Raw genomic sequence first — 115,343 nt, forward strand, 5'->3', positions numbered from 1 at the left:
CGCGATGCGGTCACTGGTCATCGGTCTTCCTCCCCGCGTGGATCAGCTCTGCCATGCGCACGCCCTCGGACCAGGCGACCGGGCCGACCTCGCCCAGCGCGACCGGCCGTTCGGAGGCGTCCACCCACAACAGCCGCCCGGTGTCGGCGGGGAGGCCCGGGTCGTCGGCCCCCAGCCAGTAGCGGGCCTGTAGGGCGACGTCGCCGTCGACGACCCGCAGCGTCGCGAAGCCACCGCGCACCACGAAGCCGTGGCGGGCGGCGCGTGCGGTGGCGTGACGCAGCTCCTCGAACTCGGCGCCGGCGTAGTCGTCGAGGCCGGTGGCTCCGGGCGGGGTGGTGTCGGGTCGGTGATGGACCTCGCGGGTGAGCTGGGCGACGCCCTGCGCCGACCCACGGAGCGTGAGCCGCCTGAGCCATCGCGTCAGGTCGGGCAGCAGCGCGGGATGCGGCAGGGTGAAGGGACCGACCGGCGGGGTCTGGGGGGTGTCGTCCTGGTCCACGAGGGTGGCGCGGCCCTCGTCGGTCACCTCCGTCAGCAGACCGGTCCGCCCGTCGACGATCACCACGAGTTGGGCGAGGGCCGAGCGCCAGCTCGGATCGGGCCAGACGCGGGCGACCAGTGCCGCGGGTACCGGTATGCCGGCCAGCAGCCAGGACTCGACGGTGGTCCGGCACTCGTCCTCGTGTCGCACCAACCGCTCGCGCAGCTCGGAGAGTCCGCGGCCCGTCCGGCTGTCGCGCGCGGCTCTGGGGATCGATCCCAGCTCGCGGCCCTGGGGCTTGCGGCACCTGAGAGTCGTTCCGTCGAGGGCGAGTTCGTGCTGCGGGGTGGCGGGATGCCACACGAGTGGTGTTGCCATGCCGGGCATCCTGGCAGCCGCCTCTGACAATCCGCGTGGACGCCGGGCCGGGCGCGGCCGTCGTCCCCGTGCCGTCCCCGTGCCGTCCCCGTGCCGTCCCCGTGCCGTCCCCGCGAGGGCGAGCGGGAGGGGGCGGGCGCCCGGCGGGACGGGCGGGTGGGCTCGGTTGGCCGGAAAGCGGCGCCGGGAGGGTGGCAACGGCCGGAAGCAGAGCTTACGGACGACGGAAAGCGGGGCTAACTTCCGCCCTAGGGAGCGCTCCCACGCACGGCAGCATCACCGACGACGGGCCGTCGGCGCATCGGCTTCGGGGCCGGTGCCGCCGGTTCGCCCTACTCGGGAGACGACTCTTCTTCCCAAGGAGTGACCCGTGTCCAACGAATCAACCGGTCCGAGACCCAGAGCGGCCAGGCGCACCAGGGCGCGCGGCGGGTTCCGCTTCCTCAGCGTGCTGGGGACGGGGCTCTTCGCCCTGCTGATCGCGTCCCTGCCCAGCCCGGCCGCCGCTCATGGCTCCACCATCCTCCCCGGGGCCCGCACCTATCTGTGCTACCTGGACCTGAGGGAGAACGGCAGCACCCAGATGCCCTCCAACGCCGCCTGCGCCTCGGCCGTGCAGCAGAGCGGGACCACCCCGCTCTACAACTGGTTCGCGGTGCTGGACTCCAACGGCGCCGGCCGGACGACCGGTTACATACCGGACGGCACGCTGTGCAGCGGTGGCAACCGTGGTCCGTTCGACTTCTCCGCGTACAACGCGGTGCGTTCCGACTGGCCCACCACCCACCTGTCCTCCGGGGCCAACATCGAGCTGCGGCACAGCAACTGGGCGCACCACCCCGGCCAGTTCAACGTCTACATCACCAAGAGCAGCTGGTCACCGAACCAGTCGCTCGGCTGGGGTGACCTGGAGCAGATCAGCACGGTGACCAACCCGCCGCAGCGCGGTGGGGTGGGCTCCGAGGAGGGTCACTACTACTGGAACGTTCAGCTGCCGAACCGTTCCGGTCAGCACATCGTCTTCGTGCACTGGATTCGCTCGGACAGCCAGGAGAACTTCTACTCCTGCTCGGACGTCGTCTTCGACGGCGGCAACGGCCAGGTCACCCTCGGGGACCGGACCCTGAGCGCGGAGCAGGTCGCCGCCGCGTCCGACGAGGCGACCGCCGCCGACGCGGCGCGGGCCGCCCACGCGGACCACGCCGACCACGCCGACCACGGGGGCGGCGAGAGCGCGCGCGGGGCCTCGACCCTGTCCGGCTTCTCCCTCGGGACCGTCTCCGTGGTGCGGGCCGTCGGTTCGGACCTCGCCGGTCTGCTCTCGTAGCCAGTGGTCAGTGGTCAGTGGTTAGTGGTTAGTTGGTCAGTGCCAACAGAACCAGTAGACCAACAGGCCAGTAGACCAGTAGACCGGTAGTCCGTCGTCGGAAGTCCCCGGCCCGTGGCCGTGACCCGCGACCCGTGGTCACCGGCCCGGGCGTCGGTGGCTTGGGCGTGCGGGCTACCATCCTGGCGGATGCCGTGCACGGCATCCGCCAGGATGGCGAAGGTTCGGTCGGTGGCGGGAGTGGGATGACGGGCGCGAGCGGGACCCCTCGGCTCTACGGCGAGTTGGCGCCCTGGTGGCCGTTGATCTCACCGGTCGAGGTCTACGAGGAGGACGCCGCGACCGCCAGGGAGCTGTTCGGACTGGCGCCCCGCCCGGTGCGGGAGGTGCTGGAGCTGGGCAGCGGCGGCGGGCATCTCGCGCGTCATCTGCGCGACACGTACAGGCTGACGTTGGTGGACCTCTCGCCCGAGATGCTGGCGGTCTCCCGCGAGGTCAACCCGGGGACCGAGCATCTGACGGGCGACATGCGGGAGTTGAGGCTGGGGCGGGAGTTCGACGCGGTGCTGGTCCATGACGCGGTGGACTACATGACCACCGCCGCCGACCTCGCGGCGACGTTCCGCACGGCCCGCGCGCATCTGCGCCCCGGCGGTGTGGCGGTCTTCTTCCCCGACCATGTCGCCGACACCTATGAGCCGGTGACCGACTGCGGCGGCAGCGACGCGCCGGACGGCAGCGGAGTGCGCTATCTGGAGTGGAGCCTGCCGCCCGAGCCGGGCGCCACCAGCGTGCGCACCGACTACAGCTTCACCCTGCGCGCGGCCGACGGCTCGGTGCGGCTGGTGCACGAGGCGCACCACACGGGGCTCTTCCCGGTGGCGCGCTGGCAGGAGCTGCTGGCCGAGGCCGGGTTCGCGGTCACCACCGTGACCGAGCAGGGCGGCGCCGAGCGCACCCTGTTCGCGGCGCTGCGCCCGCCGGCCTGACCCGGGGAGAGGCAGCCCCGGCCCCGAAGAAGAAGCACCCGCGCGCCCGGACGGGAGAGTGCGGGCGCGCGGGGAGAGCCGGACGGCCGTTCCGGGGGCTGGTCGGATGGTGGCCGGGGCCGGCTCCGTTCGTGGGGTGGGCCGGCCTGGTTTTCGGCGGGCCCCGCTATTTCTGCCGCTTCGCTTGGTCTCGCTGTACGCGGAGAAGAATGCCCGGCGTGCGAAGGCCGTGAATCCTCTTCCTGGTGCGTCTTTTCGTTCGGAACGTAACCGCAGCTCATCGGCGGCGTCAAGGAGTTGTTGCGGGGGTTTTCCGCGTCCGCGTGAATTCACGGGGAGGGAATGCGGGAAAACGTTCGTCCCTGCGTTCGGAGCAGTAATCGCGTGGAGAATGTCGCGCACCGTGTGGACAAAAACGCGGCGCGGCCGGGACGTTCACGGGGGAACGTCCCGGCCGCACGGTCTCACCGCGGGGGTCTGCTCAGGACACGGCCTTGGCCACCGCGATCGAGCCGGAGAGCCGTTCGCCCGCCTCGTAGACCATGTAGGAGACACCCCGGTCGGTGCCGAACGAGGGCGCCGCCGACCGGCCGTTGTCCGGCGCCCCGGAGAGCGGGGTGTGGAAGACGCCGAGGTGGTTCCGGAGCGAGAAGTCGTTCCCGACCTCGGTGAGGAACATCCTGCCGCCGCTGGCCTTGTCCGAGTGGTAGACGACGTACGCGCTGCCGTTCCTGGTCAGCAGGTGGGGGCCGCTGATGTCGTTCACTCCGACGTCGGTGTGGCGGATCAGCGGCTCCTGCGAGAACGTCCACTCGCGGCCGTCCCTCGACCAGCCCCAGCCGATGTCCCGGTGGTTGCTGGCGTTGTTGATCATGAAGAGCATCACGTAGCGGGCGTTGTCCCGCGCCGGCAGGTCGTGGCGGAAGACGCGGGCGTAGGAGGCCTCGCTGCTGCCCTCGGGCAGCATGGAGGTGTGGAGCACCGTTTTGTCGTAGGTGAAGTTGATGCCGTCGGTCGAACGGGCCAGCCGGGTCGTGCGGTTGTCGCCGTGGAAGTACAGCCACATCTCGCGCTCGTCCTCGTTCCACAGCACGTGCGGTGAGGAGACGTGCGGGACGGAGTAGTGGTCGTCCCAGACGTTCCCGACCAGCGGGTTGCCCGGGTACTCGGTGAACGGGCCCTCCAGCGAGTCGCCGTAGGCCAGGCAGATGCCGCCGGGGTCCTCGTGCGGCGCGTAGTAGAGGTAGTAGCGGCCCAGAGGGTCGCTGAGCCGGTCGTAGACCCCCCGTACACAGGGGAAGATGATCTCCAACTGGCTGGGCGGATAGCTCAGGTCGGCCGGGCGCAGCAGCGTCGCGGCGTAGCGGTAGTCGGGGAAGCCGCCCGGCGCGGCCGAGGCCGCTCCGGCGTTCAGCGCCGTCGCGGCGCCGCCGACGCCCAGCAGGGTGCCGGCGGCGGCGCCGCGCAGCAGCGTGCGGCGGTCGACCGAGGGGGTGTGGGGCATGACTCGTTCTCCGTTCGTCGTTGAACCGTTGGTGGGGGGTGCGAACGCGGGGCAGAGAGGTGGTCAGGTCAGGGAACGTCAGGGAACTGGTCAGGTCAGGGAACTGGTCAGCTCTCGGCCGGTGGTCAGACGTACAGCGAGGCCGTGACGATCAGCCCGCCGAGCGCGACGCACCAGACGTAGGGGAGGGTGCGCAGCATCACCTGCTGGGGGCTGACCCCCGAGTACTGCGCGCTCCACACCGTCTGGGTGCTGGTCGGGTCGGCGACGCCGAAGACCTGGTTGTAGGAGGTGGTCAGGCCCAGCACGGCGATCGCCGGGTAGATGCCGGCCGCGATCAGCACGCCGGCGATGCCGGCGCCCAGCCCGTACACGTTCAACGGACCCCGGTAGAGGCACAGCGGGACCAGCGCGCCGAAGACCAGTACGAAGACCACCGGGTTCTGCGGGCTGACGTTCCTGACCAGTGGCTCCAACGCCTCGATGGAACCGGGGAGTTGCACGGCGGCCAGCAGGATGCCGATCGCCACGAAGAGCACGATCGGCGCCGCCGCCACGTCGAACGAGGCGTACAGGGTGCGCAGCAGCCGGCGGTTCATCTCCCGCGGCCTGGTGGTGGTGACCAGTGCGAACAGCACGCCACCCAGCAGCGACGGGATGATCGCGATCTCCAGCCCCAGCGCCAGCACCAGCGGAACCACCGGGGTGAACAGCGCGTACCAGGGCGCGTCGCCCAGCCGCCGCCGGCGCGAGGGGCGGCGTTCGGCCGAGGCGTCCACCGACTTCAGCGACCAGGCGTGCTCCACGCCCCGCCGGCGCGTCTCGACCAGCACGAAGAGCACCGCGAAGAAGGCCGCGAACGGGAACAGCTTGATCATGAAGTTGCGGACCGTCTCCACCGGCAGGTCCAGCGCCGTCGAGAAGAACTGCCACACCGGCAGCTCGAACGGCAGCCCCGCCGCCAGGCCCATCAGGATGGTGCCGGCGGCGGTCACCTTCGGCACGCCCACCGCGATCATCGCGGGGATGCCGATGATCCCCGCGAGCATCGCCGCCGGCGCCGAGCCGGTGACCGTGCCCACCAGCCCGGAGACCGCCAGCACGCCGAGCGCCACCACGGTCGGCCGGTCGCCGCCGAACTCGACGATCTTGCGGACCAGCGTCCCCGCGATGCCCGTCTCGTCCAGCAGCTTGCCGAGCCACGAGCCGAGCAGGATCGCGATCATCGTCGCGGCCAGGCCGGCGGAGCCCTCCTGGAGCACCGTGTCCAGCACGCTCTCCTCGCCGGTCAGCGGCGCGCCGGTGACCAGGGCGATGGAGACGCCGAGCAGCACCAGCGCGAACGCCGTGGGCAGTTTGCCGGAGAGCATCAACACGACGCCCACCAGCATCATCAACAGAATCACGACACCCATGGCGACACTCAGCTCTCTCTCGACGACACCGCGTGGGTCAGCGCGGCGGTCAGCAGCAGGGGACTGCGGCCCAGGCCGCAGACGGTGTGGGCGAAGGCGTGGGCGGCCAGCTCGTCGGCGCCGGCCACATGGCCGAGCCGCCGGAAGCGCCCCACGCGCAACGCCGTGTGGTCAAGGCGGCGGCGCAGCTCCGCGCGGTGGGCCCGGTCGCCCAACAGCCGGTGGCCCTCCTCGTGGACCAGCGCGGCCCGGCGCGCCGCGCCCGGTGGGAACCAGTCGCGCCATCCCAGCAGTTCGACGGTCTCCTCGGCCAACGCCAGCGTGTCCGTGAAGAGTTCGACCGTCTCCACCGGCCGGGACCGGTAGCGCGCCAGCAGCATCCGGTCGTCGTCGAGACCGCCGTCGCGCTCCACGACGCGCGCGCCGCCCGGCAGGTCCTCGTTCCCGGCCTCGGGGTGCGCGGCGGCCAGCTCGGCGCCGAACTCCGTGGCCACGCCCGCCCAGCGGCGCAGCTCCGCGTCGTCCCGACCGGAGTGCAGCGGGATGTTGGCCAGCAGCAGCCGGCCGAACTCGACGTCCTCGGTGGCGGCCAGCTCCGCGCCGCGCGCCCGCAGCGCGCGACGGCCCGCCGTCGACGTGGGGGCGCTCATGAGCGGGCCTCCACCACGGCGATCACCGGTTCGTCGGCGGAACGCGACCGCAGTTCGCTGCGGGCCAGCGCCAGCAGCGGCTGCGCGTCCAGCACGCCCGACAGGTCGGCGATCCGCGAGCCCAGCAGCAGCCGCACCGCCGGCGCCCGCACCCCGCCGTCGCCGTAGGCGGTGGTGTCCCGCACCAACGTCGCCAGCAGCTCGGGCGCCTGGCCCACCGTCGTGGACGCCACCGTGGCGTCCGCCGCGTGCAGCCGCACCACCCCGTCCGCGTCGACGACCCGCACCGGGTGCGTCGACCGCCGGAAGCGGCGGCTCCTGGTGGTGCCGTAGACCGTGTGCGTGGGCGTGCGGCCCAGCTCCTCGACGCGTTCCGACTCGGTCTTGAGGCTGCGGGCCGCCGCCGCCAGCCGCTCCGCGTCGTCCGAGCGGTGCGCCCGGTCCTGGGTGCGCAGCTCCGTGGCGCCGGTGGCGACCGCCCGCACGGTGTTGGTCTGCGGGTCGACCGTGACCTCCACCTCGACCCCCGCGGGGGCCGCGCCCTGCGCCACCACCGCCTGCTCGGCCTCCGCCCGCACCGCCAGGATCTGCTCCTGCGTGGCGCCGGGGATGATCCGTTCGATCTGCTCCCGCACCAGCGCCAGCGCCACCCCGATGGGGCTGATGACCTCGTTGTGCTCGGCGATCCTGCCGGGCAGCTCGGTCACCTCCGCCAGGTGCGGGGTGACGCTGGCCGCGCCGCCCCCGCCGCCGACCAGCACCACGGCGTCCCGGTCCAGCCGGTAGTCGCGCAGCATGGCGTCGACGACCGCCCGCACCTCCTTCACGCCGGCGTCCAGCACCGCCCGCGCCGCGCCCGCGACATCCGTGCCGAGCGCCTCGGCGAGCGGGGCCAACGCGGCGCGCGCGGTGGCCGGTTCGGCACGCGCGAAGTCGCCGTCCGGCACCTCGCCCAGCGCGTTGGCCGCGCAGGTCATCGTCACCGCGAACCGCCCGCCGGCCGCGTCCAGCACCGCGTGGTCCTCCGGGTCGCCCGGCAGCGGCGCGATCCGCGCCAGCCGGGCGTCCGCCAGCTCCTCGGGATCGGCGAAGCAGGCGTAGCGCAGCCCCGCGATGTGCGCGCTACGCGGGCCGGCGGCCACCACCTTCCCGTCCCCGATCCGCACCATCGAGCCGCCGCCCACGCCCACCGTCCGCACGTCCAGCGCCGGCAGATAGGAGGAACGGCCCAGCAGCGTCGCGTGCCGCACGGCGACCTTGCCCCTGCGGATCACGCTGATGTCGGTCGAGGTGCCTCCGGTCTCCAGGAAGACGCCCTCGCTGATCCTCTCCCGCATCAGCGCGCCCGCCACCCCGGCCGCCGGGCCCGACAGGACCGTCAGCAGCGGCCTGCGCCGCATCTCGTCCAGCGACATCACGCCGCCGTCGCAGCGCATCACCATCAGCGGCGCCGTGATGCCGGCCTTGGCGATGCTGCCGTCCACCAGGTCGGCCGTCGCCAGCATCCTCGGCAGGATCGCCGCGTTGACCACCGCCGTCCTGGTGCGCTTGCGCAGCCCGTAGAGCGAGGTGATCTCGTGCGCCGCCGTCATCGGCAGCCCGAACTCGCGCGCCACCTCCACCACGGCCCGCTCGCCCTCCGGATCGTCCACGCTGAACGGCTCGCTGACCACCAGCACCCCGACGCCGCCGTCGACCAGGCCCCGGACCGCCTCGCGCACCGCGCCCGTGTCGTGCGGGTCGGGCACGTGGGCGTAGCGCAGCGGGAAGGGGTGGTTCTCCGTCAACGGCAGCTTCGCCAGGGCCCGAAGCCGCCTGGTCAGCGCGGCGCCGGGCCCGGTGCCCACGCCGATGAGGCCGACGGGGGAGACGTCGCCCTCCAACAGGGCGTTGGTAGCCTGGGTCGTGCCGTGGGCCAGGAAGGACACCTCGGCCGCGGTGTGGCCGGTCTCGGCCAGCAGCCGGTCGAGCGCGGTGACGATGCCGTGGGCCACCCCGTCCTCGTGGTGGTGGCTGGTGGGCACCTTGACCTGGCCGACGAGCGTGAGCGTCGTGGCGTCTACGGCCACGGCGTCGGTGAAGGTTCCGCCCACGTCGATGCCGACGCGGATCTGGCGGGTGTGCGGATGGGTCGGCCGGTGAGAGGTCATCGTCTGGACACCTCCTCGTGTCTTCGCGTTGTGGTGGTGGGTGGGGACGGCCGGGCGGGCCAGGTGGAGCTGACTCGCCCGGCAGGTCGCCCGCTGGGGGCGCGCCGCGGGCCGTTCAGTAGCCCCGCACGTCGGGCCAGTGCCGCTGGACGCCCTCGCGGTCCAACCGGCGCAGGAAGTCGGTCAGATGCTTCTCCTCGCCCCTGACCTGGTGGGGAACGAGGCCCTCCGTCAGGCAGTGCGCGGCCAGCGCGCCGGCGGCCTCGCCCACGTTCCACTCCACCGGGTGGAGCCGGTAGCAGCCGTTGGTGACGTGGGTGGTGCCGATGTTCTTGCCGGCCGGCAGCAGGTTGGTCACCCGCCGCGGCAGCAGCGCGCCCAGCGGGATCTCGAACGGGACGGACGCGATGTCCACGTAGTTGTCGCCGCCCGTCGAGGGGTGCAGGTCGATCCGGTAGGCGCCCACGCCCACCGAGTCGGGGTGGCGGGTGCCGCCGTAGGGGCCGACGATCTCCATCGACACGTCGTGCTCGGTGACGGTGGTCACCGCGCGGATGCGCCGCGCCTCCCGGACGTACGCCGCCTTGGCCAGGCCGTCGACCGTGCCCGTCACGTCGCCGCGCGCCCGCAGCCCGGGGAAGCCGGTGCCGCCGTCCGGGCGCGGCGCCTCCGTCTGGAGCCAGTACAGCACCGACAGCGACAGCTGCCGCGCGCCGTGCAGCGCCCGGCGCTCGCCCTCCTCGCCGAGGCCGACCAGCGGGGACTCCCAGTAGTCGTTCAGCGGCCAGTTGACCAGCGTGATGTCCGAGTCGAACGCGCCCTCACGGTGCAGCTTGCGGGCCAGGATGCGGCGGAAGCCCCACAGCTCCTTGTCGCCCGCGTCCGCGCTCTGGTCGGCCGAGACCGCCAGCGGGTCCTGCTCCGGGTTGGGCTCGAAGGTGCGCGGCACCGACTCCAGCGAGCGCGGGTCCGGCGCCTGGAACCCCAGCAGCGGCCCGGGCCAGAACGGCGGCCGGTAGTCGCGCCAGAAGGCGTAGTCCTCCGGCCGGTCGATGGTGTGGTCCTCGCCCTCGTGGTGGGAGAGCGCGAAGCAGAACGTGATGCCCTGCTGGTTCAGCGGGTCGGCCTGCTCGGGGGCGTGCGGCTCGTCGTGCTCGGAACGCGCCTCGGCGCCCAACACGTGCTCGACGCCCGCGAGTTCGAGCAGCTCGCCGGTCTCGGTCGCGTCCAGCACATAGGGCGCGGCGACCGTGTGCCGGCCGCCGCCGCGCAGGTCGCGCAGCGTCACGGCGCGGACCTCGTCGCCGTCGGTGTGGGCGGCGACCGGGCGGTGCTCGGTGAGCACGGTCAGCCGGCCGGCCGCGCGGTGCGGCGCCAGCATCCCCTCGATCACGGCGAGCGCGACGCGCGGCTCGACGCACAGCTTGCTGACCCGGCCGGCGCCCGGGTTGAGCTGCGGCAGCGCGCTCGCCTCGGAACGCAGCGGGTACCACTGGCGGTAGTACTCCCGCATCCGCTCGCGCAGCGCGCGGTAGCTGGCCGTCACGCCGAACTGCTCCACCCACGGGTGCTCGTCCGGCGGCACGGCCTGCGACGTCAACTGCCCGCCGACCCAGTCGGTCTCCTCGGTCAGCACGGCGCGGTGCCCGGCCCGGCAGACGGCGAGCGCCGCCGCGACCCCGCCGAGCCCGCCGCCGACGATCAGCACGTCCGTGACGGACTCGCGTGCGTCAGCCGGCGAGGCGGGGGCGGGGGTGGGCGTGGTCACGGTGTCGGGGGTCGGCATGGGGTCTTCTCTCCCTGGGTGGTGCGGGCCCCTCCGGGGGGGCGACAACGGTGCGGTCGTGGTGGGGCGGTTCGCCGGGTGCGGCTCGCCGGTGGGCGCCCGCGCGGTTCCCCGCGCGGCCCGGTGGCCGGGCGGTGCGGGTGCGCGGGGGCGGTGACCTGTGGTGCGGGTCACGGGGACTCCCCCGGTGGGGGAGGGCCCGACGTCGCGCCGGGGCGGAACGCGCAGCGCGCCAGCGTCGCGCCTGGCCGCTGCCCGGCCAGCAGGTCGGTCAACGCCCGCACGGCGGCCGTGCCCAACTCGGCGCGCGGGATGTCGAAGCCGGTGACCGGCGTCGCCAGCGGCAGGTCGGGCGGCGGCGAGCCGAGCAGCGCCAACGACAGGTCGTCGGGCGCCCGCAGCCCGGCGGCGGTGACCGCGGCGTGCAGCGCCCGCCACACCGCCCCGGTGTCGGTCTCCTCGGCGACGAACGCCGTCACGCCCTCGGCCCGCCGCGCCCGCACCCACTCGGCGGTCAGCTCGTCCGCCGGCGCCCCGACCCGGACCACGCTGCCCTCGGCCGGGGCCAGGCCCTCGCGGAAGCCGCGTTCGCGGTCGGTGGAGGCGGGCGCGTCGTCGTCCTCGCGGACCAGCACGACGCGGCGGTGGCCGGCGGCCACGAGGTGGGAGACCACCTCGGAGCTGGCCGCGACGTAGTCGGCACCGACCCAGGCCAGCTCGGCTATCTCGTCGCGGCGGCCGACGTGCACCAGCGGGAAGCCGTCGTCGACCAGCCGCCGCAGCGGCTCGGTCGGCACGTGGCGGCCGAAGAGCAGGCAGCCGTCGGCGAGCCGCACCCGTTCCAGCGCGCCGGGCGCGGCGGCACGGCCGCCGCCGCTGCTGGAGCCGGTGAAGAGCACCAGGTCGAAGCCGCGCTCGGCGGCCTCCCGCTCCACTCCGACGAGGAACGGGTAGTACGAGTGCGCGGGGTCGGTCGGGAAGGTCGCGGTGAAGCTGAAGACGCCGAGCAGGTTGTTGCTGGCGGCGGCCAGCCGCCGGGCCGCCGGGTCGGGGACGTAGCCCAGGGTGCGGGCCGCCTCCAGGACCCGTTGCCGGGTGGCCTCCTGGATCACTATGCCCTGCTTGTTGCCGCCGAGGACCAGCGAGACCGTCGTCTGCGAGACCCCGGCCAACTTGGCCACCTCGGCCTGGCGGGGCCTTCCTCGCCTGATCTTCCCGGCCACCTGGCAACCCCTCGCTGACGTCGTCGTCACTCTTGCTAATGCGTATTAGTTGGGTGGAGCGAAGCGTCCACGGTCTGAACTAATGCGGATTAACGAGCACCATCGTCCTCCCGCCCCGGCCCCGTCAAGGGGTGGCGTCGACGTTCACGCAGATCGCCACGGCCGGCGACGTTCCGTGTCCGGCGCGGGAAGGGGGGGGAGCGGGAGGGGAGGAGCGGGAGGGGAGTCGAGGGGGCGTGTCAGAGCGCGGAGTGCGGCCCCAGCCGGTGGTAGGTCCGGTCGAGGAAGACCAGCGGGCCGGTCTCGGTCCTGACCTCGGCCTGGAGGGCGAGCAGGGATATCAGATAGCTGCCGCCGACCGGCGTGCGTTCCAGCACCCGGGCGCGTATCCAGGCGTGCGCGCCGTCGATCACCGGCTCGCCCGTGGGCAGCCGGGACCAGCCGCCGGCGGCGAACCGGTCCACCCCGCTGGTGGCGAAGCGCGCCGAGACGTCGTGCTGGTGGTCGGCGAGCAGGCTGACCGTGAGCGTGTCGGCGGCGGCCACCGCGGGGGCGCAGGAGGAGGTGGCGGCCAACGAGAAGGCCAGCAGGGGCGGTTCGGCCGAGACCGAGATCACCGAGGTGGCGGTGAACCCCGCCGGCCGGCCGTCGTGCGTCATGGCCACCACCGCGACCCCCGCCGGGTGCCGACGGAAGACCGACTTGTACGCGGCGCCGGTGAGATGGCCGGTCTCGACGCGTTCGCCCGAGGTCATCGCCCACCCCCGGCGCCGACGGCGCCGGCCAGCGCAGGGCCGGCGGTGGCGAGCCAGTCGGCGATGGCGGGGCCGGGGTCGGCCAGCGACGCCTCGGTCACGACCAGGCTTCTGCTGGGCACGATCGCTCCCAACTCGACCAGCAGCGGCCGGAGATGGACCTCGCCGGCCAGCGCGTGCGCCGGCCCGCCGGAGACGACCAGCGGCACCGCGGGCACCCCCCGCAGCCCCTCGTTCCGGTAGAGGTCGAGGAACGCCTTCAACAGCCCGGTGTAGGACGCCTTGTAGACCGGCGTGGCGATCACCGCGATCCGCGCCGCTGCCAGCGTGTCGAGGGCGGCGTCGGCGGCGGGGTGGGTGGGCGTCAGGATCTCGGGGGCGAACGCGGCCAGGTCGACGGTGGTCACCGGGGCGCCGGGCAGCACCTCGCTGGCGAGGGCGTCGGCCACCCGCTCGGCGAGGGCCAGGGTGCGGGAGCCGGGGCGCGGGTTGCCGGAGAGGGCGACGACGCCCGGGTTCTCGGGGGACGGGGCGGGCGGCGTGGGCGGGACGGACAAGGTGTTCCTCCGTTGCGCGCGGTCGACGGTCCGGTGACGAACGGTCCGGTGTCGGCGGTCGTGAGTCGAACGGGCCCGTGCGGGGCGGCGGTTCGAGGGGTCGGCGCCCGCCGGACGCCACCCCCTCGAACCGCGGGGCAAGCGCGCTGCCGCCCCGCGCGGGCGGCGCGGCGGCGGGGTGGGGCGCGGGGGTGCGGAACGTACGGGGCGTCGGGGGCGTCGTGCGGCGCCGGCCCTCAGGCCGAGGGGCGTTCCGGCGAGCGCGGGAACGGCTCGACAGGCCGGGAGTCGAGACACGGACATCGCGACGCGGGGACCGCGCGGAGTGCGGCTCCGGCCGGCGAAGGGGCCGGGACGTGGCGTGTCATGACCCACACCCTAGAACCCGCTCGCGAAGCCGTCCACCGCCCACCCGCGTCCCCCGGCCGGGCCAGTGGGTCGGCAACGGGCAACGGACGCAAGGGGCGTTGGCGTCTCGCCGGCCCCTGCGCCGAGCGGTCTCCCGTCGAATGTGAGCTGCGCCATTGACGGGGAGCCCCCGCTGCCTCATTGTCCTCCCCATGCAGCCGCTTCTCACGTTGCGCCGCCACGTCGACCTGGGACGTGTCACCTCGGCCTCCTGTCGCCGCTGACCCCGCTCCGTCCCGGAGCCGCGTCCGCCTCCACGCACCCCCGGTGCGGTGGGACTTCCACGCACCCCCGGTGCGGTGGAACGGGCGCCGTGCCGCCCCTTCGTGGGCCGCGCCCTCTCGCACACCGCCGCGCGCTCCCCGCGCGGTAGCGCGCCTCAGCCGCTCTCCCCGTCCCCCGCGGGGCGTGGCCCGTGCCGCACCCCGTTCCCCGCCTTCCGGCAGCGCCGGCGGGTGAGTTCGGGCGCGTGGCGGCGGGCTCCGCCCCGTGCCGCCGGGTGCCGTGACGCCTCGCCCCGGTGACTCCTGGAAGGAACCGTTTCGCCGTGTCCCTGTCTCCTCCCCTCGGCCTCCGGGCCCGGACCTCCGCCACGGCGATCGCGGTGGCCCTCACCGTCGCGTTGACCGGCTGCGGCGCCGGGGGCGACGACGCCTCGGCCGGCGCCACCGGCGAACCGGTCGACGGCGGCACCGTCACCTACGCGTTCACCGCGGCCCCCGACTGCGTCGACGCGCGCCAGCGGCCCCAGCTCAACTCCCGGCTCGTCGGCCGCCAGCTCGCCGACACCCTGACCGAACAGGACCCGGAGACCGGCGAGTTGCTGCCCTGGCTGGCCACCTCGTGGACGGTGGACGAGGAGGTCAGGGCGTTCACCTTCGAGCTGCGGGACGACGTCACCTTCAGCGACGGGGAGCGCTTCGACGCCGAGGCGGTCAAGGCCAACCTGGACGCGATCGTCGAGCTGGGGGCCCTCGCCCCGCAGGGCGGCAGCTTCCTGGCGGGCTACGAACGGACCGTCGTGGACGACGAGTTCACCGTCACCGTCGAGTTCGCGGAGCCCAACGCGCAGTTCCTCCAGGCCACGGCCACCCAGTCGCTGATCCAGCTGTCGCCCGACTCGCTCGGCAACGACCCGGCCGACCTGTGCCGGGGGGACTTCTCCGGCTCGGGCCCGTTCACGCTGGAGTCGTTCCGCCCGGAGTCCACCGTCGAGCTGACCCGGCGCGACGACTACGCCTGGGCCTCGCCGCTCGCGGAGAACCAGGGCGCCGCCCATGTCGAACGGCTGGTGCTGGAGGGCGTGCCCGAGGGCAGCGTCCGACAGGGCAGCCTCACCAGTGGCCAGGTGGACCTCATCGAGTCCGTGCCGGCGTCGGGACAGGCGGGGTTGGAGGCCGACGACCGGTTCGTCGTCGAGAGCGTGGTGCTCCCCGGCATCGCCATCCCCTACATCCCGCTGGTGCACAGCCCCACGCTCCAACACCCCGACACCCGGCGCGCGTTGGGCCTGGCGCTGGACCGTGAGGCCATCGTCCAGGCCGTCTACGGCGGCGTCAGCGAACCCGCCACCGGCGTGCTGACCTCCACCAACCCGGGCCATGTCGACCAGTCGGACGAGGTCAGGTACGACCCCGAGGCTGCCGTCGAGCTGCTGGAGAACGCCGGCTGGGACACCGTCGGCGAGGACGGCGTGCGGCGGGACGCCGAGGGCGAGCGGCTCAGCCTCACCCTCACCTACGAGAACAGCTCACCCGAGGCCGAGCAGCAGCACCAGCTGGCGCAGGCGCAGTGGGCCGAGGTCGGCGTCGAGCTCGTGCTGGACCCGGTGGCCGACATGCCGTTCGTCGACATGGACGAGTACCCGGGCGACATCGCCACCTGGAGCCAGACCCGCGCCGACGTGGACGTGATCCGGCTGGTGTACTCCTCGTTCCACCCGGAGATGAGCATGCTCTACGGCCACCCGGACGAGGAGCTGGACGGCCTGCTGGCCTCGCTCCAGACCACCGCCGACTCCGAGGAGCGCCTGGCGATCGCCGAGGAGGCGCAGCGCCTGATCGTCGAACGGGGCTACTCCGTCCCGGTGTACGACCGGGTGTGGGCCTACGGCTACACCGCCGGCCTCGGCGGCTTCCGCACCGACATCGAGGGCAAGCCGCTGCTCAACGACGTGTGGCTCGGCTCGTGACCCGCTACGTCCTGGTCCGCGTCGTCAACGGCCTGTTCGTGCTGTGGGCGGCGCTGACCGCGTCCTTCCTGGTGCTGCACCTGGTGCCGGGCGACCCGGTCGCCGTGATGCTGCGCGGAGCCGGGGGTGAGGGAACGGCCGTCGACCCGGCGGCGGCCGACGAGCTCCGCGCCGAACTGGGCCTGGACCAGCCGGTGTACCGGCAGTACCTGGAGTTCGTGGGCGACGCCGCCAGGGGGGAGTTCGGCACCTCCTTCCGCAGCGGGGACGAGGTCACGGCCGTGCTGGGCGGCGCGCTGCCGGCGACCCTGGAACTGGCGGGCGCCGCACTGCTGCTGACCCTGGTCGTCGGGGTGGCGGCTGCCGTCGCCGCCAGCCTGCTGCCGACGGCGCCGCTGCGTTCGGCCGTGCTGTCCTCGACCGTGGTGGGCAACGCGCTGCCCAGCTTCTGGACGGGCATCATCCTGCTCCAGGTGTTCTCCTTCGGCCTCGGCTGGTTCCCGGCGTTCGGCGCCGGGGACCTCTCCCAGCTGGTGCTGCCTGCGATCACGCTGGCGCTGCCGGGGATCGGGCTGCTGACACAGGTGCTGGGACGCGGGCTGCGCGCCGCGCTGGCCGAGCCTTACGTCCGCACCGCCAGGGCCAAGGGCGCCAGCCGCGCGCGGGCCGTCTTCGTGCACGCGTTGCGCAACGCGGCCATCCCCGCGATGACGCTCTTCGGCCTGATGATCGGCGGCATCGTCGCGGGCGCCGTCGTCACGGAGACCGTCTTCGCCAGGGAGGGCGTCGGCCGGCTGACGGCCGAGGCCATCGGCACCCACGACTTCCCGGTGATCCGCGCGCTGGTCTTCCTCGCCGGTGCCCTGTACGTGGTGGTCAACCTGGCCGTCGACCTGATCTATCCCAGGGTCGATCCCCGGATCGTCCTGCGGTCCGCCTGAGACGGGGAGAACCATGACCCAAGAGTCGCCCCTCATCGCCCTCGCCAAGTCCCCGTCCCCTCAGTCCCCGTCCGCCCAGCCCCCGTCCGCCGAGTCCCCGCCTGACGGGCCTTCTTCCGCCACGGGCGTTCCGCCGCGGGAGCCGACGCCCGGCCGGCGGCTGGGCCTCGGCCTGCGGGGCCTGGCGCGTCGGCCGCTGCTGCTGGCCGCCGTGCTCTATCTGCTGCTGATCGCCGGCTGGACGCTGGTGCCCTGGCTCTTCACCGGCCAGGACCCCCTGGCCACCGACGCCTCGCTCAGCCTGACCGAGCCGGGCGGCGCGCACTGGTTCGGCACCGACAACCTCGGGCGTGACATCTACGCCCGGGTGGTGCACGGCACCCGGGTATCGATCGTCGCCGGGCTGCTGGCCGTCGGCCTCTCGCTGGCCGTGGGTTCGGCGTTGGGCCTGCTCGCCGGCTATCTGGGCGGCTGGGTGGACCAGGTGCTGATGCGGGTGGTCGAGGTCCTGGTGGTCATCCCCGGGCTGCTGCTCTCCCTGGCCGTGGTCTCCATCCTCGGGTTCGGCACCACCAACGTGGCCATCGCCGTGGGCGTCGCCGGGGTGCCGGGCTTCGCGCGGGTGGTGCGCGCGGAGGTGCTCCGCATCCGCACCAGCACCTATGTGCGGGCGGCCGTCACCAGTGGGCACCGGACGCCGGCGATCCTGGTGCGCCACGTGCTGCCCAACGCGTCGCCGCCGGTGCTGGTGCTGGCCGCGCTCGACGTGGGCGGCGCCGTGCTCTCCGTCGCGGCGCTCAGCTTCCTCGGCTTCGGCGCCTCGCCACCGGCGCCCGAGCTGGGCGCCATGGTGGCGCAGGGGCGCGACTACATCGGTACCGCCTGGTGGCTGACCACCTTCCCCGGACTGGCGATCGCCCTGGTCGTCCTGTCCACCAGCCGCGTCGCCCGCGCGCTGGAGCGCTCCGGAGTCTCCTCGTGACCGAAACAGACCGGGGTCTGCCCGTGCCCCAGACGGAACGGGGCCTGCCCGTGCCCGAGAACGACCGGCGCCTGCCCGTGCCCCAGACCGACCGGGGCCGTTTCACGACCGGGACCGGTCCCGGTCCCGGAACCGGAACTGGGACCGGCATCGAGCCCGAGCGCGGGACCGGGCCCGGGCAGCCGCTGCTCGCCGTCGACGACCTCAGGGTCGACTACCGCACCCGCCGGGGGACCGTCGCCGCCGTGCGGGGCGCCTCGTTGACCGTGGCCGCCGGGGAGACGGTGGCGCTGGTCGGCGAGTCGGGGTCGGGCAAGTCCACCGTGGGCCTGGCCGTTCTCGGCCTGCTCCCCGAGGCCGCCGGGCCCGTCACCGGCTCGGTCCGCCTGGAGGGGCGGGAGCTGCTGGGCGCGCCCGACCGGCGGCTCGCGCGGGTGCGCGGCCGGGAGATCGGCTTCGTTCCCCAGGACCCGACGGCGTCGCTCAACCCCGTGCAGCGGGTCGGCACCCAGGTCGCCGAGGCGTTGCGCGTCCACGGCCTGGTGGCCAACCGCGCCGAGGGCAGACGGCGGGCCGAGGAACTGCTGGGCGAGGCGGGCCTGCCCGAACCGGCCCGCACCGCCGACCGTTTCCCGCACGAGCTGTCCGGCGGGATGTGCCAACGCGTGCTGATCGCCGTCGCGTTGGCCGCCGGACCCCGGCTGCTGATCGCCGACGAGCCGACCAGCGCGCTGGACGTCACGGTCCAGCGCCGCCTCCTCGACCACCTCGGCGAGGTGACCCGGAGGACCGGGACCGGGCTGCTGCTGGTCACCCACGACCTGGCGCTGGCCGCCGAACGCGCCGAGCGCGTCGCGGTGATGTCCCAGGGCCGGGTGGTGGAGAGCGGGCCGAGCGAACGGGTCATCGGCGAGCCCCGGCACGCCTACACCCGGGAACTGGTCGCCGCCGCGCCCTCGATGACGGCCCCGCCGGCCCCGCCGGCCGCCCCGGACGCCGCACCCCTGCTGGTCGTCGAGGGCCTGCGCCGGGTCTTCGACGTCCGCACGCCGGCCGGGGCGCGGGAGTCGGTGGTCGCCGTGGACGCGGTCGACTTCACGGTGGCGCGCGGCGGTTCGCTCGGGATCGTGGGCGAGTCGGGCTCGGGGAAGTCCACGACGGCCGGGCTGCTGCTGCGGCTGGACCGACCGGACGCGGGCCGCATCGTGCTGGACGGCGTCGACCTCGCCACCGCCTCACGGGGCGAGCTGCGACGGCTGCGCCGCCATGTCCAGCCCGTCTTCCAGGACTCCTACGGCTCGCTCGACCCCACCTTCACCGTCGGGCGCGCCATCGCCGAACCGCTGCGGGCGTTCGGCGTGCGCGGGCGCGCGGCGCGCGTCGCCGAGCTGCTGGACCTGGTGCGTCTCCCGGCCTCTGTGCGGCACCGGCGCCCGGCCGAGCTCTCCGGCGGCCAACGCCAACGCGTCTGCATCGCCCGCGCGTTGGCGCTGACGCCGCGGCTGCTGGTGCTGGACGAGCCGGTCTCGGCGCTGGACGTCTCGGTGCAGGCCCGGGTGCTCGACCTGCTGGCCGAGCTGCGCCGCGAGCTGGGGCTGAGCTATGTCCTCATCTCGCACGACCTCGCGGTGGTCCGGCAGGTCTGCGACCAGGTGCTGGTCATGCGTGGCGGCCGGGTCCTGGAACGAGGGCCGGTGGCCGAGGTCTTCGCCCGGCCGGAGCATCGGTACACCAGGGAGCTGTTGGACGCGATCCCGGGCGCGGAAGGTCGGCGGGCCGAGCCCGTCCGACCGTCACCGTGACGTGGTCGCCCGCACACGGACATCCGCCGGCGGCGTTCGGCACCGCTACGCGGTGGCGTTCGGCGGCGCTCGGCGGCGAGGCCCCGGCCGGGGCGAGGAGGAGCGAGATGGGACAGCGACAGTCGCCGGAGGAAGCGCCGGGGGCGCACGACCGGGAGGCGTTCGAGGCCGCGTGGCGCCGGTGGCGGGAGGAACGGGAGGCGGCCGTCGCCGCGCCGGACGGCTTCCTGGCCATCACCGGGCTGCACTGGCTGGGGCCGGAGCCGATCCGCCCGGCCGGCGCCCCCGGCGCCTGGTGGAGCACCGAGGCGGAGGGCGTGCTGGTCGAGCTGGCCGCGGGGGAGGAGCTGCGGGTGGCGGGGCGCCGGGTCACCGGGCGGCACGCCTTCGGCCGGATCGACGCCGGGAGCCCGCTGCACGCCGAGTACCCGGGCGGCGTGGTGGAGTTGGCGCGCCGAGGCGAGCGGTATCTGCTGCGCCCGCGCCGCCCCGACCATCCGCCGCTGCTCACCTACGCGGGCACGCCCACCCACGCCCCCGACCCGGCGTGGGTGCTCCCCGGCCGCTTTCTGCCGTTCGCCGAGCCGCGCCCGGTGACGGTGGACGCCGTGGTGCCGGGACTTGAGCACGTCTTCGAGGCGCCGGGGCAGGTGGAGTTCGCGCTGGCCGGCGACCGCCGCCGGCTGACGGCGTTCAACGGCCGGACCGCGGGCACGCTGCTGCTGCTCTTCGCCGACGCCACCTCGGGGGTGACGACCTCGGGACCCGGGCGCACCCTCGCCCTGGGGCCGCCCGCAGCGGACGGGCGGCTGGCGGTCGACCTCAACCGGGCGACCAACCCGCCCTGCGCGTACACCGACCACGCCACCTGCCCGCTGCCCCCGCCCGAGAACCGGCTGCCCGTCGCGGTCGAGGCGGGCGAGCTGCTGCCGCCCCGCGCCGCCGACTGAGCGGGGGCGCGGGGCGGCGGGCTCACAGCTCGCGGGGGCTGCCGGTCAGCACCACCCGGCCGGTGATGCGCTGGGGGTTCAACAGCAGGTTGTAGATGGGGCAGTTCCGCTCCACCTCCGTGTGCAGCTCCCTGATCCGCTCCTCGGAGGCGGGCGAGGTCAGCCGCACGGTGTAGCTGATGTCGTGCGGGTAGATGGGCGTCTCCTCGAAGCCCGGCTTCCCCGCGCGGGGGTCGTGGACGCCCTCCACCTCGACGTCCAGCGCGTCCAGCGGCACCCGCAGCCGCGCGGCCTGGATCAGGAACACATGGGTGAGGCAGCTGGAGAGCACGCCCAGTTGCAGTTCGGGGGAGGAGGGCCCCAGGTCGTAGCCGGCGAAGTCCGCCGGGGAGTCGCTGACCACCTGGTGGTGCCGGATGCGGATGCGGCGCACCCCGCTGCGGGACTCGGCGGTGGCGTGGGCCCGCAGCCGGTTCGGCCGCGGGTTCGGGTTGGCCCGCGCCGCCTCCTCCCTGGCCAGGAGGGCGGCGCGCTTGACGGTCAGGTAGGGGCGCAGACCCGGCCTGGGATCGTCGGCGGTCGCCAGCACCTCCTCCTCGGGGAGCCCCTCGACGTTCGGGTGGTTACGGTCCTCGGCCACGTCGCGCGCGGGCGTCGACGAGGAGGGGGCGGAGGGGGTGGTCGTGGCGGACGGGGACTTTCTGGAACCGCGCTGGGCCGTGCTCATGCGAGATCTCTCCCGGGTGGTCGTGCGGAGGCGGCCCGCTTCGCCCCGCCTCGGCGCGTGGGCGACCCGCCAACGGTCTCGGACGGGCACGACGGGCCGGGGGCGCGAGGGGCCGAGGTCGGGAACGGCGCGGGGGATGAGAAGTCCGCGCCATCCTGAGGGAGAGGTGCTCCCTTTTGTGGGCCGAAGTCGACGCTAACCAGCGCCTTTTCTCCTCGTCAAGAAGTGTCCGGGCATTTCCTGAGTGATGACGATCGCACTGTGACCTGCGTGTTTCTCGGTATTGCCGCGTATTGCGCGCGGCCGGTTCTTCGGAGGGGAAAGACGTCCGCGCGGGAAATCTCCGTGGGCGTGGTCCCCTCCGCTCCGGTGCGGTACGCCGTTCCGCTCCCCGTTCAGGCAGCCGCTCCGGTTCGGGCCGCCGCCGTCCCCGCCGCGTAGTGGGCGGCGATCTCGTCGCTTGTCGTGAGCCACACATCGGGGTGACCTGCGACCAGCGCCAGCGCCTCGTCCAGATAGCGCTGCCGGAACGCCTGGCCGATCACGAACGGGTGCAGCGCCAGCGGGAACACCCGGCCGCTGTGCGCCGACTCGGCCACCAGCCGGTCCAACTGGTCCCTGACGATCCGGACGAACTCCGGCCCGCTGACCCGCCCGCCCACGAAGAGGTTGATGTCGTTCAGCTCCACCGAGTAGGGAACGCCCAGCAGCCCCGGCACCCGCAGCCGGTACGGCTGGTCGTCGTTGGTCCAGTCGAGCACGTAGTCCAGGCCCGCCTCGGCCAGCAGCTCCGGGGTGTGGAACGTCTCCGTCAGTGCCGGGCCCAGCCAGCCGCGCGGCCGGCGGCTGGTGACGCGCGCGATGTCGTGCACCACCTCGGCGAGGTAGCGGCGCTCCTCCTCACGTTCCATCCCTGCCTGGAACGTCGAGTTGTTCCTGCCGTGCGCCACCCAGGCCCAGTCGCGTTCGAGGCCGGCCTCGACGAGTGCGGGATAGCGTTGCCCCGCCTCGGAGTTGAGCATCACGCTGGCTCGGACGCCGTGCCGGTCCAGGCTCTCCAGCACCCGCCAGAAACCGATGCGGGGCCCGTAGTCGCGCCATCCGTAGTTGAGGGGGTCGGGGACCAGCGGCGCGGTGTCGGGGAAGATGCTGGTCGCGGGGCGGTCCACGCGGTAGTGCTCCACGTTGAGCCCCACGTAGAACGCGACCCTGGCGCCGCCCGGCCAGCGGAGCGGCGGGCGGTCCACGATCGGGCTGTACTCGTAGAGGCGTTGGTGGGAGGGGTGGTCGTCGGTGGGGGTGCGGTCGGGCATCGGAGGCCGTCCCTTCGTCGGGGGTGGGTGCCTTGCCCGCACATCCTGAAACCCTCACACTCGTGTGAAGGTAAAGCCGGGTGGTGGTGAGGTGGGTCACATGCGGATCGGGGAGCTGGCGGAGCGGACCGGGATCTCCCGACGGCTGCTGCGCTACTACGAGGAGCAGGGCCTGATCACCCCCGAGCGCTGTGCCAACGGCTACCGCGTCTACTCGGAGGAGTTCGTCGACCGGGTCACGCAGATTCGGGGACTGCTCGACGCGGGCCTGCCGACGCGGATCATCCGGCAGGTCCTGCCGTGTCTGAACCGGCCCAGGGACATCCACTTCACCGACGCCACCCCGGAGATGCTCGCCCTGCTGGAACGCGAACGCGACGCGATGTCCCGGCGCATCGAGGTGCTGGCCCGCAACCGCGAGGCGATCGGTGCCTATCTGGTCGCCGTCCGAGACCGCTGATCCGCGACCGGAGGACCCGAAGGCCGGAGGGGAGAGGGCGACCTCGCTTAACATCGCTGTCGGCGGCCCCCACACGCGCCGGGCGCGGGGGGCGCCAGGCTTCCGCGACCGTGCGACTGACGTGAGGAACCCACGACCATGCCGACCGAGACGTTCGAGTTCCAGGTAGAGGCCCGTCAGCTTCTCCAGATGATGATCCACTCGATCTACTCGAACAAGGACGTGTTTCTGCGCGAGTTGATCTCCAACGCCTCCGACGCGTTGGACAAGCTCCGCATCGAGTCGTTGCGCGACGACTCGCTTGACGCCGACGTGAGCGACCTCCACGTCGAGATCGAGCCCGACCGCGAGGCCCGCACGCTCACCGTGCGGGACAACGGCGTCGGGATGTCGCGCGAGGAGGTGGTCGAACTCATCGGCACCATCGCCAAGTCGGGCACCGCCGAGCTGCTGTCGCGGCTGAGGGAGGCCAAGGACGAGAGCACCGCCGAGGGCCTGATCGGGCAGTTCGGTGTGGGCTTCTACTCCAGCTTCATGGTGGCCGACGAGGTGACCCTGGTGACCAGGAAGGCCGGGGAGAGCGAGGGCACCCGCTGGTCCTCCACCGGCGAGGGCGGCTACACCGTCGAGACCGTCGCGGACGCCCCGCAGGGCACCGCCGTCATCCTGCGGCTGAAGCCGGAGGACGCCGAGGACCAGCTCTTCGACTACACCTCGCCCTGGAAGATCAGGGAGATCGTCAAGCGGTACTCCGACTTCATCACCTGGCCGGTGCGGATGGCTCCCGAGGCGCCCGCCGCCGAGGACACCGAGACCGCCGAGGCCGCGACCCCGGAGGGGGAGGAGGGCGCGGAGGGCGAGAAGCCGGCGGCGTCCGCGCCGCCCGAGCCGGAGACGCTCAACTCCATGAAGGCCCTGTGGGCCAGGTCGCGTGACGAGGTCAGCGACGAGGAGTACCACGAGCTCTACAAGCACATCAGCCACGACTGGACCGACCCGCTGGAGACCATCCAGCTGCGGGCCGAGGGCACCTTCGAATACCAGTCGCTGCTCTTCCTGCCGGCCCGCGCCCCGCACGACCTCTTCTCGCAGGCCAACCGGCGCGGGGTGCAGCTCTACGTGAAGCGCGTCTTCATCATGGACGACTGCGAGGCGCTCGTCCCCGAGTACCTCCGCTTCGTCAAGGGCGTGGTGGACGCCCAGGACCTGTCGCTCAACGTCTCCCGCGAGATCCTCCAGCAGGACCGCCAGATCCAGCTGATGCGCCGCCGGCTGGTGAAGAAGGTGCTGTCCACGGTCAAGGAGATGATGACCAAGCGGGAGGAGAACTACGCGACCTTCTGGCGGGAGTTCGGGCGGGTCGTCAAGGAGGGCCTGCTCAACGACCCCGACAACAAGGACGCCATCCTCAAGATCTGCTCCTTCGCCTCCACCGGCGACAAGGAGCGGCTGGTCACCCTCGCGCAGTACGTGGAGCGGATGAAGGAGGGCCAGAAGCACATCTACTACATGACCGGTGAGTCCAGGACCGCGGTCGAGAACTCGCCGCATCTGGAGGCGTTCGAAGCCAAGGGTCTTGAGGTGCTGATCCTGACCGACCCGGTCGACGAGGTGTGGGTCGGCGCCGTGCCCGAGTTCGAGGGGAAGGAGCTGCGCTCCATCGCCCAGGGCGAGGCCGAGCTGGACACCGAGGAGGAGGAAGGCGAGGAGGCCAAGGCCGAGAAGGAGCGCCGCCGCGAGGAGTTCGCCGAGCTGCTGACCTGGCTCGGCGAGCGGCTGACGGACGAGGTCAAGGAGGTGCGGCTCACCTCGCGGCTGACGGTCTCCCCGGCCTGCGTGGTCACCGACGCGGGCGACGTGACGCCGGCGCTCCAGAGCCTCTACCGGGCGATGGGGCAGGAACTGCCGGAGAGCAAGCGCATCCTGGAGCTGAACCCGGAGCACGCGCTGGTGGCCGCGCTGCGCAAGGCGCACGCCGCCGACCCGGCCGCGCCGGCGCTCGGGGAGACGGCCGAACTCCTCTACGGCTCCGCGCTGTTGGCCGAGGGCAGCCAGCTGGCCGACCCCGCCAGGTTCGCCAGGCTGCTGAACGAGCGGCTGGAACGGGGCCTCTGACCCCCGGCCCCGCACGGCACCGCCGCCGCCCGCGACCGGCCCCCGAACGGGCCGGTCGCGGGCGGCGCCGTCCCGCCCCGGGGTCGGCCCGCGCGCCGACTCTTCGCGACAGCAACGAGTGAGGCAAGGGCGAAGGGGTAGGAGGCCGACATGGGCGATGAGAGACACACGGGGGAACGGCACGCGCGCGAGCTGTGGTGGTGGGCGGTGCCCAGCGTGCTGCTGCTGGTCGGGATGACCGTCTGGGGCGTGGTGCGCTACCCCGATCTTCCCGATCGCGTTCCCCGGCACATCGGCCCGGGAGGTGTGGACGCCTGGGGCGAGCGCGGAGTGGGGCTCGCCTTCATGCCGGTCTTCGCCTACGCGGGGCTGACCGTCGTGATCGCCGGCTGCGCCTGGATGGTGGGCCGCAGGACGCCGCAGGACAGGATGCCGCCGGCGAAGAACGTCTGGGCCGCGGCTGCCGCCGTCTCCGACAACCGCCCGGCCAGCGCCGCCTCCGCGCGCCGGACGGTCAAGGCACTGCTGCTCTGCAACGCGCTGTTCGGGCTGGCCTTCCTGCCGATGGCGTGGGTGCACTGGCGGACGGAGGAGACGGAGGCCGTGGCCTGGTGGCTGCTCGCGGCGCCGCTGACGCTCGTCCTGCTGTCGATGGTGCCGGTCCTCCTGGCCGCCTGGCGCGACCTGGGGGAGCGGCGCGCGCTCAGGGAACACCGCCGAGCGGCCTGAACGAACGGTCCGGAAGGGCCGCGGGCCGCGCCACCGCCTCGCCGACCTCCGCGGAGACCAGCCACCCCCACTCCACCTGGTCCCTCGGCAACCGCGCGGCGAGCGCGCCCTCCGCCAGCGCCAACAGCCGCCCCGCCACGTCCCCCCGCGCCTCGGGCGGGCCCCCGACGAGCCCGCTGCGCCACGGCCAGTCCCCCAGCGGGCCGCCGGGCCCCTCGGCGACCACCGACGCCTCGGTGGCGACCACCTCGCCGTCCTCGGCCAGCGCGAACCCCCAGCCGTCACCGGTGCGCAGCAGCGCCAACGCCCGGGTCCCCCGGGCGATCCGACGCAGCGCCCCCACCCGCGCGTCCGGCACCCCGACGCTCTCCACCGCGTATGCCCAGCCCTCGTGGAGCCCGGCCCGCGCCACCGAACGCCCCCACTCCAGCCGCCCCTGCGCCTGCTCGGCCGCCGCCGGGTCCCGCCGCCGGAACGCCAGCGGGTCGGCGCCCATCCGTGTCAACAACTCCCTGGGCGCCAGCCGGCGCGCGAACGTCACCCGGAACCCCTGCTCGCAGAGGGAGTCCAGCCAGCACCTCTGATCCGTCACACTCTGTCCATCGGTCATGCGCGTATCGTGACACGAGCCACTGACAACGAGTCCGCGACCGGCCCTCGTTGGCCCGGCGCCCTTCCGGCGACCTTCCCGCGCTCGTCCGCGCGCCCTTCCGCGCCGTTCCCGCGCCCGCTCCCGGCGCCCGCGTCAACCGATTCCGGCGCTTCCCACCTTCGTGTGAGTGATCCCGTTTCCTCTCGCCCAACACCCCGCAGGCGCCCAATAGTTGGGGCGTCGCCCGGCGAGTGGACCCGGGTGGTGTGTGACGGGACTCGTTCCGACGAGTCACCGAGACCAAGAAGGTGGGATGCTCATGCGCGAAGAGGCCGTGAACCGGGTCCGGGTCGTCTTCTCCCTGCTCGACGCCGACGGCAACGGCGTCCTGGAGTCGGCGGACTTCGACCTGATGGCCGACCGGGTGACGGCGGCGGCGCCGCGCTCCACCGACGAGGAGCGGGAGGCGCTGCGCCGCTCGTTCCGCCGCTACTGGACCACGCTCGTCTCCGAGCTGGACACCGACGGGGACGGCCGGGTGGACTTCGGGGAGTACACCGCCTGCGTCCTGGCGCCCGAGCGGTTCGAGCCGACCATCGCCGAGTTCGCCCGCGCGCTGACCACCCTCGGCGACCCGGAGGGACAGGGACTGGTCGCCCGTGACGACTTCATGGCGTTGATGACCGCGATCGGCTTCGTTCCCGCCAACATCACGGCGCTTTTCGACGCCTTCGAGCCCTCTCCCGACGACCGGATCGAGGCCTCCGTCTGGGAGGCCGAGATCATCGCCTACTACGCCCCCGACAAGGCGGGCATCCCCGGCGACCGCCTCGCGGACGGCGTGGCCTCCTGACCGTGTCGACGGAGAGTCCGACGATGGCCGAGGCGCCGCCCCCGGCCGTCGCGCACGGCGTGGCCAGGACGGCGCTGATGGTGGCGGCGGCCCGGGCGATCGAGACGCACCGGGCCGACGCCCTCGCCGCCGACCCCTACGCCGAGCACTTCGTACGCGCCGAACCCACCTGCGCCGGCTGGCCCCTGCGGCCGGAGCAGGTGGCGGGCGGAGAGGCCGATCCGCTGTGGGGGCGGCTCGGCCGCTACTTCGGGCTGCGGACCAGGGTCGTCGACGACTTCCTGCTGGCCGCGGCCCAGGCCGGCGTCCGGCAGGTGGTACTGCTGGGCGCCGGCCTCGACACCCGCGCCAACCGGCTGCCCTGGCCCGGCGGCCGGACCGTCTACGAGCTCGACCGCGAGCCCGTGTTGACCTTCAAGGCCCGGGTGCTCGCCGCCCTCCCGCCCTCGGTGCCCGTCCCCGAGGAGCGGGCGCGACGGGTGGCCGTCCCCGTGGACCTGGCCACCCCCTGGGAGGGCGCGCTGACCGACGCGGGGTTCGACCCGGGCCGGCCCACCGCCTGGCTCGCCGAGGGGCTGCTGCTCTATCTGCCGGGGGCCGCCGAACGTCGACTCATCGACACCGTCGACCGGTTGAGCGCGCCGGGCAGTGCCTTCTTCTACGAGATCAAGCACCCGGAGCCGCCGGAGGTCAGGGCCGACGCCATGTATCCCCGGGCCGTCCGCGTCGCCGGCGTCGACATGCTGGCGCTCTTCGCGCCGGGCCCGCGCCCGGACTCGGTGGCCGACCTGGTCGCGCGCGGCTGGTCGGCGACGGCCTACTCGCCGTTCACCTTCGCCCGCCGCCACGGGCGCGGCCCCCGCGAGATCCCTAACGACCCGCTGGCGGCGAACCGCTGGATCCTCGCCCACCGCTCCAGGGCCGGCGCCGCGGGCTGAACGCGCCGGGCCGGAGCGCGGCGCGTGGGTTAACCGTTCGACGCCGTCCCCGCTTGCGGCGATGATGCCCGGGCACGGCCACCCGACCGACGAGCCCGGAGTGCGACCTTGGAACCGACGATCCGCCATCTCACCTTCGACTGCGCCGGCGAGCCCTATGAACTCGCCGGGTTCTGGGCCGCGTTGCTCGGCCGGTCGATCTCCTCCACCGACGAGCCGGGGGACGAGGAGGTGCTGGTCGAGGCCCCGGACGAGGGGCCGGGGCTGCTCTTCGTGCGCGCCGAGGAGCGCGGCGCGGTCAGGAGCGGGATCCACCTCGACCTCCAGCCCACCGACCGCACCCGCGCCGAGGAGGTCGCCCGCGCCCTCGACCTCGGCGCACGCCTCGTCGCCGACCGCACCACCGAGAACGGCCGGGGCTGGGTGGTGCTGGCAGATCCCGAGGGCAACGAGTTCTGCGTGGAGGGCGGCGCACGGGACCGGGCGGGCGGCTGACGAACGCGGTGCGGACCGCCGGTCTCGGCGGCGAGGGCCGGAGCCGACGGGCCGCACCGGTCTGCCGGCGTCCGCCCACCCGCCGGGAAACCGGGGGTGGCTCGAAGTCAAGTCGCGTCTCTCCGGGGGCCCCGCGCCACGCGGAATACCCTGCCGCGCCACGGTCGTTGACGTGACATGGATGTAGGAGTGGTGCTGTCGGGCACCGAAGAGTCGAACTATGTGGACGGGACCGTGGCGCGGGCGCGGGAGGCGCACGAGGCGGGGGTGAGTTCCGGGTGGCTGTCGCAGCTGTTCGACTACGACGCCACCTCGCTGGCGGCCGTCGTCGGGCAGGCCGTGCCGGGGCTGACGGTCGGGACCTCGGCCATCCCGGTCTTCGCGCGCCACCCGGTGCTGGTCGCCAGCCAGACGCTGACGGCCCAGGCCGCGAGCGGCGGCCGGTTCCAGCTGGGGCTCGCGATGGGCGCGAAGTCGTTGGTGGAGAGCGCCTTCGGGATCAAGTACGAACGACCTGTCGACCTGCTGGCCGAGTTTCTGACCGCGCTGCGCGCGCTGCTCACGGACGGCACCGCCGACTTCCACGGCGAACTGCTCAGCGCCGCCCCGTCGTTGCCGGTCTCGCTGCCCGGCGCCGAACGGGTCCCCCCGCTGCTGGTGGCGGCGATGGGTCCCCGCGCGCTGCGGGTGACGGGCGAACTGGCGGACGGCATCCTGCCGTACCTGGCCGGCCCCCGCGCGCTGGAGGAACACGTGGTCCCCGCGCTGACCTCGGCTGCCGAGGCCGCCGGCCGCCCGGCGCCCCGGGTGGTCGCGGTGGTGCCGGCGGTGGTCACCGAGGACGTGGACCCGGTGCGGGAGGCCGCCGTGCGGGACATGGCCTTCTACGAGGCGATCCCCTCCTACCGCCGGGTGTTGGACCTCGGCGGCGCCGAGCGGGCCGGCGAGATGCTGGTCGTGGGCGACGAGGAGACGGTGGTGGCCGAGCTGCGCCGCTACCGGGACGCCGGAGCGACCGAGGTCGTGCTGTCGCAGACGGCCATGGGCGGCGAGGCCGCGCGCCGGCGCACCTGGCGCCTCGCCGGCGAGCTCACCCGGCGGGGCGCGCTGTGAACGGGGGCGCGCGGTAGTCGAGGGGCGCGCGTGGCGGGTGCTGTGTCGGGCGACGCGCGCCCCGTGCGCCGCGTGGGCGTGAAGCCCGGGTGCGGGCAGGTGCACGCGGCGCGCCGGCCGCCTGGTGAGCGGGAACGCGTCGGGACGTCTCGCCGCCGGGCGGACGCCGCCGGACGCGGCGCTACGCCGCGCGCTCGTCGAACGTGAAGTCCGCGGCGGCGGTCGCCACCTGGTCCAGGGAGAGCCCGACGGCCGCCGCCAGCGCGGCGATGGTGAAGAACGCGGGGGTCGGGGCGCGGCCGGTCTCGATCTTGCGGAGGGTCTCCGCAGAGACCCCGGCCGCCGCCGCGATCTCCACCATGCTGCGTTCCCCGCGCGCCTCGCGCAGCAACGAGCCCAGCCGTTCGCCGCGTTGCCGTTCCCAGGGGGTCAGAGGTGTGCGCACCATGCCCCGATCGTAGCCCCGCCCGTTTGCGTTATACAAATACCGGTGCCGGTCCCGGACACGCCGGCCGCTCGGGCCGGTGGGCCGGCCGGGCGGGAACGCGCGGCCCGGGCCGCGCGTTCTTCCGCGCGGGGAGTGCCGACGCCAAGGAGGAGATCCCGTTGACCGTGCCGCTCCGCGTCACCGTGTGGAACGAGAACGTCCACGAGACCACCGAGCCCGCCGTCGCCGCGCGCTATCCCGAGGGCATCCACGGTGCGATAGCCGACGGCCTCGCCGAGCGGCTGCCGGGTGCCGAGATCCGCACCGCCACCCTGGAGCAGCCCGAACACGGTCTGACCGAGGAGGTGTTGGCCGCCACGGACGTGCTCACCTGGTGGGGGCATGTGGCCCACGACCGGGTCTCGGACGAGGTCGTGGACCGGGTGCGGCGCCATGTGCAGGGTGGCATGGGCCTGTTGGTGCTGCACTCCGGGCACTACTCGAAGATCTTCACCACCCTGCTCGGCACCACCTGCTCTCTGGACTGGCGCAACGGCGAGGACCGCGAGCTGGTCTGGACGGTCGCACCCACCCATCCGATCGCCGAGGGCGTGCCCAGCCCGATCGTCATCCCGCAGCAGGAGATGTACGGCGAGCACTTCGACATCCCGGCCCCCGACGAGCTGGTCTTCATCAGCTCCTTCAGCGGGGGCGAGGTCTTCCGCTCCGGCTGCACGTTCACCAGGGGGCACGGGCGGATCTTCTACTTCAGCCCCGGCGACCAGGAGTTCCCCGTCTACCACCATCCGCATGTGCTGCGGGTGCTGGCCAACGCCACCCGTTGGGCGGCCCAGCCCGACCGCCCGCGCGCCGCCCCGACCATCCACCAGCGGCCCGAGCCCGACTGGTTCCTGGACGACTGACGACCGACGGCTGGCGACCGACGGCTGGCGACCGACGGCTGGCGGCTGGCGACCGACGAGTGGCGACCAGTGGCCGGCCGCCCCGCGGCCGTCAGTCCCCGAGGTCACCGAGCAGCTGGTCGAGGCAGCCGTTCCACCCCTTCTCCGCGCCGGCCGCCGTGGCGAAGTCGTGCGGGACGTGGATGAGGACCAGGAGGCAGCCGGCCGGGTCGTCGTGCAGCTCGATGCGGAGATGGTCGTCCGCCGCGGGGCCGTCCTCCCCGCCGCCGTGTTCGTCGAAGGCGAGGAGGCGGGGCGGCTCCCAGGCCGTGACCGTGCCGGTCAGCACGGTGCCCTCGCCGTCGTCGAAGACGATCCTCCCGCCGACGCGCGGGTCCAGCTCGGTCACCCGCATCGGGTACCAGGTGTTCAGCCGCGCCGGTTCGGAGACCGCGCGCCAGACCGCCTCGGGGGAGCGGGACAGTCGGCGCTCGACGCGCAGGGCGGGGCGGCCCTCGTGGGTGGTGGTGCTCATGCTCGCTCCTCGGGGGGTGGGTCGGCCTCCCCGGCGGCTGTGCCGGGGGGCTCGGGGACGGTTTCCAGATGCCGTTCCAGCAGGTCGAGTCGGTCTTCCCAGAGCCGGCGATACGGGCTGAGCCAGGCGTCCAGCTCCGCGAGCGGCTCCGGCCGCAGCGTGTAGAGCCGCGCCCGGGCCCGCGCCCGCACGGTCACCAGGCCGGAGTCGCGCAGCACCCGCAGATGCTTGGAGACCCGGGGCTGGCTGATCGCCAGCGCGTCGACCAACTCGCCCACGACACGTGGGCGTTCGCGGAGCAGGTCGAGTATCAGCCGGCGCGTGGGGTCGGCCAGCACTTCGAACGGCGGGGGCATGGCCACAGTATGCCTCAGCGGTTATATGTCGTCCAGGGCATGTTTCGGCGGCGCCCGCGTGTGTCCGGTCCCCCGAGTTGTTCCGGGAACGGACGAAGATGTCCCCTGAGTGGCGAAAGTTATGGACAGAATCGATCAAAGTCCTTACGTTGCCGTCCAGATGGGTTCGTTACGAGTACATGACACCTCCGTGTCGCGTGCTCGTGGCGTCCCACGGCACCCGCCAAGCGGCAGGAGGACGACGGTGAGAAGACGGCAGACGCGGCGCGCCCGCAGACGTGCGGTGGGAGTGCTGCTCCCCGCACTGCTCCTCGGGGGGCTCGCGGCGCCAGGCAACGCGGCGTCGCGGGACGCGGCGGACATCCCCCCGCAGGAGCCCGGGGTCACCCTGCGCAGCTTCGACGTGGGGTCCCCTCTTGAGCAGTTGTGCACGCTGAAGGCCGGACAGACGCCGAACGTCGACAAGTTGATGCCCGTCATCGACTGGGAGTCGACCGAGGACTTCGGCCTTGAGGACTACTTCGTCTCCCAGGTCATCGGCAACATCGACATCCCCGAGGACGGCGACTACGCGTTCCGCCTGATCAGCGACGACGGCTCCCGGCTGACGGTCGACGACCAGCTGGTCATCGACCACGACGGCCTGCACTCGGCGGAACCCAAGGACGGCAGCGTCCAGCTGACCGCCGGCTACCACTCCCTGCGCGTCGACTACTTCGACGCCTCCGCCGAGCAGCGGCTCACCCTCCAGTGGCGCCCGCCGGGCGCCGAGGAGTTCGTCACCGTGCCCAACGACGTGCTCTCCACCGACGCCGACGTCGTCCGCGTCACCGCGCCCGGCCAGAAGGAGTGCGAGGGCGGCGCCGACTCCCCGGGCGACGGGCTGCCGTTGGACTCCGTCCACCCCTCCTACGACCTGACCGACCTGCGCCCCGAGGGCTTCGAGCCGCAGGTCTCCGCCATGGACTGGCTCCCCGACGACCGGCTGGCCATCGCCACCTGGGGCGGCACCGACAACGTGGCCGGCGAGGTCTACCTGCTGGACAACGTCACGGGCGCCACCAGCCCCGAGGACGTCACCTACACCCGCGTCGCCGAGGGACTCAACGAGCCCATGGGGATCAAGTGGGTCGACGACTCCCTCTACGTCTCGGAGAAGCACCAGCTGACCAGGCTGGTCGACGAGGACGGCGACGAGGTCGCCGACACCCACGAGACGGTCGCCGAGTGGCCCTACGGCGGCAACTTCCACGAGTTCGCCTTCGGGATGCTCTACGAGGACGGCCACTTCTACCTCAACCTGTCGGTCGCCATCGACCTCGGCGGCGCCACCACCGACCCGCAGCCCGCGCCCGACCGGGGCACCACCATCAGCGTCGACAAGGACACCGGCGAGGTCGACTACCTCGCCGGCGGGCTGCGCACCCCGCACGGCATCGGCTGGGGTCCCGAGGGCGAGATCCTGGTCACCGACAACCAGGGCGGCTGGCTGCCCTCCTCGAAGCTGCTCCACATCGAGCAGGACGCGTTCTTCAACCACTACATGAACCCGCCGGGCCCGTTCGACGACAACCCCGTCACCAAGCCGGTCCTCTGGCTGCCGCAGAACGAGATCGGCAACTCGCCCAGCACCCCGGTCACCCTTACCGAGGGGCCGTTCGCCGGGCAGGTGCTGATCGCCGACGTCACCTACGGCGGCCTCCAGCGAGCCTCCCTGGAGAAGGTCGACGGCGCCTACCAGGGCGCGCTCTTCCGCCACACCCAGGGCCTTGAGGCCGGCGTCACCCGGGTCAGCGTCGGCCCCGACGGCGCGCTCTACACCGGCGGCCTCGGCGCCGGCGGGAACTGGGGCCAGGAGGGCAAACTCGACCACGGGCTCCAGAAGTTGACGCCGAACGGCACCAGCACGTTCGACATCCACGACATGCGCGCCACGCCCGACGGGTTCACGCTCAGCTACACCGAGCCGCTCTCCCAGGAGACCGCCGACGCGCTCGCCGACTCCTACCGGGTCGACCAGTGGCGCTACGAGCCCACGGCCGACTACGGCGGGCCCAAGATCGACGAGGAGACCCTCCGCGTCACCTCCGCCACCCTCTCCGAGGACGGCACCGAGGTGACCCTGACCATCGACGGCCTCAAGCCCGACCGGGTCGTCCACGTGCAGTCCCCGCGCCCCTTCAGCTCCGCCGACGGCGAGACGCTGTGGAGCACCGAGGCCTGGTACACGCTCAACGCCGTCCCGCAGGGCTGAGCCCCCGCGGAACCCGCCCGAGCCGGGCGCGGAACCCGGCGCGGCCCCGGCCGCCGTCCACGACGACGGCGGCGGCCGGGGCCTTTCGGCTCAGCGGCGGTCCTCGGCCAGGGTGTGGGCGACCAGCGCGTTGGCGTGGCCGTGCCCCAGCCCGTGCTCCGTCTTCAGCCAGGCCACCAGCTCGCCGTGCCGGGTGAGTGGCGAGGCACGGATCAGCTCCTGCCACTCGGCCACCGGGCGGCCGTAGGTCCGCTCGATGCTCGGAAAGTAACTGGCGGGCCCCTTCACCGGGTTGGTCATGGCGCTGCTCCTCGTCCGTCGGGCGGTGACCGTTCACCCCCTACGACCCGCCGCCGGCGGGAAACCGAGCGGCCCGCCCCCTGTGATCCCGCCCACACCCGACCGCGCGGCCGTCCGTGTGACCTGCCGGCCACCGTGCCCCTGCCGCGCCCGCCGCCGCGGGCCCCGACCCTAGGGTGGCGGGACACGAGCCGAGGTCTGAGGTGGTCCGGATGACGGAGTCGGAAGTCGATTACGCCGCGGTCTACCGGGCGTACCCCGCGCCGGTCGCGCTGCTGCGCCCGGACCTGACCTATGTCGAGGTGAACGACGCCTACGCGCGCACCGCGGGGCGGAGCAGGGAGGAGCTGCTCGGCCGCTCCTTCGACGAGGTGTTCCCCGACGACCCGGAGGACAGCGCCCCCAGTGGCACCCGCAACCTGCGGCTCTCCCTGAGGAGGGTGGCGGCCACCGGTAGAACCGACCCGATGGCCGTCCAGCGCTACGACGTGCGCCCCGAGGAGGGGGCGGAGGGCTTCGCCGAACGCTACTGGAGCGTCGTCAACGCCCCCGTCCTGGACGAGCACGGGCGGGTGCGGCTGCTGCTCCACCGGGTGGAGGAGGTCACCGACCTGATCACCGGCGAACGGGCGCCGCGCGGCACGGCGGCCGGGGAACGGGGGCGCCGGATGGAGTCCGAGGTCCTCAACAGGGCCGGGGAGTTGCAGGCCAGCAACGACCGGCTCCGCGCGGCGCACGCCCAGGAGCAGGAGGTGGCGCTGAGCCTCCAGCGGTCCATGCTGCCGCCGCCCGACCCGCGGCTGAACCACGACTCGGCGGTGCGCTACCGGCCGGCGAGCGCCGCGATGAACGTCTGCGGCGACTGGTACGACATCATCCAGCTGAGCCAGGAGCAGATCACCCTCGCCGTCGGCGACGTGGTCGGTCACGGGCTGGAGGCGGCGGGCGTCATGGGCCAGCTGCGCAGCGCGCTCAGCGCGGTCGCCCGCGTCTCGGAGAGCCCCTCCCGGGCGTTGGACGTGCTCGACCTCTACGCCCGCTCGGTGCCGGGCGGCCAGTCCACCACCGTGGTCAAGCTCTTCGTGGACTGGGGCAGCCACACCCTCACCTACGCCAGCGCCGGCCACCCGCCGCCCGCGCTGGCCAGGGCCGACGGCCGCGTCGACTTCCTCGACCAGGCCGTCAACCCGCCGCTCGCCGCGCTCCCGACGCACGGGGAGGCCATCGAGGCGTCGACGTCCTTCCGGCCGGGTGACGTGCTGGTCATCTACACCGACGGCCTGGTGGAGCGGCGCGACGAGGACATCGACCGGGGTCTTGGCCGGCTGGCGGACGCGTTGCGGCGCCACCGCGACGAGAACGCCGAGGCGCTGGCCGACGCGCTGCTGGTCGACATGCTGCCGCCGAAGGGCACCGAGGACGACACCGCGCTGGTCATCCTGCGGCTCTGAACGGCCGGCGAGGTGACCGCCCCCGTGGCGAACGGGGCGCCGTCCAGGCTCCGTTGGGGGTGCGCCGGCGCGCGGGGGCACGTGCGCGCGGCGCACGATCATTGGTACAGACCGATTGGTACAGACCAACCCCTTGACGGCCTCTCGCGGGTCTTCTTGAATCACTTCAGGTTCCCCCGCGTGACCCCGCGCACAGCGCACCGTCCCGAGAGAGGATTGGCATGAGCATGATCGACAGATGGCGGCGCGGCCTCCGCGCCGCAGGCTTTCTGGCCGTCGCCACGCTCCTGGCCGGACTGCTCAACGCGTTGCCCGCCTCGTCGGCCACCGCCACCGACCCGGTCGGCGCCGAGGACGTCCGCCCGACGGCGTTCCCGGTCTCCGAGGCCCAGTTCAACGAGATGTTCCCGAACCGGAATCCCTTCTACACGTACGAGGGCCTCACCGCGGCGCTCAGCTCCTACCCGGACTTCGCCAACGCCGGCGGCGAGACCATCGCCCGCCGGGAGGCCGCCGCCTTCCTCGCCAACGCCAGCCACGAGACCGGCGGACTGGTCCACATCGTGGAGCAGAACGAGGCCAACTACCCGCACTACTGCGACCCCAGCCAGTCCTACGGCTGCCCCGCCGGCCAGGACGCCTACTACGGCCGCGGCCCGATCCAGCTCAGCTGGAACTTCAACTACAAGGCCGCGGGCGACGCCCTCGGCATCGACCTGCTGAACAACCCCTGGCTGGTCCAGGAGGACGCGGCCGTCGCCTGGCGCACCGCCCTGTGGTACTGGAACACCCAGAGCGGCCCCGGCACGATGACCCCCCACGACGCCATCGTGAACGAGGTCGGCTTCGGGGAGACCATCCGCGCCATCAACGGCTCGATCGAGTGCGACGGCGGCAACCCCGGCCAGGTGCAGAGCCGGATCGACACCTTCACGCGGTTCTCCGCGATCCTCGGCGTCGACCCCGGCGGCAACCTGTCCTGCTGACCGCTCCGCGCTCCGCCGCGCCCTCCCGCGGGCGCGGCGCGGGTTCGCCGTCCGCCACCCCCTCAGGTGGCGGGCGGCGCCGCGCGGGCGGCGACGGCCCCGCCCCTTCCCCGTTCCCGGTGGGCGTTCGTTCCCGTGAGCGAGTCACTCACCCTTCGGGGTGCAACCCGGCCGCTTGGCGCCCCAACTCCCGTGCCTGGCACCCACGATGGGGAACGTGAACGTCTCCCCTCGTGTCCCGGTCACGCCCGGCGCGGGCATGAACGACCGCGCGCCGGCGCGTTCTCCGGCGCATCGCGCGGTTGCCGGGCGCCTGCTGGCCGCACTGCCCCCGTCCGTTCGCCGCGAGGTGACGGAGGCCGTCGACTGGGCGGGCCCCGTCGCGCTGCCGCTGGTCGACGAGCGCACCGTCCAGTCCGCCTGCGGCGTCGCCCATGTGCACGGCCGCGCGGCGGGCACGCCGGAACACCTCGCCGTCCCCTACACCGCCACGGTGGCCGGCGTCCTCACCGCGCTGGGCGTGCACGCCGCCCTGCTCGCCCGCCGGCGCGGCCTGGCGCTGCGCCGGGTCACCACCTCGGTCGCCCAGGGCGCGCTGCTCTCCCTCACCCAGTACCTGGCCGCCGCCACCGCCCCCGACGGCCCGGCCGACGACCCGGCCCCCGGCGTGGCCAGCCTGGTTTCGGCGGACGGCGTCGTGTGCGAGATCGAGACCCTCGACCCGGACGCCTGGCGGGAGTTCTGGCGGCGGCTCGGCGTGGAGCCCGCGCTCGCGGGGCGCGGCTGGGCGCCGTTCCAGCGCCGGTTCGCCACCGGGAGCTGCCCGTTGCCGCCGGAGCTGCGCCGGGCCGCCGCCGGCCATCCGCTGGCCGCCCTGGCCGACGCGGCGCTGGCCGGCGGCCTCAGCCTGGTCGCGCTCCCCGACGACCCCGACCCGGCCGGGCTGCCGGCGCCGCTGCGCTCCGCGTGCGCGCCGGGGCTCGCGGGGAGGCGACTGCCGCCCGCCGACGGGGCGTTGCCGCTCAGCGGGCTGCGCGTCGTCGAGGCCACCAACCGTGTGCAGGGCCCGCTCGCCGGCCATCTGCTGCGGCTGCTCGGCGCCCGCGTGCTGCGCGTCGAGCAGCCGGGCGGCGACCCGATGCGCGGACTGCCACCGCTGGCCGGCGGCGTCTCGGCGCGGTTCGCCGCGCTCAACGCCGGCAAGTCCGTCGCCGAGATCGACCTGGCCACCGCGGCCGGCCGCCGGGCCGTCGTCGAACTCGCCGCCGAGGCCGACGTGTTCCTCCACAACTGGCCGCCCGGCCGCGCCGAGCGGCTCGGCCTCACCGCCGCCGACCTGTGGCGGGCGCGGCCCGGGCTGGTGCACGCCGCCGCCTCCGGCTTCGGCGACGCCTTCGGCCCGGCCGCGCCGCCCATCGGCACCGACTACCTCGCCCAGGCCCACGGCGGCCTCGCCGCCGCCCTGCGCCCCGCCGGCCGGCGGCCGACGCCCTCCCTGATGACCCTCACCGACGTGCTCGGCGGGGCGCTCTGCGCCCATGGCGCGGTCGCCGCGCTGCTGCGTCGCGCCGGCGCGGGAAGGGGCGTGCGCGTGGAGTCCTCACTACTGTCGGCCGCCGCGCTCGTGCCGCGCCCGCGCGTGAGGGCGCCCTGGACCCCGCTGGACCAGCCGTTGCGCACCGCCGACGGCTGGCTCGCGCTGCCCGCCGCCGCCGACCCCGTCCGGCTCGCCCGCGTCACCGGCGCGTCGAGGCAGGCGCCGGACGCGGTCGCGGAACGGCTCACCACCCGCGCCACGGGGGAGTGGTGCGCGGCGCTCGCCGACGCGGGTGTCGCCGCCGTCCCCGTCGTCACGGAGTTGGCGGCCCTGGCGCGCGACCCCGCGTTCCGCGCCGCCGTCGCCCCCGCACCGCCCGGCGGCCACGCCCGCCCCCGCACCCCCTGGACCTTCTCGTGACCGCTCCCACCTCACCGGCGGCCCCCGCCGCGCCCGTCTGGACGAGCCGCGACGGCCTCGCCCTCCCCGACCTGGTGCCGCCGGCCGAGCGCCGTTGCTGGGTCGCCGGGGGGCTGTGCCCCGACCTCGACCTGGCGGCGCTCTTCCGCGGCCACGTTGCCGCCCACCCCGCCCGGCAGGCCGTCGTCGAGGCCGGCGACCCGCTGGGCGGCGGCTGGGACTACGCCACCCTGGACGCCGAAGTCCGCCGGATCGCCGCCCTGTTCACCGACGCCGGGCTCGGCGCCGGCGACGTGGTGGCGCTGCGGCTGCCCAACGGACGCGCCGCCGTCGCCGCCGAGTTGGCGGTCTACTCGATCGGCGCCGTCGCCCTGCCGTACCCACCGGGCGGCGGGCGCCGCGACACCCTCGCCCTGCTCGGCCGTGCGCGCGCCGCCGGCGCGGTGTTCGCCGAGCCCTCGGACCTCGCGCTCGCCGGCCGACTCCCCGCGCTGCGCGCCGTCTTCACGACCGACCAGGCACACGCCGGGCGCGCGGGGGGCGTGTGCTGGCTGGGTGCGCCGGCGCGCACGCGGTGGCGGCCGGGCGCTGTCGATCCGGCGGCGCCCGCACGGCTGATGGTCTCCTCCGGCTCGGAGGCCGAGCCGAAGATGGTCGCCTACGCCCACCACGCGATGGGAGGCGGCCGGGCCCGCTATCTGCGTGCACTCACCCCCGACCCCGGCCCCCGGCGCCACCTGGTCCTGGTGCCGCTCGGCTCCTCGTTCGGCTCCTGCGGCGTGCTCACCGTGGCGGCGCTCGGCGGAACGCTGCTCGTGCTGCCCGCGTTCGACCCCGCCGAGGCGCTGCGGGCGGCGAGCGCGCACCGCGCCACCCATCTCTTCGCCGTCCCGACGATGCTCCGCCGGATCGCGGAACGGCCCCCGGCGCCGGAGGAGGAACTGTCGCCGCTGGTGGCCGCCGTCTCCAGCGGCGCCGAACTCCCCGCGTCCACGGGGGAGTTGGCCAGACGCCGCCTCGGGAGGCCGGTGATCACCGTCTACGGCTCCTCGGACGGCGTCAACTGCCACACCCGCGCGACCCCCGAGACGCCCGCCGGATTCGTCGGCGTCCCCGACCCGGCGGTGGTCGCCGTCCGGATCGTCGCCCCCGACGGTCGGGAAGTCCCGGCGGGGGAGCCGGGCGAGATCCAGGCCCGGGGCCCCATGACCCCGCTCTGCCACGTCGGCGACCGCGCGGGCGACGCCCGCCACCGCACCCCCGACGGCTGGGTCCGCACCGGCGACCTGGGCCGACTGGACGCGCGCGGAGGGCTGTTCCTCCTCGGCCGGCTGCGGAACGTCGTGATCAGGGGCGGCTACAACATCAGCCCCGCCGAGGTCGAACGCCACGTCGCCGCCCACCCCGACATCGCCGAGGTCGCCTGCGTCCCGGTCCCCGACCCCGACCTCGGCGAACGCCTCTGCGCCTGCGTCCGCCCCGTCCCCGGCGCACGGGCGCCGACGCTGGCAGCGCTCCAGGCCTTCCTGTGCGGCGAACGGGGCCTGGAGAAACGCAAGCTCCCCGAACTGCTGCTGCCCGTCACGGAGATGCCACACGGCCCGACCGGCAAGATCTGCCGCGGGACCCTGGCCGGGTGGGTCGGGTAGCCGACTACCGGCCTTGCCGGCCTGGGCGGGTTGTCGTCCTCGCCCCGGTGGTGGGTTACTCGCGCAGTTCCCCGCGCCCCCGGTGTGGGTTGGCGTGGTCGTTCGGGTGCGGGTTCACGTTCGGCAGGTGACGGCCTGCTTGGGGGCGCGGGGAACTGCGCGAATGCTGTGTGGCGGGCCGCAGTCGACTATGCACGTGCGTGGCTTGGATGGGTTGTCGGCGTGAGCCCGGTGTGTGGTTGCTCGCGCAGTTCCCCGCGCCCCTGGTGGGGGTGGACGACGACGATCCTCAGCCGTCCACGTGGGTAGTCGCCCCCCGCCACCCCGTCTCGCGCAGCCGCGCGAGCCACGCGAGGCCCAGCTCGCGGCCGTCCGGGAGGCGGTCGTCGCGGTCCCAGCGCCAGACGGTGATGATCGCCAGCACCAGGCTCCGGCACGCGTGCAGCAACTCCAGGTCGACGCCCGGGTACTCCTCGCCGACACCGTCCGGCGCGTGGGCCAGGTCGAACTCCACCGGCCCACGGCAGCAGGTCTCCAGGTCGATGAAGAGCGGCCCGCCCTCGGTGACGAGAAGGTTCCCCGGGTGCGGCTCGCCGTGCAGCAACTGCTCGGCGCCGCCGCGTTCGGCGACCGCGCGGCCCGCGTCGCGCAGGGTGTCAACGAGCAACTGCCGGTCGTCTTCGGCGAGTTCCGGGGTGCGGGCGCGGTCGGCCACGAGCGCGCCGGCGTACGCGACCCGTTCGGTGAAGCGCGGTGCCGCCACATCAAGGGCGCGCATCCCGGCGTGCAGCCGCGCGAGTGCGCCGGCGTACTCGACGGGGGAGAGCGCGCGGGGCGGCACGGGGGGCGCGTGGTAGGTCCAGAACGTGACCGCGAACCCGTCACGTTCGTGGGCCTCAGGCGCGACGCGCGGATCGGGCGCGCCCACCGGACACCCGGCGTCGACCAACCGCCGGGCGAGGTCGATCTCCCATCGCGCGAGCTTCCGCGCCTCCGCCCCCGCGTCCCCCGGCCCGGCGGGCGCGATCCGGGCCAGGGTGTCGCAGGGCAGCAGCCGCGCCGTCAGTTTGTTGGAGTCCTGGAGCACGAGCGCCTCGTCGGCCGCCAGCCCGAGCGCGTCGGCGATCCCCCGGGCCGCGCCCACCGCGCGGCGCCCCGTAGTGCCATCCATGTGCTTCTCCTTGTTCGGCCCGCCCGCGCGGACCGGCGCAAGGTACCAAGGCGGCCGGGCCGCCGCCTCAGGTTTTCCGGCGGCACCACGCCGCCCCGGCTACGGCAGGAAGCGGTGGGTGGCGCGCACCAGCTCCGCCTCCTCGGCCGCCGTGTCCGGGTGCTCGAAGTGGCCCGCCGTCAGGGCGAACAGCCGGCGTGGACCGGCCAGCGCCCCGAAGACCGCGAACTGCCCGGGCGGCGGCACGGCCGGGTCGAGGAACGCCGCCCCCACCAGCGTCGGAATCCGCATCCTGGACGCGGCGCTCGCCGCGTCGAAGTACCGCAACACCTCGGCGACGTCCGGCCGTTCGCGGTGCAGCCGGCGCACCGCCTCCCCGCTGCCGACGCAGGGCAGCGTCAGCCGCAGCGGATGGTTGCCGAAGCTGGGAACGGTCAACGCGGCGGCGGTGAACCGTTCGTCCCAGGGCAGCGCCAGCGGCCCGATGCCGCCGCCGAAGCTGGTCCCCAGATAGCTCAGCCGGGCCGCCGCCTCGGGCACCAGCTCCAGCAGCGCCGTCGCCGCGCACCACACGTCGGCCGCACAGTCCCCGTGCACATAGGTGTCGCGCGCCGCGATGCCGCTCAGCACATGGGCGTCGGGCTCCTCGGGGATGTCGGGGAAGCGGCTCAGTTCGGGCAGCCCGCGCAGCACCGGCCAGAGGGTGGCGGCACCGGGCGGCGCCAGCGCGGGCTCCGGGCGTGCGCGGCCCCCGTAGCCGTGGGTGGCGACGCAGCCCCGGGTGACCCGCCCGGAGGCGGGCAGGGTCAGCCATCCGCCGAGCCGCCGCCCGCCCACCGAGCCGAACTCCACCCGGTGCGTGCGGTGGTGCGCGTCCCGTTCCACCTCTGGACCGAGCCGGGGCGCGACCCGCACCTCGCGCGCCCGCGCGAAGCGCCGGCGCCAGAACGCGTCGAAGTCGTCCGGCGGCGCGGGCGCGCCCACCCCCAGAAGCGCGTCGGGCGGGTACCCGTAGGTCGGGTCGAAGTCGAAGGGGTGGTCCCCGCGCAGCCGTTCCACCCGGCGCGCGGCCCGTTCCCACGCGCCCCCGAACACCTCGTCGCCGGCGTCCACATCGCCGTTCCGCCTCATCGCGCTCCCGTCGCCCTCACGTGCCCGCACCGTTCCCGTCGCGTTCCCGTCGCGTTCCCGCCCCGCGCCGGCCGCACACCGGTGCCCCCGGCACCACGGGCCCCGCCGCCGCGCCGCATCGTCGCGCCCCCGGGGCTCCCGTGCGCTGACGGGACCGGTTCCGCCAGGGACGTGGTGCAGGCCGGGAGTGTCAGCGGCGGCATCCACTTCCACACCGGGGCCGAGCCGTCCGAAGCGGCACGGCCGCGTCAACTCACTTCGGACACCCGGGGGTTCGTCAACCGCACCAGCGAGATGGGGCATCTCGACGCGGTGCTCGGCGTGCCGGACCCCGGGGTCTCCGCCGTGGTCCTCGTGGTCGGCACGGCAGGCGTCGGCAAGACCTCTCTCGCGCTGCGCTGGGCGCGCGGGTGGCCGCGGGCGTGGACGCGTAGTCGCGGGCGACTGCGGTGCCGTGTGGGTGGGGTGGGTTGTCGGGCGCGGCCCGGATTTGGGTTGCTCGCGCCGTTCCCCGCGCCCCTCCACCGCCGGCGGCGCGTTTGGGGGCGCGGGGAACTGCGCGGTGCATGGGTGGCGGGCCGCGGACGACTGCGGTGGGGGGTCGTCCGCGCGCGGGGGCTTGGCTCTAACGTGCTGAACGTTGCCGTCGTCCGGGCGCCGCGAGGTCCGTGGGTCGTCGCGGGGCGGCGAGGAGGATGCTCATGGCCGGGTCCTTCGGCGCGTTGCGGCGCACGCTGGGCGTGACCGACGCGGTCGTCATCGGGCTGGGCGCCATGATCGGCGCCGGCATCTTCGCCGCGCTCGCTCCGGCGGCCGGCGCCGCCGGCTCGGGGCTGCTGCTCGGCCTGGCGTTGGCGGCGGTCGTCGCCTACTGCAACGCGACCTCCTCCGCGCGGCTCGCCGCCCGCTATCCCGCGTCCGGCGGCACCTATGTCTACGGCCGCGAGCGGCTGGGCGACTTCTGGGGCTATCTGGCGGGTTGGGCGTTCGTCGTGGGCAAGACCGCGTCCTGCGCGGCGATGGCGCTGACGTTCGGCGCCTACGCCTGGCCGGGGCAGGCGCACGCCGTCGCGGTGGCGGCCGTGGTGGCGTTGACGGCGGTCAACTACGCGGGGGTGCGGAAGTCCGCGCTGCTCGGCCGGGTGATCGTCGGCGCGGTGCTGGCGGTCCTGGCCGCCGTGGTGGTCGCCGTGTTCGCGTCGGACGCGGTGGAGTTCGGCCGGCTCGACGTCGGTTCGGACGCGACGGCCGGCGGGGTGCTCCAGGCGGCGGGGCTGCTGTTCTTCGCCTTCGCCGGCTACGCCCGTGTCGCGACGCTGGGGGAGGAGGTGCGCGACCCGGCGCGCACGATCCGGCGTGCGATCCCGCTCGCGCTGGGCATCACGCTGGTCGTCTACGCGGCCGTCGCCGTCGCGGTCCTCACCGTGCTGGGCTCGAGGGGGCTGGCCGAGGCGTCGGCGCCGCTGTCGGACGCGGCCCGCGCCGGGGGAGCGGAGTGGCTGGTGCCGGTGGTCCGTCTGGGCGCCGCGCTGGCCGCGTTGGGGGCGTTGCTCGCGTTGATCCTCGGGGTGTCCCGCACGGTGCTCGCCATGTCCAGGGATCGGCACCTGCCGTCGGCGCTGGCCGCGGTGCACCCGCGTTTCGCGGTGCCGCACCGGGCGGAGCTGCTGGTCGGCGCGGTGGTGGCCGTGGTCGCCGCGACGGGGGACGTGCGCGGGGCCATCGGGTTCTCCTCGTTCGGGGTGCTGGTCTACTACGCGGTCGCCAACGCGTCGGCCTGGACGCTCGGGCCCGGCGAGGGGCGCCCGCCCCGGCTGGTTCCGCTGGTCGGCCTGGCCGGCTGTCTCGTGCTGGCCTTCGCGCTGCCGGCCTCCTCGGTGCTGGCGGGTGCGCTGACGCTGGCGCTGGGCGCGGGTCTCTACGCGGCGCGCTCGGCGTGGGGGCGGCGGTCCTGACGGCCGGCGGCCCGCCCCGCGGCCCGTGCGCGGCGAAGGCGCCTCCGGTGGTGGTGAACTCGCCGCCACCGGAGGCGCCTTGGGCGCCGTCGGAGGACGTCGGGGCGCCGCCCCCGCGTGGGGTGCCGGCGGTCCCGGCGTTCGCGTTCGCCGGGCTTGCCCGCGCGTCAGGAGGCGATCGGGTCGCCCACGGCACCGCTGGTCGCCGTCCGGACGGCGTTCGCGATCCGCGCGGAAGCGTCGGCGAACTCCGAGGCGGGAACGCCGTCCAGCAGGGCGGCGCCGATGTGTTCGTTCACCACCCGCAGGGCGGCGCCGGCCGCCGCCGCGTGGAGCCGGACCTGAAGGTCGTCGGCGGGGAGGTCGAGCCGCTTGCCGACGATCTGGGCCAGCTCCCGCTCCAGCTCGTCGCAGGCCATCAGCCAGGCCGTGCGTATCGCCGGCTCGTCGTCCCCGAGCCGCACCATCTGCACCGACAGCACGGTGTCGGCGCGTTCCGTGTCGCTCGCCGCCTGGCCGAACCGCTCGCTCTCCTGGGCGAAGTGCTCCTCCAGCGAGAGATGGGGCGGCCAGGTGCGCAGCGTGGTCATCTCCCACTCGACGCCCTGGGCGACGATGGGTTCGGCGCAGCTCTCCTTGGAGCGGAAGTGGCGCCAGATGGTGCGGGTCGACAGCCCGACGGCCTCGGCGATCTGGTCGCCGCTGGTCCCGTCGACGCCCTGCTTCCAGAAGAGTCGGGCGGCCTCCCGCGAGATCTCCAGCCGCAAGCGGTGGCGTCGCTGCTCGCTCATCGCTCCTCTGACGCGTTTCGTCGTGGCCACGCCTCTTCACCCTTTCTCCGCACCAGGCACATCAAGTGCCATATTGACATTAAGTGACGGCCCGCGCCACCTCCCGGAGGGGGCCGCGCCCCGCTCCCCGGTGACCCGCGCCCCGCTCTCATGGGCCAGCGCCCGCGCGTCAACGCCCTAGCGCCGGTCGGACCGATCGGGTCCTCCGGCGCGTGGGCGTGGAAGTGCGTGCCGCGTCCGTCGCGTGTCTCAGCCGTGTTGGGGGGCGGTCAGGCCGAGCGCCTTCAGCCGCTTCTCCGAGGCGCGGACGGCCCAGGCGAGGACCAGCAGGCCGACGGCCAGCAGCGGGTAGCCCATGGCGATCTTGGCGAAACCGAGCGACTCGACGTCGTCGGAGTCGTAGAGCCACTGCTGCACGACGAACCTGGCGGCGAAGATCGCGGTCAGGGTCAGGGTGGCGATGTCGTAGTACAGGCGCGAACGGGCGTCCTGGCGCCAGGCGTTGCCCTTGCCGGTGGCGGCGTTCCACAGCAGGCCGGCGAGCGGCCAGCGCACCAGCACGGAGGCGAGGAAGACGACCGCCGCGGCGAGACTGGTCCAGATGCCGATGAGGAAGTAGTCCTTCGCCGAGCCGGTGTACCAGGCGATCCCGGCGGCGATCGCCACTCCGAACAGGCCGCCGAGCGCCGGCTGCAACGACTCCTTGCGGGACAGCCGTTCGACGGCGATGGCCACGGCGACGGCGATCGAGCAGATGATCGCGGCCCGGAGCCCCTTGGCGTTGTTGGCGACAACGAACACGAGCGCGGGGAGCGCGGGGTAGACGAGCCCCTTGGTGCCGCCGGCCTGGTCGAGCATGGTCGGCTTCCTCGGCTGTCCCGCCGGCTGCTCGGTCCGCACGGTGGTGGTCACCCTCTGGTCGTTGCTCGGGCTCTGCATGGTGATCAGCTCTTCCGGGTTGGTGGTGGGGGAGCGGCCCCTGTGCGCCACTAAGTGACAGCTTGGCATTCAGCGACACTTTGCGTCCACCCGCCACGGTGTGACCTGGATCACCATGCATTCCAACGTTCCTCGTTCGCCGCGGAGTTGTGCGCGTCAGAGCCCGTCAGGGGGCGGTCGAGCCGGGATTGAGGGGAGGGCCGGCCGCCACCTCCGTTTCCGTCGACAGCGGAGCCTCGGCCTGACGGTCCGCGGGCTCCGAACGGCCCCGCGCCAGCGGGGCGCAGCCGCCACGGCGGCCCGGCCCGTCGTGGCAGGGCGACCGAGGGAGGCCGTGGAGGCCGTGGGGGGCTCAGTCGCCGTCCGCGACCGGGCCCAGCACCACCGTGTGGACCGAGCTCTCCAACCGCCCGTCCAGCTGGAGCAGTTCGTCCAGCTCGTGGTCGTGGAAGCCGGCCAGGCAGAGGGAGCCGGCGCCGACGCCCTCCGCGGCCAGGCAGAGGCCCTGCCCCATGTGGCCGGCCTCGATCAGCGCGAAACGGTAGCCGCGCTCCGCGTACTTGGCCGTCGAACGCGAGAAGACCCCGGTCAGCGCGACCACCGCGCCCGCGCCCTCCAGGAACTCCGGGTGCAGACAGGCCGCCCGCAGCCCGGGCGCGGGGTCGACCGGGTCCACCCACCGCAACTCGCCCGCGTGCGGCGCGTAGTAGTGGACGCCGGGCGCGATCCCCTCCACGTTCATGACCGCCACATACGCCTCCACCGGGTACAGCCCCCCGGCCGAGGGCGCCGGGCGCCGGACGTCGGCCGCGCCGACGCCCACCCGCAGGATCGTCGCCAGCGCGCGGCGGCTCAGCGGCGCGCCGCCCCACGCGCGCTCGCTGCGCCGGCGCGCGGCCAGCTCCCCGAGCGCCGGCAGCGGCAGCGGCTCGTCGTCGAGCACCGTCGCCGGCGCGCTCGCGTACCGGTCGGGGCCGGCGCGCAGCTCGTTCATCCGCGCCTCGAAGTGCTGCACGGTGTCGGAGTAGTTGAGCTGCCGGTCGCGGGTGAACTTCGAGTTCTCGTGGTAGCTCGCCGCCAGCGGCGCGTACCCGTGCGGGTCGGGGGCCGGCATGGCGTTCCAGGGGGCGGACATCGTGGCGTGCTCCTTCCGGCCGGGGCGTCTCAGGCGAACGGGTGCGGCGCCGGGTTGAGTTCGGACTCGCGGGCCGGCTCGCGCCGGTGCCCCAGCTCCACCGGCAGCCGGTAGAGGCGTTCCCCGCCCAGGCACTGGAGGCGGCCGAAGCTCAACGGCTGGGAGCCGGGCACCAGCGTCTTGACCACGTGCCAGCCGAGTTCGCGCAGGTCGGGAGGGGTGAGGTCGACGGAGATGACCCGCATCCCGCGCCGGGCGACGGCCTCCACCGCCTCGGCGAGCGTCGTCTCCCGCGCCGGCGCACGCCCGCCGGGTGGGCGCCACGGGACCCGCTCGTGCAGCAGCCAGCGCAGGCTGTCGCGGTAGCCGGGCTGGCAGGTCATCCGGATGTGGTCCTCCGGGTCGGCCAACTCCTCCAGCGGCTCGGCCGTCGCCGTCGCCGGGAAGCCGCGCCTGGCCATCACCGCCACGATCTGGAACGCCTCCAGCACCGCCTTGCGCAGCGCGCTCGGATAGTCGCCCCGGCAGGAGGCGCCGAAGCAGAACGGGGGCAGGTCCGGGTGGTTCGGCAACACCCCGGCCAGCACCACCGGTTGCCCCAGGTCCAACGTGAGGTCCCACGCCCGCACCTCCAGGTCCAGCCAGCGCGGCAGGGAGGCCAGCAGCGCGTCCACGTCGTCGGCGACGCCGAACAGCGGTATCTCGGGCGGCGTCCAGCGGTTGAGGTGCCGGATGGTGAACGCGTCCCGCTCCTCCACCTCCCGCAGCCCGGCCAGCACGGCCGCCTCCGGATCGGTGTGGGCCGCCAGTCCCGTGGTCGTCCACGGCGACAGGTCCTCGCCGTCGAACCGCGCGCGGTAGCAGGGCAGCGCCAGTTGCGCCGGGACCCACACCCGCCGGTCGCGGGTGAGGTCGTGCCCCTCCACCCAGCCGCGCGGCGCCGTCTCGTCCCACGGCACGCACGACGAGGGGGTGGCGCGGGAGGGCAGCGCGAACGCGTCGCCGGGCACCGCGTCCGCACCGAGGTCGCGGTAGCTGCCGCGTTCGACGGGGACCAGCGCCCCGCCGACCAGCGACCCGTACCGTTCGAGCGTCTCGCCCACCGCGCCGACGCGCGCCTCGGCCGCCGAGGTGCCCACGCCGAAGCCCATGACGGAGAAGTCGGCCGCGACCCCGGGCAGCAGCTCGGGCCGCGCGGTCAGCGCCAGCCGGGTCACCATCGCGCGGGGCAGCAACTCCGAGACGAACGGCATCACATGGGTGACGATCCCGGTGCGCGGCGACACGACGGCGTCCAGGTCGGGGCCGGTATCCGGGCCAGCCGCGTCCGGAACGGTGTCCAGGCCGGCGTCGGCCGCGTCCGGTGGCCCGGCGGCGGGCCCCGCGTCAGCCGGCACGGCCGCAGCTTCCGCAGTTCGGCACCCGCAGCACCGGGTGCCGGGTGAGCTTCAGGGTGGTGAGGCTCAGCTGGAGCAGCGTCGGGGCCGGCGCCTCGTTGGTGCGGCCGGCGAAGACGTTGACCGTGCGCAACGAGGCCAGGCTCGCCAACAGGCCGTCGCCGGCGGCCAGTCCACCGGCCGGCGCCGAGGCCAGCCGCCGCCCCAGCGACTCCTCGTCTCCGGGGCCCGGCCTGCCGTCGCCGTGGGCCGCCGCGCGTTCCCTGGTGCACAGGCAGTCGTAGCAGGCGTTGCGCCCGGGGATGACCACATGCGTCAGCACGGCGGTGACGCCTTCGAACCAGCCGGCCAGATAGGGGACCTGGACGCGCCGCGCCCAGCCGTCGAGGCGGCGCAGCCGCGCGTCCTCGCGTTCCCTGGTGAGGCAGACGGCGAGCGAGGGCGCCGCGCCGCGCGGGGCGGGGGAGCCGGCCTCGCCGATCGTCGGCTGGCGTGAGACCCGCAGGTCCATGCTGGCGCCGGTCAACTCGGCGAAGCGAGCGTCGAGTTCCGCGTCGCCCAGGCAGAAGATCTCGGCCGGCTCCCCGCCGGGCGCCGGGTCCTGGAGCCCGCCGTCGGGGAAGAGGCTCAGCGCCGCGTTGGCCCGCCGGTCGGCGCCAGGCCCGGCGTCGAGCCGGGCCAGGGTGGTGACCAGCCCCTTCGACTCCAGCCGCGCCAGCAGCCGTTCGACCGTGGCGGCCGGGGTCTCCACCTCGCGGGCGAGCTGTGCGGCCGAGTGCGGCCTGGCGACCAGGCCGAGCACCCGCCCCGCCAGCGCCGCCGTCTTGCCGCGCAGGGTGACATCTCCGGTGACGAGCCGCACGGTGACCGAGAAATCGGTTTCAAGGGTGACCGAGGCGCCCGGCGTCAGAACATAGCTGGGCGCCTCGGCGCCCCGCGCCTCGACGCGCGAGGAATCATCGGTCGGCATGGCCGTCATTCGTACCGGAAGGGCTGCGTCAGGGTCAATAGTTTAACGATATGACATGCGGAAATAAGCTTACACAAGTGGACGGTTGGCGTCCGCGGGAGGAGGCGTGGCAGGGTGGTCGACGTTCCGTTCGGCCGGCTCCTCGCATCCGTCGACCGACGAGAAATCGTTTTCAGATCACTTTCTCTGGAGGTATGTCATGGCACATGACCACGAGACCCCCGGCGCGCTTCCCGAGACCGAGGCGGGCATCGACGAACTCGACACCCTCGACCTGGCGATCGAGAAGCTCGGGCCGCGCCTGGCCCTCGACAACGTCGAGGGCGGCAGCAGCGCCGCCTCCTCCGGCTGCACCCTCAGCGGCAAGGGCTGAGGCCGGACGCGGAAACGCCTCGGACCCACGTCGTGACCTCCCCACCCCTCACCACGCGCGACGCCGTCGCGCCGGCCGGCACCACCCAGGTGCTGGCGCGGCCCGACGGGCGACTACTGGTGCGCGGTTGGGATCACGCGGCCGTGCTGGCGGGGGAGCATGCCACGCTCGCCGGCCGGCTGCTGGCGGCGCTGGGGTCCGGCACCGCCCCCGACGCCTGGGCGGCCGAGGCGGGTGTGCCGGCCACGACGGCCGGCGCGCTGCTCGGCTGGCTCGGCCGACAGGGCTTGGTGGCGCCGGCGCCGACGGGGGGCACCGGCGCCACTAGGGTGGTGAACACCTACCCCGCGCTGACCGCCGTCGTCGCGGAACCGGAAGTGGCCGGGGCGGCACGTCAACTCCCCCAGACTCATGGGCTGTTGGTGACGGACGACGTGCGCGAGGTCGCCGACCGCGCGGCCGGCCGGCCCGTGGACGTGGTACTGCCCAGGCGGCTGCTGACCGGGAACGAGGCCACGGCGCCCGTGGTCGCCGCGCGCGCCGTGCTGGCGGCCGGCGGCAGTTGGGCCACCCACTGGCGCGAGCCGGGCAAGGTCCTGGTCACCTCCGATCTCTCCGGCGCGCGCCTCTGCCTCGACTGCCTCGCCGCACGCGAACGCGCCGGCTGCGCACGCCCCGCGCACGGCGTTGACGCACGCCCCGCGCGCGACGCGGAGAGCCCGGACCCGGCGGCCACCGCGCTGCTCCTGACCCACGCGGCGCTGCGCCTGCGCGCGCCGACCCGCTTCCCCGACGGCGCCGTTCTCCTCGAACTGCGCCCCCGGCAAGCGGACCTCACCCGAGTCCTGGGCCTGCCGACCTGCCCGCTCTGCGCGCCCGGGGCTCCCCTCGATCTCGCCGGCACCCCCCAAGCCGGCGATCCCGCGCCCCTCGACGTCCTACTCCCGTCGAGCCTGGCGCGGGCACCGCGCCCGCGTCGTCCATTCCTCCCGGACGGCGCGGGCGCACCTCCGCACGCCCCCCAACACGCCCCGGCGCCCGCCATCGCACCCGCGCACGCGCTTGCGCCCGCGACGCTCGCTGAACGCTGCCGGCGCTCCCACGACCTGTCGCCGGAGCGGCTCGCCGCCCTCACCCACGACCTGCGCGCCCTCCACGGCCCCCGTGGCGTGCTGCGCACCCTGCGCACCGAACACCCAGCCGTGGCCGCCGACCTCCTCCACACCGCCGACCTCTTCCACGCGGTCACCGGCGACCTCGCCGACCTCCGGGAGATCAGCGCCTCGCACGCCCAACCGCAGCTCTACGACGCGTTCGGCGCCGCCTGGACCATGGCGGACGCCGTGCGGCGCTGCCTGGGCGAAGCCGTCGAACGCTACTGCGCGCTGGTGCACGGCGCCGCCCGCCGGGTGGTGTGGGGCGCGGCGCGCGACCTGCCGAACGCGGTGCCGCTCGAACGTTTCGCCACGTTCTCCGACCGCGAGAAGCCGGCCGTCGAGGCGGACTTCCCCACCGCCTCGGCGGCCTCCCCCCTCGGCTGGGTCCACGGCCACAGCCTCACCCGGGGCGGCCCGGTGCTCGTTCCCGCCCAGCTGAGCCTGCTCGGATACACCGCCGCCGCCTTCGAGGACGCGGTGCAGCCCGGTTCCAACAAGGGCCTGGCGGCAGGCAAGGACGCCGACGCCTGCCTGGTCCACGGCCTCTGCGAGCTGATCGAGGCCGACGCGCTGCTCATCCACTTCCTCAACCGAGCCCCCGTTCCCGAACTCGCCCTCGACACCACCGGCCACCCCCGCGTCGACCGCGCCCACCGGGCCCTGCGGGCCACCGGCGGCCGGCTGCGCGCCTGGGACTTCGCCACCGATCTGGCCGTTCCCACCGTGCTGGCCATGGTCGAACGCCACGACGGCACCGGCCCGTTGGCGACCTTCGGCATGGCGACCCGCCTCGACCCCGGCGAGGCCCTGGAGAAGGCGGTGCTGGAGGCGCTGCACGGCACCTGCTGGCTGACCGGCCAACTCGTCGAGGAAGCACGGGCGTTCCCCGGTGCCCCGGACGCGGCCTGGGTCACCGAGCGGGAACGCGCGAAGGCGCTGGGCGCCTCGCCCGGCTACCTGGACGCGCTCGGCTGGCTGCTCATCCGCGAGCGACGCCGCCCGTTCGCCGCCTACGCCGCCGCACACCCCCCGGCCCCCAGCACCCCGGGGGCCGGGCTCGACCTGCTCGTGGAGACCCTGCGGGACGCGGGACTCGAAGCGGTCGCCGTCGACCTGAGCACCCCGGACGTCCGCGCGGCGACCGGGCTCCAGGTGTGGCGCGCCGTGGTGCCCGGCCTCCAGCCGTTCTCGATCGGCCCGCTCCAGGCACGGGAGAACGCGCGCCTGCGCACCGTGCCCGTGCGGATGGGCCACCGCGCGGCGCCGTTGCCCGAGTCGGCGCTCAACCCGCTGCCGCACCCCTGCCCCTGACCCGCGATACGTGATCCGCCCGTAGGACCGAGAGGAGCCCGGGTGCCGTCGACCTCCGAGACCGCCCCCGAACGCCCCCGGCTGGCCGAACCGGTGGAGGCCACGGCCGACGGCGGCCAGGTCTATGTGCGGATCGGCACCCCGCCGTCCTACCTCAGGCTCGGCGCCCGCGCCTGGTCGATCGCCCAACTCCTCGACGGCTCGCGCACCGTTGACGAGGCCGCACGCGAAGCCGGCTGCCCGCCCGCCCACGTGCGGAAAGTCATGGCCCAACTCGCCGCCAACGGCCTGCTGGAGGGCACCGAGGCGCCGCGCGCCCACGGGGGCGACGTGCACCGGCAGTCGTTGTTCTTCCTGAAGTCCACCTGGCACGACCCGCGTTCGCTCGCCACCGCCCACCGGTTGTTGGCCCGCTGGTGCCCGCCGCGCGTGGTCCTCCCCGCGCTCGTCGCGCTGCTCGCCGCCGGCGTCGTGGTGTGCGCGCTGCGGTGGGGCGACATGCTCTCCGGTGCGAACGACGCGCTCAGCTGGTCAGCGGCCTGGCAGGTGTGGCCGGCGATCCTGCTGCGCGCGGTGGTCCACGAGCTGGGGCACGCCTTCACCTGCCTGAGCTTCGGCCGGTCGGTCGCGGCGCTGGGCGTCGGGCTGTACTACTTCCAACCCGTCGCGTTCACCGACGTCAGCGACATCTGGCTGCTGCGCGCCCGCTGGCGGCGCGTCCTGGTACACCTCAGCGGGCCGCTCGTCGACCTCGCGATCCTGGTCGCCTCCGGCTGCCTGGTGCTGGCCCTCTCCGACGGCGCGGCCCGCACCTTCGCCGCCTACCTCTTCCTCTCCACCGTCGTCGGCATCGTCGCGACGCTCAACCCGCTGCTGCGCAGCGACGGTTACTTCGTCCTCACGGAGCTGCTCCGCGAGGACGACCTGCGCGAACGCGCGATGGCGCTGCTCGCCACGACCGCGCCGTGGCGCGTCCGCGTCCGGGACCGGACGACGGCCGTGCTGGTGGCCTACGGGGCGCTGTCGTTCGTCTACATCGTCGTCATCCTGGGCGTCGCGGCGAACGTGGCCTCCGGCTTCCTGCTCGGCTCGGTCCTCGGGCTGGAGAACGCCGTGCCGGCGCCCCTCGCCTGGACGGCCGGCGCGGCCGTCGCCGTCGCCCTGTGGCTGCGGATGCTCCGACAGGCCAGGAGCGGCACGCTGGCCTGACGGCCGTTCCCGCGCCCGGCGTTGGTGCGGCGGGTGACGAGCACGGCGGCGCCGCACGGACGCGGGTCGGGCCTGGCCGGTGGTGTGGGCCACGTGACGGCTCGGAACGGTCGGGCCGTCGTGGGGGAGCGGCCTACGCCGGGCCCGGGTCTTCGAGCATCCGCACGGCCTGGCGGGCGAGCAGGCGCTCCGCGTCGTCATAGCTCCAGCCGCAGTCGACGACAAGCGACCGCCACGCCGACAGCCCGAAGCAGAACCACAGGCGGTCCGCCGCGCCGTCCACGTCGAGACGGGGAGCCACCACCCCGATGGCGACGAGGTGCTCCGCGACCTCGCGCAGCGCCTGGCGGTACTGCGCGACGACGTACTCCCATACCTGCCGCGCCTTGTCGTCGCTGGCCATGGAGGAGTGGAGCAGGTTGATGGACGCGGCGAAGCGTTCGGTGTTGCCGCGTATTCCCCGCGCCAGGGACGTGACCGCGGAGGCGAGGTCCGTGCTGCGGAACACCTCGTCGTGCAGCCCGGTGGCCTTCGAGTCCGCCACGTCCACGGCCAGAAGAGCGTGCAGGAGTTGCGTCTTGGTGCCCACGCTCGCGTAGAGCGTCTTGGTCGCGACACCGGCCGAGCGGGCGAGCTGCCCCATCGTCACCTGCGCATAGCCGTGCGTGGTGAAGAGGTCGCGCGCGGTCTCCAGGATGTCCTGTCGGGTCTGGGCCGCGCTCTGCTCGCGTCGCGTTGACCGGTACCTCCGAGTCCGTTCGGGCATGGCGGCAGCCTACCTGAGGCCATAGTGGCTCACTTCAATGCAGAGCATGTAACTTGAATAGAGGCCGGGCGCACCGAAACCTCTTCCACCCTTCCCGCCTTCCCGCCGGGACGGTTCAGGTTCTCGGGGTCCGCCCGGAAGACCATGCGCTCCTACGCGAAGGTTCCGCACACATGACCATGCAAGCTGAGTCCCACGCGCAAGCCCTCACGGAAACGCGGCTCGCCCATGAGACACACCGACTGGCGACCGGACTGCTCGTCGACGCCGCCGGCCGCACCACCGTGCCGCGCCAAGCACTCGCGCGGCTACGGGACTTCATCGTGGCGAACCTGCGTCACCACCACGAGACCGAGGACGCGTGGCTGTGGCCGCTCGTCGTGGCGGCGGCGCCGGACACGAAGGGCGCGCTCGACGAACTCAGCGAGGAACACGACCGGCTGGACAGCGCGCTCGACCGCCTCGCCGCCGTCGACCTGACCGGCACGGAAGAGCCGGGCGGCGAGCCCACGGGCGGCGAGAGCGTGAGCGGCGAGGGCACGGGCGGCGAGAGCGTGAGCGGCGACCGCCGGCACGCGCTGCGCGAGGCGGCCGTCGCGGTGCGCGACAGCGTGCGTGACCACCTGACCCACGAGGAACCGGTGCTGTTCCCCGCCCTGCGGCACATCACGCCCACGCAGTGGGAGGAGTTCGCCCAGCGAGTCATCGCCAGCACGCCCCCGGTGGCCGGGCATCTGATGATCGGCTTCCTCGATGAGGCCGGCACGCCGGCCGAGGTGGAGTCGATGCTCGTGCACATGCCGGCCCCGGCGAAGGCGGCGCTGCCCGCCCTGCGCGGCCAAGCCGCCGCCGAGCTGCGAGCCCTGCGAGGCGACGGATCGTGACACACACTCAACTCCCTTGACCGGACACGGCGTACGAGGCGTTCAGGGGCGACCTGACCATCGCCGCCGCCTACCTCACCCCGGCCGGAGGGGCGGTGGTCACCAGCGTCTCACCGGTAGGGCTCGCGGACCGGGCGGCCAACGAGGTCAGCTTCACCACCTCGCTGGGCTTCCCGAAGAAACTGGAACGCATCCTGAGCGACCCACGCGTCGCTCTCGCCTATCACACGCGCGACCACGGGTTCGCCAACCACAGCCACTACGTCCTCGCCCAGGGCCGGGCGGAGGTGGATCTTCAGCCCCCGGCGCAGCGACTGGCGGAGCTGATGGAAGCCTCCGAGCCGTTCCTCGGGCGGACCAGGCGCGGGCGCGTGTGGGACTGGCTGCTTCGCGAGTACCACCAGAACCGGGTCTTCGTCGATGTCCACCCGGAACGCGTCGCCGTCTGGCCCGACCTCTCGGCGAGTGGACGCCCGACCGTGACGGGCGCCTCCTGGCCGGGGCATCCCGCCGAACAGGAACCGCCGAAGAACGGCACCGCCCCGCGGACACCCGTCGCCAAGCTCGCCCGGCAGATCGACGCCCTTCCTCATCGCCTGCTGGCCTACCAGGGCGCCGACGGCCACCCCGTCATCCTCCCGGTGACGGTCACCGGACACGACGAGACCGGTCTGCGCCTCGCCGCGTCTCCCGGGCTCCTGCCGCCGGGCGGACGCCGGGCGGGATTCCTCGCCCACCGTTTCCAACCGCAGTGCGTCGGCCTGGCCATGCGCACCCTCACCGGCTGGTTGACCGTCGAGGACGGGCAGGCCCTCTACGCACCCCACACATCGGCGGGCATGACAGCGCCGCCGAGCAGAACGGTCACGACCGTGGCCAACGGCCTGTTGGCCAAGCAGGGCCTGCGCCGCGCGCGGCGCGACGGCACAACGGCGCGCCTGCGGGAGCTCGCCGCCCGGAACCAGGCGCGAGGGCCCGAGGAGCAATCCGACGACGCCGACTGAGGCGCCCGTCCGCCCTCGTCAGATGAAGGCGGATTCGGGGCGGTCGGTGTTGATGAGGAGGGGGAGGCGGCGGCGTTGGCCGGTGGCGATGATGGCGTACTGGTAGAGGGCCGGGGGCTCGTACAGTTCGCGCATTGGGACCCAACTGGCGCCTTCCTTGGGGTCCCTGGACGGCACGTCCGGGAGGACGCCGCCGTCCAGGACGTAGGTGAGGCCGTTGAGTGTGCCTTCGTCGTCCGTGGTCGGGGTGACGGCCACCACCTCGGACAGGGCGCGTTCGCAGCCGGTCGCCTCCAGGAACGTCTCGCGGGCGGTCAGGATGATGCAACGGCCGGGCGGTACCTGGCCGTTGGGCAGGACCCAGCCTTCCTGGCCGTCCTCCCGCAGGCCGCGCACCATCAGCATGTGGTTGCTCTGTGTCGTGGCCAGCACATGGAAGGTGATCGGGATGGGTGAGTGGTTGATGGTGGTCAACATGACTGGTTTCTCCTTGCGTTAACTGGTCAGGGCGGGGAGGAGGCCCGAGAGGGCCGTGAGCAGGCACATCAGGCCGACGAACGCCGGGCCGACGAACCCCGGGCCGGGCGTGGAGGCCGGTGGTGGGTCGTCCGGGCGGGGAACGACCCGCCAGTGGCGTTCGGTCCGGGCGAGGAAGAGGGTGTGGTCGGGCCGGTCCTGGGAGTGTTGGAGCGCCCAGACCGCGACCGGGAGTGAGTCGTTGTCGAAGAGCGGGGAGACCGCCTCGCAGCTCATGCACTCCGCGCCGTAGATGCCCTCCGGCACCCCGGGCCCCCGCTCCTGGATCAGCACGCGGTCCGCGCCGCGCACGATGTCGTTCACGACGGACACGCCCCCTTCCAGAAGCGGGTGCCGAACGTGGTGCGGGCCCGGGGTGCCCCGCGCTCCCGCCGAGGCCAGGGCATCCATGCACCGCCCGCCGGCGGATACGGCTCCCGCGGCCGTCCGTCGGGCGCGCGGGGTGCGGCGCGTTCGGCGTCGGTGAAGTCCCACGCCATCGCGGCCAGTTGGCGTAGGCAGGCGTCGCACGCGTAGAGCGGGACGGTGGCGCCCTCCGAGGTGAGGCACCCGATCCACACCACCGGCGAGACGCGATACCCGCACCAGAACCAGCAGGGCCCCAGGGCCCGTTGCTCCGCACCGACGATCCCCGGCACCGGTATCTGGAACTCCCACTCGACGGGTGCCACGGGACGGCTCGCGCCGTTCACGCCGTGTCCCGGCACGTGAACCAGACGACCTTGCCCAACCGGCACGAGGCGCCGGCCATGAACGGCACCGGCATGTAGCCGAACCCGTCGGCCATCTCCCGCAGCATCCACAGCCCCCGGCCGTCCTCCGAGCACCAGTCCGGCGTGCGCAACACCGGCAACTGCCGGGACTCGTCGAAGACCTGCACCAACAGATCCGCCTCCGCACGCACCACCCGCAGGCCACACCGCCGACTCACCGTGTGCTTCGCGACATTCGCCAACAGCTCCGAGACGCCAAGCCGCGCCAATTCCACGGCATTCCGCGACACCCGCCACTCGACCAACGCACCCGCGACCGCCCGACGCCAGCCCTCGATCTCACGCACGCTGACCGTCAGGGACCAACGGGCGTCATGGGGAACCTCGTTGGGTCCCGTTTCGGAAAGGCCGCCCGTGAGGAAGCGGGGTCTTTCGGGGGCCTCGGGCACCCGCACTTCCGGACCGCTCACAGTGGGCATAACTGCTCCTCTCCGTAGCGTCTCCACTACTTGAGGTAGACAGAGTACCGCTCGATCGGGGATCATTCAACGTGCTGGATCGGCACGAAAGATTGGTGTGCTGCCCTTGAACCGCAAGGAGTTGGTCCCCGAGAGTTCCCCCGAGGCCGCGTATGGCGCGCGTCTGCGCAGCCTGCGGGAGGGGCGGGGATGGACACAGGAGGAGCTGGCGAACCGGATGGGTTACACCAGCAGCCACATGTCCTCCGTGGAAACTGGTCGAAAGATTTCTACCTTGCGCTTTGCGCGCAGTGCCGATCGCGTCCTCGGCACCGAGAACACCGCGGATGCGTTCGAACGCGAATGGCGCGAGATTCGCCACGGGAGCCTGCTGGAGGGATTTCCCGAGTACGTCGAGTGCGAGGGACGCGCCGCCGAGATCAGGGTGTTCGAGATCGGCGTCGTCCCCGGGCTGCTCCAGACGCCGGAGTATGCGACGGAGCTTGCCCAGAGCGCCGTCAACCGGGGGGCGATCAGCCCCGAGCAGGCGGAGGAGCGAATCGCGCTCGTCACCGAGCGGCGGACGGCGCTGGAGCGGACGCCTGCCCCGCTGATCTCCGTGGTGCTGGACGAGAGTTGCATCCGTCGCCCCATCGGGGGCCCAGCGGTGATGAACGCGCAGTTGGCCTATCTGGAGGAGTTCGCCCGGCAGCCGCACACCGTGCTCCAGCTCGCCCCCTTCGAGATGGGCGTGCGCCGCACCCTCAGTCTGCCGGCCCACATCCTGACGATGTCGGACCGCTCGCTGCTGTCCTACGCGGAGTCTTCACTGCGCGGAAACGTGGAACGGGATAACGGGTCCGTCGTCCCGTTGCTGACGGCTTACCATCAGCTACAGGCGGAGGCGCTGTCCCAGTCGGCCTCCGTCGCCGCTATCAAGCAACAACGAAAGGGCACCCCGTGAGCTCCGAAGCCCCCCGTTGGTTCAAGTCCTCCTACAGTGACAACGGTGGCGCCTGTGTCGAGGCCGCCGACAATCTCGCCGCGACCAGCGGTGTGGTTCCCGTCCGTGACTCCAAGAGCCACGACGGTCCGGTTCTGACCTTCTCGACCGGCGCGTTCTCCTCGTTCGTGACGGGCGTCAAGTCCGGGCGGGTCAGCACCGACTGACCGCCACACCGGTTGTGCGCGGAGCCACGGGCGCGTTGTCCCCGCAACCCGTTCCGCGCACAACCCCCGCACCACTCCGCCCACGCCGGCTCGCGAGTGAGTCCTTCGGTCGGGTCCGAACGCGTCCGAAAACCGCATATGGAGCCCGCGGTCGCAGGGCAGCCTGATGCTGTAGGGCACGATGTCCCGCTGTCCCAGCGGGCGTTGGTCGCCGTGATCCAGCAGCTACGAAAGGGCATCCTGTGAGCTCCGAAGCCCCGCGTTGGTTCAAGTCCTCCTACAGCAGCAACGGTGGCGCCTGCCTGGAGGCCGCCGACAATCTCGCCGCGATCCGTGGCGTGGTCCCGGTCCGTGACTCGAAGCGCCTGGAGGGTCCGGTTCTGACCTTCTCGACCGACGCGTTCTCCTCGTTCGTGACGGGCGTCAAGTCCGGGCGGGTCAGCGCCGACTGAGCGCGGCGCCGGTTGTGCGCGGAGGCCCCGTTGCCCAACGGTCGGCGTCTTGGGACGATTTCCCGAGGTGACCGACTCCGCGCCCAACCGGCGCGACGACAAGGACAACGAGGGAGCCGAACCGTTGAACACCCCTGGTGAAACGCACTGGTTCAAGTCCTCCTACAGCAATAACGGCGGGGCCTGCGTCGAGGTGGCCGCCCTGACCGGCGCGCGCCACGGCGTGCGCGACTCGAAGCGCGCGGACGGCCCGTTCCTCACGTTCCGCCCGGCGGCCTGGCGCGCGTTCCTGCACGCGGTCGAGGAGCGCGGGACCCGGTAGCGCGGGCCTCCTCAGCCGGCGCGCTCCACGTCCCACAGCCGGGTCTTCTCGGCGCGCCACCGTTCCCAGAGGTCCTCTCGGCCCTGCTCCGGGGACTCCAGCACGTCGATCTCGGCGGCGGTGAGCGGGAGCAGCACCACCAGGCGCAGCGCTCCGGCCGGGGCGCCGGGCCCGTGGGGCTGGTCGGGCCGGTCGGGCTGGTCCGGCCAACGGGCGTCGGCGAGGACCGAGAACGCCTCGCCGACCAGCGGATGGGTGTCGAAGAGCAGCCCGTGGATGCCCGTGTCGGGCACCATCGGGGCCTCCGACTGGATCCACGCCCCGAACTCGGCGCTCTCGCCCGACGCGATGAACCACCGCGCCGCGACCCGCGCGAGGTGGTGCGCCTCCCGCTCCTGACTCGCCTGGAGGGTGCAGGCGAACTCGACCGGCCCGTCGACTCCGGGCTGGAAGGGCACTCCCAGGGTCAGGGCCGAGACCAGTCGGGCACGGTCGTCACGGTGCAGGCCCATGCCGAACCCGTCGTCCCCGACGGGAGCCACGCGGGCGTACCCCGGCCCCAGGTACCGCTGCGCGTGGTCGTGGAGAGCCGTGTAGTAGGGGTCATCGAGCGGAACAACCATGCCCGGCATGATCGCAGTCAGGCACGCCCCCGCGGGAGGCGAGGGCGGCAGGGCGGCGGCGGCTCACCGCGCGTCGGCTCACCGCGCGTCGGGTTGTCGCAGCAGCGGCAGGACGGCGCGGGCGAACGCCGCCGGTTCGGTGCTCGCGCCCAGGTGGTTACCTGGCATGTCGACCAGTGGTAGTTCCAGGCGGTCGGCGAGCGCCCGGGTCGCCCGACGCGCCAGCTGGTGGTGGCTCAGCGCGCCCGCGCACAGCGTCAGGGGAACCCGGCGGACGGCCTCGATGTCGGGCGCGTAGAGGACGGAGGGGCCGGCCATCCGTCCCAGGAAGTACCGGTTCTTGTCCAGTTCCCCGGCCGGCAGCTCGGGCAGGGCCAGGTGCGGGGGAGGAGTCTCGCCAGGCCCTGTGTGGTGGCCGGCGCCGCTGAGGTCGTAGAACTCCTGCACCGCGCGCTGCGGGTCCCCCTCGGCCACCGCGAACGCCGCCGTCGCGCGACTGGTCAGGTCCGCGTCGTCCAGGAGGGTGACCAGTGGCGGCTCGTGCAGGACGGCTCGGTTGACCAGTTGGGGATGCCGGGTGGCCAGTTCGAGCAGCGTGACGGCGCCACCGCTGGTGCCGACGAACAGCGCGGGGCCGCCGGTGAAGCGGTCGACGAGCGCGGCGAGATCCTCGGCCAGCACCTCGGGCGTGGGCGCGGCCATCCCCGTTACGGCGCGGCTGTCGCCGATGCCGCGCGGATCGTGGGTGACGACGGTGAACCGTTCCGCCAACTCCCGCGCCAGCGCCGCGAAGCCGGCCCGCCCGGCCGGCGCGCCGACGAGGAACAGCGGCGGCCCCTCGCCCCGGACATCGAAGGCGAGCGCGCAGTCCGGCCGTTCGAGCCGTCGCGGCGTGCCGGCGCCCTGTTCGTCGTAGTCGGCGATCTTGCGGCTGATCACGTCGAGCGCACGGTCCAGCTCCTCGCGCCGCTCCCGGACGCGGCGCCGGTGCGCCGTCAGCAACTCCAGCCGCAGAACGGCCGGATCGGCGGCCCTGCCGTCCGCACCGGTGAACTGCGCGATGTCGGCCAGCGGCATCCCCGTCTCCCGGAGGTGCACCAACATGCGGATCAACTCGACATCACCCGCCGCGTACCGGCGCCGCCCCGCGCTGTCGCGCCGGGGGGCCGGCACGACCCCCTGACGCTCGAAGTACCGCAACGTGTCGGCCGCCAACCCGATCCGCTCCGACACCTCCGCGATGCCGAACAGCTCGTCTCGCTCGTCGTCTCCCTCGTCGTCCATGCGGCCAAGCCTGGGCGCTGGACCCCGGTCCAGGTCAAGCGGCGGGGCGCTTCGGGCGCCGCGCGTCCCTCAGCCAGCGTGAAACGGCCGTGAGCTAGCCTCACGGCCATGCACACCCTCGCCCCAGGCGCTTCGGACGAGGAAATCCTGGACGCCGTCTTCGAGTGGGTCCGGCTGCTCGCGGTCGACGACCACGCGGCAGCCAACACATTCCTCGCACCACACCCGGATCCTCGCTACCGGCTCACACCCGAGGAACTACGCGCCTGCATCGCCAACTACGGAGCCGGGGAACCCGTTCACGGTCGCACGACGCGAGTCACATCTCCGGACACCGCTACGGGCGACCACCCGACACGTACACAGATCTGGCGCGAGGACGGCATGCTGCCGCGCGTCGAAATAGCCCTCCCGCTCAACGGGGTCTGGAGCGACCTGACCGCCATACTCGACATCCAGGAAGACGCTGGACGTTGGGTGCTCACACTCGAACAGGTACACGTTCTGTAACGACTCCGAGCGTGTTCTCCCGGGCGGGAGCCACGGGCCGCCGATCCGCGTAGCCCGCGAGACGCCTGGGGCTGGCGAACGGTGAAGGGGATCGCCCTCTATGACGGCCCCAAGCTGGGAGAGGCAAGGCCGGGGAGTTCGCCCGGGCGTGTTGAGCGTCCTGGGGGCCGGGCCTTCGGCGGTCCGGCCCCTGCGCTGTGTGGAGGCACGCGATCGCGGCGGCGGGCGGCAACGGCGCGTGTGCTCAGAGGGTTCGTGTCGGCGGGTGGGCGCGCCGCGAGGATGGCTTCGGCCAGGTCCGCGGTCTCGGCGTTCAGGCCGCCCGAGCCGATCTCCAGAACGCGCGGAGGCTGTCCGTGGGTCCGGTTGGGGTCTCGGGGCTCGACTCGATCACGTCGGGGAGGCGGAATACCGGCGGCACGGACCTTGTTGGTCGCCATCACTGATCACCCCAGGAGGAGACCCATGCCTGCGATCCTGCGGCCCCGCGCGCTACGTTCCGGCGACCTCGTGGTCGTCGCCGCGCCCTCGGGTCAGCTTGAGCCGGGTGAGGAGCCGCTGCTGGCCCGCGGTGTGGCGATACTCGAACGGATGGTTTCCGCGTGCGGGTCAGCCCGATGGTCGACCCGGCGCGGAGCCGCTGGTGGGCGGCGGGTACTCCGGCGGAGCAGGCCGACGAACTCAATGTCCTGCTCCGGGACCCGGAGGTGCGGGCCATCGTCGCGCACACCGGCGGACAGGCGACCATCGGCTATCTCGACCTGATCGACCTGGACGCGATCCGGGCCGACCCGAAACCGATCATCGGCTACAGCGATATCTCGGTGCTCCACATGGCGTTGCACGCCAAGACCGGCCTCGTCGGCTTCCACGCCGACATCGCCACCCACGGTTTCGGCAGCGACTGGTACACGCTGGGTGACGAGGCCCGTCGCTCCGAACTCGTCGACCTCTACACCCGGGTGCTCACCAAGGCCGAGGCGCCGGGCGCGCTGCCGGCGCAGGAGGCTTGGGAGACCTGGCGGCCGGGCAGCGCGCGGGGGCCGCTGTTCGGCGGCTTGCTGAACCGGCTGGTCCTGTTGCGGGGGACACCGTTCGCCCCGGCCGTCGAGCGGTTCGACGGCGCCGTGTTCTTCTGGGAGGAACTGGAGCGGCCGGTCTCGCGGATCTGGAACGACCTGCACGCCTTGCGGCTGTCCGGTGTGCTGGACCGGATCGCGGGCATGGTGGTCGGCATCCCGAGCGAGGTCACGCCTCACGAGGCGGGCGGGCAGCGCGCGGAGCTACGCGACGTGGTACTCGACGTGCTGGGCCGACGTGACATCCCCGTTCTCGCCCAGGTCGACTTCGGCCACACCTCGCCGAACCTGCCGCTGCCCATCGGCGTCCGCGCACACGTGGACGCGGACAACCGGACGCTGTCCCTGATCGAGCCGGCGGTCGTGGAAGGCTGAGCCCTGCGGGATACCGGGGCGGGCCCGGAGGGTCACATCGAACTGGTCGGCCATGAGGTTCCTCCGGTGCCGGCGAGCCGCGCCCGGGTCAGTCTTGTCTGGGCGCGCGCCGACTCGCCGTGCGGTGCGTGTGTCGATGCTCCGCCTCCGTCGCACAGACGAAGGCGGAGCAGTGTAATCACGGATCGCACCCACGGTGTCACGGAACGACGGAATCCCGCCGCTACACGGCCTGGGCCGTGGGCAGGATGACCAGTTCGCTGATGTTGACGTGCCGGGGGAGAGCGGCGATGAAGGCGACGGTCTCCGCGATGTCGGCGCCGCTCAGGCACTCGATGTCGCGGAGCAGGCCGGCCATCAGGGCGCTGGCGTCGGGGTCGGTGACGTGGTCGGGGAGTTCGGTGTCGACCATGCCGGGTTCGATGGCGTTCACCCGCACGTTCTTCCGGCCCAGTTCGACGCGGATGAGTCGGGTGAGGTGGCTGATGTACGCCTTGGTGCCCGAGTAGATCGAGAACTTCTCCAGGATGCGGGTCGCCGCGATGGAGGAGGTGTTGATCAGGTCGGCGGGCCTGCCACGCTCGGCGGCGGCGGTCAGGTGCGGGAGGAAGGCGGCGATCACGTTCATCACTCCGGTGACGTTGAGATCGATCTGCCGCTGCCAGTCGTCCACTTCGAGCGCGTCGATGGCGGAGATCAACTGGACGCCCGCGTTGTTGAACACCAGGTCCGCCGGCCCCAGGGTGTCCGCGACCCGCTGGGCGGCCGTGCGGACCGCCACGCGGTCGGTGACGTCGACGGGGAGCGCGATGGCCGTTCCGCCGGACGAGGTGATGTCGGCGGCGAGGGCGGAGAGCTTCTCCCGCCGACGTGCGACGAGGGCGACGGCGGCTCCGAGTTCGGCGAGCCGGCGGGCGGTGTCCGCGCCCATTCCGCTGGAGGCGCCGGTGATGACGGCCACGCGGCCGTCGAGGGGGCGTCCGTTGAGCAGGGTTGTCATAGGGAGGGGGTACCTTCCTGTTTCTGGGAGTCGGGGTGATCAGAGAGCGTCGTCGGGCGGTGGCCGCGGAGCTGTCCCGCCGGCCCGTGAGGTCGCGCGGAGGGCCGCGGCCACCGCCCGTGGCGGGGCCCGGTATCCACTGAACCAGCGCTGAGCAGCGAGAAGAGCCCGCAAAAGGGCCCGCTTGATCGGGGGACGGACGGGGCCACCCTCCCGCCGCCGCGACCCGCGCCCACGCGCGATCCTGGAGGGATGGACCGTGAGCACCCCGACAGCGCGCCGATGGCCGAGTTCCTCCGCTCCGCCCGCTCGCGCCTCACCCCGAGGGAGGCCGGGCTCGACGAACACGACCCCGGCCCGGGCCGACGCCGGGTGCCCGGCCTGCGGCGAGAGGAACTCGCCCGGCTGGCAGGGGTGAGCGTCGACTACTACACGCGCCTCGAACAGGGCCGCAGCCGCGGCGCCTCGGCGGAGATCCTCGACGCGCTCGCCACCGCCCTGCGCCTGGACGACGCGGAGCGCGGCCACCTGCACACCCTCGCCCGGCCCCGGCTCGTCCGTCGCCGCCGCCCCCGCCCTCAGCGGGTCCACCGCGCGACCTGGGATCTCCTGGACACCTTCCAGCAGACCGGCCGACCCGCGTTCGTCCTCGGGCGGCGCCTCGACGTGCTGGCCCACAACCAGCTCGCCGGACGCCTGATCACCGACTTCCGCGCGCTGCCCGCCGCCGAGCGGAACCAGGCCCGCTTCGTCTTCCTCGACCCGCACGCGCGCGAGCTGTACCGGGACTGGCCCCGCGTCGCCTCGGACACCGCCGCCATGCTGCGCCTCGACGCGGGCCGCCACCCGGACGACCCGGCCCTGAGCGCCCTGGTCGGTGAACTGTCCATACACAGCGCGGAGTTCCGCCGCTGCTGGTCGGACAACAAGGTGCACCGGCGCACGACCGGCACCAAGGACTACCACCATCCGCTCGTCGGCGAACTCACCGTCACCTACCAGGCGCTCACGCCCGGAGACGACCCGGAGCAGATCCTCTTCGTCTACGGCACCGAGCCCGGCAGCCCGTCCGAGACCTCCCTGCGGCTGCTGGCCCAGTGGGGCGGGACGGCGGCCGACACCGGAGGCGTCCCCGCGCCAACGCCGGGAACGCGCCGCTGACACGGGCCCGTTGCCCGAGTCCCGACCCCTCCGGCAGAGGCGCCCCCCAACGGGCCCGCGTCGCCGGGGCGTTCGACGTCGTGGACGGGACGCGGGAGGGGGTGGGCCAGGTCCTGGTTACCGGCGTCGGTGGTTTCTAGGGTGGCGGCGTGATGACCTCCGAACTCGGCACGTTCCTCAAGGCGCGGCGCGCCCAAGTCCGGCCGGACGACGTCGCGTTGACCAGGTCCACCCGCTCGCGGGTGCCCGGGCTGCGCCGCGAGGAGGTGTCGATGCTGGCCGGCATCAGTGTCGACTACTACGCCCGCCTGGAGCAGGGGCGCGAACGCCACCCGTCGCCCTCGGTGCTCAACGCGATCGGCGGCGCACTCCGTCTGGACGCCGACCAACGCGGCCATCTCTTTCGCCTCGCCGGGCTCGCGCCCACGGCCCTCACCCCGATCTCCGCGACTCCCGGGCGGTCGTTGCTCGACCTCCTCGCCACGTGGCCGCACACCCCCGCGATGGTCATCAACCGCCAGCTCGACGTCCTGGCCGTCAACGACCTCGCGGGCGCGCTGTACTCGGGATTCCGCCGGGTCGACAACGTGGCGCTGATGACCTTCCTCGACCCGGTCGCCACCGGCTTCTTCGTCCCCTGGGACCGGGCGGCGGAGGCGTGTGTCGCCAACCTGCGCCTCGCGCTGGGACATGTCGAGTCCGCCGATTCCGTGCGACGACTGGTCGTGGAACTCTCCGGAGCCAGCTCGGTGTTCCGCCACCTCTGGGCCGGACACGACGTGCGGGGCAAGCAGCACGCGTCGAAGACCTTCCGTCACCCGGCCGTCGGCGAACTGGCGTTGGACTACCACACGTTCGACGTGCAGGGCGCGCCCGGCCACCAGATGGTCGTCTACCACGCCGCGCCCGACTCGCCCGGGGCGGAGAAGTTGCGGTTGCTGGCCTCGCTGCACGCGACCCCCCGGTCCGCTGCCACGCGTCCCGGGCCGGAGTAGGAGAGCGGCGCCGCGCGGGACCGGCGAGGCCACAGGACGGCTCTCCCCGGGTGGCCGGCATCGACAACGGACGGGAAGCCGCCGCAGTCGATGCCGGGGAGGGGAGGGGAAGGGAGGGGGAGCTTCTCGGGATCGCGATGCTCAGCCCTCGGTGTCCGTCGCCTGCGGGGACGGTGAGGATCGGCGTCCCGTCAGCCCGAGGGCGGAAGCGGCGGCGAAGGCCACGACCGGGACCCAGACCCCGATGCGAAAGGCGTCCAGTCCGGCCGCGGTCCCGCTGTCCGCCCCGAGAGCGATCGAGTAGACGGCGGCAGCCGCGGCCAGCCCGATCGCCGCCCCGAACTGGACGGCCGCGTTGAACAGCCCGCTGGCTGCGCCCTGGTCGTCGACGCCGGAAGTCGACGAGATCGCCAACGGGCCGTAGGCGAAGGCGAAAGCCAGTGAGACCAGCACCAGAGGAGGAGCGATCCACCCCATCCCCCACTCCGTACCGGCGGGGAGGAACCAGGCGGAGGCGGCCACCCCCGCCAGAAGCCCGAGGACGGTGACGGACCGGGTGCCGAAACGCCCGAGCAGCCGCGGGGTGAGCAGCGGGGCGATGACGACCTCCAACGACATCAGCACGAATGCCAGCCCGGTCTGGACGGGTGTCCATCCCAGAAGCTCCTGGAGATACAGCGTCAGCAGGAACTGGAACGCGTAGAACCCGGCGGCGAACAGCAGTACCGCCGCGTCGGCCCGCAGCACTCCGGGCGCGCGCAGTAGCCGCGGGGGAACGAGCGGGGCGCTGGCGCTCCGTTGCCGGACGAGGAACAGCGCGAGCAGCGCGAGACCGGACACGAACAGGAGCCCGGTGGTCGTCGTCCCCTCGGCGGGGTCCTCAAGCCGGGTGATGGCGGTGACCAGCAGAACGGCCGCGGCAGTTGCCTTGAGCGCCCCGAACAGGTCCAGCGCCGCGCGGGGCCCCGGCTTCCCGTCGCGGGGGATCGTGGCGACCGACAGGGCCAGGATCACCACGGCGAGCAGGGCGGGGAGGAACAGCACCCAGCGCCAGTGCACGGCGGTGAGGAGACCTCCCAGCGCGGCGCCGAGGGCGAACCCGGCGGCGGTGGCCGCACCGTAGAACACGAGGGCGCGGTCGCGGCGTGGTCCCTCCTCGAACGTGCCCGTGATCAGTGACATGCCCGCCGGTGTCATGAAGCCCGAGGCGGCACCGGCCACGAAGCGGGCGGCCAACAGGAGCCACACCTCATGTGCCGCGGCGCCGAGAACGCAGAAGACGGCGAAGGCGATCAGTCCGGCCAGGAAGACGCGACGTCGGCCGAACACATCGGCGACTCGGCCGCCGAGAAGCATGAACCCGCCATAGGCGATGACATAGGCGGAGGCGATCGCGCTCAGCTCGCCCGTGCTGGCGCCGAAATCCTCACGGATTCTCGGCAGAGCGATGGTGAGCAGAGCGATTCCGCTGCCTTCCAGAAAGATGGCCCCGCACAGCGCGGCGAGCAGAAAGCCTTCTCTCGGCGTGAATCGCGTCACCCCGCCGGGCGGGAGCGACCTTCCTTCGACGGTCGTGGAACGTTCCGACACGCGTGTTCCCTTTTTCGCTGAGAATTGTTGGATGCACGGTGGTGATGCGCCACCGTGCGCCAGTCTTCAACGCGGCTGTCCTCGGCGGAAGACGGCACTTTCGAGAAACCAGGTCACACCGGTGATACCTCCCTGCCACCGCGGCTTCGAACAGCACGCGGTGTGGCGGCCATTCGTTATGGGGCCCTTCTTGCTGACCTGACGTGCCGCCTGTGATGATGAGAGGCATGGAACCTGGTGCCCACACGACGGGGAACGGCGACATCGGAGCTTCCTCGGTCGAGGACAGGTTCGGGTCCTGCGACGTCTCCATCTGGCAGTGGGACCAGCGGGAGGACTGCGACGTCCGGCAGATCCTGGACCGGATCGCCGACAGGTGGTCGCTGCTGGCCGTCGCGCTGCTCGACCGCGGGCCGATGCGCTTCAGCGCGTTGAAGCGCGAGATCGACGGCATCAGCCAGCGGATGCTCACCCGCACGCTGCGTCAACTCGAACGTGACGGCATCGTCGAACGCACCGTCCACCCGACCGTTCCGCCCCAGGTCGAGTACGCCCTCACCGAGATGGGGCGCTCGCTCCACGAGGCCGTCGGGGCGCTGGTGAGATGGACCGAACAACACCAGGACGACATCGCCCGCGCGCGCCGCGCCTTCGACGCGCACGCCTGAGTCGCGCGCCTGTCGCGGGCCGCTGGCGGGCGGCGGCGTACGCGGCGTGGTACGGCCGCGCCGTCACGGGCGTGCGTGACCTGAGCCGCCATCGCCCGGGGTGAGTCGCCCGGGGTGAGTCGCCCGGGGTGAGTCGTCGCGTCGACGTTCCCTGGCGTGGGCGACCCCGGTGACGAGCACGGCCGGCGGAAAACGCGAACCCGATGTTCGGCGTTCGGCGTTGGGCGGACGTTTCCCCGACGGGTCCGTCGGACGAAAGGGCGGTCGCGGGCACGTTCGGGCTGTTTCATGGCCCCCTGGTGAACCGGATCCCGAAATTCCGGCAGGCGCTGTTACCTTCGACGATGCGGCCGTACGGAGAATCCCCTTCGATGTCGACGCGTCTCTCCTGTGCCAGCGCATACCGGCGCACCGGCAGAACGGCGGGAGAGGCGTGGCCTTTCTGTTGGGGATTCACGGCCGGGCCCTGCTCGTTTGTCCAGAGAATGGCTCTGGCGCCGCTCATCACCGGCGCTGGCGGATATCCGGCGTCGAGCGGGGGGTTGGTTGTCGGGCCCGTCGGTCTGTGTGCTGCCGCGCGCCCGTTTTTATCCGCACATCGGCAAGCTCTCACACCGGTGTCCGCGCCATTCCGCGTTTCGCCGTAGTTCCCCTCATCGGCCGGTCGGCCATCTCGCGCGTCGACGTCTCCGACGGGCACGACGGCCAGGCCCCGAGGGGCCCGGCGGGGTATTGCCCCGTCGCGGGGCCGCCTCCGGCCACACCAACGCGGAGATCGCCTCGGTGCTGCACGTGGCACGGCGCACCGTGGAGACCCATCTGACCGCGACCTACCGCAAGCTGGGCATCCGCCGCCGCGTTGAGCTGTCCGCCGTGCTGAACGGGCGCTGAACGGAACGCCGGAACGCCGGAACGCCGGGCCGCCGTCCGACGGCGGCCCGGCGTTCCGCGTCATGCGGCCGAAGGCCCGCTGTTCTCCCGGGAGTTGACGAAGTCGACCACGTGCGCCACGGCCTCGTCCAGCGGGACCCCGTTGCGCTGGGAGCCGTCCCGGTAGCGGAAGGAGACCGTTCCGGCCTCGACGTCCTCGTCCCCGGCGATCACCATGAACGGGATCTTGAGCTTCTGCGCCGTGCGGATCTTCTTCTGCATCCGGTCCTGGGAGTGGTCGACCTCGGCGCGGATGTCCCGCTCGGCCAGGGTGGAGACGAAGTCCGCCAGGTAGTCGGCGTGGTCGTCGCGCACCGGGATGCCCACCACCTGGACCGGCGCGAGCCACGCGGGGAACGCGCCGGCGTAGTGCTCCGTGAGGATGCCGAAGAACCGCTCGATGGAGCCGAACAGCGCCCGGTGGATCATCACCGGCTCCTCGCGCCCGCCGTTCGCCGCCGAGTACTCCAGCCCGAAGCGCTTGGGCTGGTTGAAGTCCACCTGGATCGTGGACATCTGCCAGGTGCGGCCGATGGCGTCGCGCGCCTGGACGCTGATCTTCGGGCCGTAGAACGCGGCGCCTCCCGGGTCGGGCACCAGCTCAAGGCCGGACTCCGCCGCCGCCGTACTCAGGGCCGCGGTGGCCGCGTCCCAGTCCTCGTCCTCGCCGATGAACTTCGGCGAGTCGTCCCGGGTGGACAGCTCAAGGAAGAAGTCGTCCAGCCCGTAGTCCCGCAGCAGGGAGAGGACGAACTGGAGCACCGAGGTCAGTTCGCCGGCCATCTGCTCGCGGGTGCAGTAGATGTGGGCGTCGTCCATGGTCAGGCCGCGGACGCGGGTGAGCCCGTGCACCACGCCGGACTTCTCGTAGCGGTAGACGGTGCCGAACTCGAAGAGCCGCAACGGGAGTTCGCGGTACGACCGGCCCCGGGAGCGGTAGACCAGGTTGTGGAACGGGCAGTTCATCGGCTTCAGGTAGTACTCCGCGCCGTCCAGCTCGATGGGCGGGTACATGGTGTCCGCGTAGTAGGGCAGATGCCCCGAGGTGGTGAAGAGGTTCTCCTTGGTGATGTGCGGCGTGTTGACGAACTGGTAGCCGGCCCTGCGGTGGCGCAGCCGGGAGTAGGACTCCAGCTCGCTGCGGACCGTCCCGCCGCGGGGGTGGAAGACCGCGAGGCCGGAGCCGATCTCGTCGGGGAAGGAGAACAGGTCCAGCTCGGCGCCCAGCTTGCGGTGGTCGCGGCGCTCCGCCTCCTCCAGCCGCTTCAGGTACGCCTTGAGCTCGTCGCGGCTCGGCCACGCCGTGCCGTAGATCCGCTGGAGCTGGGGGTTGCGCTCGTCGCCCCGCCAGTAGGCGGCGGCGGAGCGCATCAGCTTGAACGCGGGGATCAGCCGGGTGGTGGGCAGGTGCGGGCCCCGGCACAGGTCGCTCCAGACCTGCTCGCCGGTCTTGGGGTCCAGATTGCGGTAGGAGGTCAGCTCGGCGCCTCCCACCTCCATGATCTCGTCGGTGTCCACGTCGCTCTTGGCGTCGACGAGCTCCAGCTTGAACGGCTCGTTCGCGAGGTCGAGCCGGGCCTCCTCGGGGGAGGCGTAGCGGTGGCGGTGGAACCGCTGGCCCTGCTTGACGATCTCCTGCATCCGCTTCTCCAGCCGGGACAGGTCCTCCGGCTGGAAGGGCTTCTCGACGTCGAAGTCGTAGAAGAAGCCGTCCTGGATGGGCGGACCGACGCCCAGCCTGGCCTCGGGGAAGATGTCCTGCACCGCCTGCGCCAGGACGTGGGCGGTCGAGTGCCGCAGCACGCTCAGGCCGGTCGGGCTGTCGAGCGTGACCGGTTCGACCTCGGTGTCGGCCTCGGGGGCCCACTCCAGGTCGCGCAGCTGGTCCGAGGGGTCGCGCACGACGACGATCGCCCTGGGGCCGTGCGTGGTCAGGCCGGCCGCGGCCACCGCCTCACCCGCCGTCGTCCCCGCTGGGACGATCACTGGCTCGGCTGGTGGCGACAGACGGGGCGCGGACACGGGGTACTCCTTCGACGGCACGGGCGCAAACGTCGGCCATGCTATCGGGCTGACGCGCTCCCGTTCCGCCGTCCCTGTCGTGCGCTGTCGTGCGTGGTCGCGCGCCGGGCCGCCGGAGAGCGGGGACGGGGACGGGGGGCGTCCGAGCCCGTCTCGGTCGGGCGGCGTCCGGATCCGGGCCGGTGGGGGCCGCCGGGGGCCGGTGCCGGCGATGGGTCCCGCTGAGCCCGCGAGGGGCGCCGGCGCGCGTGGCCGGTGCGCCGTCGGCGGGGCGGGGGAGGGGTGGAACACGAGCCGTGCGGCCCGCCCGTGTCGCGCGGGTGAACATCAAGTCACCGCATACGAAAGCCATGTGACGTCTCGTCACCGTTTCTGTCCGCCCCCGGGGGCCGGTCGGCCGAGGGGCGCCCCGTCTCGGGCGCCCGGGCGGCGCCCGTACCGCGCCCGGGCGGGTCTGTTCGGGGCCTGGCGACCCGATCGGGCACGATCGCAAGCGGGCAAAAACGGAGCGGATGCGTGGTGCTTCGGGCGTGTCATGTAACGCTGTCGCGGCAGATGCCCGCCGGCATGTCCGGTCCGTCGAACAGTCCCGCCTCCGGTTGACGCGCGCGTTTTAGCGAGAACATGCCAGGTGGCGGCGGTCTCCGTGAAACGCGGCGCCGTATTAGTGCTCGTATTAGTCGCGCCCGGCGACTGGGGCTACGTGTGAGTAGTGCCCGGTTCACTAACGCACCATAGCCACAGGCAGAGTGCCTGGCGCGGGCAACGCCCATGCGGATACCGTGGAGACAGGCGCAAGATCGCGGGCATGACTATCCTCCGGACTTGCGCGATTCGCCCGTGCGGTCAATGAGTCCGCGTGGAGCGTCGTTCCCTTGACCATCTGTGTCGAGCCGTTCGGTTCGCAGAGTCCATGAAAAGGGGGGCAAAGTGCTGTGACCCGTGACCAGGGTTCGAGTGCTTGCAGGCGTGCGCCGCCGTGGCGGTGCCGAGTAGGCCGCGCAGATTACATGGCCCGGTAACACCGCTTAATAATTCGCGACCTCGCGGTGCATGGCTTCCCCTCTGGGACGTCTTTCCCCATGCGCACCGCGCGGTGTTTTCGGTACCTTTCCAGAGAGTTCGCCGTCTCGTCGGTGCCGGGTTTTCCCGGTCTCGGCGGCGCGCGGCGCCACGGCGGTGGGCGACGGTGCCGACCGCGGGTGCCCGAGGGGCGGCCGAGGTCGGGAGGGGCGGCGGTTCCCACAGCTCAGCGGCGTGGTTCGCGGGCTGTCCTGGCCATCCATGACACACCGGGAATTCATCCGGTGAACCGGTTCCGCGCCGGGCGGCGGCGTATCCGGTCGTATCCCGGGCGTTCGGGACACGCGCCGGCATGGAGGGCGAGGCGTGCCGCTCCTGTGCGGTCCGGGTTCGGGGCGGATGTGAAGTCCGGGTCACCAGGTGAACCGGATTTTCGCGGCAGGTCAACGAGGCCCATGTGCGTGGCATATGACAACCCTCTGACGGGCGGTTTCCATCGCGTCGCCCGGAAGTCGGCCGCGGTTCACGCCTCGTGCGCCTTGCCCCGTCGTGGTGGTGACAAGAGCGCACCCGGCGCCCCGGGGAGGCTTCGAAAGATGAGTTAAATCCGCAAGTCCGCGGAGTAAATTAGGTGAGTCCGGATGTTGCGCCGCGCGTCGTGCGGCATCCCTCGGGTATTCCTGACCTGGGGTCCGTGGCGGCAAAGTCGGCGTCGCGTTCCGGAACCAACCCGCTCTCACTTCGTGTTGACAACGCGAGCAGAACTGGCCTTATATTGCCGCCGTTGTCTCAGCGTCGGCGCCGAATAAAAGCGGGCCAATCGTACGTGTGTTTCGTTTCTGGTGGACGACTGACGAGGGCAGAGGCTGCCATGCGCGAATCCGGATTTGAGGACACCCACACCGTCGTCGTCATCGGGGCCGCCCCCGCCGCTCCGGCGCGGGCGGACCACGATCCCGGCGCCCTGGCCGAGCTGACCGGCCTGCCGCTGCCCGAGGAGCGAGCGGCGGAGCTGGCTGCGGCATGGCGGGCCTGCGAGGACGCCGGACTCGCCGCCGACGACCCCGCCTCCATCGGCGTCTACCTGGCCGCGCCCGCCCTCGACCGGACGGGCGAAGCGGACGGGCCGACCGGCCAACCCGCCGCGCACGGCGATGCCCTGACGGGCAGTCAGGACGCCTCATCCGCCACCGCCGTCCCGTTGGTGCACCCCCCGACCGCCGGCACGGAACCGCACGGTCAACCGGACGACCCGGCCGCCGCGTTGGCGCACGCGCTCGGTCTGCGCGGCCCGCGCCTGACCGGCCCGGAGCCGCTGGCCGCCGCGCTCGCCGACCTGCGGTCCGGCGCCCGCACCCGCGCCCTGGTCGGCGCCGACGGCGCCTTCGCCGTGCTGGCCAGCGCCGACCTGGCCCGCGTCGAGACCTTCGGCTACCCGCTGGGCGCCGACACCGACTGGCCCGCCGACCTGCCCGAGCTGGTCGACACCGCGATACGGGTGGGACGTCCCGGGCCCGGACGGGCCGCGCCGGACGGGCCGCCCGTCCCGGTGACCGTGTCGGCGCACAGCCACGACGCGCTGCGGACACGCGCCACCGAACTCGCCGCGCTGCTCACCGCCGACCCCGCCCCGCCGCTCACCGACCTCGCGTGGTCGCTGGCCACGACCCGGCCCGCCCTGGGCCGGCGCGCCGTGCTCGTCGGCACCGAACGGGCCCGGCTCGCCGAGGAGTTGACCGCGCTGGGCGAGGGCAGGCCGGTGCCCGGCCTGGCCCTCGGCGGCCCCGACCGGCCCGCGGCCGGCGGCGTCGCCTTCGTCTTCCCCGGGCACGGCCCGCAGTGGCCCGGCATGGCCGCCGAACTCCTCGAAGCCTCACCGGTGTTCGCCGAGCGGCTGCACGCCTGCGCCGCCGCACTCCAACCCCACGTCGACTGGCCGGTGTTGGACGTGCTGCGGGGCGCCGTCGACACGCCGTCGCTGGACCGTCCCGAGGTCGGGCAGCCCGCGCTCTGGGCGGTGATGGTCGCGCTGTCCGCGCTGTGGCGCTCCTGGGGCGTGGCGCCCGACGCCGTGATCGGCTCCAGCGTCGGGGAGATACCCGCGGCAACCGTCGCCGGCGCGCTCACCGTAGAGGACGGCGCCCGCGCGGTCGCCCGCTTCAGCGGCGCCCAGGTGGCGCTGCTGGAACGCGGCGTGATGCTGTCCGTGCTGGCCTCGGCCGACGAGACCCGGGCCCGGCTGTCGCGCTACCCGGACCTCGACCTGGCCGCCGTGCACGCCCCCGGCTCTGTCCTGGTCTCCGGCACCGAGGAGGCGGCGAACGCGCTGCTGGCCGAGTTGGCCGCCGACGGCGTCAAGGCCAGGGGCATCGCCATCCGGCTGGCCGCGCACGGCCGCCAGGTCGACGCGGTGCTGGACACCCTGCGCGCCGACCTCGCCGACATCGCGCCCCGCCCCACCGACGTGCCGCTCTATCTGGCCACCGCCGGCGGCCGGGTCGACCCCGCCGCCCTCACCGTCGACCACTGGTGCCGCAACCTGCGCGGCACCGCCGAGTTCGAACGCGCCACCCGGGCCGCGCTCGCCGCCGGCCACCGCCTGCTGCTGGAGCCCAGCCCCCACCCGGTGCTCACCCGCGCCGTCCAGGAGACCGCCGAGGACGCCGACGTGCCGGCCGCCGTCGTCGGCACCCTGCGCCGCGACAACGGCGGGCTCGCCCAACTGACCACCGCGCTCGCCGAGTTGCACGCGCACGGCGTGGACCCCGACTGGCCCGCGGTCTTCGCCGACCGGGACGCCCGCGCCGTGCCGCTGCCCGGCTACCCGCTGGGCGCCGCGCCGCCCGCCGGCCCCGCACCCTCGCTGGCCGACCGGCTGGCCGCCGCGCCCGACCGCGCCGGCTTCCTGCTGGACCTGGTCCGCGCGCAGGTCGCCGCCGTCGCCGGCGGGAGCCCGGACGCGACCGCCGACCCGGACGCCCCGCTGCTCGACCTCGGCGTCGACTCGGCGGGCGCCGTGCGGCTGCGCAACCTGCTGAACGCGGCCACCGAGCTGCGGCTGCCGATCTCCGCCGTGTTCGACAACCCGACCTGCCGGGGGCTGGCCCGACTCGTGGACCGGGTGCTGAGCGGCGCACCGGCCGAGGAGGACGAGCCGGTGCTCCTCCCGTCGGCCGGCGACGACGACCCGATCGCCGTGGTCGCCATGAGCTGCCGGCTGCCCGGCGGCGTCGCCTCGCCCGAGGACCTGTGGGAGCTGCTGTCCGCCGGCGGCGACGGCGTCACCGCGTTCCCCACCGACCGGGGCTGGCAGCTGGACGGCCGCTACGACGAGGACGCCGAACGGGCCGGCGGCTACTACCAGCGGGAGGCCGGATTCCTCGCCGACGTCCCCGACTTCGACCCGGAGTTCTTCGGCGTCTCGCCGCGCGAGGCCCTCGCGATGGACCCGCAGCAGCGGCTGCTGCTGGAGGTCGCCTGGGAGGCGGTGGAACGCGCCGGCATCGACGCGGGGGAGCTGCGCGGCAGCCGCGCCGGGGTCTTCCTCGGCGCGATGACCATGGACTACGGGCCCCGACTGCACGAGGCGCCGGCCGACCTTGAGGGCTATCTGCTGACCGGCAACACGGCCAGCGTCGCCTCGGGCCGCCTCTCCTACACCTTCGGCCTGGCGGGCCCGGCCGTCACCGTCGACACCGCCTGCTCCTCCTCGCTGGTCGCGCTCCACCTGGCGGTCCAGTCGCTGAACCGCGGCGAGTGCCCCCTCGCGCTGGCCGGCGGCGTCACGGTGATGCCGACGCCCGGCATGTTCGTCGAGTTCAGCCGGCAGCGGGCCCTCGCACCCGACGGCCGGTGCAAGGCGTTCTCGGCCAGCGCCGACGGCTTCGGCCTGGCGGAGGGCGCCAGCATGGTGCTGCTGGAGCGGCTCTCCGACGCCCGGCGCAACGGCCACCCGGTGCTCGCCGTCATCCGCGGCACCGCCATCAACCAGGACGGCGCGTCCAACGGCCTCACCGCGCCCAGCGGCCCCGCCCAACGCCGCGTGATCCGGCAGGCGTTGGCCAACGCGGGCGTCTCGCCGTCCGAGGTCGACGCGGTCGAGGCGCACGGCACCGGCACCCGGCTCGGCGACCCCATCGAGGCGGACGCGCTGCTCGCCACCTACGGCCAGGGCCGCACCGGCGACCCGCTGTGGCTGGGCTCGGTCAAGTCCAACATCGGGCACACCCAGGCCGCCTCCGGCGTCGCCGGCCTGATCAAGATGGTCCTCGCCCTGCGGCACGGCACGCTGCCGCAGAGCCTGCACATCACCGAGCCCACCCCGCACGTCGACTGGTCGGCCGGCGCGGTGAAGCTGGTCACCGAGGCCACGCCGTGGCCGGAGACCGGCCGCCCCCGCAGGGCCGGCGTCTCCTCGTTCGGCATCAGCGGCACCAACGCGCACGCCGTGCTGGAGCAGGCCCCCGAGCCCGACCCGGCCGAGGCCCCCGCCGCGACGGACGCCCCGGCGGGCGCGGCCCCCGCGCCGCTGGTGCTCACCGCCCGCGACGCCGCCGCGCTCAGCGACCACGCCGCCCAACTCGCCCCCTACGCCGCCCGGTTGGCGCCCGCCGACCTGGCCCGCACCCTGCTGTCCCGCGCCGAGTTCGACCACCGCGCCGTCGTGGTCGCCGGCGGCGCCGACGCGCTGACCGCGCTGGCCGGCGGCACCGAGTCCGCCCGCGTCGCGGTCGGCGTCGCCCGCCCGGTCGGCCAGGTCGCGTTCGTCTTCCCGGGGCAGGGCTCCCAGTGGCTGAACATGGGCCTCGCGCTCGCCGAGGCGTCACCCGTCTTCCGCGACTCGCTCGACGCCTGCGCCCGGGCCCTCGCCCCGCACGTCGACTGGTCGCTGTGGGACGTCCTGGCGGACGCCGCCTCGTTGGAGCGGGTGGATGTGGTGCAGCCGGCGTTGTTCGCGGTGATGGTGTCGTTGGCGGCGGTGTGGCGCGGGTTCGGTGTGGAGCCGGAGGCGGTGGTGGGGCATTCGCAGGGGGAGATCGCGGCGGCGCATGTGGCGGGTGTGTTGTCCCTGGAGGACGCGGCCCGGGTGGTGGCGTTGCGGAGCCGGGCGATCCTGGCGCTGTCCGGCCAGGGGGGCATGGTGTCGCTGGCGCTGTCCGTGGAGCGGGCGCGTGAGTTGCTGGCGGAGCGGTGGGAGGGGCGGGTCTCGGTCGCGGCGGTGAACGGTCCCGGTTCGGTGGTGGTGGCCGGTGACGCGGACGCGCTGGACGAGCTGGTGGAGCGCTGCGCGGCCGAGGAGATCAGGGCCCGCCGCGTTCCGGTGGACTACGCCTCCCACTCGTTCCATGTCGAGGCCATCCAGGCCGAGTTGGCCGCCGCGCTGACCGGCATCGAGCCCGCGGCGGCCCGGGTCCCGATGCTCTCCACCGTCACCGGCGAGTGGGTCGACGGCACCGAGCTGGACGCCGACTACTGGTACCGCAACCTGCGGCAGACCGTCCGCTTCGAGGACGCCACCCGCGGCCTGCTCGACCGCGGCGTCGGCGCGTTCGTCGAGTGCAGCCCGCACCCGGTGCTGGGCCTCGGCATCCGCGAGACGCTGGAGGCCACCGAAAGCGACGCCGTCGTCGTCGGCACCCTGCGCCGCAGCGACGGCGACCTCGACCGGTTCCTGCTCTCCGCGGCCGAGGCGTATGTCGCCGGGCTGCCCTTCGACTGGCACGCCGTGGTGCCCGCCGGACGCCATGTCGAGCTGCCCACCTACCCGTTCCAGCGCCGCAGGTTCTGGATCGAGGACACCGCCGGCCCCGCCGCCCCCGCCGAGGACCCGGCGCACGCCGCGTTCTGGTCCGCCGTGGAGAGCGGCGACCTGGCCGCCACCCTCGACGTGCCGGCCGACGCGCCGCTGACCGACGTGCTGACCAGCCTCGCCGACTGGCGCAGCCGGCACCGGGAACGTTCCACCGTCGACGCCTGGCGCCACCGGATCACCTGGCGCCCGCTGCCCACCGCGGGCCCGCCCGCGCTGACCGGCACCTGGCTGCTCGTCAGCTCGCCCGCCACCACGCGCCACCCGTGGCACGCGGCGGCCGTCGACGCGCTCCGCACCCACGGCGCCGTCGTCCTGGAGAGCGACGGCACCCCCGCGACGCTGCCCGCCGCCGACCGGCCGCTCGACGGCGTCCTCTCCCTGCTGGCGCTGGACGAGACGCCCGACCCGGAGGCGCCCGCCGTCCCCTCGGGGCTGTCCGCCACCCTCGCCCTGATCCGGGAGCTCGGCGCCGCCGGCGTCACCGCGCCGCTGTGGCTGGCCACCACCGGCGCCGTCGGCACCGGGCGCTCCGACCAGCCGACCCACCCGGCGCAGGCCACGACCTGGGGGCTGGGCCTCTCCCTCGGCCTGGAACACCCCGACCGCTGGGGCGGACTTGTCGACCTGCCGGAAAGCCCCGACACCCGGGCGGCGACCCGGCTCGCCGCAGCGCTCACCGGCCAGGGCGACGAGGACCAGCTGGCGATCCGCGCCTCCGGCGTCTCCGCGCGCCGCCTCACCCAGGCGCCCGCCCCGGCCGCCGCACCCGCCTGGCGGACCACCGGCACCGCGCTGATCACCGGCGGCACCGGCGCCATCGGCGGCCATGTCGCGCGCTGGCTGGCCGGCAGCGGCGCCGAGCACCTCGTCCTCACCAGCCGCCGCGGCCCCGAGGCGCCCGGCGCCGAGGAGTTGACCGCCGAACTGGCCGCGCTCGGCGCCCGGGTCACCGTCGCCGCCTGCGACGCCGCCGACCCGGCCGCGCTCACCGAGCTGTTCGACCGGCTCGACCGCGACGGCACCCCCGTCCGTTCCGTCTTCCACGCCGCCGGCACCGTGCCGTCGCTGCCGCTCGCCGACACCACCACCGGCGACCTGGCCCACGCCCTGGCCGCCAAGGCGGGCGGCGCCCACCGGCTGCACACGCTGACCGCCGAACGGGAACTCGACGCGTTCGTGCTGTTCTCCTCCGGCTCCGCCGTCTGGGGCAGCGGCGAGCTGGGCGCCTACGGCGCCGCCAACGCCTATCTCGACGCGCTCGCCGGGCAGCGCCGCGCCGCCGGGCTGCCCGCCACCTCCGTCTCCTGGGGCATGTGGGCCGGCGAGGGCATGGCCGCGGGCGACCTCAACGAGCAGCTGCGCCGCCGGGGGATGCGCCCCATGCGGCCCGACCTGGCGGTCGGCGCGCTCGCCGCGGCCGTCGCCGCCGGCGAGACCACGCTGACCGTCGCCGACATCGACTGGGAGCGTTTCGCCCCCGGCTTCGCCGCCGCCCGCGCCCGGCCGCTGATCGGCGACCTGCCGGCGGTCGCCGCGCTGGCCGCGCCCGAGCCGGCCGCCGGGCCCGCCGCCGGCGGCGCGCTCGCCGACCGGCTGGCCGGGCTCACCGAACCCGACCGGCACCGGCTGCTGTTGGACCTGGTCCGCGGCCACGCCGCCGCCGTCCTCGGCCACCAGGGGCCCGACGCGGTCGCCCCCGACCGCCCGTTCCGCGAGCTGGGCTTCGACTCGCTGACCGCCGTCGAGGTCCGCAAGCGCCTCAACGCGGCCACCGGCGTGCGGCTGCCCACCACCGTCGTCTTCGACCACCCGACGCCCGACGCGCTCGCCCGCCATCTGCGCACCGTGGTCGCCGGCGAACGCCCCACCGGCGCCCCGGCGGCGGCCGGCGCCGCGCCGCGCGACCCGCACGAGCCGATCGCGGTGGTCGCCATGAGCTGCCGCTTCCCCGGCGGCGTCGCCTCACCCGAGGACCTGTGGTCGCTGGTGCTCGAAGGGCGGGACGCCGTCGGCCCCTTCCCCGACGACCGGGGCTGGGACCCGGACCGGCTCTACCCGGCCGACACCGACGACGACACCGGCGCCGAGCCCGAGGCCGGCGCCGAGGTCCGCAGCCGCACCCTGGAGGGCGCCTTCCTCGCCGACGCCGGCGGCTTCGACGCCGACTTCTTCGGCATCTCCCCGCGCGAGGCGCTGGCCATGGACCCCCAGCAGCGGCAGGTCCTCGAACTCGCCTGGGAGACCTTCGAACGGGCCGGCATCGACCCGTCCACCGCCCGCGACAGCCTGACCGGCGTCTTCGTCGGCGCCTCCCCGCAGGGCTACGCCGGCAGCCTGGAACAGGCCGCCCCCGAGATGGACGGCTACCGGCTGACCGGCGACGCGCTCAGCGTCGTCTCCGGCCGCATCGCCTACACGCTCGGCCTGCGCGGGCCCGCCGTCACCGTCGACACCGCCTGCTCCTCCGCGCTGGTCGCCCTCAACCTCGCCGTGCAGGCGCTCCGTTCGGGCGAGTGCGCGATGGCGCTGGCCGGCGGCGCCGCCGTCATGGTGGCACCCACTCCGTTCGCCGAGTTCAGCAGGCAGGGCGGCCTGGCCCCCGACGGCCGCTGCAAGCCCTTCGCCGACGCCGCCGACGGCGTCGGCTGGGGCGAGGGCGCCGGCCTCATCCTGCTGGAGCGGCTCTCCGACGCCCGCGCCCACGGCCACCAGGTGCTCGCCGTCGTCCGCGGCTCCGCCACCAACCAGGACGGCGCGTCCAACGGGCTGTCCGCCCCCAACGGGCCCGCGCAGCAGCGCGTCATCCGCGCCGCCCTCGCCAACGCGGGGCTGACCACGGACGACGTGGACGCCGTCGAGGGCCACGGCACCGGCACCCGGCTCGGCGACCCGATCGAGGCACAGGCGCTGCTCGCGACCTACGGCGCGGACCGGCCGGCCGACCGGCCGCTGCTGCTCGGCGCCCTCAAGTCCAACATCGGCCATACCCAGGCCGCCTCGGGAGTCGCCGGCGTCATCAAGATGGTGCAGGCCCTGCGGCACGGCGTGCTGCCCCGCACCCTGCACGTCGACGCGCCCTCACGCCACGTCGACTGGACGACCGGCGCCGTGGAACTCCTCGCCGACCAGCGGCCCTGGCCGGAGACCGGCCGGCCGCGGCGGGCCGCGGTCTCCGCGTTCGGCGTCAGCGGCACCAACGGCCACGTCATCCTCGAACAGGCCGACGTTCCCCCCACCCCAGAAGCCCCCACCGCCCCAGAAGCCACGGAGCCCGCCGTGCGGCCCCTGGCCTGGCCGCTGTCCGCCCGCTCCGACGAGGCGCTGCGCGACCAGGCCGCCCGGCTGGCGGCCACCCTCGACGCCCGCACCGAACTCGCCCCCGCGGACGTCGCCACCACCCTCGCCACCGGCCGCGCCGCGCTCGACAGGCGCGCGGTCGTCCTCGGCACCGACCGGGACCAACTGCGCGTCGGGCTCGACGCGTTGGCCGCCGGCGACGACCACCCCTCGGTCGTCGCCGGCGCGCCGGACGGCGGCAGGCTCGCCGTCCTCTTCTCCGGCCAGGGCTCGCAACGCGTCGGCATGGGCCGCGACCTGTACCGGGCGCACCCCGCCTTCGCCGACGCCCTCGACGAGGTCTTCGCCCACCTCGACCCGCTGCTTCCGGTGCCGCTGCGCGACATCGTCTTCGGCGACGACCGCGAGGCGCTGGACCGCACCGAGTTCGCCCAGCCGGCGCTTCTCGCCGTCGAGGTCGCCCTCTACCGGCTGTGGGAGTCCTGGGGCCTGGCCCCCGACGCGCTCGCCGGCCACTCCATCGGCGAGCTGGCCGCCGCCCATGTCGCCGGCGTCCTGACACTGCCCGACGTCTGCGCCGTCATCGCCGCGCGCGGCGCCCTGATGCAGGCGCTGCCGGCCAGCGGCGTGATGATCGCCGTCCAGGCCACCGAGCACGAGATCGCCCCCGAGTGCTCCGAACACGTCGGCATCGCCGCCATCAACGGCCCCCGTTCGCTGGTCCTCTCCGGCCGCGAGCTGGAGGTCCTCGACCTCACCGACCGGCTCAAGGCCGACGGCCGCAAGGTGACCCGGCTGCGGGTCAGCCACGCCTTCCACTCGCCGCTGATGGAGCCCATGCTCGCCGACTTCCGCCGGGTGCTGGAGTCGGTCACCTTCCACGCGCCGACCCTGCCCCTGGTCTCCACCCTCACCGGAGGGCCGGCCGACGCCGACGAGTGGGGCTCGCCCGAGTACTGGGTCCGGCACGTGCGGCAGCCCGTCCGGTTCGCCGACGCCGTCACCTCACTCACCGCGCGCGGCGCCACCACGCTGCTTGAGGTCGGACCCGGCGGGGTGCTCGCCGCCATGGGCCAGGACAACGCGCCCGACGCGGTGTTCGTGCCCACGCTGCGCGCCGACCGCCCCGAGACGGACACCCTGGCGCACGCCGCCGCGCGGCTCCACGTGCGCGGCGCCGCCCTCGACCTGCCCGCCGCGTTCGCCGCCGGCGGGCGCCGTGTCGACCTGCCGACCTACTCCTTCCAGCACCAGCGGTACTGGCTGACGGCGGCGGTCGCCCCGGCCGGCGGCGGGGCGACCGCCGCCCTCGGCGTCGCCACCGGCGACCACCCGCTGCTGGGCGCGGCCGTGGCGCTGCCCGACGGCGCCGGCACCGTCTTCACCGGCCGGCTGGCCGCCCGCACCCAGCCGTGGCTCGCCGGCCGCCGCCGCGTTCCCGCCGCCGCGCTGCTCGACCTCGCGCTGCACGCGGCGGCCGACCACGGGCTCGACACGGTGACCGAACTCGCCGTCCGCGCCCCGCTGGAGCTGCCGGAACGCGGCGGACTCGCCCTGCGGGTCACCGTCGGCCCCGACACCGAGGGGACCCGGCCGATCCGCGTCCACTCCCGGCCCGAGGACGCCGACCGAGACGACAGCTGGAGCGAACACGCCACCGGCACCCTCGCCTCCGGCGCCCCGGCGCCGAACACCGCCGAGCCGACGGCCTGGCCGCCGCCCGGCGCCACCCCCGCCGCCGACGACGGCCACGCGACCGGCGCCGTCTGGCAACTGGACGGCGACCGCTACGCCGAGGTGACCCTGCCGGCGGAGAGCGGCGACGAGGGCTTCGCCCTGCACCCCGCGCTGCTCGACGCGGCCCTGGAAGCCGCCCGGCCGGACGCCGCCGGGCTGGTCCCGCACCACTTCGCCGGGGCGCGGCTGCACGCCGTCGGCGCCCGCACGCTCCGGGCCCGCTGGTCCCCGGCCGCGCCCGACACCGGGGCGCTGACCCTCACCGACCCGGCCGGCCGGCCCGCCGTCACCGTCGACGCCCTCCAGCTGCTCCCCGACGACCAGCGGGAACAACGCCCCACCGGGCACGCGCTGTTCGCCCTCGACTGGGTCCCCGTCGAACCGGCCGCCCCACCCCACGGCGCGACCGCGCCCCGTACCTCGACCCCGGCGGGACCGGCCGTCCTCGGCCCCGACCACCTCGGCCTCGACCTGCCCACCCTGCCCGCCGACCCCGCACACCGGAACGCCGCGCCCGCCCCGGGGCTCGACACCGCCCTCGACCACCTCGACACCGCCCTCGACCACCTCGACGGCGTCACCGAGCTGCTCGCCCCCTGCCCCCGCCCCACCGAACCAGCCGACCCCGCCGACCCCACCGCACGGCCCACCGCCGACGACCCGATCAGGACCGCCGTCACCTGGGCCCTCACCCTCACCCAGCGCTGGCTCGCCGACCCCCGCACCGCACACACCCGCCTCGTCCTCGTCACCCGCGACGCCACCCACCCCGAGACCCCCGACCCGGCCCACGCCGCCGTCTGGGGCCTGCTCCGCTCGGCACAGACCGAGAACCCCGGCCGGCTCGCGCTCCTCGACCTCGACGGCACCCCCGCCAGCGCCCGCGCCCTGCCCGCCGCCCTGACCACGGACGAACCGCAACTCGCCCTACGCGACGGCCAGTCGACCGCGCCCCGGCTGGCGCGCGCCACCACCGACGACCAACGGACACACACCGGCGACCGGCCCGCCACCCGCCTCGACCCCGACCGCACCGTGCTGGTCACCGGCGGCCTCGGCACCCTCGGCGCGCTCGTCGCCCGCCACCTGGTCACCGCACACGGCGCGCGCCACCTCACCCTCGTCGGCCGCCGCGGCCCGGCGACCGAAGGCGCCGAAACGATCCGCGACGAACTGGCCGCCGTCGGCGCCCACGTGACCGTCGCCGCCTGCGACCTCGCCGACCGCGCCGCCGTCGCCACACTGCTCGCCGACCTCGACCGGCCGCTCGGCGCCGTCGTCCACGCCGCCGGCGTCGTCGACGACGGCGTGCTCGCCGCCCTCACCCCCGAACGCGTCGACCGAGTCCTCGGCCCCAAGGTCGACGGCCTGCGCCACCTCGACGCCCTGACCCGCGACGCCGACCTCACCGCGTTCGTCGTCTTCTCCTCCGCCGCCGGCATCCTCGGCAGCGCCGGCCAGGCCAGCTACGCCGCCGCCAACGTCGCGCTCGACGCCCTCGTCCAACGCCGCCACGCCCACGGCCTGCCCGGCGTCTCCCTCGCCTGGGGCATGTGGGCCGCCGCCAGCGGCATGACCGCCGGCCTCGACGCCGGCGACCGTGCCAGGCTCGGCCGCACCGGCATCCGCCCGCTGCCCACCGCCGACGCCCTCGCACTCCTCGACACCGCCCTCCACGACGACCGGCCCACCCTCGTCCCCGTCCTCCTGGACACCGCCACCCTCCGCCGCCAGGCCACCGACGGCACCCTGCCGCCCGTGCTGCGCGGCCTCGTCAGGGCGGCCCCCGCCCGGCGCGCCAACGGCGCCGACCACGGCACACCCGAAACGTTCGCCGACACCCTCGCCCGCCAACCGGCAGCCGACCGCGAACAGACCGTGCTCAACCTCGTCAGCACCCAGATCGCCGCCGTACTCGGACACGCCCCCGGCCGCCACGTCGACCCGGCACGCGCCCTGCGCGACCTCGGCTTCGACTCGCTCACCTCCGTGGAACTCCGCAACCGGCTCACCACGACCACCGGACTGCGGCTCCCCTCCACCCTCGTCTTCGACCACCCGTCGGCCGCCGCCATCAGCGGCCACCTGCTCACCCTGCTGCCCGGCGGCGAACCCGCCCCCGAAACCGGACTCCTCGACCAGCTCGACCGGCTGGAACACGCCCTGTTCGACGTCGCGGACGACGGCACCGCCACCCAGGTCGACCTGCGGCTGCGTGCCCTCCTCGCCCGCTGGAGCGACACCCGCGCCGGCGGCCACACCCCCCGGACCGACGCCGACGAGGACCCGGGCTCCGACCTCGAAGCGGCCACCGACGACGAGCTCTTCGGCTACCTCGACAACGAGCTAGAGACCTCGTGACCGACCCGCAGCGCGCTCACCCCGGCGCCCCCACGCCCCCCACCGCCGCACCCCGCACCGCTGTAAGGAGCACACCCCAGATGGAGAACGAGGCCAGGCTCCGCGACTACCTCAAGCGGGCCACCAACGACCTGCGCAGCGCCCGCCGACGGCTGCGCGAGGTCGAGGAGCGGGAGCACGAGCCCATCGCCATCATCGGGATGAGCTGCCGCTACCCCGGTGGCGTCGAGTCGCCCGAGGACCTGTGGCGGGTGCTGGCCGACGGCACGGACGCCGTGACCGAGTTCCCCACCGACCGCGGCTGGAACGTCGAACAACTCCACCACCCCGACCCCGACCACGCCGGCACCTCCCTCACCCGGCACGGCGGATTCCTCCAGGACGCCGCCGACTTCGACCCCGAGTTCTTCGGCATCTCCCCCCGCGAGGCGCTGGCCACCGACCCCCAGCAGCGGATGCTGCTGGAGACCGCCTGGGAAGCGTTCGAACGCGCCGGCATCGACCCCGCCGGCGCCCGGGACAGCAGAACCGGCGTCTTCGCCGGCCTCGTCTACAACGACTACGCCAGCCGACTGCCCCAGGCACCGGCCGGCTACGAGGGCTACCTCTCCAACGGCAGCGCCGCCAGCATCGCCTCCGGCCGGATCGCCTACACCCTCGGCCTGACCGGCCCCGCCGTCACCGTCGACACCGCCTGCTCCTCCTCGCTCGTCGCCCTCCACCTCGCGATGGTCGCGCTCCGCCGCGACGAGTGCTCCCTCGCCCTGGCCGGCGGCGCCACCTTCATGTCGACACCCCGCACCTTCGTGGAATACAGCAGACAGCGGGCGCTCTCCGTCGACGGCCGCTGCAAGTCCTTCGCCGAGGGTGCCGACGGCACCGGCTGGGGCGAGGGCGTCGGGATGCTGCTGGTCGAACGCCTCTCCGACGCCCAGCGCAACGGGCACCCGATCCTCGCCGTGGTACGCGGCTCGGCCGTCAACCAGGACGGCGCCTCCAACGGCCTCACCGCCCCCCACGGACCGTCCCAACGCGCCGTCATCAACCAGGCGTTGGCCTCCGCCCGCCTCACCCCCGCGCAGGTCGACGCCGTCGAGGCACACGGCACCGGCACGACGCTGGGCGACCCCATCGAGGCGCAGGCGCTGCTCGCCACCTACGGCCAGGGCAGAGGCGAGGCGGAACCGCTCTGGCTCGGCTCCCTGAAGTCCAACATCGGCCACTCCCAGGCCGCCGCCGGCGTCGGCGGCGTCATCAAGATGGTCCTCGCCATGCGGCACGGCGAACTGCCGCGCACCCTCCACGTCGACGAGCCGTCCAGCCACGTCGACTGGTCGGCCGGCGCGGTCTCCCTGCTCACCGAGCACCGCCCCTGGCCCGAGACCGGCGAACCCCGCCGCGCCGGCGTCTCCTCCTTCGGCGTCAGCGGCACCAACGCCCACATCATCCTCGAACAGGCACCCCCCACCGACCAGGAACCCCCGGCCGCGACCGACCGGCCGCACCCCGCCACCGTGCTGCCCTGGCCGCTCTCCGGCCACACCCCCGAAGCGCTCCGCGCCCAGGCCGCACGGCTCGCCGCCGCCCTCGCCGACCGGGACGACACCCCCGCCGACATCGGCCACGCCCTGGCCACCACCCGCACGGCCTTCCCCCACCGCGCGGTGGTGGTGGCCGGTGAACGCGAGGAGTTCCTGGCCGCGTTGACCGCGCTGGCCGAAGGCCGCGACGACTCCCCCGGTCTGGCACTGGGACAGGCCACCCCGGGGCGGGTGGGATTCCTGTTCTCGGGGCAGGGCGCGCAGCGGTTGGGGATGGGGCGTGAACTCGCGGCTCGTTACCCGGTGTTCGGGGCGGCGCTGGATGAGGCGTTGGGGGAGTTCGATCCTTCGGTGGCCGAGGTGTTGTTCGGTGAGGACGAGGAGGCGTTGAACGAGACGGGGTTTACTCAGCCGGCGTTGTTCGCGGTGGAGGTGGCGCTGTTTCGGTTGTTGGAGTCGTGGGGTGTGCGGGCGGATGTTCTCGCGGGGCATTCGATCGGTGAGTTGGCGGCGGCGCATGTGGCGGGGTTGTGGTCGTTGTCGGATGCGGCGCGGGTGGTGGCGGCGCGTGCGGGGTTGATGCAGGCGTTGCCGGCCGGTGGGGCGATGGTGGCGGTGCGGGCGAGCGAGGCGGAGGTGTTGCCGACGCTGCCGGTCTCCGTCGGCATCGCCGCGGTCAACGGGCCTTCTTCGGTGGTGGTTTCGGGTGCCGAGGGTGATGTGGAGGCGGTGGCTGAGTACTGGCGCGGGGAGGGCCGCAAGGTGACGCGGCTGCGGGTGAGTCATGCGTTCCACTCGCCGTTGATGGATCCGATGCTGGAGGACTTCCGTCGGGTCCTGACCGAGGTCACCTATGGCACGCCGGCTTTGCCGGTGGTGTCGACGTTGACGGGTGGGTTGGTGTCGGCGGGGGAGTGGGCGGAGCCGGAGTACTGGGTGCGGCATGTGCGGGAGGCGGTGCGGTTCGCCGATGCTGTCGGCAGCCTGGTGGGTGAGGGTGTGTCGACGTTTGTCGAGGTGGGGCCTGGTGGGTCGTTGGCGGCGTTGGGGCAGGAGTCCGCGCCGGACGCGGTGTTTGTTCCGGTGTTGCGTGGTGGCCGTCCCGAGCCGGTGGCGGTGTTGCAGGGAGTCGGTCAACTTCACACGTGTGGTGTCGCGTTGGACTGGTCGGCGTTTTTGGCTGGTGGTGAGGCCGGGCGTGTGGAGTTGCCGACGTACGCGTTCCAGCGGGAGCGCTACTGGCTGGACGCGCCGACGCTGGTCGGCGATGTGGCGGCGGCCGGGCTCGGCGCGGCCGAGCACCCGCTGCTGGGTGCGGCGGTCGCGGTCGGCGGCACCGACGGGGTGCTGCTGACGGGCCGGCTGTCCGTGCGGACCCACCCGTGGCTGGCCGACTACGCCGTCAACGGCGCGGTGCTGCTGCCGGGCACGGCGTTCGTCGAGCTGGCGGTGCGGGCCGGCGACCAGGTCGGGTGCGATCTGGTGGAGGAGCTGACGCAGGAGAGGCCGCTGGTCCTGCCGGCGAGCGGTGCGGTGCGGGTGCAGGTGTGGGTGGGGGCGGCGGACGCCACGGGCGGGCGCGAGGTGACCGTCTACTCCAGCGAGGGCGAGTCCGACGACGACGGCCGTGCCTGGACCCGGCACGCCACCGGCGTGCTGCGGGAAGGCGCACCGTCGACCGGTGTGCCTCTCACCGAGTGGCCGCCGGCCGGCGCCAAGGTCGCCGACCTGGACGGCATCCACGACAGGTTGGCCGAGCACGGCTTCGACCACGGGCCGGTGTTCCAGGGACTGAGGGCCGCCTGGCGGCGCGAGGGCGAGGTGTTCGCCGAGATCGCCCTCCCCGAAGGAGTGGGGGTCGACGGCTTTGGGCTGCATCCGGCGCTGTTGGACGCGGCGTTGCACGCCGTTGGGTTGATGGGCGGCGAGGGCGGTCTGCCGTTCTCGTGGTCGGGTGTGCGGCTGTATGCGTCCGGGGCGAGTGTGCTGCGGGTGCGGCTGTCGGTCGCGGGATCGGGTGGTGTGTCGTTGGCGGTGGCGGATGGTGTGGGGGCTCCGGTGGCGTCGGTGGATGGGGTGGTGTTGCGTCCGGCGTCGGTGGAGCGGGCCGATGTGGAGGGGCTGCTGGGCGTGGATTGGTTGGCTGTGCCGGTGGCGGAGGGTGAGGTGTCGGGGTCAGGTGAGGTGTTGGTGGCGGTGTGCCCGACGGGTGCGGGGACTGATCCGGTTGCCGGGGCTCGTGCTGCGGCGGGTTGGGCGTTGGAGACGGTGCGGGGCTGGTTGGCGGAGGAGAGCGCGGTTGACGGGCGGTTGGTCGTCGTTACTCGTGGCGCGGTGGTGACCTCTGCCGACGATGCGGTGGCGGGGGATGTGGCGCAGGCGGCGGTGTGGGGGTTGGTGCGGTCGGCGCAGTCGGAGAACCCGGACCGGATCGTGCTGCTCGACCTGGACGTGGACGTGGACCTGGCCGATCGGGCGGCGTGGGATGCGGTGCTGCCGGGTGTGTTGGCCACCGGTGAGGCCCAAGTGGCGTTGCGGGGCGGTGAGATACGGGTGCCGCGACTTGCCAGGGTGGAGCGGCAGGTCGTTGAGGATGCTGGTTTTGGTGCGGGTGAGGTGTTGGTGACGGGGGCGACGGGGACCCTGGGTGGTCTCGTCGCGCGGCATCTGGTGGCGGAACGCGGGGTCACGCGCCTGTTGTTGGTGAGCCGGCGCGGTGCGTCGGCCGAGGGCGCGGAGGAGTTGCGCGAGGAACTGCGGGCGGCGGGGGCGGAGGTGACCTTCGCGGCCTGTGATGTCTCCGAACGGGCGGCTGTGGCTGCCTTGTTGGCTGAGCGCGAGGTGACGGCCGTGGTGCACACGGCTGGCGTGCTGGACGACGGGACGATCGGTTCGCTCACCCCCGAGCGGATCGACACCGTCTTCCGGCCGAAGGTGGACGCCGCGTGGCATCTGCACGAGCTGACCCGTGACCGGGAACTGTCGGCGTTCGTGCTGTTCTCCTCCGCCGCCGGTGTGCTGGGCGGTCCTGGGCAGGGCAACTACGCGGCGGCCAACGCGTTCCTCGACGCGCTCGCCCAGCACCGACGCGCCGCCGGGCTGCCCGCCACCTCCCTCGCCTGGGGACTGTGGGCCGACACCGAAGGCATGGCCGGTGGCCTGGACGCCACCGACGTGCGGCGGATCACCAACGCCGGCATGGTGCCCATCGGCGCCCAGCAGGGCCGGGCGCTCTTCGACGCGGCCGGTTCGACCGACCGGGCCGTGCTCGTTCCGCTGCCGCTCGACCTGCCGACCTTGCGCCGGCAGGCCCGCAGTCAGCCCGTGCCGCCGCTGCTGCGCGGACTGGTGCGGGCCCCCGCGCGCCGCACGGCCGCCGCCGGCTCCTCCGTCGCCGTCGCCGGGTCCGCGCTGGCCCAGTCGCTGGCCGGGCTGACCGCCGCAGAGCGGGAGAAGGCGCTGCTGAACCTGGTGCGCGACCGGGTGGCCGCCGCACTCGGCCACAGCTCCACGCGGGCCATCACGCCCGACCGCCCGTTCAGGGAACTCGGCTTCGACTCGCTCAGCTCGGTCGAACTTCGCAACCGGCTCAACACGGCCACCGAACTGCGCCTGCCCGCCACCCTCGTCTACGACTACCCGACGCCCGCCGCGCTCGCCGCGCACCTGGGCGCCGAACTGCTCGGCGGGGTGCTGGCCGCCGCCCCCGAGGGGCCGGCACCCGCCGCCACGGACGAGCCGATCGCCATCGTCGGCATGGCCTGCCGCTTCCCTGGCGGCGTCGAGTCCCCCGAGGACCTGTGGCGGCTGGTCGTCGAGGGCGGCGACGCCGTCACCGACTTCCCCACGGACCGCGGCTGGGACCTGGCGGCGCTCTACGACCCGGACCCCACCCGCTCCGGCACCTCTTACAGCCGGCTCGGCGCGTTCCTCGACCTGGCGGCCGAGTTCGACCCCGCGTTCTTCGGGATCTCGCCCCGCGAAGCGCTCGCCATGGACCCGCAGCAGCGGCTGCTGCTGGAGACCGCCTGGGAGGCGTTCGAACGCGCCGGCATCGACCCGCACGCGGTGCGCGGCAGCCGGGCCGGGGTCTTCGTCGGCACCAACGGCCAGGACTACGCGAAGCTGGCGTCCGCCCAACCTGACGTCGAGGGCTACGCCGGCACCGGCAACGCGGCAAGCGTCGTCTCCGGCCGGATCTCCTACACCTTCGGCCTCGAAGGCCCGGCCGTCACGGTCGACACCGCCTGCTCCTCCTCGCTGGTCGCCCTGCACTCCGCCGTGCAGGCGCTGCGGTCGGGGGAGTGCGAGCTGGCGCTGGCCGGCGGCGTGACGGTCATGTCGACGCCCGCCGCGTTCATCGAGTTCAGCCGGCAGCGCGGGCTCGCGTTGGACGGCCGCTGCAAGGCGTTCGCCGACGGCGCGGACGGCACCGGCTGGGGCGAGGGCGTCGGGCTGCTGCTGGTGGAGCGGCTCTCCGACGCCCAGCGCAACGGGCACCAGGTGTTGGCCGTGGTGCGGGGCTCGGCCGTCAACCAGGACGGCGCGTCCAACGGCCTCACCGCGCCCAACGGCCCCTCCCAACAGCGCGTCATCAGGCAGGCGTTGGCCGCGTCGGGGCTCACCGCCGCGGAAGTGGACGCGGTCGAGGCGCACGGCACCGGGACCCGGCTCGGCGACCCCATCGAGGCGCAGGCGCTGCTCGCCACCTACGGCCAGGGCCGGCCTGCCGACCGGCCACTGTGGCTGGGCTCCGTGAAGTCCAACATCGGCCACACCCAGGCCGCCGCCGGTGTCGCCGGGGTCATCAAGATGGTCCTCGCCATGCGGCACGGCGTGCTCCCCGGCACGCTGCACGTCGACGAGCCGTCCAGCCATGTCGACTGGTCGGCCGGTGCGGTCTCCCTCCTCACCGACCGGCGCGCCTGGCCCGCCGTGGACCGCCCCTGGCGGGCCGGTGTGTCGTCGTTCGGGTTCAGCGGCACGAACGCTCACGTCATCGTCGAACAGGCCCCGGAGCCCGCGGAGGCCGTCGAGTCGGCCGCGCCCGTTGAGCGGTTGCCGGTGGGGACGGTGTTGCCGTGGGTGTTGTCGGCGCGTGATGCGGGTGCCCTGCGGGGGCAGGCGGCGCGGCTGGTGGAGGTGCTCGGGGACGAGGAACTGGTCGATGTGGGGCGGGCGTTGGTGACGTCGCGGGCGTTGTGGGAGCACCGTGCGGTGGTGGTGGCCGGTGAGCGCGAGGAGTTCGTCGCGGCGTTGACCGCGCTGGCCGAGGGCCGTCCCAGCGGCGCCGTCGTCCGGGGCGAAGTCCCCGACGAACCGGGTCGGGTGGGATTCCTGTTCTCGGGGCAGGGCGCGCAGCGGTTGGGGATGGGGCGTGAACTCGCGGCTCGTTATCCGGTGTTCGGGGCGGCGCTGGATGAGGCGTTGGGGGAGTTCGATCCTTCGGTCGCTGAGGTGTTGTTCGGTGAGGACGAGGAGGCGCTGAACGAGACGGGGTTTACTCAGCCGGCGTTGTTCGCGGTGGAGGTGGCGCTGTTTCGGTTGTTGGAGTCGTGGGGTGTGCGGGCGGATGTTCTCGCGGGGCATTCGATCGGTGAGTTGGCGGCGGCGCATGTGGCGGGGTTGTGGTCGTTGTCGGATGCGGCGCGGGTGGTGGCCGCGCGTGCGGGGTTGATGCAGGCGTTGCCGGCCGGTGGGGCGATGGTGGCGGTGCGGGCGAGTGAGGCGGAGGTGTTGCCGACGCTGCCGGTCTCTGTCGGCATCGCGGCGGTCAACGGGCCTTCGTCGGTGGTGGTTTCGGGTGCCAAGGGCGATGTGGAGGCGGTCGCCGAGCACTGGCGCGGTGAGGGCCGCAAGGTGACGCGGCTGCGGGTGAGTCATGCGTTCCACTCGCCGTTGATGGATCCGATGCTGGAGGACTTCCGTCGGGTCCTGACCGAGGTCACCTATGGCACGCCCACCCTGCCGATCGTCTCCACCCTCACCGGGCGGTCCATATCGGTCGAGGAGCTGAGCGATCCCGCCTACTGGGTGCGGCATGTGCGGGAGGCGGTGCGGTTCGCCGATGCTGTCGACAGCCTGGTGGGTGAGGGTGTGTCGACGTTTGTCGAGGTGGGTCCTGGTGGGTCGTTGGCGGCGTTGGGGCAGGAGTCCGCGCCGGACGCGGTGTTCGTTCCGGTGTTGCGCGGTGGTCGTTCGGAGCCGGTGGCGGCGTTGCAGGGAGTGGGTCAACTCCACACGCGTGGTGTCGCGTTGGACTGGTCGGCGTTTCTGGCCGGTGGTGAGGCCGGGCGTGTGGAGTTGCCGACGTACGCGTTCCAGCGGGAGCGCTACTGGCTGGACGCGCCGGCGCTGGTCGGCGATGTGGCGGCGGCCGGGGAGCGGATGTCGCTGGTGGAGGCCGGGTTCTGGGACGTGGTGGAGGACGGTGACCTCGCCGAGCTGGCACGCACCCTGGAGGTCTCCTCGGACGATCCGCTGAGCGCGGTGCTGCCCCGGCTGGCCGCCTGGCGCCGCGAACAGCGGGACCGGGCACTGTCTGACGGGTGGCGGTATCGGGTGGAGTGGCGGCCGGTGGCGGCCGGGGATGCGGTGTTGGCGGGGGAGTGGCTGGTGGTGGCGCCTGCCGGCGAGGAGCGCGCCGCATGGGTGCGTGAGGCTCTGGCCGCGCGGGGTGCGCGGGTGCGTGTGGTTTCGGTTGAGTCGGGTGTGGGGGACTGGTCGGAGCGGCTCTCGGGTGGGTCCGATCTGGCGGGTGTGGTGTCGTTGTTGGGGTTGGTTGACACGGTGGCGTTGCTTGGTGTGGGGCTTTCGGTTCGGGTGTGGGCGGTGACGTCGGGTGCGGTGGCGGCGGTGGCGGGGGATGTGGTGGGTGGTTTTGAGCAGTCGATGGTGTGGGGTTTGGGTCGGGTTGCGGGGTTGGAGCAGGCGGAGCGTTGGGGTGGTCTGGTTGATTTGCCGGAGGGGGAGTGGGACGAGCGGTCGGGTGAGTTGCTGGCCGCTGTTTTGGCCGGTGGTGGTGGTGAGGATCAGGTGGCGGTGCGTGAGGGTGGGCTGTTGGGGCGTCGTCTGGTGCCGGCGCCGCGTGGTTCGTCTGTGGCGGCGAGGGGTGGTTGGTCGCCGGGTGGCACGGTGTTGGTGACGGGTGGGCTGGGTGCTTTGGGCGGGCGTGTGGCGCGTTGGTTGGCGGCGAATGGTGCGGAGCGGTTGGTGTTGGCTGGCCGTCGGGGTGGTGCGACGGCGGGTGCCGACGAACTGCGTGCCGAGCTGGTGGGGTTGGGTGCGGAGGTGACGTTCGCGGCCTGTGATCTGACCGATCGGGACGCCGTCGCCGAACTCCTCGACGAGATACCGTCGTTGACCGCCGTCGTGCACGCCGCCGGCATCGAGCGTTCGGCCGCCGTCGCCGAGCTTGACGCGACCGATCTCGCCGAGGTGCTGGCCGCGAAGGTGGATGGTGCGCGTCATCTGCACGAGCTGCTGGCCGACCGGCCGTTGGACGCGTTCGTGGTCTTCTCGTCCATCGCCGGTGTCTGGGGCAGCGGTGGTCAGGGCGCCTACGCCGCGGCCAACGCCTATCTCGACGCGCTGGTCGCGCACCGGCGGGCGGTCGGTCTGCCGGGCACGGCCGTGGCGTGGGGCCCGTGGGACGGCGGCGGCATGGTCGCCGACGCCGGCGGCGACGCGGCCGGCCGGCTGCGCCGCCTCGGCCTCGCGCCCCTCGCCCCCGAGCCGGCGATCGCCGCCCTGGCCGCCGCGCTGGAGGGCGACGAAGGCAACGTCGTCGTGGCGGACGTCGACTGGGAACGTTTCGCCGGCACGTTCATGGCGCAGCGTCCCAGCCCGCTGCTGGGTGAACTGCCCGCTGTCCGCGCGGCGTTCGAGACCGAGACGACCGAGCCCGTCACCTCGGCGTTGGCCCGGCGGCTGGCGGGGCTCGACGAGGCGGAGCAGGAGCGCCAACTGACGGAACTGGTCAGGGCCGAGGCCGCCGCAGTCCTCGGGCATGTCTCGGGGGAGGCGTTCTCCGCCACCCGTGCCTTCCGCGACCTGGGCTTCGACTCGCTGACCGCGATGGAGCTGCGGAGCCGGCTCAACGAGGCGACGGGCGTGGCGCTGCCGGCGACCCTGGTCTTCGACTACCCGACCGCCGCCGCCCTCGCCACCTTCCTACGCACCGAACTCTCCGGCGCCGACCCGGCGGTGGCGGCCCTCACCGTGCCGGCCGTCGCGCCCGGCGTGACCGACGAGCCGATCGCCATCGTCGCCATGGCCTGCCGCTACCCCGGCGGGGTCACCTCGCCGGAGGAGCTGTGGCGGGTGCTGGTCGAGGGCGGCGACGCCGTCACCGACTTCCCCACGGACCGCGGCTGGGACCTGGCCTCGCTCTACGACCCGGACCCCGGCAACCCCGGCACCACCTACAGCCGGGTGGGCGCCTTCCTCGACGGGGTCGCCGACTTCGACCCCGGGTTCTTCGGGATCTCGCCGCGTGAGGCGGCGGCGATGGATCCGCAGCAGCGGCTGCTGCTGGAGACCTCCTGGGAGCTGCTGGAGCGCGCCGGCGTCGACCCGGAGGCGCTGCGCGGTGAACGGGTCGGCGTCTTCGTCGGCTCCAACATGCAGGACTACGGCCGAATACTGGGCGACGCGGCCGAGGACACCGGTGGCTACGCCGCCACCGGCAGTTCGGCGAGCGTCATGTCGGGGCGGCTCTCCTACACGTTCGGTTTCGAGGGCCCGGCGGTCACGGTCGACACGGCCTGCTCCTCCTCGCTGGTCGCCCTCCACCTCGCCGTGCAGGCGCTGCGGTCCGGCGAGTGCGAGCTGGCGCTGGCCGGCGGCGTCACGGTCATGTCGACTCCGGGCGCGTTCGTCGAGTTCAGCCGGCAGCGCGGGCTTGCCGTCGACGGCCGTTGCAAGGCGTTCGCGGACGGCGCGGACGGCACCGGGTGGGGCGAGGGCATCGGGATGCTCTTCGTGGAGCGGCTCTCGGACGCCCGGCGGAACGGGCACGAGGTGTTGGCCGTGGTGCGGGGCTCGGCCGTGAACCAGGACGGTGCGTCGAACGGTCTGACGGCGCCGAACGGTCCTTCCCAACAGCGGGTGATCCGGCAGGCGTTGGCGTCGGCCGGGCTGACGGCCGCCGAGGTGGACGTGGTCGAGGCGCACGGCACCGGCACCACGTTGGGCGACCCCATCGAGGCGCACGCCCTGCTGGCCACCTACGGGCGGGAGAGGCCCGCCGACCGGCCGCTGTGGCTGGGCTCGGTGAAGTCCAACATCGGTCACACCCAGGCCGCCGCCGGTGTCGCCGGGGTGATCAAGATGGTCCTCGCCATGCGGCACGGCGTGCTGCCGCGCACACTGCACGTGGACGAGCCGTCCAGCCATGTCGACTGGTCGGCCGGCGCCGTCTCCCTGCTCACCGACGAGCGGGCCTGGCCCGCCGTGGACCGGCCGTGGCGGGCCGGGGTGTCGTCGTTCGGGTTCAGCGGCACCAACGCGCACACCATCATCGAGCAGGCCCCCGCCCCGGCGCCCGAGTGGGAGCCGGAGCCCGTCCGCGACTGGCCCGAGGGCGCGGTGCTGCCCTGGGTGCTGTCTGCCCGGAGCGAGACGGCGCTGCGGCAGCAGGCCGAGCGGCTCGGCGTCGACGTCGCCGAACTGGACCCGGCGGATGTCGGCTACGCGCTCGCCACCTCCCGGTCGGCGCTCGAACAGCGCGCCGTGCTGGTGGCCGACGCCCCGGAATCGTTCCGTGAGGCGCTGGCCGCGCTCGCCGAGGGGCGGGCGAGCGGCGCCGTGATCCGGGGCGAAGTCCCCGACCAGCCCGGCCGGTTGGGCTTCCTCTTCGCCGGGCAGGGCGCGCAGCGGCTCGGCATGGGCCGTGAACTCGCCGCCCGCTACGCGCTGTTCGCCGAGGCGCTGGACGAGGCGTTGGCCGAGTTCGACCCCGCGGTGCGGGAGGCGCTGTACGGCGACGACGAAGCGGCGCTGAACGAGACGGGGTTCACCCAGCCGGCGCTGTTCGCGGTGGAGGTGGCGCTGTTCCGGCTGTTGGAGTCGTGGGGAGTGCGGGCGGACGTGCTCGCGGGCCACTCGATCGGTGAACTGGCCGCCGCGCATGTGGCCGGTCTCTGGTCGCTGTCGGATGCGGCGAAGGTGGTGGCGGCGCGTGCCGGGTTGATGCAGGCGTTGCCGCCCGGTGGGGCGATGGTGGCCGTGCGGGCGAGCGAGGCCGAGGTGCTGCCGACGCTGCCGGCCTCCGTCGGGATCGCCGCCGTCAACGGGCCGTCTTCGGTAGTGGTTTCGGGCGACGCGGAAGAGGTTGAGGCGGTCGCCGAGCACTGGCGTGGCGAGGGGCGGAAGGTCACCCGGCTGCGGGTGAGCCACGCGTTCCACTCCCCGCTGATGGACCCGATGCTGGACGACTTCCGCCGGGTGCTCGAAGGCGTCAGCTACCACGCCCCGTCGCTGCCCGTCGTCTCGACGTTGACCGGTCGCCTGGTGTCGGCCGAGGAGTGGGCGGACCCGGAGTACTGGGTGCTGCATGTGCGGCAGGCGGTCCGTTTCGCCGACGCCGTCACCTCGTTGACCGGCGAGGGCGTGACCACCTTTGTCGAGATCGGCCCCGGCGGGACGCTCTCCGCGCTGGGCCTGGACAACGCGCCCGACGCGGTCTTCCTGCCGGCGTTGCGCGCCGAAAGGCCGGAGGAGAGCGCGCTGGTCAGCGCGGTCGGCGCGCTGCACGCGCGGGGCGTGACGGTCGACTGGCCGGCGTTCTTCGCGGGCAGCGGCGCCCGGCGCGTCGCGCTGCCCACCTACCCGTTCCAGCGGGAGCGGTACTGGCTGGCCGCCGCGGCCCCCGACGCGGGCGGCGACGCGCGGATGTCGCCGGTGGAGGCGCGCTTCTGGGCCGCGGTGGAGGACGGCGACCTCGCCGAGCTGGGGAACGCCCTGCAACTGTCGTCGGACGATCCGCTGAGCGCGGCACTGCCCCGGCTGGCCGCCTGGCGCCGCGAGCAGCAGGACCGGTCGGTTTCTGAGGAGTGGCGGTACCAGGTGGAGTGGCGGCCGGTGGCCGCCGGGGACGGGGCGTTGGCGGGCGACTGGCTGGTGGTGGCGCCTGCCGGCGAGGAGCGCGCCGCATGGGTGCGTGAGGCTCTGGCCGCGCGGGGTGCGCGGGTGCGTGTGGTCTCGGTTGAGTCGGGTGTGGGGGACTGGTCGGATCGGCTGGCCGGACTGCCCGAACTGGCGGGTGTCGTCTCGCTGTTGGGGCTGCTTGCCCCCGGTGAGGAGACCGTGCCCGCCGGGATCACGGCGACCGTGGCGTTGCTGCGCGCGCTGGGTGCGGCGGAGCCTTCGGTTCGGGTGTGGGCGGTGACGTCGGGTGCGGTGGCGGCGGTGGCGGGGGATGTGGTGGGTGGTTTTGAGCAGTCGATGGTGTGGGGTTTGGGTCGGGTTGCGGGGTTGGAGCAGGCGGAGCGTTGGGGTGGTCTGGTTGATTTGCCGGAGGGGGAGTGGGACGAGCGGTCGGGTGAGTTGCTGGCCGCTGTTTTGGCCGGTGGTGGTGGTGAGGATCAGGTGGCGGTGCGCGGTGGGGAGTTGTTGGGGCGTCGTTTGGTGCCGGCGCCGCGTGGTTCGTCTGTGGCGGCGGGGGGTGGTTGGTCGCCGGGTGGCACGGTGTTGGTGACGGGTGGGCTGGGTGCTTTGGGCGGGCGTGTGGCGCGTTGGTTGGCGGTGAATGGTGCGGAGCGGTTGGTGTTGGCTGGCCGTCGGGGTGGTGCGACGGCGGGTGCTGAGGAACTGCGTGCCGAGTTGGTGGGGTTGGGGGCGGAGGTGACGTTCGCGGCCTGTGACCTGACCGACCGGGACGCCGTCGCTGAACTCCTGGACGGCATACCGTCGTTGACCGCCGTGGTGCACGCCGCCGGGATCGAGCGTTCAGGGCTGCTGTCCGACGTGGACCCCACCGATCCGGGCGAGTTCGCCGAGGTGTTCGCGGCGAAGGTGGATGGTGCGCGTCATCTGCACGAGCTGCTGGCCGATCGGCCGTTGGACGCGTTCGTGGTCTTCTCGTCCATCGCCGGCATCTGGGGCAGCGGCCGGCAGAGCGGCTACGCCGCGGCCAATGCCTATCTCGACGCGCTGGTCGCGCACCGGCGGGCGGTCGGTCTGCCGGGCACGGCCGTGGCGTGGGGCCCGTGGGCCGACGGTGGCATGGTCGCCGACGCAGGCGGGGACGTGGCCGGGCAGCTGCGGCGCCTGGGGCTGCCGGCGATGGCGCCGGCGGTGGCGATCGCGGGCCTGGCCGCCGCGCTGGAGCACGGTGACGGCAACGTGGTGATCGCGGACGTCGACTGGGAACGTTTCGCCGGCACGTTCATGGCGCAGCGTCCCAGCCCGCTGCTGGGTGAACTGCCGGCCGTCCGCGCGGCGTTCGAGACCGAGACGGCCGAGCCCGTCACCTCGGCGTTGGCCCGGCGGCTGGCGGGGCTCGACGAGACCGAGCGGCGACGGCAGCTGACGGAACTGATCCGCGACGAGGCCGCCGCCGTACTCGGCCTGGCCTCCGGCGCGGGCATCCCGGAGACCCGTGCCTTCCGCGAGCTGGGCTTCGACTCGCTGACCGCCGTCGAACTGCGCGGCCGTCTCAGCGAGGCGACGGGTGTGGCGCTGCCGGCGACCCTGGTCTTCGACTACCCGACCGCCGCCGCCCTCGCCACCTATCTGCACACCGAGCTGACCGGCGCGAGCGCCGCCGTTCCTGACGCGCCGGCCGCGGTCGTCGGCGTCACGGACGAGCCGATCGCGATCGTCGGGATGGCCTGCCGCTTCCCCGGCGGCGTCGAGTCGCCCGAGGACCTGTGGCGGCTGCTCGTCGAGGGCGGCGACGCCGTCACCGACTTCCCGGCCGACCGCGGCTGGGACCTGGCCTCGCTCTACGACCCCGACCCGGACGCGGTCGGCACCACCTATCTGCGGCTGGGCGCGTTCCTCTCCGACGCGACCGGCTTCGACGCCGACTTCTTCGGGATCTCGCCTCGTGAGGCGCTGGCGATGGATCCGCAGCAGCGGCTGCTGCTGGAGACCTCCTGGGAGGTCCTGGAGCGCGCCGGCATCGACCCGGCCACCCTACGTGGCGAACGGGTCGGCGTCTTCGTCGGCTCCAACGTGCAGGACTACGGCACGCTCTTCGGCGGCGCGACCGAGGAGGTCGGCGGCTATCTGGCCACCGGCAACGCCGCCAGCGTCATCTCGGGTCGCCTCTCCTACACGTTCGGTTTCGAGGGCCCGGCCGTCACGGTCGACACGGCCTGCTCCTCCTCGCTGGTCGCCCTGCACCAGGCGGTGGCCGCCCTGCGGTCGGGGGAGTGCGAGCTGGCGCTGGCCGGCGGGGTGACGGTCATGTCGACTCCGGGCGCGTTCGTCGAGTTCAGCCGGCAGCGCGGCCTTTCGCTGGACGGTCGTTGCAAGGCGTTCGCGGAGAGCGCGGACGGCACCGGGTGGGGCGAGGGCATCGGGATGCTCTTCGTGGAACGGCTTTCGGACGCCCAGCGGAACGGGCACCAGGTGTTGGCCGTGGTGCGGGGCTCGGCCGTGAACCAGGACGGTGCGTCGAACGGTCTGACGGCGCCGAACGGGCCTTCCCAACAGCGGGTGATCCGGCAGGCGTTGGCGTCGGCCGGGCTGTCCGCGGCGGAGGTGGACGTGGTCGAGGCGCACGGCACCGGCACCACGTTGGGTGACCCCATCGAGGCGCAGGCGCTGCTCGCCACCTACGGGCGCGAGAGGTCAGGCGACGAGCCGCTGTGGCTGGGCTCGGTGAAGTCGAACATCGGCCATGTGCAGGCGGCGGCGGGTGTTGCGGGAATCATCAAGATGGTTCTCGCGATGCGGTACGGGGTGTTGCCGCGCACGTTGCATGTGGATGAGCCGTCGAGTCATGTGGACTGGGCGGCCGGTGCGGTGGAGTTGTTGCGGGAGGAACGGGCTTGGCCGGTGGTCGATCGGCCGTGGCGGGCCGGGGTGTCGTCGTTCGGGTTCAGCGGGACGAACGCGCACACGATCATCGAGCAGGCGCCGGTCGTGGAGTCGGCGGAGCCTGAGCCTGAGCTTGAGTCGGTGGGTGGGGCGGGGTTGTTGCCCTGGGTGCTGTCGGCGCGTGACGGGGAGGCGTTGCGGGGACAGGCTGAGCGGCTCCTTGGTCTGGTGGAAGAACACGCACCCGTGGACGTGGGGCTGTCGTTGGCGACTTCGCGTGCGGCGTTGGAACATCGGGCGGCGATCGTCGCGGAGGATCGGGCGGGGTTCCGTGATGCTCTGGAGGCGTTGGCCGAGGGGCGTCCGAGCGCTGCCGTGACGGTGGGCGTGGCGGACGCACCCGGTCGGGTGGCGTTTCTGTTCTCGGGGCAGGGCGCGCAGCGGCTCGGGATGGGGCGTGAACTGGCGGCCCGTTTCCCGGTGTTCGCCGACGCGTTGCACGAGGCGCTGGGGGAGTTCGATCCCTCGGTCACCGAGGTGCTGTTCGGTGAGGACGAGGATGCGCTGATCGATACGGGGTTCACCCAGCCGGCGCTGTTCGCGGTGGAGGTGGCGCTCTTCCGGCTGTTGGAGTCGTGGGGTGTGCGCGCGGACGTGTTGGCCGGTCACTCGATCGGTGAGTTGGCTGCCGCGCATGTCGCGGGACTGTGGTCGTTGTCGGATGCGGCGCGGGTGGTGGCGGCGCGTGCCGGGTTGATGCAGGCGTTGCCGTCCGGTGGGGCGATGGTCGCGATCCGGGCGACCGAGGACGAGGTGTCGCCGACGCTGAACGGAAATGTCGGGATCGCCGCCGTCAACGGGCCCTCGTCCGTGGTGGTTTCGGGTGCCGAGGCGGATGTGGAGGCGGTCGCCGAGCACTGGCGTGTCGAGGGCCGCAAGGTGACGCGGCTGCGGGTCAGTCACGCGTTCCACTCGCCGCTGATGGACCCGATGTTGGAGGACTTCCGGCGAGTCCTGACCGAGGTCACCTACCGGACGCCCAGCCTGCCGATCGTGTCGACCCTCACCGGGCGGCTGGCGTTCCCGGAGGAGCTGAGCGATCCCGCCTACTGGGTGCGGCACGTGCGCGAGGCGGTGCGTTTCGCCGACGCCGTCAGCCTGTTGGCCGCGGAAGGAGTGGGAACCTTTGTCGAGATAGGCCCGGGCGGGACGCTCTCCGCCCTCGGCCAGGAGTCGGCGCCCGAGGCCACGTTCGTTCCCGCCCTGCGCGCCGACCGGCCGGAGGAGCTGGCCGTGTTGACGGCCCTCGGCGAGGCGCACACGCGGGGCGTGCCCGTGGACTGGTCGGCGTTCTTCGCGGACAGCGGTGCCCGGCGCGTTGATCTGCCGACCTACGCGTTCCGCCACCGGCGGTTCTGGCCCGATGCGTTGCCGCTGGTCGGCGATGTGGCGGCGGCCGGGTTGGGTTCGGCCGAGCATCCGCTGTTGGGCGCGGCGGTCGCGGTCGGTGGCACCGATGGAGTGTTGCTGACGGGCCGGCTGTCCGTTCAGACGCATCCGTGGCTGGCCGATCACGTGATCCAGGGCGTGGTGCTGTTCCCCGGAACCGCCTTCGTCGAGCTGGCGGTGCGGGCCGGTGACCAGGTCGGGTGCGATCTGGTGGAGGAGCTGACGCTGGAGGCGCCGTTGGTGCTTCCGGTGAGTGGCTCGGTGCGGGTGCAGGTGTCGGTGGGGGCGGCGGACGGTTCGGGCCGTCGCGAGTTGGCCTTCCACTCCAGTGAGGGCGATGCGGGCGAGGACGGTCGGGCGTGGACGCGGCACGCGACGGGTGTGGTGCGTGCCGGGGGCCGGGTTGAGGAGCCGGGGCTGGCCGAGTGGCCGCCGGCCGGGGCCGAGGCCGTCGATCTGGGCGGCTTCTACGAGGGGATGGCGGCCGGTGGTTTCGGTTACGGTCCTGCGTTTCGCGGGTTGAGGGCCGCTTGGCGTGCGGGTGGTGAGGTGTTCGCCGAGGTGGCGCTGCCGGAGGGCGTGAAGGCGGAGGGCTTCGGGTTGCATCCGGCGCTGCTGGACGCGGCACTGCACGCTGTCGGACTCACGGGCCACGAGGGTGGGTTGCCGTTCTCTTGGACGGGGGTGCGACTCCACGCGGCCGGGGCGAGCGTGCTGCGGGTGCAGTTGACCCCGTTGGGGGCCGGCGGTGTCTCGCTGGCGGTCGCCGACGGCGCCGGCGCACCCGTCGCCACAGTGGAGACGCTGGTGCTGCGCCCGGCCGCCGTCGAACAGCCGGGCGCAGACGGTCTGTTGGGCGTCGACTGGATCTCTCTGCGCGCGCCGGAGGGTGAGGTGCCGGAGTCGGCCGACGCGACCGTGGCCTCCTGCCCGTCCGGCTCGGGGGCCGATCCGGTCGCCGATGCCCATGCTGCGGCGTACTGGGCGCTGGAGACGGTGCGTAGCTGGTTGGCGGACGAGAACGCGGCCGACGGGCGGTTGCTCGTTGTCACCTCGGGTGCTGTGGCGACCTCCGCCGAGGAAGCGGTGGGGGATGCGGCGCAGGCGGCGGTGTGGGGTTTGGTGCGCTCCGCGCAGTCGGAGAACCCGGACCGGATCGTGCTGCTCGACGTGGATGACCCGACGGCGCTGGACGCCGTGCTGCCGGGCGTGTTGGCCACCGGGGAGCCGCAACTGGCGCTGCGTGGCGGGGAGATACGCGTACCCAGGCTGGTCCGTGTCGACTCCGGGGCGGTCGAGGACCCGGGCTTTGGTGCGGGTGAGGTGTTGGTGACGGGGGCGACGGGCACCCTGGGTGGTCTCGTGGCGCGGCATCTGGTGGCGGAACGAGGCGTCTCGCGCCTGTTGTTGGTGAGCCGGCGCGGTGCTGCCGCCGAGGGTGCGGACGAGCTGCGGGATGAACTGCGGGCGGCGGGTGCCGAGGTGTCCTTCGCGGCCTGTGATGTCTCCGAACGGGCTGCGGTGGCAGCGTTGTTGGCGGAGCGCGAGGTGACGGCCGTGGTGCACACGGCTGGCGTGTTGGATGACGGGACGATCGGTTCTCTTACTCCTGAGCGGATCGACGCGGTCTTCCGGCCGAAGGTGGACGCGGCGTGGCATCTGCACGAGCTGACGCGGGACCGGGAGCTGTCGGCGTTTGTGCTGTTCTCCTCGGTGGCCGGTGTGCTGGGTGGTCCGGGGCAGGGGAACTATGCGGCGGCCAACGCGTTCCTCGACGCGCTGGCGCAGCAGCGGCGGGCCGCTGGGCTGCCCGCCACCTCGCTGGCCTGGGGGCTGTGGGCCAGCGAGGGCGGTATGGCGGGGAGTCTGGGCGCGGGGGACACCCGTCGGATCACGGGTGGTGGGCTGGTTCCCATCGAGCCCGACGAGGGGCTGGCGCTCTTCGACGCGGCCGGTTCGGCCGACCGGGCCGTGCTCGTTCCGCTGCCGCTCGACCTGCCGACCTTGCGCCGGCAGGCCCGCAGCCAGCCCGTGCCGCCGTTGCTGCGTGGTCTGGTGCGGGCGCCGGCGCGCCGTGCGGCTGCCGCCGCTGGTGCCGCCGCCGACGGTTCGGCGTTGGCGCGGTCGTTGGCGGGGTTGACGGAGGCGGAGCGGGGGAAGGCGCTGCTGGAGCTGGTGCGTACGCACGCGGCGACGGTGCTGGGGCACAACTCCGCGCACGCCATCGCCCCCGAGCGTCCGTTCAGGGAACTGGGCTTCGACTCGCTCAGCTCGGTGGAGTTGCGTAACCGTCTCAATGGCGCGACGGAGCTGCGGTTGCCGGCGACGCTGGTTTTCGACTATCCGACGCCCGCCGCGTTGGCGGCGTTCATCGGTTCGGAGTTCGTCGGAGCGCCGGTCGTCGTCGAGCCGAGGCGTGCCACGGCGACGGTGGTGGCGACGGATGAGCCGATCGCCATCGTTGGGATGGCCTGCCGTTATCCGGGCGGGGTGGACTCGCCGGAGGCTCTGTGGCGGTTGGTGCTGGAGGGCACGGACGCCATCAGCGAGTTCCCCACCAACCGAGGCTGGGACCTCGACGCGCTCTACCACCCGGACCCCGACCACACCGGTACCTCGTATGCCCGTGAGGGTGGCTTCCTGCACGACGCGGACCAGTTCGATCCGGCGTTCTTCGGGATCTCGCCTCGTGAGGCCCTGGCGATGGACCCGCAGCAGCGGTTGCTGCTGGAGACGTCCTGGGAGGCGTTCGAGCGTGCCGGGATCGACCCGCACGCGGTGCGCGGCAGCGCGGTCGGGGTCTTCGCCGGCGTGATGTACCACGACTATGTCGCCCGGCTGCGGGAGGTACCGGAGGGCGTCGAGGGGTATCTCGGCTCCGGCGGCGCCGGCAGCATCGCCTCGGGCCGCGTCGCCTACGCCCTGGGCCTGGAGGGTCCGGCGGTCACGGTCGACACCGCCTGCTCCTCGTCGCTGGTCGCCCTGCACTGGGCCGCCCAGGCGCTGAGGTCGGGCGAGTGCTCGATGGCGCTGGCCGGCGGCGTCGCGGTCATGGCGACCCCGGGTACCTTTGTCGACTTCAGCAGGCAGCGCGGACTGTCGGCCGATGGCCGCTGCCGCTCGTTCTCCGACGACGCGGACGGCACCGGCTGGGGCGAGGGCGTCGGGATGCTGCTGGTGGAGCGGCTCTCCGACGCCCGCCGCAACGGCCACCGGGTGCTGGCGGTGATACGGGGCTCGGCGATCAACCAGGACGGTGCGTCCAACGGTCTGACGGCGCCCAACGGTCCTTCCCAACAGCGGGTGATCCGGCGAGCGTTGGAGAGCGCGGGCCTGACCACGGGCGACGTGGACGCGGTGGAGGCGCACGGCACGGGCACCACGTTGGGCGACCCGATCGAGGCGCAGGCGCTGCTCGCGACCTACGGCCAGGACCGTTCCGGGGACGAGCCGCTGTGGCTGGGCTCCATCAAGTCGAACATCGGGCACACCCAGGCCGCCGCCGGCGTCGCCGGAATCATCAAGATGGTGATGGCCATGCGCCATGGCCAGCTGCCCCCGACCCTGCACGTCGGAGAGCCCTCGACCAACGTGGACTGGTCGGCTGGCGACGTGGAGCTGCTCACCGAGGCCCGACCCTGGCCGGCCACGGGGCAGCCGCGCAGGGCGGCCGTCTCGTCCTTCGGCGTGAGCGGGACGAACGCGCACACGATCATCGAGCAGGTTCCGGAGCCGGAGTACGCCCCGGCGCCGGATGGGGGGCTGTTGCCCTGGGTGGTGTCGGCGCGTGGTGAGGCGGGGCTGCGCGACCAGGCCGCGCGGCTGCGCCAACACCTGGACGGGCGGCCCGAGTTGGCGTCCACGGATGTGGCGTTCTCGCTGGCGACGTCTCGGGCGCCGTTCGAGCACCGGGCGGTGGTTCTGGGCGCGGATCGAGCGGCGTTGTGGGACGGGTTGGCGGCGTTGGCGGAGGGGCGGCCGTCGACGGGCGTCTTCAGCGGCACCGTCGCCGCCGGTGGTCTCGGGTTCCTCTTCTCGGGTCAGGGCTCGCAGCGGCTCGGCATGGGCCGCGAACTCGCCGCCCGCTACCCGGTGTTCGCCGACGCGTTGCACGAGGCGCTGGGGCACTTCGATCCGGCGGTCGCCGAGGCGCTGTTCGGTGAGGACGAAGCCGTCCTGAACGAGACGGGGTTCACCCAGCCGGCGCTGTTCGCGGTGGAGGTCGCTCTCTTCCGGCTGTTGGAGTCGTGGGGGGTGCGCGCGGATGTCCTCGCGGGCCACTCGATCGGTGAACTGGCCGCCGCGCATGTGGCCGGTCTGTGGTCGCTGTCGGATGCGGCGCGGGTGGTGGCGGCGCGTGCGGGGTTGATGCAGGCGTTGCCGTCCGGTGGGGCGATGGTCGCGATCCGGGCGACCGAGGACGAGGTGTCGCCGACGCTGAACGGAAACGTCGGCATCGCCGCCGTCAACGGGCCCTCGTCGGTGGTGGTTTCGGGCGACGCGGAAGAGGTGGAGGCGGTCGCCGAGCACTGGCGGGGGCAGGACCGCAAGGTCACGCGGCTGCGGGTCAGTCACGCGTTCCACTCGCCGCTGATGGATCCGATGCTGGAGGACTTCCGCCGGGTCCTCGAAGGGGTCACCTGCGGCACGCCCAGCCTGCCGATCGTGTCGACCCTGACCGGGCGGTCCGTATCGGTCGAGGAGCTGGCCGATCCCGCCTACTGGGTGCGGCACGTCCGGGAGGCGGTGCGTTTCGCCGATGCCGTCACCGCGCTCGCCGACCAGGGCATAGCCACGTTCCTTGAGATTGGTCCGGGTGGGACGCTTTCCGCCCTCGGCCAGGAGTCGGCGCCCGAGGCCGCGTTCATCCCGGCGCTGCGCGCCGACCGGGACGAGGAGTCGGCGCTGCTCGCCGCCCTCGCCCAGGCCCACATCCGTGGCGTCGCCCTCGACTGGCCCGCGTTCTTCCCCGACACCCCCACCCGCGTCGACCTGCCCACCTACGCTTTCCAGCACCAGCGCTACTGGCTGGACGCGCCGGAGGGGTCGGGCACGGCGGGGGCGGTGGATGCCGACGAGGAACGGTTCTGGGCCGCGTTGGAAAGCGCCGCGTCGGAGGGCGAGGAGACGGCGGGGGCGCTGGCCGAGTCGCTGGGGATCACCGACGAGGCGGCGGCCGAGTCGCTGCGTGCGGTGGCACCGGTGCTGTCCTCCTGGCGGCGGGCGAGCCGCGCCAAGTCGGAGGTGGACGGCTGGCGTTACACCGTCGAGTGGCAGCGGGTCGGGGAGCGTGGGGCTGTGTCCGCGTCCGGCCGTTGGCTGCTGGTGGTGCCGCCGGGTGACGAACGGGCCGCCGCACTGGGCGGGTTGCTCGCCGAGCGGGGTCTGGAACTGACGGTGGTCGAGCCCGGGGCGTGGGACCGAGCCGGCCTGGCGGAGGCGCTGCGTGCCGCCGACGCGGCCGGTCCGGGTGCCGAACTCGACGGCGTGCTCTCGTTGTTGGCGTTGGACGAGGCGCCGCACCCGGCGCACCCCGCGGTGCCGAGCGGCGCGGCGGCCACGCTGGCGCTGGTGCAGGCCCTGGGCGACGTGGCGGTGGCGGCGCCGCTGTGGTGCCTGACGGCGGGCGCGGTGGCGGCGGTCGACGGGGACCCGGTGGCCGGTTTCGGCCAGTCGCTGGTGTGGGGCCTCGGGCGGTCCGTCGCGCTGGAACACCCGGACCGCTGGGGCGGGTTGGTGGATCTGCCGGAGGTGTGGGACGGGCCGGTCGCCGACCGGCTGGTGGGGCTGCTGGCCGGTGTGGAGGACGAGGTCGCGGTGCGCGGCGACGCGGTGTTCGCGCGGCGGCTGCGGCGGGCCGGTCGGCCGGCCGCGGGCGGCGAGTGGGTGCCGCGCGGGACGGTGCTGGTGACCGGGGGGCTGGGCGCGTTGGGCGTCAGGACCGCGCGGTGGCTGGCGGAACGGGGCGCCGAGCACCTGGTGTTGGTGAGTCGGCGCGGCCCGGCGGCTGCGGGCGCGGCCGAGGTGGAGGCGGAGCTGGTGGCGCTGGGGGCCAGGGTCACGGTCGCCGCGGTGGATATCGCCGACCGGGACGGGCTGGCCGCGCTGCTGGACCGGCTGGCGGCCGACGGTGACGGGGTGCGGGCGGTGGTGCACGCCGCCGGCGCCGACGACGGGACGCCGGTCGACGCGCTGGACCTGGCCGCGTTCGCGGGCACGGTCACCGGCAAGGTGGCGGGCGCCGCGCATCTGCACGAGCTGCTGGTCGACGCGCCGTTGGACGCGTTTCTCGCCTACTCGTCGATCGCCGGCGTGTGGGGCGGCGGCGGGCAGGGCGCCTACGGCGCGGCCAACGCCTATCTGGACGCGCTGGCCGCGCACCGGGTGGCGCGCGGCCTGCCGGGCACGGCGGTGGCCTGGGGGCCGTGGGACGGCGGCGGGATGGCGGACGCGGAGGCCCGCCGGCAGCTGGCCAGGCGCGGGCTGCCGGCGCTGCCGCCGGAGTCGGCGGTGGGCGCGGTCGGCGACGCGGTGGGCGGCGGCGCGGCCGGAACGGTGCTGGTCAACGTGGACTGGGAGCGTTTCGCGCCGGCGTTCACCGTGGGGCGGCCGAGCCGGCTGCTGGCCGAGCTGCCGGAGGCGCGGGAAGCGGTCGCCGGCGGCCCGGGCGGCGACGGGCCGGGCGAGGGCGCGGAGGGCGCGGCGCTGCGGGCCCGGCTGGCGGGCCTGGACGCGGAGCGGCGGGTCGAGCTGGCGCGTTCGCTGGTGCTGGCGGAGGCGGCGGCCGTCCTGGGGCACGCGTCGGCCGACGCGGTGGACCCCGAACGGGCCTTCCGTGAGCTGGGGTTCGACTCGCTGACCGCCGTCGAGCTGCGGAACCGGCTGGTGGCGGTGTCGGGGCTGACGCTGCCCGCGACGGTGGTCTTCGACTATCCGAGCGCCGGGGCGCTCGCCGACCATCTGCTGGCGGCGGTCCTGGACGAGACGCCGGAGAGCGCGCCGGCGGTGGTGGCGCGAGGGGTCTCCGACGAGCCGATCGCGATCGTGTCGATGGGCTGCCGGTTCCCCGGCGGGGTCGCGTCGGCGGAGGACCTGTGGCGGCTGCTGACCGAGGGCGGCGACGCGGTCTCCGACTTCCCGACCGACCGGGGCTGGGACCTGGCGGCGCTCTACGACCCGGACCCGGCCGCCGCCGGCACCTCGTACACGCGGGTGGGCGCGTTCCTGGACCGGGTGGCCGAGTTCGACGCTGGCTTCTTCGGGCTGTCGCCGCGCGAGGCGCTGGCGATGGACCCGCAGCAGCGGCTGCTGCTGGAGACGTCCTGGGAGGTGTTCGAACGCGCCGGGATCGACCCGGACGGGCTGCGCGGGGAGCGGGTCGGCGTGTTCGTCGGCTCCAACATGCAGGACTACGCGACGGTGTTGGGCGGCGCGGCCGAGGACATCGGCGGGTACGCGGCGACCGGCAGCTCGGCGAGCGTGATGTCGGGCCGCCTCTCCTACACGTTCGGTCTTGAGGGCCCGGCGGTCACCGTCGACACGGCGTGCTCCTCCTCGCTGGTGGCGCTCCACCAGGCGGTGGCCGCGCTGCGGTCGGGGGAGTGCGAGCTGGCGCTGGCCGGCGGGGTGACGGTGATGTCGACGCCGGGCGCGTTCGTCGAGTTCAGCCGGCAGCGCGGGCTGGCGTCGGACGGCCGCTGCAAGGCGTTCGCCGCCGCCGCCGACGGCACCGGCTGGGGCGAGGGCATCGGGATGCTGCTGGTGGAGCGGCTCTCCGACGCGCGGCGCAACGGGCACGAGGTGCTGGCGCTGGTGCGCGGCTCGGCCGTCAACCAGGACGGCGCCTCCAACGGCCTGACCGCGCCCAACGGCCCCTCCCAACAGCGGGTGATCCACCAGGCGTTGGAGAGCGCGGGCCTGACCACGGGCGACGTGGACGCGGTGGAGGCGCACGGCACCGGCACCACGTTGGGCGACCCGATCGAGGCGCAGGCGCTGCTCGCCACCTACGGGCAGGGCAGGGGCGACGGCGAGCCGCTGTGGCTGGGTTCGGTGAAGTCCAACATCGGCCACACCCAGGCCGCCGCCGGCGTCGCCGGCATCATCAAGATGGTGCTGGCCATGCGGCACGGGGTGCTGCCGCGCACGCTCCACGTGGACGAGCCGTCGCCGCACGTCGACTGGTCGGCCGGCGCGATGGAACTGCTCACCGACGAGCGGCCCTGGCCGGCCGTGGACCGGCCCCGCAGGGCGGGCGTCTCCTCGTTCGGGTTCAGCGGCACCAACGCGCACACCATCATCGAGCAGGCCCCCGACGAGCCGGCCCCGGCCGGGGAGCGCGAGGAGCCGACGCCGGAGGCCCTGCCGTGGGTGCTGTCGGCCCGCTCCGCCGAGGCGCTGCGCGAGCGGGCCGCCCGGCTGCTGGCCGCGGTCGCCCCCGCGCCGGAGCACGGCCCCGGGGCGAACGGCGACCACGAACTGGTCGACGTGGCCGAGGCGTTGCGCGCCCGCACCGTCTTCGACCACCGGGCCGTGCTGGTCGGCCGGGACCGGGCGGAGTTGCGGGCCGGGCTGGCCGCGCTCGCCGAGGGGCGCGAGGCGCCGAACCTGGTGACGGGCGTGGCACGTGGACGGGGCGCGGGCGTCGTGTTCGTCTTCCCGGGGCACGGCACGCAGTGGCTCGGCATGGCGCGCGAACTGCTGGACTCCTCACCGGTGTTCCGCGAACGGATGGTGGAGTGCGCGACGGCGCTGGCCGAGTTCGTCGACTGGCCGCTGCTGGACGCCATCGACGATCCGGAGCTGATGGAACGTCTGGACGTCGTCCAGCCCGCGCTGTTCGCGGTGATGGTGTCGCTGGCCGCCACCTGGCGGTCCTGGGGCGTCGAGCCGGCCGCCGTGCTCGGGCACTCGCAGGGCGAGATCGCGGCGGCCTGCGTCGCCGGCGCCCTGTCGCTGCCGGACGCGGCGCGGCTGGTGGTGCTGCGCAGCCGCGCGCTGGCCTCGCTGGCCGGCCGGGGCGGCATGGTCTCCGTCGCGCTCGACGTGGCCGCCGTGCGGGAACTGCTGGCCCGCTGGGAAGGGCGGCTCGCCGTCGGTGTCGTCAACGGGCCCGCCTCCGTGGTGGTCTCCGGCGACGTCGACGCGCTGGAGGAGCTGCTGGCCGACTGCGCGGAGCGCGGCGTGTGGGCGCGGCGGGTCAAGGCGGACTACGCCCCGCACTCCCACCAGGTGGCGTCCGTCGAGGCCGAGTTGCTGGCCGGGCTGGCCGGGGTGACGCCCCGTACCGGCGACGTGCCGTACTACTCGCCGCTGGCCGGCGACTGGTTGGACACCGCCGAGCTGGACGCCGGCTACTGGTACCGGAGTCTGCGGCGGACGGTGGAGTTCGCCGACGCCGTCTCCGCCCTGGCGTCCGCGGGCCACCGCGCGTTCGTCGAGGTCAGCCCGCACTCGGTGCTGGTGGCGGGGCTCGGGGAACTGCTCGGCGACGACGGCGTGGTGACGGGGTCGCTGCGCCGCGGCGACGGCAGCGCACACCGGCTGCTGCTGTCGGCCGGCGGGCTCTTCGCCCGCGGCGGCCGGGTGACCTGGCCGCTGCCGGCGGCGCGGCGGGTGGCGCTGCCGACCTACCCGTTCCAGCGTGAGCGGTTCTGGCCCACCGCGGCGCCGACGGCCGCGGGCGACGTGACGGCCGCCGGCCTGGGCCGGGTGGCGCACCCGGTGCTCGGCGCGGTCACCGAACTCGCCGACTCCGAGGGGCTGGTGTTCAGCGGGCGGCTTTCCGCGCGCAGCCACCCGTGGCTCGCGGACTACCGGGTGCTGGGCTCGGCGGTGCTGCCCGGCGCCGCCTACGTGGACCTGGCGCTGCGCGCCGGCGACCAGGTGGGCTGCGCGGCGCTGGACGAACTGGTGCTGGAGACGCCGCTGGTGCTGCCCGAACGGGACGGTGCGCAGGTGCGGTTGAGCCTGGCCGGCCCCGACGCGGCGGGCCGGCGGGCGTTCACCGTGGACTCCAGGGGCGACCGGGGCGGCGGCTGGACGCGGCACGCCACCGGCACGCTGGCGGCCGAAGCCGCACCCGTCACCGGGGAGTTGGTCGCCTGGCCGCCGGCCGGGGCGGAGCCGGTCGAGCTGGCCGGCCTCTACCCGGCGCTGGCCGCCGCCGGCCTCGACCACGGCCCGGCCTTCCGGGGGCTGCGCGCCGCCTGGCGGAAGGGCGACGAGCTGTTCGCCGAGGTGGAGCTGGCGGACGGCCTCGCGGAGGACGGTTTCGACCTGCACCCCGCGCTGCTGGACGCCGCGCTGCACGCCGCCGCCGGGCACGCGACGCCGGTGGACGGGCTGCCGTTCTCCTGGACCGGGGTGCGGCTGCTGGCGGCCGGCGCGAGGGAGCTGCGGGTGCGGATCACGCCCGTCGGGATGTCCGGGTTCGCGCTGCTCGCCGCCGACGGTGCCGGCCAACCGGTCGTGGCCGTCGACGAGTTGAGCGTGCGGCCGATCTCCGCCGAGCAGCTGGACCTGGCTCGTTCCGCGCACCGGGACGCGCTCTTCGGGGTGGAGTGGGTGCCCATGGCGGACGCCGCGCCCGAACCCGGCCCCTGGGCGGTGCTCGGCGAAGGCGCCGGCCGGCTGGCGCGGGCGCTCACCGCGGCCGGCGCGCCGGTCGGGGAACACCGCGACCTGGCCGCGCTGCTGGCGGCCGTCGAAGGCGGCGCGCCGGCGCCCCGCTGGGTGGCGCTCACCCCCGGCGAGGGCGCCGCGACACCGGCCGAGGCGACCAGGGACACCGTCGCGCTGCTCCAGGCGTGGCTGGCCGAGGACCGTCTCGCCGCGTCCCGGCTGGTGCTGGTGACCAGCGGCGCGGTGGCGGCCGGCCCCGACGAGGACGTGCCGGACCTGGTGCGGGCGCCCGTGTGGGGGCTGGTGCGGTCCGCGCAGTCGGAGCACCCTGACCGGTTCACGCTGGTCGATGTCGACGACGCCGACCGGTCGCCGCGCGCGCTGCCCACCGTGGTGGCGGCCGGCGAGCCGCAGGCCGCGGTCCGCGGCGGCGCCGTCGCCGTGCCGCGGCTGGCCCGGCTGGCCGTGCCGGCCGACGCGCCGGCGCCGTTCGCGCCCGAGGGCGCGGTGCTGGTGACCGGCGGCCTGGGCACGCTGGGCGGGCTGACCGCGCGGCACCTGGTGGCCAGGCACGGCGTGCGGGAGCTGGTGCTGGCCGGCCGGCGCGGCCCGGCGACGCCGGGCGCCGACGCGCTGTGCCGGGAACTGACCGAGCTGGGCGCCCGGGTCACCGCCGTCGCCTGCGACCTGGGCGACCGGGAAGCGGCGGCCGAACTCCTCGCCGCGCACCCGGTGAAGGCGGTGGTGCACACGGCGGGCGTGTTGGACGACGCGGTGCTGGAGTC

Annotated in this window: 71 protein-coding genes and 2 pseudogenes (2 of these 73 cut by a window edge); 39 read left to right on the top strand and 34 right to left on the bottom strand. The window is 73.9% G+C overall.

All coding sequences use genetic code 11. From position 1 onward, the window contains the following. Positions 1-21, bottom strand: the 5' portion of a protein-coding gene (locus FH715_RS04370) for a hypothetical protein (protein WP_139640834.1). The gene continues 3,663 nt to the left of window position 1, outside the view; 21 of the gene's 3,684 nt are visible here — the first part of the coding sequence; its start codon is at positions 19-21; its stop codon lies beyond the left edge, outside the window. After that, complete coding sequence (locus tag FH715_RS04375; protein WP_139640837.1) at positions 11-862, bottom strand: DUF4132 domain-containing protein; 852 nt, start codon at positions 860-862, stop codon at positions 11-13. The genes FH715_RS04370 and FH715_RS04375 overlap by 11 nt, the downstream gene beginning before the upstream one ends. 370 nt (positions 863-1,232) lie before the next feature. On the opposite strand from FH715_RS04375, the gene FH715_RS04380 reads away from it, so the two are divergent. Together FH715_RS04380 and FH715_RS04385 are read left to right on the top strand one after the other, a co-directional pair. Further along, entirely contained in the window at positions 1,233-2,189 is a 957-nt protein-coding gene (locus FH715_RS04380) for a lytic polysaccharide monooxygenase auxiliary activity family 9 protein (protein WP_425472665.1), read from the top strand. 245 nt (positions 2,190-2,434) lie between these two features. Next, positions 2,435-3,178, top strand: a complete 744-nt coding sequence (locus FH715_RS04385) for a class I SAM-dependent methyltransferase (protein WP_139640839.1) — start codon at positions 2,435-2,437, stop codon at positions 3,176-3,178. Positions 3,179-3,659: 481 nt separating this feature from the next. Here FH715_RS04385 and FH715_RS04390 read toward each other — a convergent pair whose 3' ends face one another. The 8 genes from FH715_RS04390 to FH715_RS04425 form a co-directional block, all read right to left on the bottom strand. Continuing rightward, complete coding sequence (locus FH715_RS04390; RefSeq protein WP_139640841.1) at positions 3,660-4,682, bottom strand: glycoside hydrolase family protein; 1,023 nt, start codon at positions 4,680-4,682, stop codon at positions 3,660-3,662. 125 nt (positions 4,683-4,807) lie between these two features. Then, a complete protein-coding gene (locus tag FH715_RS04395) occupies positions 4,808-6,097 on the bottom strand; it encodes a TRAP transporter large permease (RefSeq protein ID WP_139640843.1) in 1,290 nt (429 codons plus the stop codon). An 8-nt stretch (positions 6,098-6,105) separates the two neighbouring features. Further along, positions 6,106-6,747, bottom strand: coding sequence for a hypothetical protein (locus FH715_RS04400; RefSeq protein WP_139640845.1), 642 nt, complete (start codon positions 6,745-6,747; stop codon positions 6,106-6,108). Further along, complete coding sequence (locus FH715_RS04405) at positions 6,744-8,897, bottom strand: hydantoinase/oxoprolinase family protein (protein WP_139640846.1); 2,154 nt, start codon at positions 8,895-8,897, stop codon at positions 6,744-6,746. The genes FH715_RS04400 and FH715_RS04405 overlap by 4 nt, the downstream gene beginning before the upstream one ends. A 115-nt stretch (positions 8,898-9,012) precedes the next feature. Next, the gene (locus tag FH715_RS04410; RefSeq protein WP_139640848.1) at positions 9,013-10,683 is read right to left on the bottom strand and encodes an FAD-dependent oxidoreductase; all 1,671 of its coding nucleotides are present in this window, start codon (positions 10,681-10,683) and stop codon (positions 9,013-9,015) included. Between the two features lie 170 nt (positions 10,684-10,853). Then, complete coding sequence (locus FH715_RS04415) at positions 10,854-11,864, bottom strand: LacI family DNA-binding transcriptional regulator (protein WP_139641041.1); 1,011 nt, start codon at positions 11,862-11,864, stop codon at positions 10,854-10,856. 281 nt (positions 11,865-12,145) lie between these two features. Next, entirely contained in the window at positions 12,146-12,661 is a 516-nt protein-coding gene (locus FH715_RS04420) for a flavin reductase family protein (protein WP_139640850.1), read from the bottom strand. After that, on the bottom strand, positions 12,658-13,218 hold the full coding sequence (locus FH715_RS04425; protein ID WP_139640852.1) for an NADPH-dependent FMN reductase: 561 nt from the start codon (positions 13,216-13,218) through the stop codon (positions 12,658-12,660). Before FH715_RS04425 ends, FH715_RS04420 begins: the two co-directional genes overlap by 4 nt. Positions 13,219-13,778: 560 nt before the next feature. On the opposite strand from FH715_RS04425, the gene FH715_RS29495 reads away from it, so the two are divergent. From FH715_RS29495 to FH715_RS04450, 6 genes are all read left to right on the top strand, one after another. Beyond that, complete coding sequence (locus FH715_RS29495; RefSeq protein ID WP_394814483.1) at positions 13,779-13,850, top strand: putative leader peptide; 72 nt, start codon at positions 13,779-13,781, stop codon at positions 13,848-13,850. A 323-nt stretch (positions 13,851-14,173) separates the two neighbouring features. Continuing rightward, complete coding sequence (locus FH715_RS04430) at positions 14,174-15,817, top strand: ABC transporter substrate-binding protein (protein ID WP_139640854.1); 1,644 nt, start codon at positions 14,174-14,176, stop codon at positions 15,815-15,817. After that, positions 15,814-16,758, top strand: coding sequence for an ABC transporter permease (locus FH715_RS04435; protein ID WP_139640856.1), 945 nt, complete (start codon positions 15,814-15,816; stop codon positions 16,756-16,758). The genes FH715_RS04430 and FH715_RS04435 overlap by 4 nt, the downstream gene beginning before the upstream one ends. Positions 16,759-16,771: 13 nt before the next feature. Beyond that, a complete protein-coding gene (locus tag FH715_RS04440; RefSeq protein ID WP_139640859.1) occupies positions 16,772-17,740 on the top strand; it encodes an ABC transporter permease in 969 nt (322 codons plus the stop codon). Between the two features lie 149 nt (positions 17,741-17,889). Beyond that, entirely contained in the window at positions 17,890-19,542 is a 1,653-nt protein-coding gene (locus tag FH715_RS04445) for a dipeptide ABC transporter ATP-binding protein (protein WP_139641043.1), read from the top strand. Between the two features lie 107 nt (positions 19,543-19,649). Then, complete coding sequence (locus FH715_RS04450; RefSeq protein ID WP_139640861.1) at positions 19,650-20,492, top strand: DUF1684 domain-containing protein; 843 nt, start codon at positions 19,650-19,652, stop codon at positions 20,490-20,492. Positions 20,493-20,514: 22 nt separating this feature from the next. Here the strand turns inward: FH715_RS04450 and FH715_RS04455 are convergent, their stop codons facing one another. Continuing rightward, positions 20,515-21,219: an OsmC family protein gene (locus FH715_RS04455; RefSeq protein ID WP_139640863.1), complete on the bottom strand. Its 705-nt coding sequence runs from the start codon at positions 21,217-21,219 to the stop codon at positions 20,515-20,517. Between the two features lie 395 nt (positions 21,220-21,614). After that, positions 21,615-22,532, bottom strand: a complete 918-nt coding sequence (locus FH715_RS04460; RefSeq protein ID WP_139640865.1) for a polysaccharide deacetylase family protein — start codon at positions 22,530-22,532, stop codon at positions 21,615-21,617. 100 nt (positions 22,533-22,632) lie between these two features. Here FH715_RS04460 and FH715_RS04465 point away from each other — a divergent pair, with 100 nt between their 5' ends. The 3 genes from FH715_RS04465 to FH715_RS04475 all read left to right on the top strand — a co-directional run bounded on the left by FH715_RS04465 (position 22,633) and on the right by FH715_RS04475 (position 25,836). Next, positions 22,633-22,992: a MerR family transcriptional regulator gene (locus FH715_RS04465; RefSeq protein WP_139640866.1), complete on the top strand. Its 360-nt coding sequence runs from the start codon at positions 22,633-22,635 to the stop codon at positions 22,990-22,992. A gap of 138 nt (positions 22,993-23,130) precedes the next feature. Next, on the top strand, positions 23,131-25,107 hold the full coding sequence (gene htpG, locus FH715_RS04470) for a molecular chaperone HtpG (RefSeq protein WP_139640868.1): 1,977 nt from the start codon (positions 23,131-23,133) through the stop codon (positions 25,105-25,107). 150 nt (positions 25,108-25,257) lie between these two features. Further along, the gene (locus FH715_RS04475; RefSeq protein ID WP_139640870.1) at positions 25,258-25,836 is read left to right on the top strand and encodes a DUF1648 domain-containing protein; all 579 of its coding nucleotides are present in this window, start codon (positions 25,258-25,260) and stop codon (positions 25,834-25,836) included. On the opposite strand, the gene FH715_RS04480 is transcribed toward FH715_RS04475, so the two are convergent. Continuing rightward, positions 25,811-26,446, bottom strand: coding sequence for a hypothetical protein (locus FH715_RS04480; RefSeq protein WP_139640872.1), 636 nt, complete (start codon positions 26,444-26,446; stop codon positions 25,811-25,813). The genes FH715_RS04475 and FH715_RS04480 overlap by 26 nt on opposite strands. A 301-nt stretch (positions 26,447-26,747) precedes the next feature. Between FH715_RS04480 and FH715_RS04485 the strand changes: the two genes are divergently transcribed. From FH715_RS04485 to FH715_RS04500, 4 genes are all read left to right on the top strand, one after another. Then, positions 26,748-27,281: an EF-hand domain-containing protein gene (locus FH715_RS04485; RefSeq protein ID WP_139640874.1), complete on the top strand. Its 534-nt coding sequence runs from the start codon at positions 26,748-26,750 to the stop codon at positions 27,279-27,281. Positions 27,282-27,304: 23 nt separating this feature from the next. Beyond that, a complete protein-coding gene (locus tag FH715_RS04490; protein WP_139641044.1) occupies positions 27,305-28,219 on the top strand; it encodes an SAM-dependent methyltransferase in 915 nt (304 codons plus the stop codon). Between the two features lie 108 nt (positions 28,220-28,327). Continuing rightward, the gene (locus tag FH715_RS04495) at positions 28,328-28,714 is read left to right on the top strand and encodes a VOC family protein (RefSeq protein WP_139640876.1); all 387 of its coding nucleotides are present in this window, start codon (positions 28,328-28,330) and stop codon (positions 28,712-28,714) included. A 177-nt stretch (positions 28,715-28,891) separates the two neighbouring features. Next, positions 28,892-29,827: a TIGR03564 family F420-dependent LLM class oxidoreductase gene (locus FH715_RS04500; RefSeq protein WP_139640878.1), complete on the top strand. Its 936-nt coding sequence runs from the start codon at positions 28,892-28,894 to the stop codon at positions 29,825-29,827. Positions 29,828-30,008: 181 nt separating this feature from the next. Here FH715_RS04500 and FH715_RS04505 read toward each other — a convergent pair whose 3' ends face one another. Further along, complete coding sequence (locus FH715_RS04505) at positions 30,009-30,275, bottom strand: helix-turn-helix domain-containing protein (RefSeq protein ID WP_139640881.1); 267 nt, start codon at positions 30,273-30,275, stop codon at positions 30,009-30,011. A gap of 164 nt (positions 30,276-30,439) precedes the next feature. Between FH715_RS04505 and FH715_RS04510 the strand changes: the two genes are divergently transcribed. Further along, a complete protein-coding gene (locus FH715_RS04510; RefSeq protein WP_246108559.1) occupies positions 30,440-31,177 on the top strand; it encodes a ThuA domain-containing protein in 738 nt (245 codons plus the stop codon). A gap of 91 nt (positions 31,178-31,268) precedes the next feature. Here FH715_RS04510 and FH715_RS04515 read toward each other — a convergent pair whose 3' ends face one another. Next, positions 31,269-31,691: an SRPBCC domain-containing protein gene (locus FH715_RS04515; RefSeq protein ID WP_139640885.1), complete on the bottom strand. Its 423-nt coding sequence runs from the start codon at positions 31,689-31,691 to the stop codon at positions 31,269-31,271. Continuing rightward, a complete protein-coding gene (locus tag FH715_RS04520) occupies positions 31,688-32,047 on the bottom strand; it encodes an ArsR/SmtB family transcription factor (protein WP_139640887.1) in 360 nt (119 codons plus the stop codon). The genes FH715_RS04515 and FH715_RS04520 overlap by 4 nt, the downstream gene beginning before the upstream one ends. 244 nt (positions 32,048-32,291) lie before the next feature. Here FH715_RS04520 and FH715_RS04525 point away from each other — a divergent pair. Then, positions 32,292-34,292, top strand: a pseudogene (locus FH715_RS04525) (PA14 domain-containing protein); the annotation flags it as partial. Positions 34,293-34,391: 99 nt separating this feature from the next. Here FH715_RS04525 and FH715_RS04530 read toward each other — a convergent pair. After that, positions 34,392-34,601, bottom strand: coding sequence for a DUF4287 domain-containing protein (locus FH715_RS04530; protein ID WP_139640891.1), 210 nt, complete (start codon positions 34,599-34,601; stop codon positions 34,392-34,394). Between the two features lie 212 nt (positions 34,602-34,813). Between FH715_RS04530 and FH715_RS04535 the strand changes: the two genes are divergently transcribed. The 4 genes from FH715_RS04535 (at position 34,814) to FH715_RS04550 (ending at position 40,644) form a co-directional block, all read left to right on the top strand. Further along, a complete protein-coding gene (locus FH715_RS04535; RefSeq protein WP_139640893.1) occupies positions 34,814-36,052 on the top strand; it encodes a PP2C family protein-serine/threonine phosphatase in 1,239 nt (412 codons plus the stop codon). A gap of 221 nt (positions 36,053-36,273) precedes the next feature. Next, positions 36,274-37,038 (top strand): chitinase, encoded by a 765-nt coding sequence (locus FH715_RS04540; protein ID WP_246108544.1) that lies wholly within the window; start codon positions 36,274-36,276, stop codon positions 37,036-37,038. Between the two features lie 217 nt (positions 37,039-37,255). Beyond that, positions 37,256-38,995: a CoA transferase gene (locus FH715_RS04545; RefSeq protein ID WP_246108545.1), complete on the top strand. Its 1,740-nt coding sequence runs from the start codon at positions 37,256-37,258 to the stop codon at positions 38,993-38,995. Next, positions 38,992-40,644: a class I adenylate-forming enzyme family protein gene (locus FH715_RS04550; protein WP_139640895.1), complete on the top strand. Its 1,653-nt coding sequence runs from the start codon at positions 38,992-38,994 to the stop codon at positions 40,642-40,644. The genes FH715_RS04545 and FH715_RS04550 overlap by 4 nt, the downstream gene beginning before the upstream one ends. A gap of 289 nt (positions 40,645-40,933) precedes the next feature. Here the strand turns inward: FH715_RS04550 and FH715_RS04555 are convergent, their stop codons facing one another. After that, on the bottom strand, positions 40,934-41,815 hold the full coding sequence (locus tag FH715_RS04555) for a phosphotransferase (RefSeq protein WP_139640897.1): 882 nt from the start codon (positions 41,813-41,815) through the stop codon (positions 40,934-40,936). 99 nt (positions 41,816-41,914) lie between these two features. Then, positions 41,915-42,946, bottom strand: a complete 1,032-nt coding sequence (locus FH715_RS04560) for an acetylxylan esterase (RefSeq protein WP_139640899.1) — start codon at positions 42,944-42,946, stop codon at positions 41,915-41,917. Positions 42,947-43,647: 701 nt separating this feature from the next. Between FH715_RS04560 and FH715_RS04565 the strand changes: the two genes are divergently transcribed. Then, positions 43,648-44,901 (top strand): APC family permease, encoded by a 1,254-nt coding sequence (locus FH715_RS04565; RefSeq protein WP_246108546.1) that lies wholly within the window; start codon positions 43,648-43,650, stop codon positions 44,899-44,901. Positions 44,902-45,068: 167 nt separating this feature from the next. On the opposite strand, the gene FH715_RS04570 is transcribed toward FH715_RS04565, so the two are convergent. The 5 genes from FH715_RS04570 to FH715_RS04590 form a co-directional block, all read right to left on the bottom strand. Continuing rightward, complete coding sequence (locus tag FH715_RS04570; protein ID WP_139640903.1) at positions 45,069-45,692, bottom strand: TetR/AcrR family transcriptional regulator; 624 nt, start codon at positions 45,690-45,692, stop codon at positions 45,069-45,071. 249 nt (positions 45,693-45,941) lie between these two features. After that, positions 45,942-46,631, bottom strand: a complete 690-nt coding sequence (locus tag FH715_RS04575) for a DUF3159 domain-containing protein (protein ID WP_139641050.1) — start codon at positions 46,629-46,631, stop codon at positions 45,942-45,944. Between the two features lie 352 nt (positions 46,632-46,983). Beyond that, positions 46,984-47,766, bottom strand: coding sequence for a SagB/ThcOx family dehydrogenase (locus FH715_RS04580; protein ID WP_139640905.1), 783 nt, complete (start codon positions 47,764-47,766; stop codon positions 46,984-46,986). Positions 47,767-47,795: 29 nt separating this feature from the next. Then, positions 47,796-49,163 (bottom strand): YcaO-like family protein, encoded by a 1,368-nt coding sequence (locus FH715_RS04585; protein ID WP_139640908.1) that lies wholly within the window; start codon positions 49,161-49,163, stop codon positions 47,796-47,798. Further along, complete coding sequence (locus FH715_RS04590) at positions 49,153-50,133, bottom strand: TOMM precursor leader peptide-binding protein (protein WP_139640910.1); 981 nt, start codon at positions 50,131-50,133, stop codon at positions 49,153-49,155. The genes FH715_RS04585 and FH715_RS04590 overlap by 11 nt, the downstream gene beginning before the upstream one ends. Before the next feature lie 199 nt (positions 50,134-50,332). Here FH715_RS04590 and FH715_RS28055 point away from each other — a divergent pair, with 199 nt between their 5' ends. From FH715_RS28055 to FH715_RS04600, 3 genes are read left to right on the top strand one after another with little or no spacing between them, the layout of a single operon-like run. Further along, complete coding sequence (locus tag FH715_RS28055; protein WP_170184621.1) at positions 50,333-50,506, top strand: hypothetical protein; 174 nt, start codon at positions 50,333-50,335, stop codon at positions 50,504-50,506. Between the two features lie 32 nt (positions 50,507-50,538). Then, positions 50,539-52,974, top strand: coding sequence for a YcaO-like family protein (locus tag FH715_RS04595; protein WP_139640911.1), 2,436 nt, complete (start codon positions 50,539-50,541; stop codon positions 52,972-52,974). A 42-nt stretch (positions 52,975-53,016) separates the two neighbouring features. Further along, on the top strand, positions 53,017-54,183 hold the full coding sequence (locus FH715_RS04600; RefSeq protein WP_139640913.1) for a zinc metalloprotease: 1,167 nt from the start codon (positions 53,017-53,019) through the stop codon (positions 54,181-54,183). Between the two features lie 133 nt (positions 54,184-54,316). Here FH715_RS04600 and FH715_RS04605 read toward each other — a convergent pair whose 3' ends face one another. Beyond that, positions 54,317-54,949, bottom strand: a complete 633-nt coding sequence (locus tag FH715_RS04605) for a TetR/AcrR family transcriptional regulator (protein ID WP_139640915.1) — start codon at positions 54,947-54,949, stop codon at positions 54,317-54,319. Between the two features lie 173 nt (positions 54,950-55,122). Between FH715_RS04605 and FH715_RS04610 the strand changes: the two genes are divergently transcribed. Continuing rightward, a complete protein-coding gene (locus FH715_RS04610) occupies positions 55,123-55,833 on the top strand; it encodes a hemerythrin domain-containing protein (protein WP_246108547.1) in 711 nt (236 codons plus the stop codon). 95 nt (positions 55,834-55,928) lie between these two features. Next, positions 55,929-56,837, top strand: coding sequence for a hypothetical protein (locus FH715_RS04615; protein ID WP_211367425.1), 909 nt, complete (start codon positions 55,929-55,931; stop codon positions 56,835-56,837). Between the two features lie 18 nt (positions 56,838-56,855). Here the strand turns inward: FH715_RS04615 and FH715_RS04620 are convergent, their stop codons facing one another. The 4 genes from FH715_RS04620 to FH715_RS04635 are packed head-to-tail and all read right to left on the bottom strand — an operon-like array spanning position 56,856 to position 58,566. Next, positions 56,856-57,314 (bottom strand): hypothetical protein, encoded by a 459-nt coding sequence (locus FH715_RS04620; RefSeq protein ID WP_139640632.1) that lies wholly within the window; start codon positions 57,312-57,314, stop codon positions 56,856-56,858. 18 nt (positions 57,315-57,332) lie between these two features. Continuing rightward, positions 57,333-57,686, bottom strand: a complete 354-nt coding sequence (locus FH715_RS04625) for a DUF7848 domain-containing protein (protein WP_139640917.1) — start codon at positions 57,684-57,686, stop codon at positions 57,333-57,335. Further along, complete coding sequence (locus FH715_RS04630) at positions 57,674-58,066, bottom strand: hypothetical protein (RefSeq protein ID WP_170184622.1); 393 nt, start codon at positions 58,064-58,066, stop codon at positions 57,674-57,676. Before FH715_RS04630 ends, FH715_RS04625 begins: the two co-directional genes overlap by 13 nt. After that, positions 58,063-58,566: an ATP-binding protein gene (locus FH715_RS04635; protein ID WP_139640920.1), complete on the bottom strand. Its 504-nt coding sequence runs from the start codon at positions 58,564-58,566 to the stop codon at positions 58,063-58,065. The genes FH715_RS04630 and FH715_RS04635 overlap by 4 nt, the downstream gene beginning before the upstream one ends. A gap of 106 nt (positions 58,567-58,672) precedes the next feature. Between FH715_RS04635 and FH715_RS04640 the strand changes: the two genes are divergently transcribed. From FH715_RS04640 to FH715_RS04655, 4 genes are all read left to right on the top strand, one after another. Then, positions 58,673-59,509 carry a helix-turn-helix domain-containing protein gene (locus FH715_RS04640; protein WP_139640922.1) on the top strand — a complete coding sequence of 279 codons (837 nt, stop codon included), beginning with the start codon at positions 58,673-58,675 and terminating at the stop codon, positions 59,507-59,509. Next, positions 59,506-59,715, top strand: coding sequence for a DUF397 domain-containing protein (locus FH715_RS04645; RefSeq protein ID WP_139640924.1), 210 nt, complete (start codon positions 59,506-59,508; stop codon positions 59,713-59,715). The genes FH715_RS04640 and FH715_RS04645 overlap by 4 nt, the downstream gene beginning before the upstream one ends. Before the next feature lie 242 nt (positions 59,716-59,957). After that, a complete protein-coding gene (locus FH715_RS04650; protein WP_139640926.1) occupies positions 59,958-60,167 on the top strand; it encodes a DUF397 domain-containing protein in 210 nt (69 codons plus the stop codon). 49 nt (positions 60,168-60,216) lie between these two features. Continuing rightward, positions 60,217-60,489 (top strand): DUF397 domain-containing protein, encoded by a 273-nt coding sequence (locus FH715_RS04655; protein WP_425472666.1) that lies wholly within the window; start codon positions 60,217-60,219, stop codon positions 60,487-60,489. A gap of 11 nt (positions 60,490-60,500) precedes the next feature. On the opposite strand, the gene FH715_RS04660 is transcribed toward FH715_RS04655, so the two are convergent. Beyond that, entirely contained in the window at positions 60,501-61,112 is a 612-nt protein-coding gene (locus FH715_RS04660) for a suppressor of fused domain protein (RefSeq protein ID WP_139640928.1), read from the bottom strand. A gap of 78 nt (positions 61,113-61,190) precedes the next feature. Beyond that, complete coding sequence (locus FH715_RS04665) at positions 61,191-62,396, bottom strand: alpha/beta fold hydrolase (RefSeq protein ID WP_139640929.1); 1,206 nt, start codon at positions 62,394-62,396, stop codon at positions 61,191-61,193. Between the two features lie 108 nt (positions 62,397-62,504). Here FH715_RS04665 and FH715_RS04670 point away from each other — a divergent pair, with 108 nt between their 5' ends. Next, positions 62,505-62,906, top strand: a complete 402-nt coding sequence (locus FH715_RS04670) for a hypothetical protein (protein ID WP_139640931.1) — start codon at positions 62,505-62,507, stop codon at positions 62,904-62,906. A gap of 602 nt (positions 62,907-63,508) precedes the next feature. Next, positions 63,509-64,360 carry a S66 peptidase family protein gene (locus FH715_RS04675; protein WP_246108548.1) on the top strand — a complete coding sequence of 284 codons (852 nt, stop codon included), beginning with the start codon at positions 63,509-63,511 and terminating at the stop codon, positions 64,358-64,360. A 223-nt stretch (positions 64,361-64,583) separates the two neighbouring features. Here the strand turns inward: FH715_RS04675 and FH715_RS04680 are convergent, their stop codons facing one another. Then, positions 64,584-65,360: an SDR family oxidoreductase gene (locus tag FH715_RS04680; protein ID WP_139640933.1), complete on the bottom strand. Its 777-nt coding sequence runs from the start codon at positions 65,358-65,360 to the stop codon at positions 64,584-64,586. A 252-nt stretch (positions 65,361-65,612) separates the two neighbouring features. Here FH715_RS04680 and FH715_RS04685 point away from each other — a divergent pair, with 252 nt between their 5' ends. Together FH715_RS04685 and FH715_RS04690 are read left to right on the top strand one after the other, a co-directional pair. Then, positions 65,613-66,521: a helix-turn-helix domain-containing protein gene (locus FH715_RS04685; RefSeq protein WP_139640935.1), complete on the top strand. Its 909-nt coding sequence runs from the start codon at positions 65,613-65,615 to the stop codon at positions 66,519-66,521. Between the two features lie 152 nt (positions 66,522-66,673). Then, a complete protein-coding gene (locus tag FH715_RS04690) occupies positions 66,674-67,516 on the top strand; it encodes a helix-turn-helix domain-containing protein (RefSeq protein ID WP_425472670.1) in 843 nt (280 codons plus the stop codon). Between the two features lie 141 nt (positions 67,517-67,657). Here the strand turns inward: FH715_RS04690 and FH715_RS04695 are convergent, their stop codons facing one another. Further along, positions 67,658-69,106 carry an MFS transporter gene (locus FH715_RS04695; RefSeq protein WP_211367427.1) on the bottom strand — a complete coding sequence of 483 codons (1,449 nt, stop codon included), beginning with the start codon at positions 69,104-69,106 and terminating at the stop codon, positions 67,658-67,660. 227 nt (positions 69,107-69,333) lie between these two features. Between FH715_RS04695 and FH715_RS04700 the strand changes: the two genes are divergently transcribed. Both FH715_RS04700 and FH715_RS28740 read left to right on the top strand, forming a co-directional pair. Then, positions 69,334-69,774, top strand: coding sequence for a winged helix-turn-helix transcriptional regulator (locus tag FH715_RS04700; RefSeq protein ID WP_139640939.1), 441 nt, complete (start codon positions 69,334-69,336; stop codon positions 69,772-69,774). A 747-nt stretch (positions 69,775-70,521) separates the two neighbouring features. After that, a pseudogene (locus tag FH715_RS28740) lies at positions 70,522-70,665 on the top strand (response regulator transcription factor); the annotation flags it as partial. 60 nt (positions 70,666-70,725) lie between these two features. On the opposite strand, the gene thrS reads toward FH715_RS28740, so the two are convergent. Next, on the bottom strand, positions 70,726-72,726 hold the full coding sequence (gene thrS, locus FH715_RS04710) for a threonine--tRNA ligase (protein WP_139640943.1): 2,001 nt from the start codon (positions 72,724-72,726) through the stop codon (positions 70,726-70,728). A 1,894-nt stretch (positions 72,727-74,620) separates the two neighbouring features. On the opposite strand from thrS, the gene FH715_RS04715 reads away from it, so the two are divergent. Together FH715_RS04715 and FH715_RS04720 are read left to right on the top strand one after the other, a co-directional pair. Continuing rightward, complete coding sequence (locus FH715_RS04715) at positions 74,621-86,956, top strand: type I polyketide synthase (RefSeq protein WP_139640945.1); 12,336 nt, start codon at positions 74,621-74,623, stop codon at positions 86,954-86,956. A gap of 80 nt (positions 86,957-87,036) precedes the next feature. Next, positions 87,037-115,343: the 5' portion of a type I polyketide synthase gene (locus tag FH715_RS04720; protein WP_139640947.1), read on the top strand. Its footprint extends 1,024 nt past the window's final position; 28,307 of the gene's 29,331 nt are visible here — the first part of the coding sequence; it begins with the start codon at positions 87,037-87,039; the stop codon falls past the right edge of the window.

The sequence above is a fragment of the Streptomyces sedi genome, assembly GCF_006335015.1.
GTDB lineage: Bacteria > Actinomycetota > Actinomycetes > Streptomycetales > Streptomycetaceae > Streptomyces > Streptomyces sedi.

Excerpts from the sequence above, each read along its gene's own strand:
- FH715_RS04490 (WP_139641044.1), top strand. The coding sequence starts at position 27,305 with ATGGCCGAGGCGCCGCCCCCGGCCGTCGCGCACGGCGTGGCCAGGACG.
- FH715_RS04535 (WP_139640893.1), top strand. The coding sequence starts at position 34,814 with ATGACGGAGTCGGAAGTCGATTACGCCGCGGTCTACCGGGCGTACCCC.
- FH715_RS04670 (WP_139640931.1), top strand. The coding sequence starts at position 62,505 with ATGCACACCCTCGCCCCAGGCGCTTCGGACGAGGAAATCCTGGACGCC.
- FH715_RS04590 (WP_139640910.1), bottom strand. The coding sequence starts at position 50,133 with ATGCCGACCGATGATTCCTCGCGCGTCGAGGCGCGGGGCGCCGAGGCG.
- FH715_RS04400 (WP_139640845.1), bottom strand. The coding sequence starts at position 6,747 with ATGAGCGCCCCCACGTCGACGGCGGGCCGTCGCGCGCTGCGGGCGCGC.
- FH715_RS04390 (WP_139640841.1), bottom strand. The coding sequence starts at position 4,682 with ATGCCCCACACCCCCTCGGTCGACCGCCGCACGCTGCTGCGCGGCGCC.
- FH715_RS04385 (WP_139640839.1), top strand. The coding sequence starts at position 2,435 with ATGACGGGCGCGAGCGGGACCCCTCGGCTCTACGGCGAGTTGGCGCCC.
- FH715_RS04480 (WP_139640872.1), bottom strand. The coding sequence starts at position 26,446 with ATGACCGATGGACAGAGTGTGACGGATCAGAGGTGCTGGCTGGACTCC.
- FH715_RS04560 (WP_139640899.1), bottom strand. The coding sequence starts at position 42,946 with ATGAGGCGGAACGGCGATGTGGACGCCGGCGACGAGGTGTTCGGGGGC.
- FH715_RS04700 (WP_139640939.1), top strand. The coding sequence starts at position 69,334 with ATGGAACCTGGTGCCCACACGACGGGGAACGGCGACATCGGAGCTTCC.
- FH715_RS04555 (WP_139640897.1), bottom strand. The coding sequence starts at position 41,815 with ATGGATGGCACTACGGGGCGCCGCGCGGTGGGCGCGGCCCGGGGGATC.
- FH715_RS04505 (WP_139640881.1), bottom strand. The coding sequence starts at position 30,275 with ATGGTGCGCACACCTCTGACCCCCTGGGAACGGCAACGCGGCGAACGG.
- FH715_RS04420 (WP_139640850.1), bottom strand. The coding sequence starts at position 12,661 with ATGACCTCGGGCGAACGCGTCGAGACCGGCCATCTCACCGGCGCCGCG.
- FH715_RS04540 (WP_246108544.1), top strand. The coding sequence starts at position 36,274 with ATGAGCATGATCGACAGATGGCGGCGCGGCCTCCGCGCCGCAGGCTTT.
- FH715_RS04530 (WP_139640891.1), bottom strand. The coding sequence starts at position 34,601 with ATGACCAACCCGGTGAAGGGGCCCGCCAGTTACTTTCCGAGCATCGAG.
- FH715_RS04570 (WP_139640903.1), bottom strand. The coding sequence starts at position 45,692 with ATGAGCGAGCAGCGACGCCACCGCTTGCGGCTGGAGATCTCGCGGGAG.
- FH715_RS04405 (WP_139640846.1), bottom strand. The coding sequence starts at position 8,897 with ATGACCTCTCACCGGCCGACCCATCCGCACACCCGCCAGATCCGCGTC.
- FH715_RS04610 (WP_246108547.1), top strand. The coding sequence starts at position 55,123 with ATGACCATGCAAGCTGAGTCCCACGCGCAAGCCCTCACGGAAACGCGG.
- FH715_RS04575 (WP_139641050.1), bottom strand. The coding sequence starts at position 46,631 with ATGCAGAGCCCGAGCAACGACCAGAGGGTGACCACCACCGTGCGGACC.
- FH715_RS04450 (WP_139640861.1), top strand. The coding sequence starts at position 19,650 with ATGGGACAGCGACAGTCGCCGGAGGAAGCGCCGGGGGCGCACGACCGG.
- FH715_RS04685 (WP_139640935.1), top strand. The coding sequence starts at position 65,613 with ATGGACCGTGAGCACCCCGACAGCGCGCCGATGGCCGAGTTCCTCCGC.
- FH715_RS04580 (WP_139640905.1), bottom strand. The coding sequence starts at position 47,766 with ATGTCCGCCCCCTGGAACGCCATGCCGGCCCCCGACCCGCACGGGTAC.
- FH715_RS04485 (WP_139640874.1), top strand. The coding sequence starts at position 26,748 with ATGCGCGAAGAGGCCGTGAACCGGGTCCGGGTCGTCTTCTCCCTGCTC.
- FH715_RS04475 (WP_139640870.1), top strand. The coding sequence starts at position 25,258 with ATGGGCGATGAGAGACACACGGGGGAACGGCACGCGCGCGAGCTGTGG.
- FH715_RS04440 (WP_139640859.1), top strand. The coding sequence starts at position 16,772 with ATGACCCAAGAGTCGCCCCTCATCGCCCTCGCCAAGTCCCCGTCCCCT.
- FH715_RS04565 (WP_246108546.1), top strand. The coding sequence starts at position 43,648 with ATGGCCGGGTCCTTCGGCGCGTTGCGGCGCACGCTGGGCGTGACCGAC.
- htpG (WP_139640868.1), top strand. The coding sequence starts at position 23,131 with ATGCCGACCGAGACGTTCGAGTTCCAGGTAGAGGCCCGTCAGCTTCTC.
- FH715_RS04605 (WP_139640915.1), bottom strand. The coding sequence starts at position 54,949 with ATGCCCGAACGGACTCGGAGGTACCGGTCAACGCGACGCGAGCAGAGC.
- FH715_RS04460 (WP_139640865.1), bottom strand. The coding sequence starts at position 22,532 with ATGCCCGACCGCACCCCCACCGACGACCACCCCTCCCACCAACGCCTC.
- FH715_RS04620 (WP_139640632.1), bottom strand. The coding sequence starts at position 57,314 with ATGTTGACCACCATCAACCACTCACCCATCCCGATCACCTTCCATGTG.
- FH715_RS04455 (WP_139640863.1), bottom strand. The coding sequence starts at position 21,219 with ATGAGCACGGCCCAGCGCGGTTCCAGAAAGTCCCCGTCCGCCACGACC.
- FH715_RS04520 (WP_139640887.1), bottom strand. The coding sequence starts at position 32,047 with ATGCCCCCGCCGTTCGAAGTGCTGGCCGACCCCACGCGCCGGCTGATA.
- FH715_RS04375 (WP_139640837.1), bottom strand. The coding sequence starts at position 862 with ATGGCAACACCACTCGTGTGGCATCCCGCCACCCCGCAGCACGAACTC.
- FH715_RS04635 (WP_139640920.1), bottom strand. The coding sequence starts at position 58,566 with ATGCCCACTGTGAGCGGTCCGGAAGTGCGGGTGCCCGAGGCCCCCGAA.
- FH715_RS04500 (WP_139640878.1), top strand. The coding sequence starts at position 28,892 with ATGGATGTAGGAGTGGTGCTGTCGGGCACCGAAGAGTCGAACTATGTG.
- FH715_RS04410 (WP_139640848.1), bottom strand. The coding sequence starts at position 10,683 with ATGCCGACCCCCGACACCGTGACCACGCCCACCCCCGCCCCCGCCTCG.
- FH715_RS28055 (WP_170184621.1), top strand. The coding sequence starts at position 50,333 with ATGGCACATGACCACGAGACCCCCGGCGCGCTTCCCGAGACCGAGGCG.
- FH715_RS04395 (WP_139640843.1), bottom strand. The coding sequence starts at position 6,097 with ATGGGTGTCGTGATTCTGTTGATGATGCTGGTGGGCGTCGTGTTGATG.
- FH715_RS04680 (WP_139640933.1), bottom strand. The coding sequence starts at position 65,360 with ATGACAACCCTGCTCAACGGACGCCCCCTCGACGGCCGCGTGGCCGTC.
- FH715_RS04465 (WP_139640866.1), top strand. The coding sequence starts at position 22,633 with ATGCGGATCGGGGAGCTGGCGGAGCGGACCGGGATCTCCCGACGGCTG.
- FH715_RS04690 (WP_425472670.1), top strand. The coding sequence starts at position 66,674 with ATGACCTCCGAACTCGGCACGTTCCTCAAGGCGCGGCGCGCCCAAGTC.
- FH715_RS04660 (WP_139640928.1), bottom strand. The coding sequence starts at position 61,112 with ATGGTTGTTCCGCTCGATGACCCCTACTACACGGCTCTCCACGACCAC.
- FH715_RS04715 (WP_139640945.1), top strand. The coding sequence starts at position 74,621 with ATGCGCGAATCCGGATTTGAGGACACCCACACCGTCGTCGTCATCGGG.
- FH715_RS04515 (WP_139640885.1), bottom strand. The coding sequence starts at position 31,691 with ATGAGCACCACCACCCACGAGGGCCGCCCCGCCCTGCGCGTCGAGCGC.
- FH715_RS04665 (WP_139640929.1), bottom strand. The coding sequence starts at position 62,396 with ATGGACGACGAGGGAGACGACGAGCGAGACGAGCTGTTCGGCATCGCG.